Consider the following 88815-nt stretch of genomic DNA (forward strand, 5'->3'; position numbering starts at 1 on the left):
TTGCCAAGCAGGGAGGATGGTTTACGAGGATTTGTTACGTTTGTGCTATCCAGTGGAGATCCCGGTGAATTAGTTCCGCCAAGTAGCTGTGCAACCGTGAGCAGCGCAGCCTTAAGAATTGAGGTTCTTAATGTTGACTGTGGGCAGCTTCTTTGGGACGGGAAGTAACAATCCCATATATAGTATTATTTTTGTGTTTTGTCAGAAAGGCTTGGGCAATAAATTGTCTTTGTATTAGCGTCTCTCCAAACTGACCCAAGGCCTTATGCGTACTTTACTTTCTAACCCCGGCACTGAAAAGTGACCGGGGTTCTTGTTTTACCAGCCCAAAGAGTTTGCGCCTTATCCTTGTCAGGCGCTGCCGCAGGTGCTGGCGCAGGCTGAAAGAGCAAGGAAAGCCTTCCGTAAGAAAAGGCTCCAAAGGGCGAAAAAATCCTACCTTAGCCAGCAAAACACTCCCGCTGATGGCTATGCGTACCCTCTTACTCTGCTCCCTTATTCTTCTGCTTTGCACCTGCGACCGCGCCACCTCTGAATCGGACCCGGAAGCTGAAAAAACTGCTGCTATGGAAGCTCCTTCTACGCCCGCTCCCGAATACGCCATGGTTATCCACGGCGGTGCCGGTACCATCCTGCCCGAAAACATGACGCCCGAGCGGGCCGCTGGCATCAAAGCAGCCATGAACGCCGCCCTTGATGCCGGAGAGGCCGTCCTCAAAGCCGGCGGCTCCGCCGCCGATGCCGTCGAGAAAACGATCTGGGTAATGGAAGACAGCCCCCACTTCAACGCCGGTAAGGGAGCCGTTTTTACCAACGCCGGCATCAACGAAATGGACGCCAGCTTCATGACGGGCCACGACCAAAACGCTGGCGCCATCGGCGGCGTCACCAACCTCAAGCACCCCATCAGCGGTGCCCGGGCCGTGCTGGAAAAGTCCGAACACGTCCTGCTATCCGGTAAAGGTGCCGAAGAATTCTCCATCCTGCAGGGACTGGAAACCGTCGACCCCAAGTACTTCTGGACCGAACACCGCTGGGCCGCCCTGCAGCGCGCCCTCGAAGGCGAAAAGGTAGAACAGGAAAAAATTGAAGGCAATCGTATCATCGAGGAAATTGACCGGAAGTACGGAACCGTCGGTTGCGTCGCCCTGGATAAATCCGGTAACCTCGCCGCCGGCACCTCCACCGGAGGCATGACCAACAAACGCTACAATCGCCTCGGAGACAGCCCCCTGATCGGCGCCGGCACCTACGCCGACAACGCCACCTGCGGCGTTAGCTGTACGGGATGGGGAGAGTTCTTCATCCGCTATGCTGTAGCCTACGATGTACACGCCCGTATGGCCTACGGAAACGCCTCCGTACAGGATGCTGCCGATGCCGTCATCAACAAAACCCTCGTAGAAAAAGGAGGCACTGGCGGCCTCATTGCCCTTGATGCAAAAGGCAACGTCGCCATGCCCTTCAATACGCCCGGTATGTACAGAGCTTACCTGAAGGCAGGGGGCGAACGGGAGATTTTCTTTTACAAAGAATAGTTTGTACCGCCGACTTTAGTCGGCGGAAAGCATCGACTAAAGTCGACGCTACAGCCCGAATTCCGCCCTCTTCTTCTTCGTCAACGACTTAATGATCAGGTCATAGCTGTGGTCAATGAGTTCTTTAATGAAGTCATCGCTGAGGTCTCCGTCTTCGATGTAGACCGTGTTCCAATGCTTTTTATTCATGTGCCAGCCGGGCTTCACCTCTTCGTGCTGCTCCCGTAGCTGAATGGCGTATTCGGGGTCGCATTTAAGGTTGACGCGCAGGTCTTCCTCATCGAGCCCCGTTACTGCAAACATTTTGCCCGCTGCTTTAAAGACCAGCGTGTCCGGACCAAAAGGAAGCCCTTCAGTGGTGGCCGCTTTAGACAGGCAGTAATCGCGGAGTTGTTCGAGATGCATGGTTGGTTCTTTGGTCTGTTAGTCTTTTGGACTACCGCTATTAGTAGGGTAGTTTTCAAATGTAGCAATTTACAGGAAACTCTTCCGTGGCGCAGCGGGCCCTGTGGAGCCTCCAAAATACGGCAATCTTCAGCGTCCACCTCCTCCTTCTGCGTGAGACCCTCCCTCGCTGCGCAGCAGGCCCTCTTTCCCCCTCTGCCTCTCTGCGTCCCTCTGCGTGAGATCCTCCCTGTCGCAAAGCGACCCTGTACCGCCTCCAAAATACAGCAGCCCCAAAAGACCAAAGAACCAAAAGACCAAACCTAGCCCTCCAACCTCCGCTGCAACTCTTCCAGGTCCACTCCCTTCGTCTCCGGCATCAGGAAATGAACGAAGAGTAACTGAAGCACCATACAGGCGGCAAATAGCGCGAAGATGGGCCCTTCGCCAAAGGTCGAGGCCAGTACCGGGAAGTTCCCCCCGATGATGGCGGCAAATACCCAGTGCGTAGCGGAGCCGAGCGACGCGCCCAGTCCCCGTACCTCATTACCGAATATCTCACTAAGGAAAACCCAGATCACGGCTCCCTGCCCAATGGCGTGGCTGCCAATGAAGACAAATAGCCAGACGGGCACAATGGCTCCACTGAGATTACCGGAGAAGAAGGCCCAGCTCACAGCTCCCAGTGAAATGATGTACCCAAAGGAACCGATGTACATCAGGTTACGCCGGCCGGCCCGGTCAATGAGGAACATCCCCAGCATGGTGAAGACGACATTGACGACACCGATGCCCACCGAAGACAGCAGCGAACTGCTGCGTTCCAGCCCCGCAGCTTCAAAAATGTCCGGCGCGTAATAGATGACAGCGTTAATGCCAGAAATCTGGTTGAAGAGCGCAAACAGAAAAGCGTAGAAGATCGGCTTGCGATATTTTTTGGTAAAAAAGGAGCTCAGGGCGACGGTTTCTTTCGTCGTGTTACTGGCTTCAATTGCGGCCATTTCCGACTCCGCTGTACCCGGGTCAATGATCCGGAGCACCTCCATCGCCTCTTCCTTTTCGCCAGCTTTAGTGATGAGCCAGCGCGGACTGCGCGGCACCCGAAAGAGCATCACCAGAAAGAGTAGGGCGGGCATAATTTCAATTCCCAGCATGAGGCGCCAATTATCCCCAAAACCCGCTGCGTCAACGGCATAGTTAGAGAAGTAAGCCACCAGAATACCAACGACCAGATTAAACTGAAAGGCCGCTACTAACTGCCCCCGGTACTTCGCCGGGGCGATTTCGGTTATGTACAAAGGCGCAACTACAGAGCTGGCGCCCACCCCTAATCCACCGATGAAGCGGGCAATGCTCAGCATCACTACGTCAGTAGCCAGGGCGGAGCCAATGGCGGAAACAAGGAACAATAGGCCAATACCGATCAGACTGGCCTTTCGTCCGAACTTATCCGCAGGGATGCCCCCGAAAATAGCCCCGATAACCGTTCCGTACAGAGCCGCTGCTACCATCTGACCAATGGCTACATCTCCTAATGCCCATTCAGCCTTAATGATGCCATTTACACCGCTGATGACAGCAGTATCGAAGCCAAACAGGAAACCTCCCAGCGCGACGGTAATCGACCAGGTCCAGACTTTTGCACTATTCATCAGACAGGGGAGTTCTCAATGCTATTATTCATCAGGCTGGGGCGGTAGAGCACCGTGCCTACGTAAAGGATGATGTTAAGGACTACGCCGACAATTGGTAATTCGCCCTCATGCAACCAGCTGAAGGCAATGATGCCGCCGATGTAACTGGCCGCCAGAATGATGCCCAGCAAGCGCCGCTTAGGGATCGTGATCAGCGCGGCAATGATGAATTCGATGACCGCCAAAATGTAGGGCGCCATGTCGTTACCAAAGCCTTTGGCTGCTTCTTCAGCGCCAACAATTTTAAGGACGCCCGTGATGGCCATAGCCACACCGATTAGAGAAATCATCCCTAATCCAATTTTTTCTTGTTTCATGATCGAATCTTTAGAGGGCTCAATCTATCCATTAATTAATGGGCGACCAAAAAAGTACAGGTTTTACAGCACTATGGCTACTCCACTTTATTCCCTCCCAGCAAATATCCCATAGCCGAAGGCGAATAGAGGGCGATGCCAACATAGAGTAGCGTATTTAGTACCAGCCCTGGAATGGGAACGCCACCCATCGTGAGCCACTCCGTCGCAATTACCCCGCCCAGATAACTGGCGCAGAGGAAAAATCCCAACTGCCGGGTGGTGGGTAGAAACATTGCCAATACGCAAGCCCATTCAATCAGTCCGACCCAAAGCGTGTTGGCGCCCAGCGCATTCACCATCATTTCTGCTCCGAATACTTTTGCGGTGCCACTGGCTAGTAGGGCCAGGCCCGCGAGACCCCAAAGGGCCAGTCCAATCTTTTCTCTGCTCATCATGAATGTGTTTTGTTTCCCTAAAATAAGCTTTAATGTAGGTACATTTAAGTCGTACGAGTATCTTTTCGGCATGAAATACTCCATCCAGCTTTTTCTTTTATTCTTGCTGCCCTTTATCCTGCCGGCGCAATCTTCCATTACCTACCTCCACTGCGGTCGTATTCTCGACGGGGTGGGAGGGGAGTTAACCGAGCAAACTATCGTGGTGGAAGATGGAAAAATCAGTCGTATTGAGGCAGGTTATGTGGGCGCTGCCGCAGGTGCAAAGGTGGTTGATTTAAAGCAGAGCACCGTCATGCCCGGTTTTATTGATCTGCACGTACACGTAGAGTCTGAGTTAAACCCCCGGGCCTACATTGAACGCTTCACCAAGAACCCCGCCGACGTCGCCCTCCGGGCCACGACCTACATGCGTAAGACCATCGCTGCTGGCTTCACCACCGTGCGTGACCTTGGGGGCAGCGGGGTAAATATCTCCTTGCGGGATGCCATTAACGAAGGCTATATCATCGGCCCCCGCATCTTTACGGCGGAGAAAGCCATTGCAACCACCGGCGGCCACGCCGACCCCTCCAATGGCCGCAACGAAGAACTGGCTTTTGATGCCGGGCCGGAGGCCGGCGTTGTTAATTCCGCCGACGAAGCCTGGAAGGCGGTCCGGACCCGCTATAAAAACGGAGCAGACTGCATCAAAATCACTGCCACCGGAGGGGTGCTCTCCGTTGCCAAAGACGGTCAGGGCGCTCAGTTCCGCAACGAGGAGCTGGAAGCTATTGTCACCGCGGCCAAAGAATACGGCATGCACACCGCCGCCCACGCCCACGGTGTTGGTGGAATGCAACGTGCCATCAAAGCTGGCATCACCACCATTGAGCACGGGACGCTGATGGACGATGAAACCGCTGACCTCATGATCGAATACGGGACTTACCTCGTGCCCACGCTCAGTGCCGGCTCCTACGTCGCCGAGAAAGCCAAAACCCCCGGCTTCTTTCCGGCCATCATCGTTCCCAAAGCCATCGAGATTGGCTCGCAGCAAAAAGAAATATTCACCCGAAACTACGCCCGCGGCGTGAAAATCGCTTTCGGCACCGACTCCGGAGTGAGCCCCCACGGAGACAATGCCAAGGAGTTTGGCTACCTCGTGGAATGTGGGGTTAAGCCCATGGACGCCATTATATCCGCCACGTCTACGGCCGCCATGATCCTGGGGCAAAAAGAAACGCTTGGGCAAATCAAACCCGGCTTTACCGCTGATATTGTGGCCGTGTTGGGTAATCCATTAGAGGATATTCATCTACTGGAAAAGGTGGATTTTGTGATGAAGGACGGGCGGAGAGTGAAGTGAGCCGATCAATGCAAAGTGTGCGGCCAACAACTTTTACGTACGATTGTCTCTGTCTTTGCATTCGTGTAGTAAGAACACAGAATAAATAATGCTGTATTTTGTGGTCGCAGGTGGATTGTCCTCCTCCGGATTTTAAGTATCGATCATGCAAAATTTACTTCGTTCTTGTTTTACTCTTCTTTTCTTTTTTACGCTTGCTGTTTCCTTTGCACAGATCAACGTTCGGCCGAGCGGAAGCAGTGGCAGCGGTTATCCGGCAATACTTGCCGCCGGGCTTGATTATGAGGACCCCGACTGTGTTCATACCACCTTCGGGCCACACATTACTCAACATTTTGATGAGTTGCTGCAGCGGAACGTTTTCCGTTTTCACAGCCACATTGAGGAAGATAACGATCGTTGCCGGGTCTTTGACCGCGTTCGTATGGAGATCAAAGGTGGGCCTAACACCAACCCGGAGGCCCAGCACCTGATCAATACCAGCTCCTGGTATCGCTGGAAGTTTAAGCTACCCGCTGACTTTGTGGGCACCTCTTCCTTTTGTCACATCTTTCAGAATAAACTCGTTGGCGGAGAGGATGCGGGTTTACCCATTCTGACCCTGACGGCCAGGGCTTCTGTCTTGCAGTTTAGTCACAGAGGCGGAGAAACGGGCACGGACCTCGGCGTGCTGACTCAGGCAGACCTTGACCTTTTCCGTGGCCGCTGGGTGGAAGTTTACCTTAGACAATTACACGCCGAAGCCGGAGAAGTAGAACTGAATATCCGCGACCTCAGCACCGGAGAGACCATTCTGGCCTACGAGAATAACAATATCGACCTCTGGCGAACGGGCGGCCAATACGACCGGCCGAAGTGGGGGATTTACCGCAGTAAGTCAGCGGTGCTGAAGGATGAAACGGCTGACTTTGCCGACTTCTGTATCTCCGAAAGCAGCGCCGCTCTTTGCCCGCCGGAGCCTACTCTAATTGCGGATACCGAAGCACCGACGAGCCCGCAGAATCTGGTCGCCAGTGAGGTGATGATCGCCTCACTGAACCTTAGTTGGGACGCAGCAACGGATAACATCGGAGTGGATGCTTACCGCCTCTTTCAGGACGGGACGGAAGTCTGGTCCGGGCAGGCAACATCAACCACGGTTAGTGGGCTTAGGGGCTCAACGACCTACGACTTTTCCGTCCGGGCAATTGACCCCTCAGGTAATGTTTCCGGCTTTAGCGATACGCTGTCCGTTACCACTACCGATTCAACGGCTCTGCCCGGGCTGCCCGGCAGTCCTTTTCCCGGAGATGGCGCCACGAATCAGAACACAGAAGCTACGCTCCGATGGAGTGGCGGCGATAATACGGTAAGCTATAACGTCTATTTTGGTACGGAGACGGACCCGCCGCTGGTCCGCAATCAAAGCGGAACGTCTTACGTGCCGGATTTAGCGGAATCGACCACTTATTACTGGCGCATCGGGGGAGTGAATGATTACGGAGAGACACTAAGCCCGCTGTGGACTTTCACTACGGGAACGGGTAACACGGATGCTCCCTGGTATCTCTTCCGGGGCAACGCCCGGCCGGAAGAGGAAGGCGACCTATGGGAACTTAATAATGCCCCCGATGCCCCCATCGTTGACGCTACGTCCACAGATCCGGCAGCGGCGGAAAACTCCTTCTATTCCTTCCATGATGCCAGCGGAGACAATTTCCGCTGGCGCTACCGCTATACGGAAAGCGATACTTCCATTACGGTAGTTGCCCGCTTTAAGGCCATCTCTCCGGAGGTCGACGGGATTAGCTTTTTTGAAATCCGGGGCTTCGGCTGGCGGGAGAAAGTCCGCATTAATCAGTCCTCCGTCAGACTGGAAAGATCGGTGTCGTCGGCCGAACGAGCATTGCCCTTTGACCTGAGTGAAGACTTTCATGTTATCAGAATTACGATGTCAGGACCAAACGTAACGGTCTATCTCGATGAAGACCCAGAGCCTTTTTTAATGGGCATTAGTGCGGAAGAAAACACCAGCGAATTTTTTGAATGGGGCAAATCTTCCGGACAGGAATATGGGGCTACCATTGACTGGATTGCCGTAACGGTTAACGGAGAGTATGCTCCGGGCGAAGGGGCGGAGCTGCCAGAGGACCTTGTGTTGAGCCGGGATGCAGCCCTGTCAGAAATCACTATTGACGAGGTGCCGATCGATACTTTTGCCCCGGATGTTACGACTTACTACTACGATTTCTCCTCCGGGGAATTACCGCTTATCGATTTTCAAACACGGTCCGCTTTGGCGAGCACTGAAGTGATGATGGAAGAAGGAACAAGCTCCATCATTCATACGATAAGTGTTACGGCCGAGGACGGTATTACTAAGCGGGATTACGTGGTCGTCGTGATCTTCCCGCTCTCTTCCGAAGACCCTGCCTTCGCCACCGTTCAACTCTTCCCTAACCCGGTAGAGAGCTTCCTGCAAGTGGATATGGGAGATCTGTCATTGGTTGGCGGAGAGATATTGCTCTACGAAAGTTCGGGGCGCTTTCTTCGGTCGTACCAACTTAATGGGGAGCCACGACTCGATCTTAGCGGCGTGAAACCCGGCCTTCACACTCTGCTCTTTCAACTGGCCGACGGCCGGAGTTTTGCCCGCCGGGTAACCATTCGCTGACGGTAACCAACGACCCTTTGACGGCGTTCCGCTTTGCACCTGCGGCCGCGCCTGTCCCTGTACTAGCGGATGGTATCCCGGAGAATCAGGCGGCCTTCAGTATCACTAATGTAGCTGTAGGTTATAGCAACGCTGCCATCTGTAAGCTTTTTTCTCTCGACATTCTCCAGCTTCAGCTTAAAGGGCATCTTCGCCCGGACGACGGAGTCTACGTATGTTGGTGTCCTTAATTCAAGGGGAATCTGTCGGAGTTGCACCGTCCTGGCAATGATGCTTTCGCGGCCGGCAATCCACCGATCATTACTGGAGGCGGTTGAAGTCGCGACTGTCTGATTATTATCTTTCATCGCCTGCCGGTCAGCATTTTCCCTGACGGGGCGGGTAGTCTTTACCTCTGGCGACGTAAGGTCATTTTCCCGGGCATCCTCCGTTGGTTGCGTGCTGGTCGTCCTCTTCGGCTCTTGTGGGGCATCCTCCTTTGCTTCATCGAGGGCTAATTGGTCCTCCTTGACGGGGGGCGCGACGACGGGCTCCTCAATGGCAACGGTCGTAGTAGTGTCTGTTCCTTCAGAAGGCAGGAACAGAAAGGTAGCGACTACGAGCACCAGGGCAAGTACGGCCGCACTCATCCAGCCGCCATACTGTTTTCGACCAGACTCTCTTTTGGGCGCTGGGGCAGGAGGTGGAGCATGGTCAACCCTACTCCCTCCATCGTTCGCCAGTATTATCTCAGGCGCAGGTAAGGGGCTGGCCGATGGGGCAGGAGCGACAATCGGTGGTGGTGGCGCAGAATAGGAAGATTCGACCGACGGCTCAAGCACCATCATTTCCTCTGCCACAATCTGTGGAGCGTCCATCACACGAATTAAAGGGGGCTCTACTTCTTCCGCCAGCTCTGCCGCAACCGTAATCGGGCGGCTGAGGACAATATTCTTCGTCCGTTCCTTTTCCCCGACCGTAATTAAAACCGATATCTTAAGTATCAGGTCGTGCTGTCCTTCCCGCAGCGGACGGACGTTGAAAACCCATTCGGTAGCCATAAATTCATCAACGACTTGCTCCCCGTCGGAAAGCAGCAGGATGTCAAAGGCCCGATTACCAGACGGGCAGGGGTCAAGAATTTCTACTTCCATCACCTCCGATACGGGGATTTCCTCCAGGGAGATACTATCGTCAAAGGGCAGGCCTTCCAGCACCTGGTTGAGCAGGTGTGCAATCCGGACCAGACATTTGTGCGTTTCCCGGACGGCCATCTTTGGGGGCACCTGATAGAGCAGGTGGCCTGGTTTTAACTCAGGGCGGCTCGTGCTGGCTTCCGTTGAAAAATCGTGAAGGGTGAGATGGTCAACGAAGGTGAGCAGGTCCAGCCGCAACTCGTTCCGCAAAATGGCCAGCTGATCCGTCGAGAGGGTGTTATTGATGTCGAAGTCAATAATATCATTGGCCCGTCCATTGAGAAGGGTGACCTGGTTGGCCTTGGGCCGGCCTGCCGGTAAGGCACCTTCCAGCAGGTGAAAGGCTGTTTCCAGGTCGGCGTCAGCTACCGCAAGGCGAATCTGGTCCTGTAGCTCACTTAACTGTTCGGGGGTGATAATGGGCATGAATCTCTTTATGGGTGAAGGCAAGATACGGTAATTGTGGCAGGGCTCCACGACGAAGGCGGATTAACCACAGAGGTACAAAGAGGTCGCCACAGAGGTACACAGAGTGATCATAACGTGGTACTATTCACTCATTCCTTCATTCTCTCCTTCTCTCATTCCTTCATTCACTCATTCACTCATTCACTCCTTTCCCTCACTCCGTCTTCAACCCAAAGGTCCGTTGCTCCAGAATTATCCGGCCACTGATCTCAATGCCGGCGGAGGAGAGCGTATCGGTCATCGGCCAGCTGGTCAGGTAAAGGTCTGCTTTAGCGGAATCCTGGACAAGGGGAATACCCGCCTTACGGAAATAGGGCAGGGCCGGGGAATAGTCTTTATGGTCAGGGATGTAAGTAGGGAGCTTCAGCTCAACCTGCTGGCTGAGGCGGTCGGGCCAGTTACGGCCCGTTTCAAAATAAGGATATACCTGTACCCAAAAGAACAGCACGCCGAGCATGCCCGACAGAATACTTCCGCCCAGGGAGAAATCCCGCTTGTCTCCGTAGAGGCCGATGACGCCCAGGAGCGAGAATATCCAGTAGGCAGCAGCCATACCCAGCGCGGCGCGGAAGCCCGCGCCCGCAAAGGTCAGCCCCGCACCGGAGAGCGCGAAAAAGGCCGCCAGGAAGGCCAGTACGAGGTGCAACACCGCTCCGCCGCGAACCCAGTCTTTCCAGGGGTAGTTGTTTTCCCGGAAGTAGAGCTGCATCTGCTTGCCGGCGACGACCGCCAGTAGAAGCGGTAAAACGAGCGACTGCGTCAGCAGCCCAATGCCCATCCCGCTCAGCAGCAGCTTGCTGCTTTGTTCGCCGCGCCGGACCTTGTAGACCACGTCCCGCAAACCAGCCATAAGCCAACCCATCAGCGGTAACATCCCCAGCAGACTATAGCCGATGAACTTGCCGTAGGCCAGTGGCTGCCCGCCCCAGAACCAGTAAGCGCGAATACCTTGATTGCCCTGTAGTAGCAGGATGACCAGTGGGATGGCGAGGAGGAAAAGCAGGTTCATCCATTGCTTACCGCCACCCATCAGGAGTCGGCCGGCCAGTATGGTGCCCAGGCCGAAGACGAGGGTCGAGAGTGGGGCGGCGATGCCACCCAGCAGCAGAAAGATGCCCGCTGGCAGCAGGTAGTTTTTCTCCCGGTCTGCTCCCGCCAGCAGAATCAACCAGAAGAAACCGGCCTGACCGAGCAGGGCCAGCGCGTCTGGCGTGGCCACTTTGCCGAAGAACGGCAGGTACAGGGACGCACCAGCACAGAGCAGGCTCATGCCGATGGCTTCCTTACCAAAGAGTTTACCCGCCCAACGAAAGGTGAATACGGCCGTGGCAATCAACGCGATGACAGAAATCAGGCGGGGGAATAACCAGATGGCCTGTGATTGGCTGTCGATGTTTTCTCCCAGCGGAAAGAGCAGCCCGTAGAGAAAAGAGAGCATGGAGTCGCCCCTTGCATTACTCAGCGCATGATCCAGAGAGTAGCTTTCAGCACCGGGCCAGGCGGTAATCACATCAAGACGCATCAAGAGAGCGGCGAAGAAAAAGAACGCACAGATCCACAGGAAAAACTGGAAACGGGAGGAGCGGGCCTGCGGCTCAGGCTGCTCGATGAAAGTCTTTTTTTTGCGGCTTTTTTTGGGCATGCTTCGGTAGTCTTGTAGTAGAGTAGTCTTGTAGGCGGTCGTTGGAAGCGGGATAGTGAATTTCTTATCCAGCGAACGTATTTCTTGCTTACCAGTCTACAAGACCACCACGGCGCAATCAGTTTTCGTTTTTCTTCAAAAACTCTTCCGCCAGGTTAAGAAAGTTCGTTGCTCCACGGCTGCCGGCGTTGATCATCACCACGGGCATGTGCATATTCGGGGCTTCGCTGATGCGGGCGTTGCGGTGGATGATGGTGTCAAAGACCTGATCGCCAAAGATGTCGCGGACTTTCTCTACCACCATATTGGCCAGGCGGAGGCGGCGGTCATACATGCTGAGCAGGATGCCCTCAATTTTCAGGGAGGGGTTGAGTTGCTGCTGCACCAGGGAGATGGTGTTTTGCAGTTTGGTCAGTCCTTCAAGGGCAAAATACTCACACTGAACGGGCACCAGCACGGTATCGGCTGCCGTCAGCGCATTGATCGTAATGAGGCCAAGGCTGGGCAGGCAATCGATGATGATGTAGTCGTACTTGTCGCGTAATTTTTCCGTGATGTTGTTTTTCATCACGTCTTCGCGGCGGAAACGATTGATGAGCTCCACCTCAGCACCCACCAACTGAATGCCTGCAGGAATGAGGTGCAGGTTGGGCGTTTCTGTTTCGTAGATGACTTCGTCAACGTCGAGATCATTGACCAGTACTTCGTAGATGGTGGCCTCCAGCTCGTCCGATGGGATGCCAACGCCGGTGCTGGCGTTGCCCTGAGGGTCAGCATCTACGAGCAGCACCTTACGCTCCAGAATAGCGAGGCTTGCGGCAAGATTGATGGCGGTAGTGGTTTTTCCCACGCCCCCCTTCTGATTGGCAATTGCGATGACTTTTCCCATGGGCTTGTTTCAGGCGGCGAAGTTAGGGAATTAGTCGAGGAGTCAAGGAGTCAGGGAGTCAGAAAGTCAAATAGTCAGTTGGCCTACCACTCGTATTCGTGCGTGTCGAAGGTTTGATTAGTAGACGAATAAGGGCGCGGACGCAGGTGCAGGGGAAGTTGGAGAGGCAGAGAGACTGCTGCTCAATGACCTTTAGTAACGGTTTTCCTTGCTTTCAGGCTTTCTTTGCACCTGCGTTAGCGCCACTTGCTAAGCTTATCGAAGTGTCTGGGTTCTATCCACCAAAATAACAATATCTTTGCGCCTTTAAGACAACCACTGGTCAACCAGTATGTTAACAGCGGTAAGAAAGCAAATAGAATGGGTCGGAAGGATCGTAAGATGATATTTAAAACACCGGAGGAGATTGAACGCAGCCGCGTTGCCTGTCTCCTGGTGACAAAGACTTTAACGGAAGTTGGTAAGATGCTCCGCCCGGGACTTACGGGCAAAGAAATCGACACTTTCGCCGAGGAGTTTATCCGGGACCACGGCGCCGTCCCCGGTTTCAAGGGGCTCTATGGTTGTCCTTCCACCTTGCTGGTGAGTCGCAACGAAGAAGTGGTACATGGCCTGCCGGACGAAAACCAGGTCTTCAAAGACGGTGATATTTTAAGTATCGACTGTGGAACGATCGTCAATGAATTCTACGGAGACGCCGCCTATACTTTCTGTGTGGGCGACGTTGCTGAAGACGTAATGGAACTCTGCCGCCACACCAAGCATTCGCTTTATCTTGGTATCGATGCTGCCCGTGAAGGGAAAAGGGTAGGGGACATCAGCTTTGCTATTCAGCAGTATACGGAAAAAGTAGGCGGTTACGGTGTAGTGCGGGAGTTGGTGGGCCATGGCCTGGGGCGCAGTCTGCATGAAGCCCCCGACGTGCCGAACTTTGGCAAACGCGGGCGTGGGCCCGTCCTGAAGTCTGGTCTCATCATCGCCATTGAGCCGATGACCACGCAGGGCCGTAAAGACGTTCACAGCCGCTCCGATGGTTGGACGATCGTTACCCGTGACGGTAAGCCCGCTGCTCACTACGAACATTCCATCGCCATCACAAAAGGAGGTGGCCCCGCTGACCTGATGAGTGACCACCGGCCCATCGAGGAGGCCATCCGGAACAATCCCAACCTGAAGGAGGTAGACAATCTGGACGAAGAGCTCGTGGAGCGTTACCAGCCAATGGCAATGATGGGAGAGTAGTACTTCTTCGCGATCTGATTATGGTTTTCTGAAAATTTTGTTTGGGTGGAACGACTTGTCCCTCAGGCAAAATTTTTGTAGGTCAGGCTGCCCCCCGGCAAAATATATTGTATACAACAATGCGATAGAGGGCTGCTTTCGTTTTTGAACGCTGGCAGGAAGGAGCCGTGGAAGTAACTGCAAGTCAACCACTTCGGACTTTTAGGCCTTTACTTAGTGAAAACTATTCTATAAACATTTGGGCAGGTAAAATGAAAAGACTACCTTTGCCCTCCGAAATTTAAAACATGTCCAAGAAAAACCTGATTAAGCAGGATGGCGTGATCGAAGAAGCCTTGTCTAACGCAATGTTCCGCGTAAGGCTTGAAAACGACCACGAAATCAAGGCCACAATCTCCGGAAAGATGCGGATGCACTACATCAAAATCCTTCCGGGTGATAAGGTAGCAGTGGAGATGAGCCCCTACGATCTCAGCCGCGGGCGAATCACTTACCGTTACAAATAAGTGACTTGCAGCGCCTGCGATTAAACCGGTTAGAATAAACTAATTTATTATGAAAGTAAGACCATCCGTCAAGAAGCGTTCGGTCGATTGCAAAATCGTCCGTCGTAAAGGCAAAGTCTACGTCATTAACAAGAAGAACCCTAAGTTCAAGCAACGTCAGGGATAAGCCTTAAGCGACAATTACTATGGCACGAATAGCAGGTGTTGACCTCCCGCGTAACAAACGCGGTATTATTAGTCTGACTTACGTTTTTGGCGTAGGTTCTACCCTTGCCGGAGAGATTCTGGACAAGGCCGGTGTAGATCATAACACCAAAGTGGTAGACTGGACTGACGAGAATATCCGTACGATCTCTAACCTCATTACCAACGATTATAAGGTAGAGGGTGATCTGAGAACGGAAATTCAAACTAATATTAAGCGTCTTATGGACATTGGCTGCTTCCGCGGCCTTCGTCACCGTAAAGGCCTGCCTCTGCGCGGACAGCGTACGCAGACGAACGCCCGTACACGTAAGGGTAAGCGTAAGACAGTAGCGAACAAGAAAAAAGTTACTAAGTAATGGCTAAGAGAACAGTAGCTGGCCGCGGCAATAAGCGTAAGGTCAAAGTAGAGAATGAAGGACTGGCTTATATCCAGGCTTCTTTCAACAACATTATCATCACCATTACTAACAAGCAGGGTGACGTGATCAGTTGGGGTACCGCCGGTAAGGAAAAGTTCCGCGGTTCCAAGAAGAGCACGCCCTACGCTGCTCAGGTAGCTTCCGGTAACGCAGCCCGTACGGCTTACGAACTGGGACTCCGCGTAGTTGAGGTATACGTTAAAGGCCCTGGCAGTGGTCGTGAAGCCGCTATTCGCGCGCTTGATGGTGCTGGTATCCGCGTCTCTAAGATCAAAGACGTTACGCCAATGCCTCACAACGGCTGTCGCCCTCCTAAGCGTCGTCGCGTCTAATCCTAATCTAAAATCACTTCCCCGCTCACCTTATTGGTAGATGGGAATAAAGACCCCAGGTCACTATGGCTAGATATACTGGTCCTAAGGCTAAAAAAGCCCGCGCTCTTGGCGAACCGATTTTCGGTTACAGCCGCGCCTTCGAAAAGAAGAAATACAAGCCCGGTCAACACGGTAACACCCGTGGCAAGCGTCGTCAGCCCTCTGACTACAAGCTTCAGCTCACGCAGAAGCAGATTGCCAAGTTCACTTACGGTGTACTCGAGCGGCAGTTCCGCAACTTGTTCGAAAAAGCTCAAGCCAGTCGTGGTATTACCGGTGAGGTACTGCTGCAGCTGCTCGAAGCCCGCCTGGACAACGTGGTATTCCGCCTCGGCCTCGCGCCAACGCGCCGTGCTGCCCGTCAGTTGGTTTCTCACCGTCACATTATGGTGAATGGTCGTTTGAACAACGTTCCTTCTACTCAGCTTCGCCCGGGAGATGTCGTCTCTGTTCGTGGCAAGTCTCAGGGAATGGACGTTATTCGTGATACCGTCAACGGTAAGAGCGAAGTTCGTAACTTCGGTTGGTTGTCTTTCCAGCAGGATAAGATGGAAGGTACCTTCCTGGCTTACCCTGAGCGCGACAACATTCCGGAGAAAATCAACGCTCAGCTGATCGTTGAACTTTACTCTAAGTAAAACGTACTCTTCTTTCGCCCGCTACTTATAACGGTGAGCGAAAGAGCCCCCCTCGGGTGGCATTATGGTCCATCCCGCCCCGGACCGCCATCCAGTCCCCAGCCAGGCCTTCGGCCCGCTGGGGACAAATTAATTTAGCGTCCCAGGTGTTTACCGGCTCCTTTTAGCCGGTGTAACCTCACTCAAAGATCAAATTGACATATGAGCAGTATTCTGAACTTCCAGAAGCCGGACAAAATCACGATGCAAAAAGCGGATGATTTTCAAGGCACTTTTGAATTCAAGCCCCTGGAACCCGGTTTCGGCCAAACCATCGGTAATTCCCTTCGTCGTGTGCTTCTGAGCAGCCTGGAAGGTTTTGCTGTTTCTGCTATCCGTATTGCCGGTGTAGACCATGAGTTCTCTACCATCAGAGGGGTGACCGAAGATGTAGTGGAAATCATTCTTAACCTCAAGCAGGTGCGCCTCAAGCAGGTTATCCAAAGCGAGGAGAGCGAAGCAGAAGAAAAGATCTATCTGACCATCAGCGGCAAAGAGCAGTTTACGGCTCAGGACATTGATGACCACACCAACGTGTTCAAGGTGATGAACCCTGAACTGTTGATCTGTACGATGGAGTCTTTCGTCAACCTGGAAGTTGAGCTTACGGTCACGAAGGGTCACGGTTACGTTCCAGCGGATGACAGCCTGTCGAAGAATGCACCCATCGGTGTTATTCCGGTTGACGCCATCTACACGCCCATCAAGAACGTAGCTTACCGCGTGGAAAGCACTCGTGTTGGTCAGCGGACGGACTACGAAAACCTGATCCTCGACGTTAAGACTGACGGTACCATCCACCCGGAGGATGCCGTACGGGAAGCTGCTAACATCGTTATCCAGCACCTCGTATTGATTACCAACGAAGAGATTGTATTCGAAAAAGGTGGAACCCGCGAGGAGACCATCGTTGACGAGCACATCCTGCACATGCGCAAGTTGCTCAAGACGAGCCTGGAAGATCTCGATCTTTCCGTTCGCGCTTACAACTGTCTTAAGGCAGCCAAAATTAACAGCCTCGGCGAACTCGTTCGCTACGACACGCACGAACTGCTCAAGTTCCGCAACTTCGGTAAGAAGTCGCTCGTAGAAATCGAAGAACTGCTGGTAGAAAAAGGTTTGACCTTCGGGATGGACCTTAGCAAGTACAAGCTGGACGAAGAGTAAGGTAGTCCGGTAGTGCTTGTAGTCTGGTAGGCTGACGCACGTTGGAGGTGTTACTCAATGAAACACATTGCCGCCTATAAAATGCGGCAGCCTACAAGACTACCAAACTACAAGGCTAAAACAGGGCCGTTCGTAACCCGAACGCTATTATAAACAACAACGGTAATAACCCACGCGGGGAACAGGTGCCCGACCTGTGCTGAACCGCAAGCAAGTGTTGCCGGCAAAACCACTGAGACATGCGTCACGGTAAGAAATTCAACCACTTGGGTCGCAAGAGCGCCCACCGCAAAGCTACGCTTCGCAACATGGTCATCGCCCTCATCACGCACAAGCGGATCAACACCACCCTGGCTAAGGCCAAGGCGCTGCGGACCTTCGCTGAGCCCCTGATCACGAAGGGAAAGACGAATGACATGCACAACCGCCGTACCGTATTCAGCTACCTGCAAAATAAGGAAGCGGTTACGGAACTGTTCACTGAAATTGGCCCCAAAGTGGCTAACCGCCCCGGTGGTTACCTGCGGGTGATCAAGACTGGCTTCCGGATGGGAGACGGTGCTGAGACAGCCATGATCGAATTCGTTGACTACAACGATGTATACACCAAGGGTGACAAGAAGAAAGGTGGTAAGACCCGCCGTAGCCGCCGTGGTGGTGGAGGTGCTAAGAAAGCTGCTGCCGCAGCGGCACCAGCTGCTGCTGAAGAAGAGTAGTCTTCTTTCAACAATGATTAAGGGAAAACCCGGAAGTGCTGTATGGCGCTTTCGGGTTTTTTCGTTTGGGGAGACCCTGCTTGCATGGTAGCTTTCCTTGCACCTGCGGTGAGCGCCCTGTGCGTAAAACTTCCTCCCCAAACCAAAAGCCGGCTCCCTCCCGAAGGAGAGAGCCGGCGCTACATTAATAGGGAAACGTTCATGGGATTAAAATCTGTCACGGCAGGAAAGGCCCGCCGGCAGTGGATTGAAAATTTGTTGTAGGGTTCCGGGTGTAAGTGGTCAAACAAAAGCAATACACAGGAAGAGATCGCAAGCAGGGCTAATGTCTTACCTTCGGGCAGGATTTTTTATCAACTATTTTTTCACCGTCCACCCATACGTATGCAAGAGCATCCGGATTCTCGTTTTCTGGTAGCGTTGCGGGAGAATGATTCTGCCACATTAGAGGAGTTGTACCAGACGTGCAGCCCGGGGATCACCCAGTGGGTCTTGAACAATAATGGAACCGTTGCTGATGCCAGCGACTTATTTCAGGAGGCGCTCATTAGCTTGCACCGAAGCGCGCATAAAGCTGATTTCCGGCTGACCTGCCCGATCAATGCACTAGTCTTTACAATTTGCCGAAACCAGTGGATCAGTCAGTTGCGTGGAAAAAAGAAGGAAGCGGAGGTAAGAAAAGCGGAAGCGGAACGATATCTACCTGAACCCGCGACGGTTTCGGCCTATGAGCGGTGGGAAAACGATGAACTGGAAAAGCAGCGCCTGGATAAGGCTTTGAGTCAGCTTTCCGAAACCTGTCAGAAGTTACTTCGCCTGTTAGGGCGGGGTATTTCTTCCAGCGAGGCCGCAGAACGGCTGGGAATGCCGAATGCCAACACCGTCTACCGCCGTAAAAATGCCTGCCTGACCCGCTGGCGGGAATTGTTTGACAGCCAAAGGTGAAAAGATGAAAGAAGAAGACTACCTGGAAATCGAGGCTTACCTGCAGGGGGAACTCTCAGCGGAGCGAAAAGCTGCAGTAGAAGAGCGGGTAACATCCGATCCTGCTTTTGCCACGGCACTCGCTGAGCGAAGACAGCTACACGAGCATCTCAAAGCGGAGGCCGGAGAAGCCTCCCTGCGGGCTACCCTGAATCCAATGGGCGCAAAGTATTTCCCTGAACGGGAAGAAGAGCCAGCCGTTGTTCGACAGCTTCGCCCGGCAGCGGGCCGTAGCCGGCGTTGGTGGATAGGTATTGCGGCGGCTGCCGCCATCGCACTGGCGGTTATTGCCGGAGGGCAGTTTATGGGAGAGGCTGATCATTATGAGCAGTTTGCTCAGCACGAGCCACTTTCCCTGACTGAACGGGGAGACTCTGGCAACCTGGCCACCCAGGCCGAAACGGCTTACAATAGCGGAGAGTATACCGACGCCATCAGCTTGTTGCGGGAATACCTGGTCGTGCAATCGGATGATGAGCGCGCACGCCTGGCCCTGGGAGTTTCCTTATTGGAAGAAGACCGGGACGAAGAGGCCATCAGTCTCTTCAAAGAGATTGTCGATACGAACTCCACACTGGCTCCCTACGGAAATTGGTATTTGGCACTGGCTGCGGTAAAACGGGGAGAAACGGCTAAGGCCAAGGACTTTTTGGATCTCATCCCCGCTTCCGACCCTTATCTTACGGAGCGAGCTGACCGATTACGGGCTGCTCTATAAGCTGGCTGTGTGCATCTGTAAGCCTTACTGCCCAATTGGGTAAGTATCTTTTTGTTAGTTTTCACTACGCTTTTATTGACCTGGCAGGCATGTGTTTTGCCCTTGTTTTATGTTTTTGCTGCCTGGCTGATTTATCATCCCAAGACTCAATTGTACAAACATGCGAAGAATAATAACAAAGCAACTGTTGTTCCTTTTTCTGCTATCAGTTTCCACGCTGAGCGGGCAATTTTTACAGGAACCTTTCAATGCAGGCTTAAACAACTGGACGCCCAACGGCTCCTGGGGCTGGAACGCCAACGGTGCAGCAGATACGGTGTTTACGGCTGATTGGCGTGGCAGAACGGCCATACGATCCTTCTCAGAAGGTGGAGCAGCCCTTTTTGCCAACCCGGAGCAGGACGCACAATTGCTCTCCCCAACGGTTGATATTCCGGGAGGAACAAGTGGTCTGTTCCTGAGCTTCTATCAGTACATCAGGAGTAATGGCGGACAGGGAAGAGTGATCATCCGTGACGGAGGAGGAATTGTTTTACGGGAAATTGAGCTACTGCCGGAGTTGACACCGGGAGAAGAAACCTCATCCGGAGATTACCGCATTATTGACTTAACGGACTTACTGCCCGGACTTAACCGGGTGCAAGTGGAGTTTGATGTGGAAGGAGGCCTGTTTTTCTGGCTGTTGGATGATGTCCGTTTGTCAGAGACCCGGCCACCCCGGCCTACTTTCCCCCGCTCAGTCGGGCAGTCGCTGGAAGATTATGGCATCCCCTTTGTCGTAGACTCTGCTGGTGGCGCAGCGGTGCCGTATCAGCTCGTACTTGATTTTATGCCGTCGATTTCCCAGGCGGAAAGGGACAACATCCGGATGCAACTCGGAGCTGTTCGGGTGCAATCCTGCGTCTGCGACCGGCTGGAACTGTGGGAGTTGCCGGGAGGGAACTTCTTTGACCCCGTTTCCGGGGAGGTGCTCGGAGACCCGGGTGATATTCTGGAACGTGTACTCGGCGGAGGCTCCTCCGGAACCATCGATGAAGTGGAACTCAATTATTACAACTTCAACGAACTACAGAACCAGCCACCGGCTCCGGCCATGCCACTAACGGCGGCAGATATTTCTTCCTTCAGTCCGGCTCCGGCTGGTGCAATCAACATTGCCATTCTGGATACTGGCCTCGACTATGACCATCCTGACCTGGCCGGCTATGTCTTTAGAAGCGATGATGGCATCGGCGACGGCGGAGATCAGGACGGTAACTGCAACGTGGATGACCCGATGGGCTGGAACTACGTGGACGATAACAACAACCCGCAGGATGACCATAGCCATGGTACTCACATCGCTGGTGTCATTGCGGAAACGCTGGCGGATTGTGATAACTGTGATTTCCGAATTATTCCCTACAAAACCCATAATAGCTATGGAGTAGGAACACTCTTCGCGGCTTCTTGCGGCGTCCTGCAGGCCGCCGTGCAAGACAATGCAGCGGTGATCAATGCCAGCTGGGGCTTCTATGGTGGTGGTGGAACGATTTTGCGCAATGCCATCGATACGGCAGGAAGTTACGGAGCGCTCGTTTTGGCGGCCGTAGGCAATGACTCACTGAATTTGATTGCGGATCAGCAGAACCCCGCAACTACTTCCCTGAACAATGTGGTGGGCGTAGGAGCTTACTTCCTCAACGGATCTGCCGAAGCGGAAATAGCTCCCTTCTCCAATTTCAATGCCTCCTTCGTTGATCTGCTGGCTCAAGGTGTTGAGATCGAGAGTAGTGTGCCCGGTGGCGGACGAGGCCTTAAGAGCGGGACATCCATGGCCACGCCGGCCGTTACGGCCGTGGCGGCACTGTACACCTGCGAGAATGGCAAAAACACCGTAGCTACTAAAAATTACTTGCTCTCCTCGGCTACTAAGGAGCCCGGTAGCCTCGGGCTTTTTGTCCTGGATGGTAACCTGTTAAAACCCGCAGCCCCCTGCGACGAAGAACCTGAAATCAGCCGCCCTTCCACCAATACCGGCTTTGGCGTAAGCTTTGACGGCACCACGGGAAATGCCGTGCTGACGGCTTTCTCAGATCTTCAGGCGGGGGAAGTAAGTTTGCTCGGTAAGGCCGGAAATCTTATTGCTAAAGAGACGGATGTGTTCCTGACCAAAGGGAGTAAACTGAGCTTTTCGCTGGATGGTCAGCCGGATGGTGGATACCTCATGGTGGTCCGGCAGGGAGACCGGGTGAGAGTGGAGAGTTTGGTAAAGCGGTGATGAAAAGGCATTTTTGTGGGAGTTAATAACGCTATGTATAGTTGTCGCCTGCCGTTTTTACTCCTCTTACTCTGCGCTTTTAGCGGAGCGAAGGCGCAGTGCCCTACGGTGGAAGACTTGCGGGAGAGACTCTTTGCGGGTGGTGACCACCATCCTGGTGTAGCGGATTCCGTGCGGATTGTTTGCCCTACTTCTGCGGATTCTTTGGCTTCCGTTTATTACAGCCGGAGCGCTTATTTCTTCGGTAAAGAAAATCTGGAAGACGCCATCGGGATGGGGGAGTTGGCCCTGGTGGAATTCCGGAAAGCCCAACCGCCGGGCGAAGAGAAATTGATGCTGGGCCGGATCAACTATAATCTGGGTTTGTTTCATTCCCGGCGGGCAGAATATCAACGGGCCCGGGCGTACTATCAGGAAGCCAGCCGGGTGTTTTCATTGGTAGAGCATAAGGAGAAGAATAAGCGCTGGCTGCGCAGCTTGCTCGACCTGGGCTACATGAATAATTTACTGGGCAATTTTGAAGAGGGCGCGCGTCATTTGGAAATCGTAAAAGAGCGTGGGGCAGCGGAGGGTTTCCCCTTTTTTACGGCGGAGGCTAATCGCCTCTTGGGGGAGCAATTACTGGAGCGTGGGGAGCTGGGCGCGGCCGCAGGTGCAACGGAAGTTGCGCTGGCGCAGCTCGAAGCCCTCGGCGTAGAACGCTGGGTGTATGCTACGGGGATCAACCTGGCCAATATCCGCTACAAGCAAGGGCAATACGCCGCCGCCCGCCGGGCCCTCGGCCCGGCCCGGAAGGTGCAGGATTACCTGCCGCTTACGGACCTGAGCCGAATGCAAAGCCTGCTCGCCCTGCTGGCACTTAAAACAAATGCTCCGGAGGAAGCTGAGCGCTGGTACGACGAAAACCGGAGCATTGCGCTGGAAGAAGAAGACCCTCTGTTCATCGCTCAGGCCTATGACAATGGTGCAGAAGTGGCCTTGCAACGAAAAGACTATGATGAGGCGATTAACCGGGTAGGGGAGGCCATTGCTCAACTGGCACCCGGTTTTCGGATGACGGGCGAGCGGCTCGCCCCCACCACCGAACAGCTGCGGGCCAGCCCCTACAAAATAGATCTACTTGTCTATCTCCGAGACTTGTCCCGCATGCTGGAGTCCGCTGGCCGCCCGGCGGATGCCCTTGAAGTACTCTACGCTGCGGACGGACTGACCGACGAAATCCGCGCCGGTCTGGCTGGTGAGGTGGGCCAGCTCTTCTGGCGTAAGCGGGCGATGCCCATCTACGAACGAGCCATCCGGCTGTCACAACAGATGGAGGAGCCGGAACAAGCCCTTCACTTTTTCGAGAAAAGCCGGGCGGTGTTGCTGCTGCAGTCGCTGGCGGAGGCGGATGCCCTGCAGCAATTGCCGGAAGGGGATGCCTCCCGTTTGTCCCGGCTAACGAACCTGCTGCTGGAGCAGCAGCGAGAGCAGTTTGACCTTATGCCGGAGGGGCGGGAAGCTGGCCAGGCCGCCCTGTTGGCGGCTCGCGATAGCCTTGCGTCCCTGCGGAGGGAACTGGCCGTTCGCTATCCGGGCATCATGGGGGCCAGTGTGGAGACAGATGTCCTCGGGGAGGAAGCGGCCCGGGCCCAGCTTTCGGCACTGGGCTATGATCGGCAGCTGGCTTACTTTCTCGGCGAGCAGGAAGCTTTCCTGCTGGTTCTGACCCCTACGGATAGCGAAGTCATTTCTCTGGGGGCAACGGATAGCTTGGAAGCTGCCGTAGGGGAAATGCTCGAATTTTTCACCTCCGCCGGAAAGATCGACGGCGGAGCCGGAGACTATCTGCGGGCCGCGCACACTGCCTATGAACTTCTCCTGGCACCTGCGGGGAGCGCCCCCAATGAGCGCTTACTCATTGTGCCTGATGGCCTGCTCGCTTACCTGCCATTCGCTGCCCTGATCACGGAAGCGGGGGCTTCTGATGTCGCCACGGCCCCCTATTTGTTACGCCGGAACCTGCTGAGTTACGCGCAGTCAGCTACCGTGCTTGCCCGGCAGAACAAAGCCGACCGCCGGGTCAATACGAGCGCCTACTGCTTCGCTCCTTTCACCGAAACCACGGCCAATGAAACTGCTCCAACCCTGGCTTTCAGCCAAGTGGAAGCGGATGCGCTTAGTCCTTACACAAGCGTGGAACGTACTGCCGGCTCCGCTACCCGATCCGCTTTTCTGAAGGAAGCCAGTTCGCACAGCCTCCTGCACCTGTCCACCCATGCCTACGCTAACCGCAGCGGCGAAGAGCCTGCCCGCATCCTGACGGCCGATGCGCCGCTCTACCTGCCCGATGTCTACGCCCTGCGCCTGCCCGCAGCGCTCGTTACCCTCAGCGCCTGCCAAAGTAACATCGGGCCGCTGGCCCGGGGCGAGGGCGTGCTGGGCCTGGGGCGGGCCTTCACGGCTGCCGGTGCTCGTGGTGTTGTGGCCAGTCTTTGGTCGCTCAACGACCGGGCTACCGCCGGAGTTGTCACTACTTTCTACGAAGAACTCGCCGGCGGAGCACCAAAACCCGATGCGCTGCATCGGGCCCAGCTTGCTTACCTCGATCGAACAGATATCCCCGCCTACCTCAAATCTCCCTACTACTGGGCCGGACTTACCTATTACGGAGATGCCGGCACGCTGCCTGCGGGCAATTTTCCCTGGTGGATGGCGGGGGTTGGTGTTCTGTTGCTGGGATTGGGTATTTGGTGGTGGCGGAGGTGAATCTGAATTTGAGATATTGGACCTTCCGGTGCTGGCTTCGCCGCTTTTGCGTGCCCTGGTTAGATCTTGCCCTTTCCTTTGCGAGGCACTCCATCGCTGGCTTCGCCGCTCTTACGTACCTCGCTAAAAGTTTAGATCCGTCCCTATCGGGACTACGGGTTGTTTTGAGGCGTTAAATCTATCGTTATGTTTGGGGTTTGATGGGAAGCGTTCGATTTTATCGCATATCGCATATCGCATATCGCATATCGCATATCGCATATCGCATATCGCATATCGCATATCGCTCGCGGCCGCGAAATCAAGGATCGAGTCTCCAAAATCGAGAATCGAGAATCCTCTACCTGTCAACAAGGGGTTAAAGTCGGGTAAGGATTGGGTTAAAATAGAAGTGGAAAAGACGAAAAGAAGGGGATGAAGCATTTGGGATACGTAACTATCTGAAGTTGTAAAAAAGGTTGCCCATGTTAATCTCCTTTCATTCAGGCCGTACGTACATTTTGACATTGATGATATTCTTTGGGGTTTTCTCCATTGCATCTGCCCAACATATTCATACCTGTACGGTAATTCCTTCTTCCCCAAAAGCTTCTGTCGGGGTACCGGCTAATATACCCGATGGAGCGCAAAAAGCGGTCAGTTATAAGCCCGGTGGAACGTTTAATAGTCAGTGGTCCGTAGGAAGTACGCTAACGGTTAAATTCTTTGGCGGGAGTAGCTATCTGCAAGATCAGGTAATGCGATATGCCAGGGAATGGACCCAATATGCCAACGTTAATTTTCGCGTGCTTTCTTCGGGGACTGCCGATATCCGGGTTTCCTTTACCCAGAACGGGGCTTCCTGGTCGATGGTCGGCACGAGCTCTGCGCATACTGACCAGAACCGGCCCAGTATGAATTTCGGTTGGTTGAATGATCGTACCTCTGACTACGAAATCAAAAGAACCGTACTACACGAATTTGGTCATGCTTTGGGCTTATTACACGAACACCAGAACCCCGCAGGAGGGATTCCCTGGGACGAAGCCGCCGTATACGACCACTACTGGCGTACGCAAGGCTGGGATCGCCAAATGACTTACAACAACGTGATGGCCACTGCTGAGCGAGATGCAACTCAGTATTCTGCCTACGATCGCGCCTCCATCATGCATTATCCCGTCGCTGCTCAACTCACCGGCGGACGCTATGAGGTGGGCATGAACTCAGAACTATCGGAAACGGATAAAATGTACATCGCCCGAATGTATCCCGGCCGCTACACTTCTTCGGGGCGGCCTACGGGTATACCCGTTAGTAATCCGCCTGTTTCTACTCCTCCCGTTTCCGCTCCTCCAACCCGCGTAACGAATTACCGCGTTCAGATTAATAATGCTTTGGGGAAGCAGCAAAAATCGGAGACGGTACAACTCTTCATCGCCGATAAACGATACACGATTCGTCTGGCCAAGGATGCCCGCCAACGGCAGCAACTCAATTTGGATTTACCGAAAGGTAAATACCCTTATCGGGTGGTGGTTTCTTCCACCTACTTCGGGTACCGGAAAGTGAGGGTTAATGGTGTTGTGCGAAGGGAATACGCGGAAATTGAAATCCCCGGCGATGGCCGTGGTATCCTGACGGTAGACGGCAGCGAATCGCTAACCCTGTTTGGTAGCTACGATGAGGCAAGCCAACGGCTTAAGGTTTATCTGGGGGAGAGTCGTTGATGCGCGTGCGAAATCCAAAATCGGGAGCACGAAGTACTACGTAGTAAATCTCTCCTTCCTACGCGAGGTACTCCATCGCTGGCTGCGCGGCTTTTACGTACCTCGCTAAAAGTTTAGATCCGTCCCTACCGGGACTACGGACTGTCCGAGGGTGCTAAATATATCTTTCTGTTTGGGGTTTTACGGGAGGTGTTCGATTTTTATCGCATATCGCATATCGCAGCAAATCAGGAACCCCGAAGGGCTGCGCAGCAAATCGAGAATCTTACCTTTGCGGGATGCAACTCCCCCAACGTTCCGTTCAGCCGCTGTGGCTGCTTGCCCTTTGGCTGGTGATCAACCTGCTGCAGGCGGCGTTTTCCCCGCTTGACGCGGATGAGACCTACTACTGGATGTACGCCAGTCAGCTGGATTGGGGCTATTTTGATCATCCGCCCGCCGTGGCGGTGTTGATTAGTATGGGGAAAGACTGGTTGCCCGGAGCCTTTGGTCTGCGGCTGGGGCACGTGCTGGCCTCTACGCTTACCATTGCCGGCTTGTGGTATCTGCTGGAGAAACCCCGTGGCCCGTTACTTTGGTTGGCTGCCGGACTAATCTTCGCCCAGCCCATGCTGCACGTCTATGGCTTTATTGCTACGCCAGACGGGCCATTGCTACTCTTTACGGTCTTGTACTTATTAGCCTATCGCCGTTTCCTGGATGCCCCAACCTTGGCCAACGGGGCACTGTGGGGGCTAACGATGGCAGGTCTGCTCTATAGTAAATACCACGGCGTGATGCTGATTTTCTTCAGTGTGTTGCCGCATCTGTTCTGGCTGCTGCGTAAGCCCGGCGCATGGGTGGCAGCACTGGGGGGAGCAGCGCTCTTTATGCCGCATCTGTACTGGCAATACGCCAATGATTTCCCCTCCTTTCGCTATCACCTCAGCGGACGGGATGATGCTTACGAGTTCAAATTCACGCTGGAGTATCTGGCCAATCAGTTGGTAATCTTTAGCCCCTTGCTGGTCTGGCACTACGTGCAGACCTTCCGGAAAGACAGCGGGCACGATCGCTTCGGGATAGCGAACCGCTGGCTCGTTATTGGCTTTCTGCTCTTCTTTCTCTATACCACCACCAAGGGCGGCACGGAGGCCCAGTGGACGGCCCTGTTGAGTATGCCGCTGGTCTACCTCACCTTCCGGGCAGCGCGGGATCGCTTCCCTGAATGGCAAGGACAACTGTGGCGTCTCTGCCTCATCGGCGGCGGCATATTGCTGTTGGTGCGCATCTTGCTGGTGGCCCCAAGAGAATGGTTGCCCTTTGACAAGCCCTTCGACCATCAACCCTGGGTCGAACGGCTGGCCGAGGAGGCCGGCGATCTGCCCGTGATGGTGCAGAACAGCTACCGGCTGGCTTCCCTCTATGAGTTCTATTCCGGTAAACCCGCCTGGACTTTCACCGACGTGCAGTACCGCCTCAACCAGTATGACCTGTGGACGGATGACTCGGTGTACAACGAAAAACCCGTCTTGCTACTCGGGCAAAAGACCTGGAATAACGAAGCTGCCACACCTTTCCGGACGCACACACGCGATATGCGCTGGCAACGGATCGAACGATTTCCGGTGGCGAAGGGCTTACGGTTAACCGCTGCGGAGCCACTGCCGGATACGCTGCAACGAGGTAAGCCCGTAGCCTTTAAGCTGCTGGCGGAGGTGCCCCGGGACTTGAGCCTGAACGGAGACTTCTCCCTGTTTCCATTCATTATTTTTCATTTCCCTGACGGGACGATGAGTTTTTACAAGCTGGGGGGAAAGGCTACGAACCAATTGACCGCTGATCAAACAGCAGCCGTCTTCACCGGCGATCTGCGCATCATGAACAACCTGCCGCCGGGTCCGGCCGTAGTAGAGTTCGGGATGGGCTATCCGGGGATGCCGCCACTGCGGGGACAGAGTGAGCTGGTGGAAGTGGTGATTGAATAGACGGTAGACGGTAGAACGGTAGTCGGTAGACGGTAGAACGGTAGACGGTAGAACGGTAGACGGTAGAACGGTGGACGGTAGAACGGTAATTTTGTAGGCGGTAGAACCGTAGACGGTAGTGCAGTAGATACTATCGTAGTTCGAGCAGTTTTTTGACGGGCCAGCTCATCATGATGGCCTCAACTTTGTTGCCGGCCAAGACGAGTTGTTGGGTGCGGCCGCGGCGGCCGCCGTGGCGTTCGTAGAAGCGGATGGCGCCCTCGTTATCCGTCAGTACCCAGAGGAAAATGGTGCCGTCAGGGTCGTGCTGACTAACGCGTTCGGCGGCGTCCCGCATCAGCTTCGGGCCGATGCCGTGGCCCTGCAGGCCGGGGCGAACGTGAAGGTTGTCAAGCATATGTCCGTCTTCGCTGTAGTGCAGAAAAGTGCAATAAAAGCCCACGATTGAGCCCTCTTTTTCGGCGACGGTGACGAGCATTTCAGGATTGGGAGTAGCGAAACGTTCGGTCCAGGTGGCGAGGCGTTCAGCGGGAGCTTCATGATCGAGGTAATCATCGCTAAAAGTTCCGCGATAGGTGAGCTGCCAGCTTTGAGCGTGCAGGTTAGCGATGCCGGCTACGTCGGCCGGATTAGCGTGGCGGAGGGAGAGTTGATCAGGCATGAGATACGTTTTGGGGCGCGGACGCAGGTGCAAAGTAAGTTGAAAAAGCGGGTTGCCGGGTGCCGGGTGCGGGTTGCCGGGGGGCAGGTACCGGGGGAGAGTTTTTTAGGCCCGGGAGCGTTGGATTTTCAGTATACAATCTCCCTCTCAATAATCCTACCACGAGGCAGCCACGCAGTGAATTTCCCTTGTACTGCCCGCTACGGGCTTTACCACTCCCTCAATCAAAACTACCATTTTCTCAAAAAATTAACACAAAATGTTTTTATTTTGATAGTCACCACTCGTTCTTTGCCACAGAAAGTTTACTCACTCCGCAAAGACACGACATGTTTCAAAAAGCCATTCTTCACCTGGATATGGATGCCTTCTTCGCCTCGGTGGAGATCATGAAGAACAGTAAGCTTGTCGGTTTACCCGTCATTGTGGGCGGAACTGGTGGCAGGGGAGTAGTGACCTCCTGCAGTTACGAAGCCCGCCATTTCGGCATTCACGCCGGGATGCCCATGGCCATCGCGCTGCGCCGCTGCCCGGCAGCGCGGGTCGTGAAGGGCGACTTTGAAGACTACGAAAAGCACTCCCGCATCATCACGGAGATCATTGCCGAAGAGGGCCCTGTGTTCGAGAAAGCCTCCATCGATGAGTTTTATGTGGATATTTCGGGGATGGACAAATATTTCGGCTGTGTACAGTGGAGTAAGGAGCTACGGCAGCGAATCGGTCGGGAGACGGGCTTGCCGCTCTCGGCCGGCTTATCCATTAATAAGCTCGTCTCCAAAGTGCGGGCGGGGGAAGCGAAGCCCAATGGCTCAGGCTGGGTAGCCGAAGGAGCCGAGCGGGCGTTTTTGGCGCCGCTGCCGGTGCGGAAAATCCCGTCAGTGGGCCGGGCAACGGCCCGGAAGCTGAGCCTGCTTGGTATTCGTAAGACCGGTACTCTTAGCCAGGTCCCCATTGACCTGCTGGAGCGGGAGTTTGGCAAGCCCGGCCGTGAGCTCCACCGCCGCGCCAACGGTATTGATCATCGGCCCGTTGTGCCGTACACCGATAAGAAGTCGCTCTCCAGCGAGCATACCTTCCAGACGGACACGCTGGACATCGGGGCCCTGCGCCGTTGCCTCCGCGATCAGACGATGAAACTGGCCTACGAGCTCCGGCAGTCGGGCAAGCTTACCGCTGGGGTGGCGGTCAAAATCCGCTACACCGACTTCAACACTTACACCCGCCAGCGGCGGGTGAAATACACGGCCCACGACCAGCAGCTACTCCCCGTCGTTGATCAGCTCTTTACCGAGCTCTTCACCCGCCGGCAGTGCATCCGCCTCGTCGGCGTCCGCTTTGATCGCCTCGTACCTGGCCACACCCAACTCGACCTCTTCACCGATACCCAACAAGACAGCTCGCTGCTGCGGGCGATGGATAAAATCCGGACAAGGTTTGGGCGGGGGAGTTTGGGGAAGGGGTAGCCACGGCTTCAGCCGTTAGCTGGCAAGCGGAGCGCAAAAGCTGTTATGCTTCAAATGATTTTCAGGGCGTTATCTTAAGAATCCTATTTCAATCTTAATCTCTCAGTTATGATTGAAGCAGCCAGTTTTACTCCTGTGATTTTTTTAGTGCTAATCTTAATGGCAAATTAGGTTTGTCTCGAAACTGAATGTTTTAGGTGACTAGTTAGTATATAATATAAGTAATACTTCTTTATTGGGTTATGCTTTTCTTTAGAGAGGTCTCATTTTTTTGAATAAATAGCCAGAAAAGTGTTTTGTTTTGGAGAGTTAGTTTTTTGAGACTATATTTGATGTGTACTAAAGACAATACCATTGAAGAACTCTACACTACTCTCACTATTTTTCTTAATTCCATTTTACTTAACCGGACAGACCTCTGGTGTTGAGGAATGCGAATTTGAACTGTCACCACTTGAAGCTCAAATAGAGGATGCCGATTTTGACTTATTCCATAGTGAGAAACCACTTTTTTCGAAGTTGAATGAGATGGACACGCTTTTTCTTCCGATTCGGTTTACCGTTTTTAGAGAAGATGATGGTTCAATGCCACTGGATAGGTCTGGAATACCTAGAAGTATGGTTGTCCAAGCAGACGCTGATATCGCTATATCTAATTTGAATGAAGTGTATGATTCCATTAAGATACAATTCGTTCAGGATGGGCCAATCAACTACATTGATGACGGAAGAGGTTTAGATGGAGTTGTTCCTATAAGTATTTTTTCATTTACATCATCCAATGCAAACTTTTTCATCTTTCCATTATCTAGTGGCGCAGCCGGTCGGTTTAATTTTCTATCTTTTTCTTTTTCCCCTGATAACCCTTACGGTCCCCGTGGAAACGGAACAGTGTATATTAGCAATACTGGGGCTTTTGTAGGTAAAACGTTAATTCATGAAATGGGGCATGTCTTAGGTTTAAGGCATATTTTTGAAGGAGCTTTTTTGTACGATAACCCTGCTGACCCAATTGAGAATAGCCCTATGATTTTTGCCGACAGAGATTGGAGAGAACTGGTTATTCGAGAGAATCAGCCAATTGGCTCAGTGCCCTTTGATCGACATAATCATGAAACGGCAGGCGATAGAATATCAGATACTCCTGCCTGGGGATTGCTGAGCTCAAATTTTCCTAATCCAGATGATCCAGACTGTTTTGTATATGTTGATTCAATCAGGGGAGTTGAAAATTGTTCTGTGGGATTTACTACTCAAGATAACTCCTACACGGGAAATTATGTGGATTATAATGGACATGAAATAGCTGGTGTTGAAGTAGGTCTTAGTAATCTCATGTCTTATAATGGGAGTTATAGGAATAACTTTACAGAAGAGCAGTATATATTCCAGAGTGTCAAAGCTAGACGAGATGCTGCAAAATTATGGGATATTTCAAAGGGAACTCAGTTTGTAGATACAGTACAGTTTTGGAATACATCAGTTCCAATAAGAAGTGCGAATATAAGATTGAGCCATGATGATAGTAGCATGGTAGAAGGAAGGTACTCCCATGTCACAACCCCTCTAGATGGAAGTTTTAGCGCAAAATTATTTGATAGTTCAGTCAGCGCAAAGTCAACTCTGTTTGGGAGCGGAGTCAGAAATAGAGAATATGTACAAGATTCAGATACATCTTATGCCATATACAACTATACAAAAGACGACTGGTTGGATGATGTAACAACCAATGATATAATCTTACTTACAAGGTATATTTTGGGGAGAGAAAGTCTAAATTCTTTTCAAAAATTGGCTGCTGATGTCAGTAGAGATGGTCATTTATCCATATTTGACATTGTAGCTATTCGGCGTGTTATCCTAGGGTTCGATGATGAATTTAAGGATTATCCTTCCGGTCCTTGGCAATTTGTACCAGAGGTCGTGTCGCAAAGTTCAGGTTTTTCAGTTGATCCGTTCAAAATGACGATTAATGGGAACACTTACTATAATGAAGCGCCTTACATCCGATCTGACTTCTTTTTCAGTCCTGTACTTGAAGGTAAGGCTGGGTTCGATGCCTACAAGCTAGGAGATGTAAATGGAAGTAGCGTTGAAAGATTGACGGGGGGTAATATTTCTTTTGAGGATTGCTCAGAAAAAGAGACAGGAGAAGTAGTGAGCGTTTATGCGAGTACTTTTTTTGGTAAAAACGAATCTTTGAAATACCAAATTCATCCAACGGTGGCGAAAAATATTGCTGGTTTTCAGATGGAAATTGAATTTGATAATACTAAGTTGGAACTGATGAACAGGCAGGTTACTGCAGGAACTGATCTTGTTGAAAGAGCAGCAATAGAAACAGGAGTGATGACTTCTGGCACTAATCAACAGGTAATGCGTTGGAGTAATAAAATTGAGAAAGGATTGAGAACACAGGTGAGATTATCTTATGTTTTTGACGGAAGTAATGCGAATTCTAGTCAGAAAATCGAACCAGGCGAAGACATGGTTGAACTCGTGTTTAAAACTAAGGAAGCCGGTGTCGACTTTTCTACAGCTATAACTATGGGAACGAATATACCATTCGAAGTTTACGAAGCTAGTGGTTGCGTGGTCCGTGAAGATTTTGTGTCGGGAGTTATTCAGGCCGTAGAAGGGAAAAGCTCTTCAGGCTCAAAGGTATTATCTGCCTATGATAAGTTTAATGTGAGCGTCTCTCCGAATCCAGTTTCCGATAGGGCTACACTTATTATAAAGTCACTCGTTGATGAAAAATATGAGGTCACTTTCTATTCGATGACAACAGGTGAAAAAATTCGCTCTTTCACAGTGGCTACCTCCGGAGGTTATTTTTATAAAAATATAAATACAGGAGACCTCCCCAAAGATGTTTTCGTAGTAAAAATAAAAGGATCTCAAACTAACTTTTCCACGAAATTGGTAAAGCTATAACTGATAAAACCGATGCTTGTTAGAATAGCTAGTTTACTTTGTTTTTTATTCGTCTGTCAACTTTTTCTGCCCGCTCAAGAATGCCTTGAGCAAAGGGTTGAAGTAGAAGATGACAAAGTTAATAATCTATCTACTACTCGTTTTTTTCAATCTACGAATAGTGGTAGTGTTCTCATTTCAACCAATGCATTTAATTTGTCTGAATCTAGGCTTATTCATTGGTTTGATAAGGATTTAAATGTTTTAGCTAGTCGACGTTATTTTGTTGGTGAGGACGGCGAAATTGCTGATATTCAGGCACGCGCTTCTGGTGGTTATCTAGGGGTAATTAATACGCCTTCGTTCCAGAATCGTTTTAGTTTTTACCGCGTTTTTTTGGCTAAAGATGCCTCTTCGCCAGATGATAATATCGTTTACACCAGTGATTCTTCGGACGCCCCGATGGCGGTGAAGAATATCTTATCTGTACAAGATTCTATCTTGTTTTTGTCTGGCATTAAATATGGAGAATTTGGGGTGGCGGTTGATTCAACTTTCGTCGAGAAAAGAATCAATAATCAAATGATTTGGCGACATGTTAACCGGGGCGGCGTTTTATTGGGCCTAGATGGTGATGGAGATCAATTTAATCTACTGGTGGCTCGGGATAACGATATTGAAGTGGTGACGATGTCTGGTGAAACGGGTTGGGTGGAAAATTCTTACTCTATTAGTTTGACGGGATATCGTTTTGCACCTTCGATCTTTCGAGACGTTGAACAAAATTCTACTTACTTAGCACGTTTTGCAGACCCTTATGAACTATCGAAGTACAATTCAACAGGTTTAGAGTGGACCTACAAGAAGACGCAAACGTTAACGTCTGATTGGATTGATAGAATAACGGATGTAGACTTTGATGAAGAAGGCTTCATTTATGTGAACGGCATATTTTATAATGAAGAGAATAGTTCGGGAGTATTACTAACAAAGTTATCTCCTGAAGGAGAGTTGATTTGGGAAAAGCGCTATGATAATGAAGGAGAGCTTTGGGCTGCTTCTCGTTATTCGATGATAAACGAAGGCATAATTTATCTGACGGGCGAAAAAAGTAATCAAGCGGGGGCTTGGAATCAATTTGTTGCAGCATTTTCTCTTCAAGATGGTCAGTTGCTTAAGGAGTGTTCAGAAAATGAAATTAGCGATCAAAGATTTACGTCAGCAGGGATAAAGTTCCATGAAGGAAATATCTATACGTTCGGCGATTTCAATGACCGGGTTGAGCCCGTCCTATCCCTCCGGTCCTTCGATTTTTCGGATTTGACCTCATCGAATGAAGAAGCCTCACCTTTAGTGGGAATGAACATCAAGGTATATCCCAATCCTGCGGATCACCGGGGACAATTATTGGTAGAGATACCGCTGCCGCATCAGTTGTCGCATATCCATATAGCGAGTGTAAATGGGAAAGAAGTGGCGGCTTTTACGCTTTCTGCGAATCAGTCGATACTGCAGATTAATGATTTGCTGATGGGGACGTACGTCGTGTATGCGCGCGATCAGGCGGGGGCGGTGGTGATGGAGCGGCGGGTGGTGGTGCGGTGAGGATATAGAATATGTGGTTGGGAATATTTGACGATTTACTTCGGACTGCCTGATTAATGTCAATACCTTATTCCTCCACTAATCCCTAGTGCCGATAGGCACGGGGTCAAACGCTTAGCGAGGGACATAGGAGCGGCGAAGCCAGCGATGGCGTCCCTCGCGTGCTAAAAGGATAGACGATTTGGCTCCTCCGGCGTCGAAAGCAGAAGCCGGGAGAGTTGGATTTGTAGGATTGAAAAGAAGATTCTTAGGATAACATTCTACCATTCTCTCATTCTATAATTCTAATCTCTGGTGTGTTGTTTACGAGGCTTCGGTAGCAGTATTCTTAGGATCACATCCTAAAAATCCTATCAAAATCCTTTTAATCCTACTCTCCCGGTTGTAATGGAAAGAACGGCCTATTATCGATACCCAAACATCAAGTCAAGGGACTACATCGCCCGCTACGCGGCGATTCCGTCCCTCGCTAAAAGTTTTGACCCGTCCTTAGCAGGACTAGAGACTGTACGAGAAAGCATCGTTTCGCTCAATTACGAGTGACTTGGCGTATTCGGCCAAATCAAGAATCGAGAATCCAAAATCAAGAATCAAGAATTCCTTACCCCCCAAAACCCCCGCACCGCATCCGTAATGTATTGCAGCGTGCCCTCATCGAATTCGGAGTGCATGGGCAGAGAGATAACTTCTTTGGTGAGCAGATCGGTATTCGGCAGAAAGTCGATGTTGTTGGCGGCGGTGCCGCGGAAGGCTTCCTGATCGTAGAGGGCGACGGGGTAGTAGATCATGGTGGGGATGCCGGCGGCTTTGAGGTGTTCTTGCAGGGCATCGCGGCGGCCACCGTCGATACGGAGGGTGTACTGGTGGAAGACGTGGGTGCTGTTGGGCAGGCGGGCGGGCGTGAGCAGTCCGGTGAGCCCCTGAAGGTTAGCGTCGTACCAGTCAGCGGCGGCGTTGCGCCGCGCGGAGTAACCGTCCAGGCGGGGAAGCTTGCAGTTGAGCACGGCGGCCTGGATGGAGTCGAGGCGGCTGTTACAGCCGACGATGTCGTGGTAGTAGCGGCGGCTCTGCCCGTGGTTCGCCGCTTTACGAAGTTCTACGGAGAGCTTTTCGGAGTTGGTGTTCATCGCGCCGCCGTCACCGTAGGCGCCGAGGTTCTTGCTGGGGTAGAAGCTGGTGGTGCCGATGTCGCCGATGGTGCCGGTCCGGGCCTGGCGGCCGTCGGAGAAAGTGTAGGTGGCACCGATGGCCTGGGCGTTGTCTTCCACGACGTGGATGCCGTGTTTTTTGGCGAGGGTCATGATGGGCTCCATGTCGCAGCTCTGCCCGTAGAGGTGGACGGGGATGATGGCCTTGGTGCGCTCCGTGATGGCGGGCTCTATGTCTTCCGCACGCACGTTGAAAGTGCGGGGGTCTACATCTACCATTACCGGTGTGAGGCGGAGCAGGGCGATGACCTCAGCCGAAGCGACGTAGGTGAAGGCGGGGACGATGACCTCGTCACCGGGCTCCAGGCCGAGGGCCATGAGCGCGATCTGTAAAGCGTCGGTGCCGTTGGCGCAGGGGATGACGTAGTCAGCCCCGAGGTATTCTTCCAGTCCGGCCTGGAAGGCCTTGACCGCCGGTCCGTTGATGAAGGCGCCGCTACGGACGACATCGATGATGGCAGCGTCCACTTCCTCCTGCATGGCCCGGTACTGGGCTTTGAGGTCAACCATTTGAATATTGGTGGGCGTGGGGAGCTGAGCGCGACCGTCAGGAGCAGTGGGGGTAGCCATGGGCGGGAGGTTTTTATTTGTTCCGCAAAGGTAGGATGTGGCGGGGGATGAAAACACTGCTGTTTGTCAAACTTAGCTGGCATCCTGCGTCTGCGCCCGAAAAATCGCGATGGGCTCGCTCAACGACTTCGTCGTTTTGGTCGGCCATCGCTACGGTAGGCGTCCCTCCGGTACTAACCCGTCCGTCGACCGTCCGCAGCCCTTCGTAGAATGAACTTTCTCCCTACCTTGTAACTGTTGTTATTTGTAATCATCAAATTTATTTACCCATGCCTCGTACTAAACTTACCGGATTCAGTCGCTTGCTTATTTTCCTGATCATCTTCGTTCCCATCGCTTACGTCGGCGCCAGCTATTTTAATGGTGAGGACCCGATTGAGAATATCAAAGGGTATTTAGGGATGGAGGAAACGGCGTCACCAGCTCCCGTTGATAATTACCAACCGACGCAGGATAATTCCGGCAATAAACCGGCTACGTTTGAAAACGTGCAGGACCTGCGTAGTGAGATCGTTCGCTTGAAGCGCGACCTCGCCATCTCACAGGAACAATTGGCTCGCTGTAAAACGGAAGGGGTGGAGTAAATAGTCAAGCAGTCAGATAGTCAGGGAGTCAAGCAGTACTCCGCACTATCTGACTGTTTGACTCCTTGACTATCTGACTCTCTGACTCCCTGACTACTATGGATCGTCTTCGACAAGGAATTCACGAATTTTTCTACACCCTGCTGGCTTTCCCGCGGGCCTGGCGCTTTATGGTCAATCACCGGCTATGGGAAGGTTTACGACAATATGGTTGGGTGGCCCGTGGGTTGGTAGTGATTGGGGTTTTGCTGGGCATCCAAATGATTTCAGAGATCGGAGATTGGTTTAGCCGCCACCAGAATGACTCACTCTCTGCGATGGTAATCGGGGGAGACAGTTTACTCGTTAACTGGTTTACGGATCTGTACGAGTCCATGTCTGACGGAATGCTTAACTGGGTTATTCTGGTTTTACTGGAAGTCGTGATCTACCACTTTATGCGGCGGACCTTGCAGATCATCCTGCGAAAGAATGTGGAGAACGCGCATAAGTTTAAGCCTTTTCTAGACGCTCAGGTTCGGATGATTTTTGTCTCCATGGGCGCGGTTATTTTTGAAGGAATTATCCTCAACGTAGGGGAAACCATCCACGATGGCTGGTTTTTCTGGCCGTTCTCCCTGCTCATCCGTTCCATTTTTCTGGGCTACGTCATTGCGGATAACTACAACGAACAATTCGGCCTCACCATTGAGCAGAGCTGGCGAAACCTGTATAGGGACTACATCGGTATCTGCTGCGGATTGGGGCTGCCAATGCTGATCATGATGCAGGTACCTCTCATCGGTTCGGTGCTGGGGCCTCTGGTTACTTCCGTTACGGCGGCCATCGTACTGCGGGAAAAAAGCGATCTCCACATCATCGGTTACCAGATGAGCGAGAAAGAACGGGAGAAGGCGGAAAAGAAGGCGGCGAGGGAAGCCAGGAAAATGGCGAGAAAGGCGGCGCGCACGCAGGTGCCGTGAAGGGGGGGGAGAAGCAATGAGCAAAGGTCCCACCACTCGCTTTATCCCTCCTTACTTAGACTATAGCGATAGCCTACTCCCAAAAGGAAACCTGTTTGACTTTCCCAGCGTAAGTCAGCGATGAAGGCTTTGATGTCCCCTCCTATCCCCAGCCCAAAGGAAGTATTTGTCCGGGAGTTATTTGCGCCATTCCGGAAACTGGCGTTGAGTATGCCCAATGTGCCATAAAGAACAGCTCTGGGCTTAACGAGGCCCTGACGGGTGAAGTAAAATTCACCGGAGATAGGAAGTCGGTAGATTTTCACCGCTTCGTAAATGCTCTGGTTGGGCTGGCTGTCATCGTATTTCATGGTGAGAAATTCGAAGCCGATTTCAACCGAAAAGGCATTGGCGCTAACAAAGTTGTCATTTTGCCAGTATATACCTGCACCACCTCCAAGCTGAGTATTCTCGCTATCCAGAAATCTACTGAAATCAGAACCCAATAGCCGGACACCAAGCTTCGCGCGGTCAGTCGCTACGCTCTGGTTTTTTGTGATCGGTTCTAATACATCTCCTTTAAACAGGAAATACTCCCGGAACAGCCTTTTCATATCCGCATCTGTATACCGAACCTTCGCGATCTTCTGTGCGGCTTCCGGCCAGTCTTTGAAGAAGTATTTCAGCCCCCCGCGAAAGCTTTCTACCAAATTGAATTCAGTACCACTCACGGCTCGCTCTTCCACCAAAAGCGGATGAAAGGCGTTCCCGTCGCTGAGGTAATAGGTTTTGTCTGTTATCTTGGATTTGTTCTTATAATACTCATCAGGAAACCGATCCAGCACATACAATACGTAAGATCCCTCAATGAGAACTTCCGCTATTCGTTGAGTCTGACGCTTCTCTTTTGTTTCAATGGAAGAAATGGTATGGGTGATCGGCCGGAAAAGCCTGCCAGATTCCAGGAAGTGAGCCTCCTTAATCTGGCGTGGTGTAAGCGTCTTTTCCTCCGTACTATTAGGACTTGAACGGAAACGAATTCGTTTGGAATTCGTCTGTCGCCCGTCAAGGTTAAGGTAGCCCGTTAGTTCACTGCCGTCCTGCAAAACAACCGTCCCTTTCCTGAAATCGTTGACCTGGCTAAATAGCGAATAAGAGAACAGAAGGAGAAACATGAAAAAGGGAATCCGCATAATCAATAGGAGTTGTTAGGTGTGAAAAAGTGTAGGCCTGTTGTGAAAAGCGCGGCTGACTGGGTTCAATAATCGCGTACGTTTTTTTATCGCTCCAAATATAGAAGAAAAAGGTGAGCACAGGGCCTCCCGAACAAGAAGCACCGCAGAACGGACTTTGAGCTAGCTACGATAGCCTGACAGACGGGCTGTTCACCCAATTAAAACATGAGTCATCCCTAATTTTCGGATTAGATGACGGTGTTTTCTGGCAAAAAATAGGATTTTTAGCGATCAGCGGACAGCATTCAGGCAAAACGGCTCTGAATGCTGTCCGCTGATCGCTTTTTTATACCGACCGAACCAGGTTCCATCCGAGAAAACACAGAAAAGGCTGCCCAAACTCCGGGATGAGCCATGTTAAGGGTGGAGAATACCAGAGTCGAACTGGTGACCTTCCCGCCGTGGCGGGACGCTCTAAGTCGCGCTATTGAGAGGGCAGGGGAAATGGATTAGCATGATAGCTGTCGACCAGTGCCTGGACGTATTTTCTCGATTTCTGCTTTTTGATGTAGCTTTCTCTACGATAGGCACCGGTGGGGTCATCAAACCTTTCGAGATAAGCGATGAGCCACGGTCTACCGGCTTTAGTACTTTTAGATCGTCCTTGTTGGTGCCGCTGGAATCGGTCAGTGAGTTGTCCGGTGTAGCCGATGTAGTATTTGTCTTTGGTAGGGGAGTATAGAATGTAGACGTAGTACATTTGATTGCATTAAAAAAGCCGCTTTCCCGAAGGGAAGCGGCTTTAGTGTGGAGAATACCGGAGTCGAACTGGTGACCTTCCCGCCGCGGCGGGACGCTCTAAGTCGCGCTATTGAGCTGGCAGGGGAGTAGTAGAATGTAGACGTAGTACATTTGATTGCATTAAAAAAGCCGCTTTCCCGAAGGAAAGCGGCTTAAGGGTGGAGAATACCAGAGTCGAACTGGTGACCTCTTGCATGCCATGCAAGCGCTCTAGCCAACTGAGCTAATCCCCCTGCTAGAACTGCTTAGTTACCTAAGCGGACGCAAATATAGATGGCAAGAGGTAAATGAACAAGCACGGGCGAAAAGTTTCGCTAAAATAAATTTTGCAAAGAATTAACGATTAGGAAGTGGCCCTGACCAATCTTTTGCGTCCTAATTGACGTTATCAGGATATGACGCAAACGTCATTCCCATCCATTAACAGCTCGTTAACCGGGGAAGCCCGGTGACTAGTCTTATATTTGCTGACAGAAAAATATCCACATGAAACGTTTCTTCCTTCTCCTCCTACTGGCCTGCACGGTAACCATCAGTGTTCAGGCGCAAACAGCTCCGGCTGCCGCTATTGCAATCGTTGAAGAGGCTGCTGAGCCCGTTCAAGGTCCCGAAATGAGCTTCGAAGCCCTTGAAATCGACTACGGTACCATCGCGCAGGATTCTGATCCTTACCGCATCTTTAAGTTCAAGAACACCGGTACTGAGGCCCTCCTGATCACGAACGCCCGTGGCTCTTGTGGCTGTACCGTTCCCAGCTACAGCAAAGCACCCGTTCCTGCCGGCGAGACCAGCGAGATCAAGGTTCGCTACGACACGCACCGTCTCGGTCAGTTCCGTAAGCGCGTAACGCTGACGACGAACGCCGGCGAAGAGCCCATCATTCTGACGATCAAAGGCCTGGTAGAAGCTAAGCCAGCTGAGCCGGAAGCCGTACCTGCCGGTGAGCAAGGTATGTTCAACAACGGCGGTGGCAAGTAAGCCACTTTCGTTACAACGCTTAATTGCAAGCCCCCTTCTACTGTTGGTAGGAGGGGGCTTGTTGTTTTAAGGGGGACTTGGCCAGGAATAAGACCGGGATCTGTAATCGTCCGGTGTTGTGTCCTAAACCTCACGAGCTATACGGGGCAATTGTAAGCTCGGAGAGAGCGGACGCTCGAAGGTCCTTCCAGGACGCTTCGAGGACCGCTTAGCCTTGCTCAAGGAACCTCGCCGGTCCCGCAGTATTGCGGGACCGGCGAGCGTCCCGGCGTGGAGTTTGCGATTGCCCTCACAAGCTTCACCTGAGCGGCCGGTTTTGCATAAATTACCGTTACATTTACACTACCGACTACCGCACTACCGTCTACCAAACTACCGCACTACCGACTACCACACTACCGTCTACCAAACTACCGTCTACCCAATGGTCCACCCCTACCGCCAGCGAAATATGGCCGCACTTGCGCAGAAGCTTGACTTCACCTTTCATGAAGAAGATGATTTTGGCCTGTTGAACCAGCTACAAGACTTTAAGCTGTTCAACGAGGGGCGTGGGAAAACGATCGAGCGCATCATGCGCCGTCAGGACGGCTTGATGGAATTTGATATTTACATCTTCGATTACAGCTTCCGCCGCTGGGGCGGATCGTCCTCGCAGAATATGGAGTATCAGACCGTTTTTTTCCTGCAAAGCGCAAAGCTCGGCCTGCCGGAGCTTTGGATGCAGCCAGAGACTATTGCCCATAAACTGGGTGAGTTGCTGGGCTTCGGAGACATTGACTTCGTCCGCTTCCCGAAGTTTTCGGGGCAGTATCGCCTCACGGGCGGAGATGAAGAGTACATCCGGCATCACTTTACCGATGAAGTGCTCAATTACTTTACGGTTAATAAAGGCTGGACGGTGGAAGGCCTTGGCTTCTACCTGCTCTTTTATCGGAAGGGAACCCTGATCCCCAGCGCTCAAATTGAAGAGTTTTATAAGCGAGGGCAAGAAATTTATGGCCTCATGACCGACAAAGACGCCCAAAACCGCATCTTCGGTCAGTGAAGCTGCTAGACAATAATCCTTTAAAGCGACCTTTTCCTGATCGGGATTTCGACCGCTCCAGTATTCTGGGGATGTTTTGGGTCGGGCTTTTCGTATTCGCTGTATTGTTTTTTCTGCAGCCCTATGGCATGCATGCAGAGGGGAATTTCTTCCTGACCTGCCTGGGATATGGTCTGGTGACCTTTCTGGTTGGCTCTGCCTACTTATTCGTAACCTCAGAAGTGCTGGGCTGGAAAAAATTTGGTGATGGCTGGACGTTGGGGAAGTGGGTGTTGGACTGCGGCTTACTCCTGGCTTTCATCTCCGTCGGAAACTTCATTTTTTACAACTTTACCGTTAACTGGACGGCTTTCGACCCCTTGATCCTGGCCACCATCACGGTGCCAACGGTCATCATCGGCTTGTTCCCCATTGCCTTCAGCGGCATGGCGATTCAACTGCGGGCGGAGCGGGAGAACCAGCGGGTAGCGGGAGAGGTGCAGTTGGCCAGGTTGGAAGGAGGGAAAACGTTCGTTCCTTCCAGGCTCGTCTCTTTGGCGGAGGGAGGGGTAATGATTGATCCGGCCAACCTGCTGTTCTGTGAGTCCCGCCAAAACTACGTTCGCTGCGTGTTCCTTAAAGAGGGAGTGGTAGCGGAGGAAACCATTCTGGGAACCCTCTCCGGACTGGAAGAAAAAATTGGAGAGCCGCTGTCGCGCTGCCATCGGTCTTACCTGGTCAATCTCCTGCACGTGCGTCAGGCACGAGGGAATGCCCAGGGGCTGAAACTGGAGTTGGTGGGCACGACGGAGGAAGTGCCGGTGTCGCGGGCTTATGTAGGTGTAATTCGGGAGCGGGTAATGGGGTGAATACATGGCTTGTTTAACACTCCTTTGCACCCGCGGAAGCGCCCCTATTGTGTACTCAAGGCGCACCAATGGTCCCTATTCCTTTGCTAATGATCCCCGCCGCCTTGTCATCCGGCCTATTCCTTGTGAGCGCCGCGTAAAACCTGCTATATTGGTGAAAATGATAACTAATGGATATCTTGATTAAAGCCCTGTTGATTACTCACGTAAGCGCTGGATTCACCAGCCTGGGGCTCTTTTTCATTCCTATGTTTGCCCGTAAGGGGAGCAAGCTACACAATACCGTTGGCCGCTGGTATACTTATGGTATGTGGGGGGTTGTCATCACGGCAGTACTGTTATGTGTTCTCCGGTTTGCGCAGGGAGAACAAGTAGTGGCACTCTTTCTGGGCTTTCTGGCCTTGCTGACTAGCCGACCACTGTATTTCGGAATAGCGATACTGAAGAATAAAGAGGAAATGTCTGACCGTATGTTACGCATCGACATCCTGCTATGCGGAGCTTTGACCGTTTTTTCGCCGGTATTATTGGTTTTCGGCTTCGGGTTGTTCGGGTTGGAAGGGCACCCGCTATTGATTGTTTTTGGGGCTTTGGGAATGGTGATTACCCTTCCGGACTTAAGGAATCGACTGCGGGGCCCGAGGCCGAAAGATTATAACTGGTTAGGAGACCACCTCAGCGCTATGCTTACTACAGCCATTGCTGCTTTTACGGCTTTCTTCGCTTTTGGCGGGCGAAAAATATTCGGAGATATTTCGGGGAACCTGGAAGTAGCGATCTGGATTGCCCCCACACTGATCGGTGTAGCAGCCATTCGATTTTATAAGCGGCGGATAAGGTCAGGGCACAAGGTGACTTAGCGGGCGACGGAGCGCAGGTGCAGGGTGATGGTACAGGGCAAACGCATCAAATCTAAAACTGTAATCTAATAGTTGATTTTTGTTTCGATCGAACGCAGTGAGCTGTCACTTGCGGTAGCAAATCAAGAATCAAATATCGAGAATCGCCAATCGCCAATCAAAAACGTAGCAAACGAAGTTTGATGCGTTTGCCCTGGGTGATGGTAGGAAAAGCAATGGCGGGCAAACCATAAGCCCTACATTCGTGTTCGCCAAAGCACAACCATAACCACAACCAAATATGTCTAACGCCATCCACCACATTGCCGTTCCTGCCAACGAGCCCGTTATGAGCTATGCCCCGGGAAGCCCGGAACGCAAAGCTTTGAAAGAAGCGCTGCACGAAGCTAAATCAAAAGAAATTGAATTACCTGCCTTCATCAACGGTAAGCGGATACTGGAAGGCGAAAAGGTAAGCGCTCACCCGCCACATGAGCATAAGCACACCCTGGGGCATTTCTACCGGGGTACGAAAGAGCACGTCCACCAGGCCATCGACGCTGCCCTTGGCGCTAAAGAAAGCTGGGCCGCTACGCCCTGGCACGAACGCGCCGCCGTTTTCCTGCGGGCGGCTGACCTGCTGGCCGGCCCCTTCCGCGCCAAAATGAATGCTGCCACTATGCTGGCCCAAAGCAAGAATGCGTTTCAGGCAGAGATTGACGCCGTGGCTGAGCTCTGTGATTTCTTCCGCTTCAATGCTTACTTCCTGCAGGAGATCTACCGGGAGCAACCCCTGCACAGCCCCCGTGGCATATGGAACAAACTGGAGTATCGTCCGCTGGAAGGATTCGTATTGGCCATCACCCCTTTCAACTTTACCAGCATTGCGGCTAACCTGCCCGCCGCGCCAGCTCTTTGTGGCAATACCGTTGTCTGGAAGCCGGCCGAGACCCAGATCTATTCCGCCGTCGTCATCATGGAGCTCTTTGAAGCAGCAGGCCTCCCGCCCGGTGTTATCAACCTGATCTATACCGACGGGCCGGTAGTGGGAGACATCGTCTTTAAGCACCGCGATTTTGCCGGCCTGCATTTTACCGGTAGCACGGGCGTGTTCCAGCAGCTCTGGAAAGAGATCGGTAACAATATTACTACCTACCGCAGCTACCCCCGCGTAGTGGGGGAGACGGGTGGCAAAGACTTCATCGTTGCCTACAAAGACGCTGACCCGGTACAGGTCGCCGTGGCCTGCTTGCGGGGCGCTTTCGAATTCCAGGGGCAGAAGTGTTCGGCGGCGAGTCGGGCTTACATCTCGGCCAGTATCTGGCCGGCCGTTAAGGAACGGCTCCTGGCTGATATGAAAACCCTCAAGATGGGATCGGTAGAAGACTTCGGTAACTTCATCAACGCTGTCATCGATGAGCGCTCTTTCGATAAGATCGCCAAGTACATCGACGGAGAAAAAGCCAATCCTAAGGCGGAGATCATTGCCGGTGGCGGCTACGATAAGTCCGAAGGCTACTTCATCGAGCCTACGGTTATCGTGAGCACCGACCCCAAGTCGACGACTATGTGCGAAGAAATCTTCGGCCCCGTACTGACCCTCTACGTATACGACGACGCTGACTGGGAAAAGACGCTCGAGCTGGTGGACAATACCTCGCCCTACGCCCTGACCGGTGCTGTATTCGCAACGGACCGCAACGTCATTGACCAGGCCACGAAGGCGCTGGCGAATGCCGCCGGAAACTTCTACGTCAACGATAAACCCACCGGCGCAGTCGTAGGGCAGCAGCCCTTCGGCGGAGCCCGGGGCTCCGGTACTAACGATAAGGCAGGCTCAGCCCTCAACCTCACCCGCTGGATCTCCCCCCGACTGATCAAGGAGAACTTCAACCCGCCGGTGGATTATCGCTACCCGTTTTTAGGCTAATGGCGTAAGCTGCTTCCAGCAGCGGCCGGCCGAAGCGGCTTCCAGCCGCGCTATAGTTTGTTTTGTATCGCGTGCAGAGCACGCTTTAGCCGGTCGCCCGCGGAGCGTTGCGTACGCCGGGTGTGGCGTAAGCTGCTTCCAGCAGCGGCCGGCCGAAGCGGCTTCCAGCCGCGCTATGGCTTGTTTTGTATCGCGTGCGGAGCACGCTTTGGCCGGCCGCCCGCGGAGCGTTGCGTACGCCGGGGTGTGGCGTAAGCTGCTTCCAGCAGCGACCGGCCGAAGCGGCTTCCAGCCGCGCTATAGTTTGTTTTATATCGGGTGCGGAGCACGCTTTGGCCGGCCGCACGCGGAGCGTTGCGTACGCCGGAGGGGGGTAATGTACTCCTGCTCCAGCCGAGGATCCCACCAGGTGCCCGAAAAATTAAGGATGTCATCCGTAATACCGGCTTTTTTCGGGTTGTTGAGGATGTAGTTGAGCACAAGGCCAAACTTGCCATGGCGAACATCCTTATCAAATGGGTCTTCCGCCCAGACTCTACGGCCTTTAGCATCGTGGAGTTCATTGATTTTCCGGCCGGTAAAACGCTTGTGTCTCTCCATCAGCATCTCAAGGTCGATACAGGCGTTTACATCATTCGCTCTGAGCAAGACATGTACGTGGTTTGACATGACGCAAATGGCATAGATGCTAAGATCGTACTGCCGGCCAATATGTAGCCAGGAGTCAATAACAATTTTCTTAGCGCGGGGATCGGCCAAAAAAAATGGCCCGTCGGTCATGCCATCGAGCAAACGCTCATAACTTAAGTAGTAGGCCATGTTTACTTGTCTCATTTCAGCCCGATAGGCCTGATGTCGTAGGGAGGTCGGCTGTCGGTCGCGCTGGTGGTAACGAGCCTTTACTTCGTTGCTGGCGTGTTCAAATTGCTCCCCTAACTCTGCGAGTGCGAGAGAGTTGATGCTGTCGAAAAGGCGGTAGGTTATGTGAACAAGTTGGTGAGTAATGGGACGTGTGTTCATGTTTGTGTGTTAATGAGGGGAATGTTGATGCAATAAAGTTAATTTACTTTTAATTAAAAAAAACAAATTGTTTTTTATTGTGCTGTAGCTTTTTTGTATCGCGTGCGGAGCACGCTTTGGCCGGTCGCCCGCGGAGCGTTGCGTACGCCGGGGGTGGCGTAAGCTGCTTCCAGCAGCGACCGGCCGAAGCGGCTTCCAGCCGCGCTATGGCTTGTTTTGTATCGCGTGCGGAGCACGCTTTGGCCGGTCGCCCGCGGAGCGTTGCGTACGCCGGGGGGATTCGCGGATTATTTCCGATCTTACCGGAAATGGCAGGGTATGGAAAATCGCTTTGAAGAGAAAACTAAAGCGGACATTTAGCCTTGTTTTTTACCCTCCACTGCATCCTGCGGCCGCGCCCTTCTTAAGAATTATGACATGAGAATTTTACTTTGGCTATTCCTTTGTGCCATTAGCCTGCTGGATTTGATGGGCCAGGCCAGCGTGGTGCAGGTCTTGGAAAACGAAGAGGGTAGCCAACTTATCGTCGATGGAAAGCCCTTCATGATTAATGGTATGAACTGGGATTACTTCCCCAGAGGCACCAACTATGAGTACATCATCTGGCAACAACCAGAGGAGCTCATCCGTGCAGCATTGGATAGAGAAATGCGTCTGTTGAAAAAGATGAAGGTCAATGTTGTCCGTCAATACACCGGTGTGCCGGCTAAGTGGATTAGCTACATTTATGAAAAGCACGGCATTTTTACGATGCTGAATCATCCCTTTGGGCGCTATGGTTTGTCACTTGATGGAGAGTGGGTGGCTAACACCGAATACGCTGACCCCCGGGTCCACAAAGTCCTGTTGGCGGAAGTTGAACAATTGGCCCGGGATTATGGGGATACGCCCGGTTTACTGATGTATCTGTTGGGCAATGAAAACAATTATGGTCTTTCCTGGGAAGGTGCGGAAACGGAGGCGATTCCGGTGGGGGATGAGCTACCCGCCGTTCGTGCCCGGGCAATGTATAAGCTTTTCAACGAGGCAGCTGCAGCGATGAAGGCGTTGGACACCTCCCATCCCATTGCCATTTGTAACGGGGATTTGCTTTATCTCGACATGATTGCGGAAGAATGCCCGGCCTTTGATATTTACGGTACGAATATGTACCGGGGGAAATCTTTCGGCGACGCTTTTGAGCGGGTAAAGAAAGAATACGGTAAGCCCATTCTGTTTACCGAATTTGGTGCTGACGCTTACAATGCTAAGAGTCAGGCGGAAGACCAGGAACCTCAGGCTTTTTACATGGTGGAGAACTGGAAAGAGATCTACGCCAACGCCGCCGGCCTGGGGCTGGCAGAAAATGCTTTGGGTGGCTTCACCTTTCAGTTCAGTGACGGCTGGTGGAAATTCGGGCAGACCTATAACCTTGATGTACACGATAACAATGCCTCCTGGCCCAACGGAGGTTACGAGCACGATTTCATTAAAGGCCGCAATAATATGAATGAAGAGTGGTTCGGGATTACCGCCAAGGGCTACACAAATAGTAAGGGATTGTATAAACTTTATCCCCGGGCAGCTTATTACGCTTTGAAGAAAGTGCATCGCTTTGAGCCGTTCGCCTCCGGGGCTACGCCAGCTGCCGTAGGGGCTCACTTTGCCAGCATTCAGCTGGGGAAGGCTGCGGCTAAGGGACGAAAATCGGCTAGAAAGTATCACCGGGCCGAGAAGAAACTACACTAACCAGCGCTCAGGCAGTGGTTAGACTTTCCAGTTTTAGCATAAATTGATCGGGCAAGAAGGAGCAGTCCGCACACTGACGGGCTACATTCGCCGATCGCACGTATTAATAACCTTTTGGGCATAAGCACTTTTATGAAAGATTTAGAGCAGGTAACCCTTCATGGGGAGCAGTATTACAAAATCAAGGACAGTGATTCGATGCGTCCTTTCTTCATGAGTATCGTTAGCGATGCTAACCACTGGATGTTCATCTCCAGTAACGGTGGGCTGACGGCCGGGCGTAAGAACTCTGAGTTTGCCCTTTTCCCCTATTACACGGATGATAAGATCACTGAATCCGTCGAGACAACGGGGAGCAAGTCCATCTTCCGGCTCGAAAAAGAAGGGAAGACAGTGGTTTGGGAACCTTTCTCCGTCCGGAATGAGGGCCGCTTTACCGTTAGCCGAAACCTCTACAAAAGCATTTACGGCAATCAGGTCGTTTTTGAAGAGACGAATGAGGATCTGGGCCTGAGCTTCCGCTATCGCTGGAGTTCCAGCGCAGCTTATGGCTTTGTGAGGACGTCAACGCTGACGAACAACAGCGAGGAAGCCATCACCGTTGCACTGGTTGATGGCCTGCAGAATATTCTTCCCTACGGCGTGGGCAGTGACCTGCAACGACAATCCAGTAATCTGGCAGACGCCTATAAGCGCAGCGAGCTGCATGCCGCCAGCGGGCTTGGCATCTTCGCCCTGAGTGCCATCATCGTAGATAAAGCCGAACCCAGTGAAGCGCTGAAGGCGAATACGGTTTGGTCAGTGGGCTTAGACGGGCCGACGCATTTACTTTCCGCGCTGCAGCTGGAGTCTTTCCGTCAGGGAGATGCGCTACGGCAGGAAACGGATGTGAAGGGAGAAAAGGGAGCTTACTTGCTGAATAAGGAAGTTACCCTTGGCCCGAAAGCGGCCCAAAGCTGGATCATCGTTGCGGACGTAAACCAGAGCCGCGTTGCGGTTGAGAAACGAATTCAGGAGTTGGGGGCCGCTGAAGAGCTGGCGGCAAGAGTAGCGCAGGATATTGCTCAGGGAACGGAGGAGCTCATCGCGCTCACCGCTGCATCAGACGGACTTCAACTTACGGCGGATGAGCGGGGAGATACCCGCCACTTCTCCAACGTGATGTTCAACATCATGCGGGGAGGCATTTTCGATAACAACTATCAAATAGAAAAGTGGGATTTCGAAAAGTACCTGTCGAAAGGTAATAAAGCGGTCAGCCAACAGCAGCAGGCCTTCATTGCTGCCTTGCCGGAGGTTTTCTCGCTGCTGGAGCTACGGTCACGGCTAAAGGAGGTGGATGACCCGGCCCTGCAAAGACTGGCGATCGAATACCTTCCGCTCAAGTTCAGTCGCCGGCATGGCGACCCCAGCCGCCCGTGGAATAAGTTCTCCATCAACACCCACAACGAAGAAGACGGCTCTAAAATCCTGGATTACCAGGGGAACTGGCGCGACATCTTCCAGAACTGGGAAGCGCTCGCTCATAGCTACCCGGAGTTTATGGAGGGGATGATCTTCAAGTTCCTGAACGCAAGTACCTTCGATGGATACAACCCCTACCGGGTCGTGAAAGATGGCTTTGACTGGGAAACCATCGAGAAGGATGATCCTTGGTCTTACATCGGCTATTGGGGCGATCATCAGATCATCTACCTGCTCAAGTTTCTGGAGTTCACCGAAAAGCACCAACCCGGTGCACTGGCAAGCTACTTTGCCAAGGACCTCTTTGTCTACGCTAACGTGCCTTACCGGATCAAGTCTTACCAGGACATTCTGAAGAACCCGAAAGATACCGTTGACTTTGACCACAAACTGGATACCGCCATTCGCGAAAGCCGTAAGGAAATGGGCACGGATGGTGCCTTGCTGACTGATCAGTCCGGAGAAATTTACCGGGTGAACTTCATCGAAAAAATCCTCGCTACGCTGCTGGCGAAGACCTCCAACTTCATCCCAGAAGGCGGTATCTGGATGAACACCCAGCGCCCGGAATGGAACGATGCAAACAACGCCCTGGTGGGCAACGGCGTGTCTATGGTGACCCTTTACTATATGCGCCGGTTCCTGACCTTCTTTGACGGTATACTGTCCGGACGGTCAGAAGACAGCTTTGAATTATCCATTGAAGTAACAGACTTCTACGAGCAAACGCTTGGGGTACTGGAGAAATTCGCGCCGCTGCTGAAGCAAGCAATCAACGACCAGGATCGTAAAGCGGTGCTGGACGGACTTGGAGAAGCGGCTTCCCACTTCCGCAACACGATCTACGGCAAAGCCTTCAGCGGTGCGAAGCGCAGCGTTGGAGCGGAGAGCCTGCAGCAATTTATCCGGCTAAGCCTGTCCTTCTTTGATCATACCATTGAGGCCAATCACCGTACGGATGATCTCTACCACGCCTACAACCTGATGACGGTGAAAGGAGGTGGCGTGTCCATATCCTACCTGGATGAGATGCTGGAAGGGCAGGTTGCAGTACTTAGCTCTGGCTATCTGAATGCTGCACAGTCACTGGCGGTGCTGGACGGCATGAAGGGAAGTGCTCTTTTCCGGCCCGATCAGTACAGCTACCTGCTCTACCCGGCCAAGGAGCTTCCGGGCTTCCTGCAAAAGAACAACGTACCGGCGGCGGCGGTGAAGCAATCGGCCTTACTGTCAGCCATGGTGGCTGACGGAGACGGTGGAATCATCCAGCAGGACGTCAACGGCGGGTATCATTTCAACGGTAATTTTAAGAACGCCGGCGATCTGGCCAATGCTCTTTCTGCGCTGGCGGGGACGAAGTACGCCGATCAGGCGGCTGCCGAACAAGAACAGCTGGCGGCGGTATTCGAGGAAGTCTTTAACCATAAGGCCTTTACCGGCCGTTCGGGTACTTTCTTTGGCTACGAAGGGCTGGGGTCGATCTACTGGCACATGGTTTCCAAACTCCGCTACGCCGTGGTAGAGTGTTGCCGCAAGGCCGTGCGGGAAGCGGAAAGTGCGGAGACCATTGGTCGCTTGCTGGAGCATTACTACGAGATTGCGGCGGGTATTGGCGTGCATAAGTCGCCGGAGTTGTACGGCGCTTTCCCGACGGATCCCTATTCCCACACGCCGGGCGGTAAGGGAGCTCAACAGCCGGGCATGACCGGGCAGGTGAAAGAAGACCTGCTGAGTCGCTTTGGCGAGTTGGGGGTAACGATAAAAGAGGGGCAACTCTCTTTTATGCCCACTTTACTACGCAAAGAAGAGTTCCTTACCCGGGCGGAAACTTTCCGGTACATCGACCTTGCGGGGGAAAAGCGGGAGATCGCCCTTCCGGCTGGCTCGTTGGCCTTTACCTGGTGCCAGATTCCGGTAATTTATGCCATCGGAGATGCCCCGACCCTCCGGCTACAGCTGGCTGATGGCCGGGAGCAGGAACAGCAGGGGGTAAAGCTGACGACAGCCCTGAGTGAGGAGGTCTTTGGACGAAGTGGGAAAATCACAAGTATATTCGTGACGCAGCCAGCCGGGGTACTCCGGTAAAACTCGTCGAAACCATGCTTTCTTTACCTAAACTTTGCACCTGCGTCCTCGCCCTGATTTTTCTGTTCTCCTGTACCTCCGGAGAACAGAATGAAATGGTGGTGAAGGATCTTGTTGCCGCCGAAATTCTGGGGAAGCCCGACTACCTGGCCATCTCCTATGGTGGCTACCGGGCGCGCTCCCGGGATGAGCAGCCGACCATGACTCAGTTGCAGGAGGATATGCTGATTTTGTCAGCGATGAATATTCGCATCCTTCGTACCTACAACGTTGGGCTGCCGCAGGCCGCCAATATTCTGGCGGCGATCCGGGCGCTGAAGGAAGCCGATCCTGCCTTCGAGATGTACGTGATGCTGGGGGCCTGGATCGACTGTAAGAATGCCTGGACGGATAGCGAACCGGACCACGATACGGAGAGTGAAAAGAACGCTGCGGAGATTGAGCGGGCGGTAGCACTGGCCCAAAAATATCCGGACATCGTGAAGGTTATCGCCGTTGGCAACGAGGCGATGGTGAAGTGGGCGGCCAGTTATTATGTCCAACCGGGCATTATCCTGAAATGGGTCAATCACCTGCAGGGCCTTAAAGCGGCCGGCGAATTACCCGAAGATCTCTGGATTACCAGCTCGGACAATTTTGCCTCCTGGGGAGGCGGGGGAGAGGAATATCATGTGGAAGACCTGAATAAACTCATCCGGGCGGTCGATTTCATTTCGCTGCATACCTATCCGATGCACGACACGCACTACAACCCGGAGTTCTGGGGCGCGCGCGCCAGTGCTGCGGGGCAGGAACAGGACAAAGAAGCGTTGGTGGAAGCCGCCATGCTCCGCGCCAAAGCCTACGCTATCAGTCAGTATGACTCCGTTGCTTCCTACGTGAAAACACTGGGTGTTGATAAACCTCTCCACATCGGTGAAACGGGCTGGGCCACCAGCTCCAACGGCTTTTACGGCGAAGGGGGTTCGCGGGCCACCGACGAGTACAAGATGGGGCTTTACTACCAGCATATGCGGGATTGGACGGGCGAGGCCAAAATGGCCTGCTTTTACTTCGAGGCTTTTGACGAGCCCTGGAAGGACGGGGCCAACCCCGGTGGTTCCGAAAACCACTTCGGTCTCTTCACCGTGAAGGGCGAAGCGAAGTATCCCCTCTGGCCGCTCGTTGATGCGGGGGTCTTTGACGGGCTTACCCGCGACGGTCACCCAATTACGAAGACTTTTGACGGAGATAAGGCCGCATTAATGGAGACCGTTCTCCCTCCGCCCCTTACTGTGGTGGAAGAACAGTAACTTACCGGACGAAGTAAACCAAGCGAATTCAATAATCACCTTCCGCATACCCTGTATTCGATCATCAAGCGCACATTAAAGAGAACTGTCATGTCGGAAGTTGATAATATAAAAAAAGGTAAAGTCCCTTTCGGACAAAAAGTAGCCTTTGGTCTGGGCATGCTGGCTAACCAGATGTTTCCGGCAGCTTTAGGAATTTTTATGGTCGTGCTCGTCCAGGATCTTGGTTTTCCCGGATGGATGTGGGGCATCATCTTCTTCCTTCCCCGGGTGTTTGATTCCATTACGGATCCGATCATGGGCTTCATCTCCGACAACACCCGCTCAAAATGGGGGCGCCGGCGGCAGTATGTCTTCGCCGGCGGTTTGATTATGGGGGTAGCCTACGTCATTATGTGGCAGCTTTACCGGGACAGTGGGCTCGACTATAATTTCACCTACTTCCTGCTGTGGTCGTTCGTCTTTTATCTGGGGCTGACGATTTTTAGCGTTCCCTACGTTGCGATGGGCTACGAGATGAGCGACGACTTCCATGAGCGCACAAGCATCATGGCTACGGCCCAATGGATCGGGCAGTGGGCCTGGGTAATTGCCCCCTGGTTTTGGGTGGTTATGTATGATACGGCCTGGTTTCCAGATGCGGATACGGCCGTCAGAACCCTGGCCATTTGGGTGGCGATTCCCTGTGCTATACTGGCGATTATCCCGGCCATTTTTATCAGGAGTGAATCAACCCTTGATGACGATAGCCTCACTCCTCTGAACCTGAAAAACATCGGTGGAAGCCTTGCGGAAATTTGGGACGGTTTTAAGGAGGCTTTTAAAATTGAGCCCTTCCGGAGAATGTGCATCTCCACTTTCTTTATTTTCAACTCATTCAATACAGTAGCTTCCTTTTCGTTCTTCATCATCGTCTACTACCTCTTCAACGGAGATGCGGGCGCAGCCTGGTTGTGGCCAACTTTGTTTGGTAGCGTCGGGGCGCTGATTACCACCTTCGCGGTTATCCCGACGGTGGCATGGATGTCGAAAAAAATGGGCAAGAAGAATGCTTTTATGCTTTCGCAGTCTATCTCTGTCGTGGGCTACATCATGCTGTGGTTCCTCTTCATTCCCGGCAAGCCATATATGTTCCTGTTTGCCCTGCCTTTTTTCTCCTTTGGAATTGGTAGCCTGTTCACGATCATGATGTCAATGACGGCTGACATTTGCGACCTCGATGAACTCAACTCCGGCAAGCGGCGGGAAGGCATTTTTGGCGCTATCTACTGGTGGATGGTGAAGCTGGGTTTTGCCTTTGCGGGTGGACTGACCGGTGCAATCCTGAGCTTCGTTGGCTTTGACCCCGAGGCTTATAATCCTGAATCTATGACGGGGCTTCGCCTGTTCTTTTCCGGAGTGCCCATATTTGGAACGATGGTAGCGCTGTTCATTATGCGGAACTATGACCTGACGGAAGAGCGGGCCAACGAAATACGAGTGGCCATTAATTCGAAGAAGGAATAGGCAGGGGCGCAGCCGCAGGTGCAATGGAAAGCTTATGGGAGCAATGCGTTGACCAGCGATGCCTCAAACAGAAATCCAGAAGACATTTTTAGTTTATCTTGGTCTTAAATCCACTAAGAGGAGTATGAGATCCCTGATGATTTTACTGTTTGTAATCCCCGGTATAACCTTGTTCGCCCAAAACGCAGAAAAACTTTGGGCCGGGACCACTACCGTGTCCATTGCTGATTCGCCGGAAGAAGGGCATGGCGTCCAGCGTGTTTTCTATCAATCTCCCTCAACCGAACAGGGAGCACTAAGGGGCATCACCGATGGCAGTATCGGCCAGCTAATGTTTCGGGCTTTCAGAGACGGTCGCCTGGCGGGTTACGCTGACGAGCAGCTGCGGCAGAAAGTAACCAAACAGGACTTTGAAAAAACATTCATTCGAAAAGATACCGTTCAGGTAATTGACCCGGAGACTTACGAATCAAGAATTACCGTGATCAGCCGGGCGCCGGATCCGGCGGATTACCAGTCCATTGAGCTGCACTTACAACTTACTTATCACTCCAACGGACGTCTGCAGCAGAATCCGCAATGGGTTTCTCTGAGCACGGATGCCGGAAGCCCTAAGGTGTATTTTTCGGTGGAGCCATCTTCTAAAGCCATCGACTTCGATAAGGATAGCTGGAATGCTGTGGATCGTATGACGTTCTCCGTTAGCCTGGATGCGCTGGAAACGGAAAGGGGAAGCCAGCTGTACAAGGATAAAATCTTTAATCATCTTTTTGATCAATTGAATAACAAGCCTGCCGGTGGTTTCCGGAATGCTGATGATTGGGGAATTTTGTCTGCGGCCCAATTCGACGGGCTGTTGCACCCTAAGGATACCGTTACGGTCATTGATCCTAATACTTATGAATCGATGGATAAAGTAGTCGATGGTATTCCCTTCTATGAAGGAATAGCTAAGATCAGACTGCTGCAGTTCTGGGCCTGGGATGACGCTGCAGCCCGCTTTGTCTTTAGCCCGGTCGCCTATGCGCCATTGGAAGAATTTCTGGATCGCAAAGGAGGTAGTGTTGCTCGCCCGCCCTTTTATTGGGTGGAGAAAAGTTACCGTAAGCGTTGATCAATTGATATTCCAGCGAGCCTGGAGAAAGGCTTAGAACGTGTCCGAATCTAACACTTCGGGCTGCCTGCGCCGAATTTAGACACGCTCTTAACGCAAACTTCAGACAGAATTAAAGGCCCGTTTTGTTTCCTTGCGTTGAGATGTTGGCTATCTTGCTGTCATTGCACACTATTAGCGCCGGTAGTATGCCGGTGTGTACTCTTAAACCAACATCCATGCATTTTAGATTTTTCCTGATAGCAGGCCTTATGGCTCTGTGTACTACACTCTTTGCCCAAAGCATTCCTTCCTATTACGATGATGTTAATCTGAATCTGACGGGACAGAGCCTACAAACGGAACTCTCGGACAAGGTAACCACCAGCCAGTTCTCTACCCCTAGCTACACCCCCGGCGTTTGGGATGCTCTGAAGCAAACTGACCTCGACCCCAACAACAGTTCTCGCGTCATTCTCATTTATGGCTACAGTGACACTGATGGGGTAAGCAATACCGATCGCACCCGCAGTAAAGACAGCAACGGCGGCGGAACGACAGACTGGAACCGCGAGCATACTTACCCTAAATCACTGGGCAATCCTAACCTGGGGACTTCCGGCCCTGGTGCTGACGTTCACCACCTCCGGCCTTCGGACGTTAGCCGGAACTCCAGCCGGGGTAGCCGCAAATTTGCTGACGGGACGGGTAACTCAGGCATTACGAGCCAGGGGCACTGGTACCCTGGTGATGAATTCAAAGGCGATGTGGCCCGCATGATGATGTATATGTATCTCCGGTACGGAAACCGCTGTCTGCCAAGTAACGTTGGCATCGGGACAACCAATTCCTCCGATGCCAACATGCTCAACCTGTTCCTGGAGTGGAACGCGGAAGACCCCGTTTCCGCGCTGGAGTTGCAACGTAACCCCATCGTGGAAACCATTCAGGGTAACCGGAACCCGTTCATTGATAATCCGGCTTTCGCTACGTCAATCTGGGGCGGCCCCCAGGCTGAAGACCGCTTTGGCTCTGGCGGCGGTGGTGGCGGCGGTGGTAACACCAACCCTTTCTGCAACAGCAGTAACACCATTACTTCGTTCCCTTACGCTGAGAGCTTCGAGAGCGATTTCGGCAACTGGGTTCAGGCTTCTGCCGGCGATGATTTTAACTGGGTGCGCCGCAGCGGTAGCACACCTTCTTCCGGCACGGGACCTTCTTCCGCTTCGGCGGGCAGCAGCTATGCTTACATGGAGTCATCTACACCAAACTACTCAACGAAACGGGCCATTATGTACGGCCCTTGTTTTGACCTGAGTGGTAAGAATACGGCTGACTTTAGCTTTAAATACCATATGTACGGGGCCTCTAATATGGGCTCGCTGGCGTTGGAAGCAAGTACGGATGGCAGCAGCTGGACCTCCGTCTGGAGCCGCTCCGGTAACCAGGGTAATAGCTGGCAATCCGCTTCCGTTGATCTGGATACTTACCTCGGTGGTACGGTACAACTCCGTTTCAACGGTGTTACGGGAACTACCTGGAAGGGCGATATGGCTATCGATGAGCTTGGCTTCAGTACGTCTGCCAGCGGCGGCGGTGGCGGCGGCGGTAACGTTGCCGGGAGCCTGAGCATCACCCTGGACAATTACCCCGAAGAAACCAGCTGGGTAATCCGTAATAGTAGTAACGTTACGGTGTTTAGCGGTGGGACCTATGGCAACCGGGCGGATGGGTCAACCTTTACGGTACCCGTTTCATTGGCTCCGGGCTGCTACACCCTGGTGTTCAGCGACACTTATGGCGACGGTATGTGTTGTTCCTACGGTAACGGCTCCTATACCCTGACGAATCAGGATAACGGCAGCACCCTGGCCAGTGGAGGTTCCTTCGGTAGCAGTGAAACCAGCTCATTCTGCGTGGGTAGCAGCCTGCAATCTGCCCCCGAGGCAACGGATACCGCCTTCCGGACTTCGGGTACTGGTGAGGCGCAGGCTTTTTCCTTATTCCCGAATCCGGTAGGTAATCAACTCTCCCTGCGCAACTTCCCCGAAGAAGCGGAGTACAGAATCCTCAACGCCAGCGGTCAGCTGGTGCAGCAGGGTAGAGCTACGGCCATGGTCGACGTTTCCAACCTTCCATCCGGCACTTACCAGTTCATGGCTGTTGCCGGAGACTGGCGCGTGGTGAAGCGGGTGGTAAAGCAGTAGTGCCTGCACTACTGGAAACAGATGTCCATTATGGTTCTCAACGGAGATGATCAGGGGGTATCCCGTTTCTAAGTCTGGCTGGCGATCAGCGAATGGTATTCAGACGAAAGGGCCTGAATAGCATTCGCTGATCGCTTTTTGCGTTTAATCTCTAACCTGTACGCGTACGTTATCCACGAAAAGGTCTACTTCCAGATCTCTGGGGTTGGCCGTAACGCCAATTTGAAGGCGTTCGTAGAAGACGGGCTCGGGAAGTGTAAAACTTATCCCTTCTGCTGCAGCTGCGTTAGCCAGAATGGTCGCATCAGGCATATTCATACCCGTTTCCGTAATGACTTCCTGTCCGTTGATAATTAAGCGATTATGACCGGTGGCTTCATCGGGGGAGAGTGTCATTTCCCAGACGACATGTACCCACTCCCGACGTGGGAAGGGGAGGCTGGTCTGTAGCAATGTCTCGCCGCCAATTTTTCCGCGCTCTATGGAGAGGAAATCATTGCCGCCGCTCATCAGGAGTCGTACACCGGGGCATTTGTTGTCCGGAACCGTGGGGTCCCAGCAAGAACAGCATTCCAGATCGAGCAGCAGAAGATCACGCAGGTTGGCATCTGAATCTATGTAGAAGTCGGCTTCGATGGTGATGGTCTGGCCAGCGACGGCGGCGAAGCCGCCGCGCTCAATGCCTGTCTTAGAGAGCGGGTTGTTGCCTCCGAAGGAAGAAATGCTTAAGGATTGATTTCCCAGGGAGACCCGTTCAGCCGTGAGTGCTAATTGGTTGTTTCCTCCTGCAGTGTTGATCAGTTGTAGGGTCGTCCAACGGGAACCATCAGGCGGAAAAAGCAGGCTGAGATCGTTAGACTCCGTCTCAAAATCATCTACGAATTCGGTAATTCCTTCCGGGACTATTACCTGATCGGGAGTATCCACCGTTTTTTCGCAACTGCTGATGAGAAATATGCCTGCCGTTAAGCAAACAAATAGAACTTGTAAGGTGACTTTCATGCTTCTGAGACCGAGACTACGGGGGAGATGTGATGGAGAGGGCTGAATTTAACTTTTATGGAGTAGTTCTATCTTAGGTACATTGAGCTATATATGTCTGTTTGTAGATTACAGCTCGTACCTTTTAATGCCAAAGATCATGTCCGTTTCAGCTCCCCCACGTCTTCCAGAAAAGAGCTTCCCCTTATTTCCGTGGCTATTGGGGGGCGTTTTACTCGAAGTCCTCATTTTGGGCTATTCCTATATGTCGTTTGACGAGCCGGGGGAAGTCTTCCGCCACGCCGCCCGCTATTCCGGGCGCTTGTCATTATTTGTCTACCTGTTCGTCTTTTCCTACTTCGCACTTACGTACCACAATACTTCTTCCAGGGTAATGGAGAACGTGCGCAGGCTGGTTAGCATCTTCTGCGTGATGCATTTTATTCACTTTGGCTTCCTGGCCATGAATGTATATCTCAATGAAATCCCGCTCGTACCCTATAAACTGGCCGGAGGTGCGCTTGGCTATCTGATGATCCTGCTTTACCCGTTTTTCCTGACGAGTATTAAGCGCAAGGCCTGGCATAATATCTATTTCTATTATCTCGGCATTGTCATGATCCTCACCTATCTGGCCCGGATTAAAGGAGAGTTTGTGGGCGTAACGGCCGGCCCGATTCATTATTTCGGCATGGGATCGGTGCTGCTGGCTTTTGTGGTGTACGCGTATTTGATGCTTGGGTGGAAGAAAAAGGGGGAAGCGGATGTCTGAAGCTCCTTTCCAAAACAGATCGTGACTGCTGATTGAATCGGTGGCTACTTTTAAAACCAAAACCGGTCAGTACCCAAAAAGGTACTGACCGGATATAAAAGACACTATGAACAACACAAATCGTATCTGATTCCTAAAATTTCATGCCAACAGGATGGACGAAAGCGGGCTTTTCCCGTTGGTGCAGAGATACTATTCAGCGTATTTTTCTTGTGGACAGAATGTTTAGCAAACCTTTTTTAGAGGTAAGAGTTTTTTTAGAAAGACAAAAGGAAAGACAAAATTAGAAGCCCGTTTCAGTGAGTGCTAGTACGATTCTACCTATCAATGACACAATTCTATAATTTCGATATGTATGTAACTCAGGAGCCGTTTTTAGACGAGCTCAGGTAGGTGTTAAATAGCTTTATGATGTTTAAAATGTATGGTGCTCCCCGAAGCAGTTAGGCCGCCATTTTGCTTTAAGATCAATCAACATCACTTTAAATTTCACCCCATATCTTGATGGGGTGGGTAAGGTCGGCTTCTTACTTTTGTACAGAGGCTTTCCTTTACTTTTTGAATTGCATCAGTATGCCAGGTTTCAACGTTACCCATCTTCGGACACGTCCATTGGAAGCAATGGTTGAAAACCGGACGACCTTCACCATGAAGTCTTTGGCTATTAGCCTCTTCGAAACCCACGAAGAGGCCAAAGCAGTCAATCTCCACTGTGATACTCCGGTTCTGGCCAGTATGGTTCAGGGAAGGAAGGTGATGAGTCTTGGGGGAGAACCCGGCTTCAATTTTCTGCCCGGTGAGTCAATTATGATGCCTCCCGAAGAGTTAATGACCATCGACTTTCCTGACGCCGACCAGAAAGAACCCACTAAATGCCTGGCTCTGGAAATTGATCCCGACGAAATCCAGAAGGTTTCAGACCTGTTGAACGAGCACCAAGTCCGGACGGGTGGCCGCCAGTGGGTAAGGGGAAACAAGAGTTTCTACTTCAGGAATGATGCTGGCCTGACACAATTGATACAGCGTTTGGTCTTTCTGTGTGGAGAAGACCACCCCTCAAAGGATAAGTTTGTTGATTTGTCGTTGCGTGAACTGTTGCTACGCCTCCTCGAATCAGAAACCCGCTATCAGGAGTTACTGGATTCTCAACGAAGGGCCAGCAGCGAACCCATTTCGAAGTCGGTTATGTACATTCTTAATAACCTGGATAAGCGGTTGACCGTCGATCAACTAAGTCGGCTGGCGCATATGAGCTCGTCGGGCTTTCACCGTGTTTTTAAGGGTGAAATGGGAGTTTCGCCAGTAGAGTTTATTAACGAAGAAAGGGTTAAACTTGGAGCCAGTCTGTTGCGGCAGGGAGATTACTCCATTCAGGAAATAGCACTGCGGTGTGGATTTAACAGTGGCAGCTACTTCACGCGGATATTCAGGCGGTACTATGGTGTGAAGCCAACGGAGTTTATAGGAGGGGAGTCCATTATCTCCAAAGTCTAAGGTCAGCCGGCAATGGCAGGGCTAACGCATACTCGAAGCCGGACCCTCACCGCGAAGCAGCCCCGAAGGGAAAGGAACATTTTATCCTTCGCTCCGCTACGGAAAATGCACACTTCGAGGTCCTAAATTGGCAGTCTAGGACCTCGAAGTGTGCTCAGCCATGGAGCGGGAGGCGAAATTGCTGAGTTCCTTTGAGCGTCCGGTGAGTATGCGTTAGCCCTGGCCGGCAATGGAGCGGCTCCGGCTGGAAATCACCCTGCTTTAAAAGAACCTTCTTTGCACCTGCGGCCCCCCGCCAAACCACTCCGGCTTAGGTCTGTTTGTCCGCCTCCGTCAATAAGCGAGACTCAATCACGAACCGTAAACCTAACGGAATCTCGGCCGAAAAACTGGAGCCCCGCCCTTCCGTTACGTCGAGGGTAAGGTGGGTATGCTTCCAGTATTCGTATTGAAACCTGGACATATAATACGGGCAACCGTGAATTTCACCGAGTAGCTCATCGTTATCGTCAATGTAAAACTCTCCTTCCGGAAAACACATGGGAGAGGAACCATCACAACAGCCGCCGCTCTGATGGAAAATAAGGCTGCCGTGTTCAGCGCGGAGCCGGTCGATAACTTCGCGGGCAGCGGGAGTTATGTCTACTTTGGGCATGATCTGTTGGTTTGTTTTTTGTGAAAAAAAAACGCCAGCCGGGGGCTTCCCCCGGACTGGCGTTGTTGGCAGGGTACAGCATACTGGCTGCAAGTGCAGGTTGGTCTCTCTCTACTGTTACAAGGTGCACCTGCAACCTGCAACTTGCAACCTGCAACCTGCAACCTGCAACCTGCAACCTGCAACTTACAACCTGCACCCTGCCCCCTGCAACTCGCCCCCTGCCCCTCTAAAAGAAGCCCAGCTTGTCCTTACTGTAGCTAATCAGCATGTTCTTTGTCTGGCGATAGTGGTCGAGCATCATTTTATGATTCTCCCGGCCGATGCCTGATTTTTTGTAGCCACCGAAGGGAGCGTGAGCAGGGTAGTCATGGTAGCAGTTAACCCACACGCGGCCGGCCTGCACCTTACGGGCAATGCCGTAAGCCTCGTGCATGTCGCGGGTCCAGAGGCCGGCACCAAGTCCGTAAAGGGTATCGTTGGCGATCTCGATGGCTTCCGCTTCGTCTTTGAAAGTGGTGATGCAAACGACGGGGCCGAAGATCTCCTCCTGGAAAACCCGCATCTTGTTGTTGCCCTTCAGTACGGTTGGCTTGATGTAGTAGCCGCCGGAAAGCTCATCCACGTAGGCGGCTTCGCCGCCGGTGAGTACTTCACAACCTTCTTCTTTGCCGATCTTGATGTACTTCAGGATCTTCTCATACTGATCATTACTGGCCTGAGCCCCCATCATGGTGGAAGGGTCGAGCGGGTGGCCCATCTTGATGGCTTCAACGCGTTCAATGAAACGCTTAACGAAGTCATCGTAGATGGATTCATCGACGAGAATACGGCTCGGGCAGGTGCAGACTTCCCCCTGGTTGAGGGCGAACATCGCGGCACCTTCCAGGCACTTATCGAAGAAGGCATCGTCAGCATCCATGACACTCTTCATGAAAATATTGGGGCTCTTGCCGCCAAGCTCCAGCGTAACCGGGATAATGTTTTTACTGGCGTATTGCATGATCAGCTGCCCCGTTGTCGTCTCTCCGGTGAAAGCGACCTTGCAGATGTCTGGGTGGCTGGCCAGTGGCTTGCCGGCTTCGACGCCGAAGCCATTAACAATGTTAAGCACACCAGCGGGAAGAATGTCCTCAATCATCTCCATCAGGATGAGGATGCCAACGGGCGTTTGCTCGGCCGGCTTAAGCACGATACAATTGCCCGCTGCCAGCGCCGGAGCAATCTTCCAGGCAGCCATCAGGATAGGGAAATTCCAGGGGATGATCTGGCCCACTACGCCGAGTGGCTCCCAGACATTCATGGAAACAGTATTACTGTTCAGCTCGGAGACACCGCCTTCCTCTCCGCGGATGACGCCGGCGAAATAGCGGAAGTGATCTACGGCCAGGGGCATGTCTGCTGCACGGGTTTCACGAATGGATTTACCATTGTCCCAGGTTTCCGCGCGGGCAAGTACTTCGAGGTTGTCTTCCATCACCTGAGCGATCTTTAGCAGCAGGTTGCTGCGCTCGGTGGCGGAGGTGTTGTTCCAGTGGTCGGCTGCCTTCCAGGCAGCGGCAACGGCCTTGTCAATGTCCTCTTTCGTGGACCGGGGAATGCGGGTGAAGGAGTTACCATCCACCGGAGAGACATTGTCAAAATACTCTCCCCTGGTGGGCGCTACCCATTCCCCTCCAATGTAGTTTTCGTATTGATCTTTGAACCGTGGTGGAGCCAGGGTTGGCGAGACGGTTGTTGCAGTTGTACTCATGATCGAAATTAGTTTGGGTTGAATGATGAGCAGAAATTTTTCCTTAATTTCAGCTTGTGAACCAAAGATATTTCCCCCTGGTGTTGAACACTTGTACTATTCCGTCATTCGGTTGAACGATCGGCTCAATCGGTTGAAAAGTAAGTGGTATTCAAAATATTATATGGCTGAAGTCATTATTATTATGACAACCTTTTGAGAACTTAAAGTGATATGCTGCAACTTGTTTCAGAAAACTTACGTACCCGGAACCTGCACACGCTGGTAGAGAACCGTACAACCTTTACGCTCGATTCTGCCGCTCTCAACCTGTTTGAAACGCACCAGCAGGCAGAGGCCGTCCATCTTCGTTTTGATGCTCCTGTACTGGCCAGTATGATCAAAGGCCGGAAGGTGATGCACCTGCGTCAGCGGCCCGGCTTCAATTTTTTGCCGGGAGAATCGATCATGCTACCTAAGAACGAGCTGATGGTGATCGACTTCCCCGACGCGCAGGAAGGCCGCCCGACGAAATGTTTTGCGCTGGAGATTGACCCTCACCTCATCAGCAAGGTGATCGAAGGGATGAATGAACGCCGCCCGCGTTCGGACGGCTTCAACTGGGGGCAGGCAGACCAAAACCTTCACTTCACCAATGACCCCGGGATTACCCAGCTTATACAGCGGATGGTCTATCTCTGCGCTGAAGATCACCCTGCTAAGGACATATTTTTTGATATGTCGTTGAAGGAACTCCTTATCCGACTGTTGGAAATAGAGTCTCGCCAAAACCACTTGCTGGACCCTCAGGGCCTGGCCACAAGTCAACCCATTACGGCTGCTGTGAGCTACATTCTTGGCCATCTCGATGAGCGCCTGACCATCGGGAGCCTGAGTAAAATGGTCTACATGAGTAAGTCCAGTTTCTTCCGGGCTTTCCGCAATGAGATGGGCATTTCCCCGGTGGACTTTATCAACAGCGAACGGATTAAAATGGCTGTCTCCCTGCTGAAACGAAGTGAACTCAGTATCCGGCAGGTGGCCATGCGTTGCGGTTTCAACAGTGCCAGTTACTTTACCCGGATGTTCAAAAAGCACTATGGTGTCAGTCCGGCGGGCTTTCAGGAGAAGGCTTCCTAGTGCTTTGTCAAGCTTAGATTTTCGGGCAGTCTGGCGGCATTTTTTGCAACGAAGTACGGTCGCAAAACCTACCAGTATTCTACCCGGAAATTAAACATTGCAAAGCACAGGTTCCCGGGAGATATCAGCGGGGCGCGGCCGCAGGTGCAGAGGAATGCTTGAAAAGCAGAGATCGTCAGCCTCGTCTCTCTGAGATGATCGACGACACAAGGGTGCCTTCGGGAGTGTTGCCAAATCCGGAGTCGGAGGAACGTTTTACGGCAGCTCAGGTATGAGGGAGTGCTTAGGTTTTAAAAAACCTGCTTATACAATAAAGGCGAAAGAACTCTATCTTACTTTAGATTGCCCTGACTTAGCACCTCGATTGTACTTTTGGTTGTCTACACCATTGATATCTTCGACCCAAGACTCTCGCTTGTCCAGTATTTTAGCAAAACAACCCGTCAGCTATGCCCAACTCCAACTCCCCAAAAATCCCCCAGGCCGCTCTCGATCTCTACGATCGTTACGCCCACAACCAGATTGATCGTCGGAAATTCGTCTCCCAGCTATCTGCTTATGCAGTAGGCGGGCTAACCGTTGCCGGCCTGATGGAACGGTTGATGCCAGACTACACGAATAAAATACAGGTTGCCGCTGATGACCCCCGCCTGGACGCAGACACGGTGGAGTATACTTCCCCGACAACGGGCATTACCATTCGGGGCCTGCTGGCTCGGCCCGTAGAAGCAAAGGAGAAGCTTCCGGGTATCATCGTTGTACACGAAAACCGGGGGCTGAACCCACACATTGAAGACGTAACCCGTCGGGCCGGTCTGGCAAATTTCATCGCCCTGGGCCCCGATGCGCTTACGCCGCTGGGCGGCTACCCGGGCAACGATGACGACGGACGGGCCCTGCAGCGGGAGCGCGACCGGGACGAGATGCTGGAGGACTTCATCGCCGCCTACCAGTTCCTTCGCCATCATCCGGAATGTACCGGCCAGGTAGGCGTGGTGGGCTTTTGCTTCGGAGGGTCCATTTCTAATAAAATGGCCGTTCGTCTGCCCGATCTGGGAGCTGCCGTTCCTTTCTACGGCGGGCAGCCTGACACGAAGGATGTACCCGCCATCCAGGCACCCTTGTTGCTGCAATACGCAGAGCTGGATAAGCGCGTTAACGCCGGCTGGCCCGAATACGAAGCGGCTCTAAAGGCAAACAACAAAAAGTATACTGCCCATATCTACCCCGGCGTTAACCACGGCTTCCACAACGATACCACTTCCCGCTACGACGAGGCAGCGGCTAAGTTGGCCTGGGAACGGACGATTGCTTTTTTTGAGGAGCATTTGCGGTAGGCTTACTGTCCGTTTATCCGCTCAACCCATTCTTTCACGACCCCTTCCAGCCCCCGCATCGTAATCGCCCCATTTGCCAGCACCAGATCGTGAAAGGCAGCAATGTCAAAACGGTCGCCGAGCTCGGCTTCGGCATATTTACGTAGTTCCCGGATTTTGAGTTCCCCCATTTTGTAGGACACGGCCTGCCCGGGCCAGCCGATGTAGCGATCGATTTCGGTATTGACTTCGTGGAGGGAGAGGGCAGTGTTGGAGGCCATAAAGTCGACGGCCTGCTGGCGCGTCCAACCCATGTAGTGCATGCCGGGGTCAACGACGAGGCGGCAGGCGCGCCACATTTCGTAGACGAGGCGGCCGAATTCCTCATAGTCTGTCTGGTAGATGCCGGCTTCTTTGCCGAGGTATTCGCAGTAGAGGGCCCAGCCTTCGCCGAAGGCGGAGAGGTAAAGGTTGTTGCGGAAGGCGGGGAGGCCTTCCATCTCGGCGGCGAGCATCATCTGGGTATGGTGGCCGGGCACGCCCTCGTGGAGGGCGAGGGCGGGCAGGACGTAGAAGGGGCGGCTGGGCAGATCGTAGGTGTTGACCCAGAAAGCGCCGGCTTTGCGGCGCTTGTAGGAGCCGGGCGAGTAGCGCCCGCCGGTGTAGTTAGGCGCCAGAGCATCCGGTACGGGGGAGACGGTGAGCGGCATCCGGGGAAGTTGGTTGAAATACTGGGGGAGCTTGCCTTCCATACGCTTGGTGATCCAGGCGGCGCGACTGAGAAGTTCCTCCGGGGTCTTGGCGTAGAACTGCTCGTCGGTGCGGAGGAAGTCAAGAAAGTCAGCAAAGCTGCCGCTGAAGCCGGTACGTTTCACGATGGCCTCCATTTCGGCACGGATGCGGGCGACTTCGCGCTGGCCGGTGGCGAAGACTTCTTCGGGGCTGATGTCGTCAGTAGTAAAGTACTTTACCCGCTGGCGGTAGTAGGCTTTGCCGTCGGTAATCCCGCTAATGCCAATTCCTTTGCGCAGACCAGGGAGATACTCGTTTGTAAGGAAGTCACGGAGCGATTGATAAGCGGGGTAAACACTTTGCTTTACAACTTCCTCCAGCACCTGCGTCCGCGCCCTCTGCTGAGTTGGTTGAAGCGCCGCATCATTATTTACGGGTTGCAGGAAGAAGCTCTCCGCTACCGGCGTTGCCAGGAGTCGGTTGATCTGATCCAGACAGTTTTTTACCACCAGGGCCGGATCGGTCTTGCCTTCTTTCAACCCTCGCCGCAGGTGGGTGATGTGCTGCTCAAAGTAAGCCGGTAAGTCTTGCAACCGCTTTCGGTAAACGCTAAAGCTGCCTTCATCCGTAACCCTTTGCCCGAGAATTGTGTACACCACGCCCGCCAGAAAACCACCTTCGGAATCGAGGGGGAAACGATGACTGCCGAATGTCCGCTGATAGATGGCATCGTCGAGCACGTGAACCAAAAGATCGCGGTTGATACGCTGTGCTGCGGATAATTTTTCCTCCTCCGGAACCCGCTGCCGAAGGGTTTTAAGTTCCGTTGCTTCCCACTGAATATTGGCCTCTGATCGGGTACCCCAGCTATCGCCCTGGCTGGCGCCTCGCCATTCTCCGAATTCCTGCATGACGGCTTCCAGCCGACTCGAATCGGACTGCGCTAACAAGAGAGAGAAGGGGAGGAGCGCGAGGGCAAAAAGAAACGGACGAATCATGGGATTAAGGTAAGTTAAATTGAAAGGGTGACCAAAGCTGTTTCGCAAACTCAGCCCCGGAGGGGGCGCCTCTCGTAGCGATGGGCAACCGAGTCGGCAAAACCGACGAGGGAACCATCGTTTTCGTTACACAGGACCCATTATCACTATTTTTGTACCATGAGTAAACAACCTGAACTACCCGAACAAACCATTAAACCCAAGCCCACCCGTGGCGCCTCCTTTTACATGGCCTTACTGGCCATCGTCATTTCCTTAGTCGGAACCTGTGTCTCCATATTTGAAGCCCGGATTTTGCGGGAGCAACAGACGATCATGTCGGACGAAAAGGAGGCAACGGTATGGCCTTACGTGAGCGCCGGAGCAAACATTTCCCAGGAAGGGAAAAGCACCACGGTTACCATGAGCCTCAAAAACGAAGGGGTCGGTCCGGCATTGATCGGAGATCTGCACCATGTTGTAGAGGGACAGACGGGGACTCTGACTGAGGTGCTGCCGATGCTTAGGAAACAGTTCCCGGCGTTTAAAATCATTCCGCTGTTAATTTCCAATACCGGAAAGAAGGTGCTTGGGGCCGGAGAATCCGTCACCGCTTATCGCTTGCTGATCAGCGGACAGACAGATCAGGTACTGGACCACATCGAGGTGACAGGAGCGATCGAAACCGAATTTTGCTATTGTTCTATCTACGGAGACTGCTGGTCGTCTGATGGTGAACGCCTGGCCGAAACTCAGCCTTGTGGCGGCCGAGATTACCTCCGGTGAGCCTTCACCGTAGCCACGGCCTCCACCGCTACGGCGGAGAGGATTAATGCGCCGCCGAGAACCGCTGAAAAATCAGGATATTCCTTGAAAAAAAGCATTCCCAGCAGAATGCCGTAGACGGGCTGAACGCAGGTGAGCAGACTGACGGTACTTACCGAAAAATACCGGAAACAGGCTAGCAGTAAGGTGTGCCCGATGGCAGTAGTGAGCAGGCCCAACCCAAGGATGTAGGGGATCGCTTCCGCCGTCGGCGCGGCCTCAAAGAAGAAGAGCGCTGGTAGCAGGCAGATGACCGTGACGGCCGTCTGATAAGTCATCATCACCGAACCCTGAATGCTGTCTACCTGGGTTTTCATCAGGATGTTGCGCAGGGAATAGACGAAGGCCGAGCAGAGACCGGCAACAAGGCCGAGGGTAGCACCATCTTCAAGGCTGAAGCTTGGTGCGAGGAAGTAGATCCCTACGATGACAAGTCCGGCCAGGAACAGGTGGCGGACTTGAAAGCGTTGCTTCAGCAAAAGCGGTTCCAGCAGCGTCGTCATGGCCGGATAGGTAAAAATGGAGAGCATCCCGATGGCGACACTGGACAGCTTGAGGGAGTAGAAATAGAGCACCCAGTGTAACATCATTAACAGGCCGGAGAGAATCACCAACCAGCGGCGTTTGGGATCTTTGATCCGAAAGCTGAAACCTTTCCAGTAGCAAAACACCGCCAGGAAAATCATGGCAATCGCGGATCGCCACCAGACGGCCGGTATGGCGTCTAAGGGAACAAAACGGCCGAGCATACCGGAGGTGCCAATGAAGATCATCGCCAGGTTGATCTCCAGAAACTGGCGGGAAGTGGAAGGAGTACTGATGGGAGGGGAATTAAATTGGGCGCCGGAGCGCGGGTGCAAAGAACGGGCCTTCAAGAGCAGGGAGGTCGGGCGCTTCACGACTTTAGGTTAACCACAAATTCTCACTGAGGTTGGCGGAGGGAAAGACAGAATTTAGCCGCTTTGCGAAGAGGGGGGGGGGACGTAAAAGCTTCGAGCGTTTTTTCAAAGCACTAACAGCTTAGCTATCAGCAGCAGCCCAATACCGATGGGGATGATGTACTTGTAGGCAATCGTCAGGCGGCTGCGCCACGCAGCCGATACGGTATGCCCGCCGATTTCGAGTTCGGCGAAGAAGCCGTCCAGCGTCCAGCGGCGCAACAGGTAAATACAGAGCAGTAGTGTACCGACCAGCAGTAAGATGCTGCCAAACCATTCCAGCAGGAAGTTGAAGTAACCCATGCCGGGGTCACCCATGCCGGCGAAGTTGGTCAGCCACGCCGGGCCGTCGCTGGCACAGGAAATAACGACGGGAACGGCGAGCAGAAAAACCAGCCCGCCCAGGGCAAAGCCCGTTACCCGCCGAGACCAGCCCCGCTGCGTCGTCAGAGCCCGCAGCGCGGGCTCAAAGAGGGATACCGCTGAGGTGAGGATAGCTACCCCGAGCAGAATGAAGAAGGTAAGCCCTACCCACTGACCCGCAGCGCCGTATGTCTTGAATATCTCCACCAGATTAATGAACACCAGCGGCGGGCCACCGTAAATGTCCCCCTCGATATTACCGAGCAGTGGCACGACGAGCAGTGCCCCCAGGATGGCCACTACCGTGTCCAGATGAACGATGGTTGGCGCATGATCGAGCACATTCGCCTGGCGGTCCAGGTGTGCCGCGAAGGTGAGCATGGAGGCCGCCCCCAGCCCGAGGCTGAAGAAGGCCTGCCCCAGGGCATGCAATATACCCAGCTCTCCGCTTTCGGTGGGGAGGAAGAGGGCTTCCCAGTCGAAGCGCAGCAGATTCCAGTAGTCTACCGCTTCCGGGCGGAGCAAAGGCAGGGAGATGATCAGAAAGAGTACCAGCAGCACCAGCATCGGCATGGCGAATTTGCTCAATCGCTCGATACCCCGCCGGAGCTCGCTGGAAGAAATGACGGCCACGATGGCCGTGAACAAGCCCGTAAACAACAGGGCCCGGTTCATTGTCCCGATCGCCGCGCCGAAGGCGGGGCCTGCGGGCGTAGAAGAAAGCGTCGCGTAGTCCGTCAGGTACTGCCAGACATAATCCAGCGTCCAGCCGGCCAGCACCAGGTAAAAGCTGGCGACCATGATGGCCGTTATGATTCCCAGTCTGCCGATCCAGGCCCAGCCCGGCCCATCGTCTTCTCCGCGGAAAGCATCTATGGCGTCCGTTCCACTACGCTTGCCCAGGGCGTTTTCCAGAATCATCAGCGGTATGCCCATCAGCAGGGTAAAGCCCACGAATGCCAGCACGTAGGCACTGCCGCCAAAGAAGTGAACCCGGTAGGGGAAGATGACCAGGTTAGCGACGCCGATGGCGGCGCCGGCGGAGGCTAGAATGTGACCGGAGCGGGAGAAGGACATGAGTGAATGGGGGAATGAAAGGAATGAGTGAATGGGGGAATGAAAGGAATGAGTGAATGAAAAGGATGAGTGAATGGGGGAATGAAAAGAATGAGTGAATGAAAAGAATGAGTGAATGGGGTGGTGAAACCTAATGGTCTTTCAGCAGGTCGATGATGGCTTCTCCGGTTTTCAATAATTGCTGTTTCAGCGTATCCACTTTTGCGGAGTCCAGATCCGTAAATATAGGTTGCTGACGCAGCATACTTTTGTGCAAGGTATCTCCATTTTGTAAAGGGGAGCCTTCCTGAGAGTTATTAATGACAATTGTTTTAGCGCCTGAAAAGCTAAGGGTACTGGCGATGAAGTCGGCCTCGTCGCCAATGGGGAATTCCGGGTCAATGGCCAGGCCCAGCCATACGGTTCTGTTCTCCAGCTCGATGGTACTCACCGTGCCGATGGGCAGGCCACTTATCACAACGGGAGTGCCGGTTTTAATACCGGAGGCGTTCTGCGTGGAGACGTAAATCAGATCTTGTGATTGACAGGAGTAGAGACAGACTGTTATGAGTAAGCCAATACCTCTCAAAAGGGTACTCTTTAAATAATTAGCCATTTGTACTAGCTTGTTGTAAACACCTAAAGGGATTAGGATGATAGAATCGGGCCAGGACCTTGTAGCGTCCCGAAGGGACCTGCGAGCGTCCTTACGGGGTATATACCCGCCCAGCGGTTGGCTTACCTCCCCTCATACTCTCTGATCCACCGCAACGCCAATATTGCCGCCGGCCCCACCATACTTCCGTGATCAAATCCGCCGAGTTCATGTAGTTCGGCGTGCTGGTGGCCACTTAGCTTGAGCATTCGCCAGAAGTAGGCGTTTTCCTCGTAGCGGCCGAAGAGTTCGAGCTCGCGGTCGCCGGTGATGAGGACGATGGGCAGGTCGCTGATGCGCAGGTGAGCGATGGGGGCGAAGCGGTCCACAACGACGTCGTTCCAGGCCAGACCGCGCGCTTTGCGCGGGGTGAAGTGAGTGATGGTGTGTCCGGAAAAAGGAATCAACCCGGCGAGACTGTCGGGGTGCTCGCCGAATTCGGCGAGGTAGGTGGTGTCCAGCCCGATCATACTCGTCAGATAACCACCGGCGCTGTGGCCGCTGACGTAGATGCGGCTCGGGTCACCACCCCAGCGTTCGATGTTTTGCATCGTCCAGGCGACAGCAGCGGCGGCGTCCTGGGTGTAGACCGGGTTTTGCACCTTCGGGTGCAGGCGATAGTTAGCGGTTACCACGGCGATACCCTGGTTCTTCCAGGCGTTGAGGAAGTGCTTTTGGCCAAACTCCAACCCGCCGCCGTGGAAATAGACGATGGTGGCGAAGCCAGTCGTGTCTTCTGGAATGTCAATGTCGAGTTTACAGCGTTCCATGGCGTAGGCGTCCGTAGCGTCCGGCCGGTAGGAAATGCCGTGATAAATGCCGGAGAGGTCTTCCTGCTGGGCGCTGACGCAGGTGCAGAAGAGAGCTAAAGTGTAGAGTAGGAAACCGTGGATTTTCATGGTGGTAAGATAGAACGCAGGACTGGAATGTTAGCCCACCCAGCTCCTCCAACCCCCTCTGCATCCTGCGGCTGCGCCCATATATTCGCCGCCCGGTAGTATTTTGTGTAGCCACCAATTCTAATACTCCTTGCGCCTCTCCCGTATCACCCTCTATCCTTCCCCCATAGCGCTCACCGAGCCATTTGTTATTTCCCTCGGGCCACTGACGCACGCCAACAATGTGCTGGTGAAAATCGAGAGCGATACCGGATTGGTGGGCTGGGGCGAAGCCAGCCCTTTCCCGACGATCCACGGAGAAACGATGGCGGGCTGTATGGCCGTGGGGGCTTTCTTGGCCCGGCAGCTATTGGGCGTCGATCCTCGCGATCCGGAAACGTTTACGGACCGGATGGACTGCGCCATTACGGGCAATGCCTGCATCAAAAGCGCCTTCGATATGGCTTGCTACGACCTGGCCGCACAGGATGCAGGACAACCGCTGTATACTTACTTGGGCGGCAAAAACGATAAAGCGCTGCATACGGATTATACCGTCAGCCTCGGTCCCATTGATAAAATGGTGGATAAAGCCAGGTGGATCAAAGCCCGGGGCTTTCCGGTAGTGAAGCTGAAGCTGGGCGAGGGACCGCAGGATGCAGAGCGGGTTCGTATGATCAGCAAGGAAGTGGGCCCCGATTTTCCCCTTCGCCTCGATGCGAACCAGGGGTGGACCACCGGTCTGGCCATCGAATTACTGCAGGGAATGGCCGGCTACAACATCCAGCACTGCGAAGCCCCCATCCCGCGCCGGGATTTTCTCGACCTGCCGCGCATCCGCGCCGCCAGCCCGATTCCCATCATGGCCGACGAAGCCTGCTGGGATCATCTCGATGCCCAACGGCTGATCAACCTGAAGGCGATTGATCGCATCAACATCAAAATCTCCAAGTCCGGAGGGCTATTCAAAGCCCTGAAGATTCTCCAAATGGCGGAGGCCAACGATATGCCCGTTCAAATTGGTGGTTTTCTGGAAAGCAGACTGGGCTTTTCGGCCGCTGCTCACCTCGCACTGTGTAGTAATCAGGCGGTGTTCTATGACTTCGATACGCCGCTGATGCAAAGCCAGGATCCGATCAAAGGCGGTATCGTTTATGGGGCCGGAGGCCGGGTAACCCTGCCGGAGGGGCATGGCCTGGGGGCGATGCCGGAGGCTGATTACCTGCGAAATCTGGAAGAGAGTGGCTCTACGGTCTGCGTGCAATAAACTATTGGTCGCACGCGGAGCGTGCAACGACCCTACCGTACCCGTAGTTTCTTAGTTGTAATCGTCCGCCCGGATTCATTCCTCAGCGTGTAGAGATAAATGCCGGAAGGGAGGTCAGTGACGTCCATATTGATCCGGGTCTGGTCTCCGAGGGGAGAGAATGAGCGGGTGGCAATTTGCTTGCCGAGCAGATTGACGAGGGTCAGCTCGTAGTTGCCCCGCTGGAGACCTTCCATCTCGAAGGTTGCCAGGTTGATGGCTGGATTAGGGAAAACCCTGATCGTTGCCTGAGCGATACCGGGCCCATTGGTAGAGGTAGCGGTTTCTGCCCGCTTGTATTCCATTCGCTCCACGATGTTGGTCTCGGGGTCTACCTCGAAGGAACCGATGGGCTCCTTGCTGTCGTTGTTCCAGAAAATGTAGGTTACCGTAGGGGCTTGCTGGCCGAGAAACTCACTGAATTCAGGGTTCTCGATGGCCAGTGCCGCAGTAACGTTCACCCAGATAGGAATGCCGGGCGCTTTAGCTTCCAGGTCAATGAAGATACTTTCTCTGCGCTTTTCGCGCAATACGTCATAGTAGTTGTCTCCCAGGCGTACGGTTCCCCAGGCATCGACTTCGTCGTTGCGAGTGGACGTGGTGGTGATGCGGAGAGAGTCTACGGCATCGAAAGCGTCGCCGAGGAGATCCAGGGCTTCGGCGGGTAAGCTGTCGGGCGAAATAGTGGTTTGGTTCTGGGTAACGGTAGCAAACTCATCTTCGAAGTTCAGCGGGGCGCGGCGTACAGCGCGGCCCGGGTTGACGGGGGCGGTTAACTCGAAGTCGGGAAAAAGATCCAGGCGGCTGCGCACGCCCACGAGCAACATAGCATCTGCGGTGACCCGGTAGTAGTTGGTATTGAATACATTGGTGCGTAAAACGAACTCTGCGTCCGGGAAGAGTGGGTCTGTGTTAGCATCCACGGCTTCTGAAAAGTTGATGGTCGCCGTCGGTGTGCCGAAAGACCAGAAGAGGTCAGCTCCGCCTTCCAGTTGCAGGTCCAGGCTATTGGCATAGACACTATCAGCGATTGACGTCCGGAGGGTATCCCCGATGGCGGGGAAATAGCTGTCAGACAGGGTAACCTGTGCGGAGAGCAGGGCGACGGCAAACACCAGCAGAAGGGTAGGTAAAAATCTATGCATACCAATAAGACTTAAAAAATTCAGAGCCTGCGCAAGGTACGGGGAATTGTGGGAGGGGAGCGCTGATTAAGGGTTAATTAACGTCGGCTGGCGGTTATTGGTCGGGGAAGGGGAGTGGGCTTCGGGTATAACTGTAGATGTACCGGGTTCATTTTCGGGTACATCTACAGTTATACCCGAAAATGGCCCATTATCCCCTAATCTGCCATAATCGAAGCTAACCATTTTTCCGCCGTCTCCGCATCCCAGCCCTTGCGGGCGGCGTAATCCGCCGCCTGGTCTTCGCGGATACCGCGAACGGTGAAGTACTTCGCGTCCGGGTGGCTCAGGTACCAGCCACTGACACTGCTGGCGGGGTACATGGCCATGCTGTCCGTGAGTTGAATGCCCGTGGTGGCCTCTACGTCAAGTAGCTGCCAGAGGGTCTCTTTTTCGGTATGCTCGGGGCAGGCAGGGTAGCCGGGGGCCGGGCGAATACCCCGGTATTGCTCGGCGATGAGTTGCTCGTTAGTCACGGCTTCATCCGGGGCATAGCCCCAGAATTCCATCCGGACCCTCTGGTGCATCCGTTCAGCAAAAGCCTCGGCCAGCCGGTCAGCCAGGGCTTTGAGCATGATGGCGCTGTAGTCGTCTCCGGCCTCTTCGAAACGCTTAATGTGCGGCTCAATACCGATGCCGGCCGTGACGGCAAAGCCACCGAGGTAATCCGATTTTGCCGCAGACGCAGGTGCAATGAAATCCGTAAGGGCAAGGTTGGGTCGACCCTTCGCCTTCTTACTTTGTTGCCGCAGGTGGTAGAGCTCCACGGACCTCGAAGCGTCCTGGAAAGACCTTCGAGCGTCCACTCCCTCCTCTTGCTCTTTAACCTCCCCTTGCACCTGCGGCTGCGCCCCATTGTACACTTTAACGGTATCGGTCTCTGTATCCGCGCTCGCCGGCCAGAAGCCAATGACACCTTTCGCCTGCAGCCATTTTTCCTGTACGATTTTGTCCAGCATCTCCCGGGCTTCATTGTAGAGGGTGGTGGCTTCTTCGCCCACCACACTGTCCGTCAGAATAGCCGGAAACTTGCCCGCCAGGGCCCAGCTGCTGAAGAAGGGCGTCCAGTCAATGTAGTCTACCAACTCGGCCAGATCGTAATCTTCGAAAACCTTTGCGCCCGTGAAAGTAGGTACGGGAGGCGTGTAGTTATCCCAGTCTAATTGTAGCGCATTAGCCCGGGCCGCTGCGATGGAGAGCGCCTTTTTACCCGATTGCTGCTTGGCCCGGTGTACCCGCACCCGTTCGTATTCTTCCGTAATACTCTGGCGGTAGGCCTCTCGGTCGGCGGCTTCGCCGTCCAGCAAACTACCCGCTACGGTTACCGCTCGGCTGGCGTCGAGGACGTGGACCGTTGCCCCTTTGGTGTAGGCCGGCTCCACCTTCAGCGCCGTATGCGTTTTGCTGGTCGTGGCACCACCAATCAGCAGTGGTGTCGTCATGCCGCGTCGTTCCATTTCAGCGGCAACGTTGACCATCTCATCCAGTGAAGGGGTGATGAGACCGCTCAGACCGATGATGTCCACCTGGTGCTTCTGTGCCTCGTCCAGAATCTTATTCGCCGGCACCATTACCCCAAGGTCGATGATTTCGTAGTTGTTACAGGCCAGCACGACGCCGACGATGTTCTTACCAATATCGTGTACGTCGCCCTTTACAGTGGCCAGGAGAATGGTGCCTTTGTATTGACGGCTGCCTTCGTTTTCCTTTTGGGCTTCTCTCTCTTCCAGCGCTTCGCCAGCGGCGGTTCGGCGGGCATCTTCCTCGGCCTGCCGGGCCATTATTTCTTCTTTTTCGGCTTCAATAAACGGATTTAAATAAGCCACTGCCGCTTTCATCACCCGGGCAGACTTTACTACCTGCGGCAGGAACATCTTACCGGATCCGAAGAGATCGCCGACTACGTTCATGCCGTCCATCAAAGGACCTTCGATGACGTGCAGCGGGCGCGGATATTTCAACCGGGCCTCTTCGGTGTCTTCGGTGATGAACTCGGTGATGCCGCGGACGAGGCTGTGCTGCAGCCGTTCTTCCACCGTGGATTCCCGCCAGGCGAGGTCTTTGACGACCGAGCGGCCGCCCACGTTCTTGAGTCCCTCCGCCAAATCGGTCAGCCGTTCGGTGGCGTCGGGGCGCCGGTTCAGAATGACGTCTTCGACGTGAACGAGGAGGTCCTCCGGAATATCCTGGTAAACCTCGATCATACCGGCATTAACGATGCCCATGTCCATCCCCGCTTCAATAGCATGGTAGAGGAAGGCAGAGTGCATCGCTTCGCGAACAACGTTGTTGCCCCGGAAACTGAAACTAACGTTGGACACCCCTCCGCTGATCTTTGCGCCAGGGCAAAGCTCCTTAATCCGTCGAGTTGCCTCGATGAAGTCAACGCCGTAGTTATTGTGTTCTTCGATGCCCGTCGCGACGGCAAAAATATTGGGGTCGAAGATGATGTCTTGCGGCGCGAACTTAGCTTCTTCCACGAGCAGCTTATAGGCACGGGCGCAGATTTCTACTTTTCGGTCTTCGGTATCCGCCTGCCCGGTTTCATCAAAGGCCATCACGATGGCGGCAGCGCCGTAGGCTTTGACCAGTTTTGCCTGGCGGAGAAATTCTTCTTCGCCCTCTTTCATGGAGATTGAGTTAACGATGCACTTCCCCTGCACACATTGCAGGCCGGCCTCGATCACGTCCCACTTCGAAGAGTCGATCATGATGGGGAGTTTGGCAATGTCGGGCTCGGCCATCACGAGGTTCAGAAAAGTGACCATGGCCTCTTTGCTGTCCAGTAGCCCCTCGTCCATATTTACGTCGATCACCTGTGCGCCGCCTTCCACCTGGTGGAGAGCAACGGCAAGGGCTTCGTCGTATTTCCCGTTCATAATCAGGCGGCTGAATTTGCGGGAGCCGGTAACGTTGGTGCGTTCCCCGACGTTGATGAAATTCGTCTCCGGGCGAACAACCAGTGGCTCCAGGCCTGAGTAAGTGGAATATCCCGGCAGGGTAGGGATCTCGCGGGGTTTGAGCCCATCCACAGCCCGCGCCATTTGGCGAATGTGCTCCGGAGTGGTGCCGCAGCAACCACCGATGAGGTTGACGAGACCGCTGGAGGCGAAGTCGCGGATGTAATCTTTCATCTCATCCGCATCCTGATCGTATTCTCCCATTTCATTGGGCAGGCCGGCGTTGGGGTAGGCATGGACGTTGCACTCCGCCACCTTGCTCAGGGCCGCCAGGTGGGTGCGCATTTCCTGTGCGCCGAGCGCACAGTTGAGGCCCACACAGAGCGGGTTGGCGTGAGCAACGGAGATGTAGAAGGCCTCGACCGTCTGCCCGCTCAGGGTCCGGCCACTGGCGTCGGTGATGGTGCCGGAGATCATAACGGGTAACTCCCGGTCAATTTCATTGCGTACCCGCTCCAGGGCAAAAAGGGCGGCTTTAGCGTTGAGCGTATCGAAGATGGTCTCGATCAGGATGAGGTCGGAACCGCCGTCAGCGAGTCCTTTGATCTGGGTATAGTAAGCGTCGGCCAGCTCCGTGAAGGTGATTGCCCGGTAGCCGGGGTCGTTTACGTCCGGACTGATACTCAGGGTCCGGTTCGTTGGCCCGACGGCGCCCGCTACAAAGCGGGGTTTGGCCGGGTTTTTGGCGGTGTACTCATCCGCTGCCTGGCGGGCTACTTTTGCGGCCGCTACGTTCATTTCGTAGACGATGTGTTCGGTGCCGTAGTCTTCCTGCGCAATGGTGGTGCCGCTGAAGGTGTTGGTCTCAATCACATCCGCTCCGGCTTCAAGGTACTGCTCATGGATTTCGCGAATCACGTCGGGACGGGTCAAAACCAATAGATCATGGTTTCCTTTCAGGTCACTCTCATGCTCTTCGAAATAGCCTTTGCGATAGTCTTCTTCTGTGAGTCCATAACCCTGAATGAGGGAGCCCATGGCTCCATCAAGGACAAGGATGCGTTGCTCGAAAATATCACGTAGACTGGTCGTTGACATAAAGTGTCTTTTAGTACCGCCAAAGATACTGATCAAGACAGGAATTAGTGGACCGACTGCGACAGTTGATATTGTTATTTTCTACGGCCTGTGAACACTATTCCAATGCGGCACGCCGCCGCAGTGCTTCTACATAATAGTAATCCGCATAAATGATTGGTACATCGATCTCAAAGCCATTTGGAAACCCTCCTGTACTGTGTTGGAGAAAAAAGGGCGCTACGTCACTCTTATATTCTTCTTTTGTTAGCGAGGTGAGAATTCTGTCGGCATGCTGAAGGTAGAAGTCTTTTCGTTCGGGGTCCAGTTTGACAAGGTCCAGCAAACCAGATGCAGTAATCGCTGCTGCTGATACATCACGAGGCGCTTCAGGGCTTTTCGGGGCATTGTAATCCCAGTAAGGGATTTCATCTTCAGGTAAATTAGGGTGGTTGAAAATGAAATTGGCGATTTCCCGAGCCCGATCCAGGAACGCAGGATTTCCCGTCTCCCTATAGCATGTAGCGAAACCATGCAGGCCCCAAGCCTGACCGCGTGACCAGGCGGAGTCGTCTGAGAAGCCTTGGTGGGTATTTCGTTTACGAACTTCTCCGGTGATCGGGTTATAATCAATGACGTGGTAGGAGCTGTAATCCGCCCGGAAGTGGTTCTTCATAGTCGTCAGTGCGTGCCGGTTGGCTACCTTATAAAAGGTAACGTTATCCGTAAATCTGGTAGCGGCAAAGAGCATCTCCAGGTTCATCATGTTGTCAATGATGACGGGGAAATCCCAATTTTCGGCATTGAAATCCCAGGAACGGATACAGCCCACGGTATCGTTGTATCGCTGGATCAGGGTCTCAGAAGCCGTAACAATGATGTCTTTGTAGCGCTCGTCTTTCGTGATTTTATAGCCTTCTCCAAAGCTGCAGTAGAGTTTGAAGCCCAGATCGTGTGTATGATCATCGTACTTCTCTTTTTCGATGAAGGCAGTCCACGCACGAGCGGCTCTTTCCAGTTCCGGATCTTGATTGACGGCATAGAGTTGCCAGAGCATGCCGGGATAAAAACCACTCGTCCAGTCACGGGATTTAACGGTGTGTAACGTACCGTCTTCGTTAAGCGCTCGCGGGATGGCCATGGAGTCAAGGGGTACCTTGTCCAGGTCTGCAATGGCGCGGGCGGCGAGCTGCTGAAGGCGCTCTTTGGCAGTGGGAACAGTACTGTCAGTTGTCGTTTGCGGTGCATCACTACAGGTGAAAAGCAAAAAAAATAGCAAGGTGGAGATGAACGGTTTCATAGCTGGATTTTCTTCAGACTGGCTGGAGGCTTCTAGAGAAGATATGTAAGATAAGTCTCTTCTTTATTCTATTTCAGCACGAAATGATCCTATTGGCCATAAAGTCAAAGAACGTTCAGGTGTAAAGGGGCAATCTCTTGCCGATAGCACGAAGTATTTCGTAGCAAATCAAATGCCCCTATCGCAAACCCTTTCCTTCTACCAGGACCAGCGCCCGCTCCAGCTGTTCATCCCGTCCTTCGCGGAGTGCGTCTTCGGTGATGGGGACGATGATGTCCGGCGTAACGTTTCCCTCAATGGCGTAGGGGAGTTGCAGGGCGATGTTATTGACCTTCAGCTCGAACTCTTCATTGGGGCCGATGAATAATCTTTTCTTCCGGTTGCTCCCACCGAAGGTTGTTCCCGCTGAAGCTCCGGCGGTGACCCCCAGCAGTTTTCCCCGACCCGAACCCTGCACGAAGCGGGCGAACATGCCGCTGGCGGAGAAGGTCATCTCGTTAATAAGAACGACTACCTCACCATCAAAACGCAAGTTGGCTTTACGAGGCTTCATGGCTTTGCTCAGTACGCGCTGGACCTTGCGGCCGTGCTTGCTTACCGCCCCGCTCCGCCGCCGCTTAAGGTCTTTGGCGGATTCACCGGGCAGGGCTTTGGCCGGGCCGGTGAGGATGATGCGGTCGGCGAAGCGAAACTTACCTTCGGAGAGGAAAGAATACAGGTAGTTGATCCGGCCGCTGGAGCCACCGGTGTTGTCGCGCAAGTCAATGATGAGCTGGCGGGTGCCGCTCTGCTTCAGGGTGTCAAACACCTGCTTGACGAATTTGTAGTAGTTGCCATCCCGGAATTTGCGGTCGGCAAAACTGTTGATGTCAAGGATGCCCGTTTGGCCGTCTTCGGCATAGCGGAAGGTGATGGTTTCTGCGATGGGCGTCACTTTCTTTTTGGGGTCAACCCAGGGGCGGTGAGTGGGGAGAATTTCCCGCCTTGAGCCATCGGTAAGGGTAAGGGTGAGGCTGGCCTGCAGGCCATAATGCCGTTGATACTGTAGGCCCATACCTCGGGCAATAGCGGCTTGGGTAGCGGATACATTGCCCACGTCATTAAGGCCGGCAAAGTAAGCCATGTTGTCGATCATGGGCCCCAACTCTTCGCCATTGATGGCAGCGATGGCGGTAGTGGGCAAGAGCGAATCCGTTGTTGTTCGCAGGCCTTTGAGAAGAATGAAACGCCCGTCATCCGTTCGCATCAGGGAGAGCGGAAAAACGTTCTCCCTTACCCTTACGTTCATCAGCGAGTCAAAGTGAGGTTCCAGGATAAGGTGGCCGCAATCGGTTACCTCCTGCAAGGGGGAGACCAATCGGGTAAAATCCCAGAGCGCAATGGAGTCCGCAAACCTTGCGCTCGACATAAAACCCTGCACCTGCGTCCGCGCCGCCAATAACCGTTCCCTCCCTGCTGATTCATAGCCGATCGGGTGATGATCACGAATGGTCTCATATACCTCGTCCACCATGTCGGGCACCGCGCTGAAGGGTAGCATACGTTGGGCGCAGACGCTGGTGCAAAGGATGGTTAAAATGAGCAGGGAGAGGCCATGTCTGTTCATGGGGCGGGGATGGATAATTACTGCCTAAAGATGCCTTAATTCTTATTTGTCATTTCCTAAGACAGGCTTAATTTTAATTTTGGTAACGTTTTGGCAGTTATCCGGCTGAAGCCGGGGCTGTGTTACGAAGCTCTCCGAGCTGGCTTACAGCTTAGCCCGATCAATACGAACATGAGTGCGGAGATTTGTATTTTACACCCTACCAGATAACCCAATTAATCATCCCCCATGTCCGATGAAGAAATGAACGAGCTCAACCGTCAGCTCCGCGCATTGACCGAGCAGCAGAACAACGCACCCAAAGCGGAATTTGCGGGCCTGAGCTCGGAGCAGGTGTTCTGGCTCAACCACCACCCGCTGGAGGAGGGTTGTGTAGTACGCTGGCGGGAAGACATTTCGGATGAGGTGCTGGCTCAAGTGCCGCTGCTGACTTTTGCCGTCGACCTGCTGAGCCGCCTGCGCGAAAAGGAAGTGAAGCTCACCGCCAAGGGAAATTTACCCGCCCGGATGGTGAAGGAATGGTACGCCACGGGGCTGATCGCGCAGTATGACCTGGATAAAGGCATCACCAAACTCAGCTCGGAAGACGACTGTTACTTCGCCACCACCCTGAAATATGTCCTCGGAGGCTTGCGGTGGACCAAAAAACGCCACGGCAAACTAAGCCTCACCGCAAGGGGCAAAAAGGTACTCGCCGGCCCCCGGCAGGCGATGCTGGAACAACTTTTCCTTCAGCATTTTACCAACTTCAACCTCGGCTATTTCGATGGGTATGACGATGACGGCGGGCTGCAGCACCTTTTCGGTTTTTTCCTGGTTCTTTTGCTGAAAAAAGGGAAGGATTGGCAAAAGAACACTGCCTACGTTGAGGCCATGCTGGAGGCGTTTCCGATGCTGGTGGACAGCTTTCCATCAGACAGATACGTTACGCAGGGAAAAGCGGCGCGAAATGCCATCGAGGTTCGTTTTCTGGATCGTTCTCTCAGTTTCTATGGCCTGCTAAGGTTTCGGGGCGGGCACCGCATACTGGAGAACAATCGGGAAGTCATGGCCACCGATCTCTTCCGCAGCCTCTTCCGTTTTGAGCCCGACGCCCGGCGCCCGGAGCGGGAAGAAGACGTCGATGCTCAGATCCGCTCTGCGCTCTTTGACGCGGAGATGGGCGGCGTTTCCTGGTCTTCCGGCGATCTGCCAGCGGAGCTGCAAAAGCAGTTTCACGACCAGATCCGTGCCTTCCACGCCGGGGACGGGGCGGGCCGGGTCACCATCGGTAGCCTCCTGTCTGGCCTGGAGTTGCCTGCCCCGGACAGTCTCGATAGCGAAGAAGCCGCCGTCGGTGAAATCGAAAAATTGCTGCTCGCGCTACAGGAAAAGCACGTTTTCTTCGAGCCTCCACACCACCTGCCACCCTCCCGCCTCTACCGCTTCCTGACGACGGATTTCCTGGCCCACGAAATACCGACGCCCAACCCGATGATGCCCGCTTTCGTTCCGCTGGAATCCATCGACCCGGAGCTGGCCCAACCGCCAGCCACCGTGCTGGCCGCCGAAGACTTTATGGTCATGCTCTTCACCCTCGATGAGCCGCTGCCCGAAGACCGCTTCCACCACGTCATGCGGCTACACGGTGAGGTAGCGCCCCGCGAAGCCGCTCTGGCCCACGCGAATGCCTGGCGCGCGCAGTGGTCCGCCATCACCCCCCTGAGTTTCGCCCCCGGCCCCATCCAGGAAGCAGACGGTTTTATTACCTACCCCTTCGTGCAGGTCCGCTTCGAGACCACCGACCACGCCGGTAACACCCAGGAAAGAGAGTGGGTGGGCGTCGTTCAACTCATCCCCGTGGACGATGACTGGCTGGTTTATGGGGGGAGTTTTCAGGAAGAAGGGGGGCTGGGGTTTGGGTTTTGAGGAGGTCCAGAGCCCCCGGCCCAATACTAAAATCAATCCACCCATTAGTAAATTAGCCCTGCAAAACTTGCCAGATCCCGTTTTTTTTTAGCTATGTGCTGTACTAATAGTAAATCAACACAGACCCTTATAACAACACATGGGAAAATTCCCGTTCTATTCCCAAATGGATAGCATGGACTGTGGTCCGGCTTGCCTTCAGATGATTCTGAAGCATCACGGTCGTTATTATCCGCTACCGTGGCTACGTTCCATTTCCTACCTCAGTCGCGAAGGCGTAAGTCTCAAGGGCATCAGCAAAGCCGCCGAAAAGGTAGGCCTGCGCAGCATGGCCGTGAAAATTCCCTTCGCCGGGAAGTCGGATACGCCCTGCTTGCTCAACGCCCCATTCCCCTTGGTGGTGCACTGGAACCAGAACCACTTCATCGTCGTCCACAAAGCCAATAAAAAGTACGTATGGATTGCCGACCCCGCCGCTGGCAAACACAAACTACCCAAAGCTGATTTTCTACGCGGCTGGCAAAGCGACGGCGACCGGGGTATTGCTTTATTGTTGGAGCCTACGCCCTCCTTCTACGAAAATGAAGCACCACCATCCGATAAACTCAGCTTCCGCTTCGCCCTCAATTACCTCCGCCCTTATAAGAAATTGTGCTGGCAGTTGGGTATTGGCCTGGGCCTGAGTTCTCTGATTTCGCTGCTGTTCCCCTTCCTCACCCAATCCATCGTTGATACGGGAATTGTCAATCAGGACATCGGCTTCATCTACCTCATCCTAATCGGACAGTTGGTGTTGTTCGCCACCCAGACCGCCGTCCGCTTCATCCAGAGCTGGATATTGCTCCACGTGGGCACCCGCCTCAACGTTTCCCTGATCAGCGACTTCCTGGTGAAGCTGATGAAGCTCCCCCTCGGCTATTTCGACACCAAAATGACGGGTGATCTACTACAACGCATCGGCGATCACCGCCGCATCGAAGCCTTCTTAACGCAGTCTACCCTCGGGGTTATCCTATCGACCTTCAACCTCATCGCCTTCAGTGTCGTACTGCTCTACTATTCGACCACCATCTTCTTGATTTTCCTGGTGGCGGCCATCGCTTACTTCGCCTGGATCGCCTTCTTTCTCAAACGCCGCAAAGAGATCGACTACCGGGCCTTCCAGCAGCACAGCCGCACGCAGGATTCGCTCATCGAGATCATCCAGGGAATGCCCGAAATCAAACTTCAGGGCAGCCAGTTGAAACGCCGCTGGCGCTGGGCGGAGATTCAGGCCAAACTTTTTCGGGTACAAATGAGCTCGCTGCGACTCGGACAGTGGCAGGAAGCCGGAGGCTCGTTCATCAACCAATCTAAAGACATCCTCATCACGGTCATCGCCGCCACCGGCGTCATCAAAGGTGAATTGACGCTCGGAATGATGCTGGCCATCCAGTACATCATTGGGCAACTTAACGGTCCGTTGGCCCAGATGATCAACTTCATCCGCTCCGGACAGGACGCAAAGATCAGCCTGGAACGTTTGGGCGAAATACACGCCCAGGCGGAAGAAGACAATCAGGAAATAGGGGTGAGCAAGGTCCAGCCCCGTGTCGGAGACATCGTGCTGGATAACGTCAGCTTCCGCTACAACGCCATCGAAGACGATGTGCTGAAAAACGTCAACCTGACGATTCGGAAGGGGAAAGTCACCGCCATTGTCGGCACCAGCGGCAGCGGAAAAACGACCCTGCTAAAATTATTACTAGGCTTCTATCCCGTAACGGAAGGAACCGTTCAGGTGTCCGGCGCAGACCTGCAACAACTCGACCAGGGCGCCTGGCGGGAGCACTGCGGCGTAGTGATGCAAGACGGCTTCATCTTCTCCGATACCATCGCCAACAACATCAGCGAAAGCAGCGATTGGCCGGACGCGGAGCGGCTGGACCACGCCCTCAACGTCGCCAATATCGAAGGCTACGTTCGCGCCCTTCCCCTCGGCGTCAACACCATGATCGGTGCGCGGGGCAACGGTACCTCCCAGGGCCAGAAGCAACGCCTGCTCATCGCCCGGGCCGTCTATAAAAACCCGGATTACCTCTTCCTCGACGAAGCGACCAACTCCCTGGACGCCAACAACGAACGCGAGATCATCAATAAACTGGACGAGTTCTACACCGGCAAAACCGTCGTGGTCGTAGCTCATCGCCTCTCTACGGTTTCCCACGCCGATCAGATCGTCGTCCTCGAAAAAGGTGAACTCATTGAAATCGGTACCCATAAAGAACTGGTTGCTCGGAAGGGCGCTTACTATACCCTGGTAAAGAATCAGTTGGAGTTGGGTAGTTAGAAAATCCCCCCCGGCCCCCCGAAGGGGGGAGTACCCGCCAAATCTTATGAGGCGTTTACTCCCCCCTTCGGGGGGCCGGGGGGGACTAACACAAACTTGATAAAATTCACATATGCCCAACAATCCTTCCCCATCCACCCTCTACCGCGACGCCGCCATCCAGGACATGATGGGCAGCCCTCCCGGTTGGCTGCTGCACTCCGGGCTCACGGCCATCGCCGTGGTGTTCATCGTGGCGCTGGGGCTCGCCGCCCTCATCCGCTACCCGGAAAAGGTTGAAGCGCCTTTCCTGTTGCAAACCGAGAAGATTCCTTTGGCGCTACACGCAGGTGCAATGAATGTCATCGATACCGTCTTCGCCACAAGCGGAGCCCCGGTGACTCCCGGCGATACCCTGCTCGTATTTCAAAGTGAAGCAGACTGGCGCCCCGTCCGAGACCTCGATCGGTGGCTTACTACAGTGGAGCAAGATCTATCACCGGAGCTATTTCAAGAAACCCCTTCCCAACCGAGCGCTTCGCGGCTGCCTACGGCGGTCCCACGGGGGAGGGCTATTGAAAACTTTGGACGTTTTAACGAAAAACGATTGATGTCAGTTGATCCTACGACTGGTCTCCAGTCACACCTCCAACGTCTGCCACGTCTCCCCTCTCCTTCGGAGAGGGGCCGGGGGAGAGGTCTTGGAAGCCGGAGCTGCGGTTTCCCCTCCACCATCCAAACTCCCCTCACCACGCTAAATACCCTCCTCAACGCCCATCAAACCTACCTCCAAACCAACGGCCTCACCGCCGAAATCACCGCCTACGAACGTGAAATCGCCGACGCCCAGCGCCTCAGCCAATCCCTTAACCGCCAGGTGGACCTCTACGAACAAGAACTCGACTATCAGCAACGGCAAACTGACCGGATGCAGGGACTGGAACAGGAAGGCATCGTCAGCACCCAGGACGCCGAGCAAGTAGCTGCCCAGACCATTGCCGCCCGCCGGCAGCGGGAGGTCCTGGTAAGCAGCGACATCCAGAACCAGCTACGCGTCCAGCAGCTTCGCCAGCAAATTCTCCAACGGAAGCTCGCTCATCGCGAGCAACTGGCCGATTTCGATCGCCAACTACGCACCCAGTTAAAACTGCTGCGCACGGCACTGACTGAGTACCGAGACCGTTATTTTCTCATCGCCCGCGAAGCCGGAACCCTCACTTGGCAACCTACCGTCCGGGAGCAGGCTACGGTGAGCCCCTCCGAACCACTCGGTTTCCTACGGGGAGATGACGGCGACGCCAAAACGATGGTGGCCCGCCTGCAACTCCCGTCCCTCGGTCAGGGAAAAATCGAGCTTGGCGACCGCGTCATCCTCGACTTCGCCGCCTACCCCTCCCGCGAATACGGTCAGGTGGAAGGCTCCCTGCGTACCCTCGACCCCATCGCTCTGCCCGACCAGCAGGGCAACTACCTTCGGCTGGCCACCGTCGCCCTGCCCGATACCCTGGTCACCTCTTACGGCAAAACACTGCCCTTTCAATATAACCTGGCGGGCACCGCCCGCATCATCACCGCTGACCGCAGCCTGCTGGCGCGGTTGTTTGATCAATTCCTGAACCTTACTAAAAACACTTAATTATGGCTTTTATTGACACATTCTACCAACTCGAACGCCTCGCTTACCTCATCCAGCGCAAAGCCACTGGCTCCCCCACTGAACTGGCTGCGAAGCTGGAGGTTTCTCCTCGTACGGTGCACAACCTCTTAGAGCAGTTGCGAAACTGGGGTGCGGAGATCGCTTATTGCCGGGAGCGGTGTAGTTATTACTATGTACAGCCGATTAATCTTTGTTTTTCGGTGATTCAGCCAGCTGAAGATGCGCGGAAAATTACGGGAGGGCGTAAGAATATTTCAAGTTTTTTGCTGGATGCAGAATTTTTGCGGTGGGGAGGTGCTTCTTTGTATTGTTGATCGAGGTGATCGACGGCCGGGGTATGCTGAAAACCGGGATTAAACAGAGTAGGCAACGACTAAATCGTGTTATCATGAAAATGACAAGTACTTTCGAGCAGTTTGTAACTGCCAAAATTAATAATGACGTTTTATCCAAGATTTCTGGCGGTATCTCTCAGGAGGATTTTGACGCTGTTATGGCGCACCTATTTGTAAATAATCGTGCTCAGTACGAAATTGTAAAGCAGATGGCTCAAGATGGTATGATAAATATTGAGTAAGTTCCCAAAAAACATAGTTGACATTACCTTTCTTACTTCTGCAGTTTAATCGCTAAGTAAATGTCTTGGGTTTTGGAAATATGTTTTAAATTAAGGCTCAGGCAGATGAGGGTCGGTGAAAATTTAGATCTTGTCAGCCTGGGCCATGTTTTTATATTTGTGGTACTTTGTACTGAATTTTTCATTTAGAGCATGTCTAAAAATTTGAGTCTCGGTTTCTACTGATCGACGAAAGAACCATCTGAATATTGGCCGCTAGAATGAATCCTGCCGAATTTTC

General features: G+C 53.3%; 69 protein-coding genes and 1 tRNA gene (1 of these 70 only partly in view). 45 read left to right on the forward strand and 25 right to left on the reverse strand.

What is annotated here, in order from left to right; genetic code table 11:
* A protein-coding gene (locus BM123_RS09850) for an SdrD B-like domain-containing protein (protein WP_175489318.1) crosses the window boundary here: on the forward strand, positions 1-168 show its final stretch. 7491 nt of this gene lie to the left of the window's left edge; only the last 168 of its 7659 coding nucleotides appear in the window; its start codon lies off the left edge, out of view; the stop codon is at positions 166-168.
* A 302-nt stretch (positions 169-470) separates the two neighbouring features.
* Positions 471-1538 carry an isoaspartyl peptidase/L-asparaginase family protein gene (locus BM123_RS09855; protein WP_090167953.1) on the forward strand — a complete coding sequence of 356 codons (1068 nt, stop codon included), beginning with the start codon at positions 471-473 and terminating at the stop codon, positions 1536-1538.
* Between the two features lie 48 nt (positions 1539-1586).
* Here BM123_RS09855 and BM123_RS09860 read toward each other — a convergent pair whose 3' ends face one another.
* From BM123_RS09860 to BM123_RS09875, 4 genes are all read right to left on the reverse strand, one after another.
* A complete protein-coding gene (locus BM123_RS09860) occupies positions 1587-1943 on the reverse strand; it encodes an MmcQ/YjbR family DNA-binding protein (RefSeq protein ID WP_090167809.1) in 357 nt (118 codons plus the stop codon).
* 302 nt (positions 1944-2245) lie between these two features.
* On the reverse strand, positions 2246-3574 hold the full coding sequence (locus tag BM123_RS09865) for a sugar porter family MFS transporter (protein WP_090167811.1): 1329 nt from the start codon (positions 3572-3574) through the stop codon (positions 2246-2248).
* On the reverse strand, positions 3574-3933 hold the full coding sequence (locus tag BM123_RS09870) for a hypothetical protein (protein WP_090167812.1): 360 nt from the start codon (positions 3931-3933) through the stop codon (positions 3574-3576). Before BM123_RS09870 ends, BM123_RS09865 begins: the two co-directional genes overlap by 1 nt.
* A 77-nt stretch (positions 3934-4010) precedes the next feature.
* Positions 4011-4370 carry a hypothetical protein gene (locus BM123_RS09875; protein WP_139211830.1) on the reverse strand — a complete coding sequence of 120 codons (360 nt, stop codon included), beginning with the start codon at positions 4368-4370 and terminating at the stop codon, positions 4011-4013.
* Positions 4371-4440: 70 nt separating this feature from the next.
* Here BM123_RS09875 and BM123_RS09880 point away from each other — a divergent pair, with 70 nt between their 5' ends.
* Both BM123_RS09880 and BM123_RS09885 read left to right on the forward strand, forming a co-directional pair.
* Positions 4441-5718, forward strand: a complete 1278-nt coding sequence (locus BM123_RS09880) for a metal-dependent hydrolase family protein (protein WP_090167817.1) — start codon at positions 4441-4443, stop codon at positions 5716-5718.
* A gap of 145 nt (positions 5719-5863) precedes the next feature.
* Positions 5864-8371: a fibronectin type III domain-containing protein gene (locus tag BM123_RS09885; RefSeq protein ID WP_090167819.1), complete on the forward strand. Its 2508-nt coding sequence runs from the start codon at positions 5864-5866 to the stop codon at positions 8369-8371.
* A 62-nt stretch (positions 8372-8433) separates the two neighbouring features.
* Here BM123_RS09885 and BM123_RS09890 read toward each other — a convergent pair whose 3' ends face one another.
* From BM123_RS09890 to BM123_RS09900, 3 genes are all read right to left on the reverse strand, one after another.
* Entirely contained in the window at positions 8434-9972 is a 1539-nt protein-coding gene (locus BM123_RS09890) for a hypothetical protein (RefSeq protein WP_090167821.1), read from the reverse strand.
* Positions 9973-10168: 196 nt separating this feature from the next.
* Entirely contained in the window at positions 10169-11656 is a 1488-nt protein-coding gene (locus BM123_RS09895; RefSeq protein WP_090167823.1) for an ArnT family glycosyltransferase, read from the reverse strand.
* Between the two features lie 118 nt (positions 11657-11774).
* Positions 11775-12545, reverse strand: coding sequence for a ParA family protein (locus BM123_RS09900; RefSeq protein ID WP_090167825.1), 771 nt, complete (start codon positions 12543-12545; stop codon positions 11775-11777).
* A gap of 360 nt (positions 12546-12905) precedes the next feature.
* On the opposite strand from BM123_RS09900, the gene map reads away from it, so the two are divergent.
* The 14 genes from map to BM123_RS09975 all read left to right on the forward strand — a co-directional run bounded on the left by map (position 12906) and on the right by BM123_RS09975 (position 28239).
* Positions 12906-13787, forward strand: a complete 882-nt coding sequence (gene map, locus BM123_RS09905; protein ID WP_175489319.1) for a type I methionyl aminopeptidase — start codon at positions 12906-12908, stop codon at positions 13785-13787.
* Between the two features lie 287 nt (positions 13788-14074).
* Positions 14075-14293 (forward strand): translation initiation factor IF-1, encoded by a 219-nt coding sequence (infA, locus tag BM123_RS09910; protein WP_020569089.1) that lies wholly within the window; start codon positions 14075-14077, stop codon positions 14291-14293.
* Positions 14294-14342: 49 nt separating this feature from the next.
* Positions 14343-14459, forward strand: a complete 117-nt coding sequence (rpmJ, locus tag BM123_RS09915) for a 50S ribosomal protein L36 (protein WP_071596776.1) — start codon at positions 14343-14345, stop codon at positions 14457-14459.
* A 19-nt stretch (positions 14460-14478) separates the two neighbouring features.
* Positions 14479-14856 carry a 30S ribosomal protein S13 gene (gene rpsM, locus BM123_RS09920; protein ID WP_090167827.1) on the forward strand — a complete coding sequence of 126 codons (378 nt, stop codon included), beginning with the start codon at positions 14479-14481 and terminating at the stop codon, positions 14854-14856.
* Positions 14856-15251 carry a 30S ribosomal protein S11 gene (rpsK, locus tag BM123_RS09925; RefSeq protein ID WP_090167829.1) on the forward strand — a complete coding sequence of 132 codons (396 nt, stop codon included), beginning with the start codon at positions 14856-14858 and terminating at the stop codon, positions 15249-15251. The genes rpsM and rpsK overlap by 1 nt, the downstream gene beginning before the upstream one ends.
* A gap of 65 nt (positions 15252-15316) precedes the next feature.
* Positions 15317-15931: a 30S ribosomal protein S4 gene (gene rpsD / locus BM123_RS09930; RefSeq protein ID WP_090167830.1), complete on the forward strand. Its 615-nt coding sequence runs from the start codon at positions 15317-15319 to the stop codon at positions 15929-15931.
* A gap of 201 nt (positions 15932-16132) precedes the next feature.
* Complete coding sequence (locus tag BM123_RS09935; protein WP_090167832.1) at positions 16133-17137, forward strand: DNA-directed RNA polymerase subunit alpha; 1005 nt, start codon at positions 16133-16135, stop codon at positions 17135-17137.
* A 239-nt stretch (positions 17138-17376) separates the two neighbouring features.
* The gene (gene rplQ / locus BM123_RS09940; RefSeq protein WP_090167834.1) at positions 17377-17853 is read left to right on the forward strand and encodes a 50S ribosomal protein L17; all 477 of its coding nucleotides are present in this window, start codon (positions 17377-17379) and stop codon (positions 17851-17853) included.
* A gap of 384 nt (positions 17854-18237) precedes the next feature.
* Entirely contained in the window at positions 18238-18798 is a 561-nt protein-coding gene (locus BM123_RS09950) for an RNA polymerase sigma factor (RefSeq protein ID WP_090167838.1), read from the forward strand.
* A 4-nt stretch (positions 18799-18802) separates the two neighbouring features.
* Entirely contained in the window at positions 18803-19555 is a 753-nt protein-coding gene (locus BM123_RS09955; RefSeq protein ID WP_090167840.1) for an anti-sigma factor, read from the forward strand.
* 160 nt (positions 19556-19715) lie between these two features.
* On the forward strand, positions 19716-21815 hold the full coding sequence (locus tag BM123_RS09960; RefSeq protein WP_090167843.1) for a S8 family serine peptidase: 2100 nt from the start codon (positions 19716-19718) through the stop codon (positions 21813-21815).
* A gap of 15 nt (positions 21816-21830) precedes the next feature.
* Positions 21831-24563 (forward strand): CHAT domain-containing protein, encoded by a 2733-nt coding sequence (locus BM123_RS09965; RefSeq protein WP_139211831.1) that lies wholly within the window; start codon positions 21831-21833, stop codon positions 24561-24563.
* A 509-nt stretch (positions 24564-25072) separates the two neighbouring features.
* A complete protein-coding gene (locus BM123_RS09970; protein WP_245748497.1) occupies positions 25073-26272 on the forward strand; it encodes a M12 family metallopeptidase in 1200 nt (399 codons plus the stop codon).
* Positions 26273-26550: 278 nt separating this feature from the next.
* A complete protein-coding gene (locus tag BM123_RS09975; RefSeq protein ID WP_090167847.1) occupies positions 26551-28239 on the forward strand; it encodes an ArnT family glycosyltransferase in 1689 nt (562 codons plus the stop codon).
* Positions 28240-28369: 130 nt separating this feature from the next.
* On the opposite strand, the gene BM123_RS09980 is transcribed toward BM123_RS09975, so the two are convergent.
* The gene (locus BM123_RS09980; RefSeq protein WP_090167849.1) at positions 28370-28900 is read right to left on the reverse strand and encodes a GNAT family N-acetyltransferase; all 531 of its coding nucleotides are present in this window, start codon (positions 28898-28900) and stop codon (positions 28370-28372) included.
* A gap of 329 nt (positions 28901-29229) precedes the next feature.
* On the opposite strand from BM123_RS09980, the gene dinB reads away from it, so the two are divergent.
* The 3 genes from dinB to BM123_RS09995 all read left to right on the forward strand — a co-directional run bounded on the left by dinB (position 29230) and on the right by BM123_RS09995 (position 34881).
* A complete protein-coding gene (gene dinB / locus BM123_RS09985; RefSeq protein ID WP_090167851.1) occupies positions 29230-30363 on the forward strand; it encodes a DNA polymerase IV in 1134 nt (377 codons plus the stop codon).
* Positions 30364-30717: 354 nt separating this feature from the next.
* Positions 30718-33297, forward strand: a complete 2580-nt coding sequence (locus tag BM123_RS09990) for a hypothetical protein (protein ID WP_090167853.1) — start codon at positions 30718-30720, stop codon at positions 33295-33297.
* 12 nt (positions 33298-33309) lie between these two features.
* Positions 33310-34881, forward strand: coding sequence for a T9SS type A sorting domain-containing protein (locus tag BM123_RS09995; protein WP_090167855.1), 1572 nt, complete (start codon positions 33310-33312; stop codon positions 34879-34881).
* A 590-nt stretch (positions 34882-35471) separates the two neighbouring features.
* Here the strand turns inward: BM123_RS09995 and BM123_RS10000 are convergent.
* Positions 35472-36659 (reverse strand): DegT/DnrJ/EryC1/StrS family aminotransferase, encoded by a 1188-nt coding sequence (locus BM123_RS10000; RefSeq protein WP_090167856.1) that lies wholly within the window; start codon positions 36657-36659, stop codon positions 35472-35474.
* Positions 36660-36928: 269 nt separating this feature from the next.
* On the opposite strand from BM123_RS10000, the gene BM123_RS10005 reads away from it, so the two are divergent.
* Complete coding sequence (locus tag BM123_RS10005; RefSeq protein ID WP_090167858.1) at positions 36929-37243, forward strand: hypothetical protein; 315 nt, start codon at positions 36929-36931, stop codon at positions 37241-37243.
* A 98-nt stretch (positions 37244-37341) separates the two neighbouring features.
* A complete protein-coding gene (locus tag BM123_RS10010; RefSeq protein WP_090167861.1) occupies positions 37342-38205 on the forward strand; it encodes a hypothetical protein in 864 nt (287 codons plus the stop codon).
* A 41-nt stretch (positions 38206-38246) separates the two neighbouring features.
* Here BM123_RS10010 and BM123_RS10015 read toward each other — a convergent pair whose 3' ends face one another.
* From BM123_RS10015 to BM123_RS10025, 3 genes are all read right to left on the reverse strand, one after another.
* The gene (locus tag BM123_RS10015; RefSeq protein ID WP_139211832.1) at positions 38247-39359 is read right to left on the reverse strand and encodes an outer membrane protein; all 1113 of its coding nucleotides are present in this window, start codon (positions 39357-39359) and stop codon (positions 38247-38249) included.
* Between the two features lie 484 nt (positions 39360-39843).
* Positions 39844-40119 carry a GIY-YIG nuclease family protein gene (locus tag BM123_RS10020; protein ID WP_090167864.1) on the reverse strand — a complete coding sequence of 92 codons (276 nt, stop codon included), beginning with the start codon at positions 40117-40119 and terminating at the stop codon, positions 39844-39846.
* A gap of 200 nt (positions 40120-40319) precedes the next feature.
* Positions 40320-40393: transfer RNA gene (locus tag BM123_RS10025), tRNA-Ala, on the reverse strand.
* Between the two features lie 253 nt (positions 40394-40646).
* Between BM123_RS10025 and BM123_RS10030 the strand changes: the two genes are divergently transcribed.
* From BM123_RS10030 to pruA, 5 genes are all read left to right on the forward strand, one after another.
* Positions 40647-41138 carry a DUF1573 domain-containing protein gene (locus BM123_RS10030; protein WP_090167865.1) on the forward strand — a complete coding sequence of 164 codons (492 nt, stop codon included), beginning with the start codon at positions 40647-40649 and terminating at the stop codon, positions 41136-41138.
* A gap of 424 nt (positions 41139-41562) precedes the next feature.
* Complete coding sequence (locus BM123_RS10035; RefSeq protein ID WP_090167866.1) at positions 41563-42186, forward strand: hypothetical protein; 624 nt, start codon at positions 41563-41565, stop codon at positions 42184-42186.
* Positions 42183-43034, forward strand: coding sequence for a LytTR family DNA-binding domain-containing protein (locus BM123_RS10040; protein WP_090167869.1), 852 nt, complete (start codon positions 42183-42185; stop codon positions 43032-43034). Before BM123_RS10035 ends, BM123_RS10040 begins: the two co-directional genes overlap by 4 nt.
* A gap of 170 nt (positions 43035-43204) precedes the next feature.
* On the forward strand, positions 43205-43894 hold the full coding sequence (locus tag BM123_RS10045) for a hypothetical protein (protein WP_090167872.1): 690 nt from the start codon (positions 43205-43207) through the stop codon (positions 43892-43894).
* Positions 43895-44174: 280 nt separating this feature from the next.
* Positions 44175-45803, forward strand: a complete 1629-nt coding sequence (pruA, locus tag BM123_RS10050; RefSeq protein ID WP_090167875.1) for an L-glutamate gamma-semialdehyde dehydrogenase — start codon at positions 44175-44177, stop codon at positions 45801-45803.
* Positions 45804-46112: 309 nt separating this feature from the next.
* On the opposite strand, the gene BM123_RS10055 is transcribed toward pruA, so the two are convergent.
* The gene (locus BM123_RS10055; RefSeq protein WP_090167877.1) at positions 46113-46823 is read right to left on the reverse strand and encodes a transposase; all 711 of its coding nucleotides are present in this window, start codon (positions 46821-46823) and stop codon (positions 46113-46115) included.
* A 417-nt stretch (positions 46824-47240) separates the two neighbouring features.
* Between BM123_RS10055 and BM123_RS10060 the strand changes: the two genes are divergently transcribed.
* From BM123_RS10060 to BM123_RS10085, 6 genes are all read left to right on the forward strand, one after another.
* Positions 47241-48551, forward strand: coding sequence for a glycoside hydrolase family 2 TIM barrel-domain containing protein (locus tag BM123_RS10060; protein WP_139211833.1), 1311 nt, complete (start codon positions 47241-47243; stop codon positions 48549-48551).
* A 132-nt stretch (positions 48552-48683) separates the two neighbouring features.
* On the forward strand, positions 48684-52100 hold the full coding sequence (locus BM123_RS10065) for a hypothetical protein (protein WP_090167879.1): 3417 nt from the start codon (positions 48684-48686) through the stop codon (positions 52098-52100).
* Between the two features lie 14 nt (positions 52101-52114).
* Positions 52115-53392 carry a glycoside hydrolase family 17 protein gene (locus tag BM123_RS10070; RefSeq protein WP_090167881.1) on the forward strand — a complete coding sequence of 426 codons (1278 nt, stop codon included), beginning with the start codon at positions 52115-52117 and terminating at the stop codon, positions 53390-53392.
* Positions 53393-53482: 90 nt separating this feature from the next.
* On the forward strand, positions 53483-54898 hold the full coding sequence (locus BM123_RS10075; protein ID WP_090167883.1) for an MFS transporter: 1416 nt from the start codon (positions 53483-53485) through the stop codon (positions 54896-54898).
* 124 nt (positions 54899-55022) lie between these two features.
* Positions 55023-56012 carry a hypothetical protein gene (locus BM123_RS10080; protein ID WP_139211834.1) on the forward strand — a complete coding sequence of 330 codons (990 nt, stop codon included), beginning with the start codon at positions 55023-55025 and terminating at the stop codon, positions 56010-56012.
* A 218-nt stretch (positions 56013-56230) separates the two neighbouring features.
* A complete protein-coding gene (locus tag BM123_RS10085) occupies positions 56231-58198 on the forward strand; it encodes an endonuclease (RefSeq protein WP_090167886.1) in 1968 nt (655 codons plus the stop codon).
* Positions 58199-58342: 144 nt separating this feature from the next.
* On the opposite strand, the gene BM123_RS10090 is transcribed toward BM123_RS10085, so the two are convergent.
* A complete protein-coding gene (locus BM123_RS10090; RefSeq protein WP_090167888.1) occupies positions 58343-59200 on the reverse strand; it encodes a hypothetical protein in 858 nt (285 codons plus the stop codon).
* Between the two features lie 139 nt (positions 59201-59339).
* Between BM123_RS10090 and BM123_RS10095 the strand changes: the two genes are divergently transcribed.
* Entirely contained in the window at positions 59340-59951 is a 612-nt protein-coding gene (locus tag BM123_RS10095) for a hypothetical protein (RefSeq protein ID WP_139211835.1), read from the forward strand.
* Positions 59952-60524: 573 nt separating this feature from the next.
* Positions 60525-61445 (forward strand): AraC family transcriptional regulator, encoded by a 921-nt coding sequence (locus BM123_RS10100; RefSeq protein WP_175489321.1) that lies wholly within the window; start codon positions 60525-60527, stop codon positions 61443-61445.
* Positions 61446-61755: 310 nt separating this feature from the next.
* On the opposite strand, the gene BM123_RS10105 is transcribed toward BM123_RS10100, so the two are convergent.
* Positions 61756-62100 carry a DUF779 domain-containing protein gene (locus BM123_RS10105; RefSeq protein WP_090167895.1) on the reverse strand — a complete coding sequence of 115 codons (345 nt, stop codon included), beginning with the start codon at positions 62098-62100 and terminating at the stop codon, positions 61756-61758.
* 229 nt (positions 62101-62329) lie between these two features.
* Positions 62330-63853 carry an aldehyde dehydrogenase family protein gene (locus BM123_RS10115; RefSeq protein WP_090167897.1) on the reverse strand — a complete coding sequence of 508 codons (1524 nt, stop codon included), beginning with the start codon at positions 63851-63853 and terminating at the stop codon, positions 62330-62332.
* A 213-nt stretch (positions 63854-64066) separates the two neighbouring features.
* Between BM123_RS10115 and BM123_RS10120 the strand changes: the two genes are divergently transcribed.
* Positions 64067-64972 carry an AraC family transcriptional regulator gene (locus BM123_RS10120; RefSeq protein WP_090167899.1) on the forward strand — a complete coding sequence of 302 codons (906 nt, stop codon included), beginning with the start codon at positions 64067-64069 and terminating at the stop codon, positions 64970-64972.
* Between the two features lie 449 nt (positions 64973-65421).
* On the forward strand, positions 65422-66309 hold the full coding sequence (locus tag BM123_RS10125) for a dienelactone hydrolase family protein (RefSeq protein WP_090167901.1): 888 nt from the start codon (positions 65422-65424) through the stop codon (positions 66307-66309).
* Positions 66310-66311: 2 nt separating this feature from the next.
* On the opposite strand, the gene BM123_RS10130 is transcribed toward BM123_RS10125, so the two are convergent.
* The gene (locus tag BM123_RS10130; protein ID WP_090167903.1) at positions 66312-68018 is read right to left on the reverse strand and encodes a DUF885 domain-containing protein; all 1707 of its coding nucleotides are present in this window, start codon (positions 68016-68018) and stop codon (positions 66312-66314) included.
* A gap of 159 nt (positions 68019-68177) precedes the next feature.
* Between BM123_RS10130 and BM123_RS10135 the strand changes: the two genes are divergently transcribed.
* The gene (locus BM123_RS10135) at positions 68178-68783 is read left to right on the forward strand and encodes a hypothetical protein (RefSeq protein WP_090167904.1); all 606 of its coding nucleotides are present in this window, start codon (positions 68178-68180) and stop codon (positions 68781-68783) included.
* On the opposite strand, the gene BM123_RS10140 is transcribed toward BM123_RS10135, so the two are convergent.
* The 4 genes from BM123_RS10140 to BM123_RS10155 form a co-directional block, all read right to left on the reverse strand.
* A complete protein-coding gene (locus tag BM123_RS10140; protein ID WP_245748496.1) occupies positions 68771-69721 on the reverse strand; it encodes a DMT family transporter in 951 nt (316 codons plus the stop codon). The genes BM123_RS10135 and BM123_RS10140 overlap by 13 nt on opposite strands.
* A gap of 105 nt (positions 69722-69826) precedes the next feature.
* On the reverse strand, positions 69827-71200 hold the full coding sequence (locus BM123_RS10145) for a sodium-dependent transporter (protein WP_090167906.1): 1374 nt from the start codon (positions 71198-71200) through the stop codon (positions 69827-69829).
* Between the two features lie 130 nt (positions 71201-71330).
* Positions 71331-71795, reverse strand: coding sequence for an MlaD family protein (locus BM123_RS10150; RefSeq protein ID WP_090167908.1), 465 nt, complete (start codon positions 71793-71795; stop codon positions 71331-71333).
* A gap of 122 nt (positions 71796-71917) precedes the next feature.
* On the reverse strand, positions 71918-72733 hold the full coding sequence (locus tag BM123_RS10155) for an alpha/beta hydrolase (protein WP_090167910.1): 816 nt from the start codon (positions 72731-72733) through the stop codon (positions 71918-71920).
* A gap of 130 nt (positions 72734-72863) precedes the next feature.
* Between BM123_RS10155 and BM123_RS10160 the strand changes: the two genes are divergently transcribed.
* On the forward strand, positions 72864-73979 hold the full coding sequence (locus BM123_RS10160) for a mandelate racemase/muconate lactonizing enzyme family protein (RefSeq protein ID WP_090167912.1): 1116 nt from the start codon (positions 72864-72866) through the stop codon (positions 73977-73979).
* Positions 73980-74011: 32 nt separating this feature from the next.
* Here the strand turns inward: BM123_RS10160 and BM123_RS10165 are convergent, their stop codons facing one another.
* The 4 genes from BM123_RS10165 to BM123_RS10180 form a co-directional block, all read right to left on the reverse strand.
* Positions 74012-75163 carry a T9SS type A sorting domain-containing protein gene (locus tag BM123_RS10165; RefSeq protein WP_090167914.1) on the reverse strand — a complete coding sequence of 384 codons (1152 nt, stop codon included), beginning with the start codon at positions 75161-75163 and terminating at the stop codon, positions 74012-74014.
* A 197-nt stretch (positions 75164-75360) separates the two neighbouring features.
* Complete coding sequence (gene metH / locus BM123_RS10170) at positions 75361-79200, reverse strand: methionine synthase (protein ID WP_090167916.1); 3840 nt, start codon at positions 79198-79200, stop codon at positions 75361-75363.
* Positions 79201-79297: 97 nt separating this feature from the next.
* Positions 79298-80479 carry a glycoside hydrolase family 88 protein gene (locus tag BM123_RS10175; protein ID WP_090167918.1) on the reverse strand — a complete coding sequence of 394 codons (1182 nt, stop codon included), beginning with the start codon at positions 80477-80479 and terminating at the stop codon, positions 79298-79300.
* 178 nt (positions 80480-80657) lie between these two features.
* The gene (locus BM123_RS10180) at positions 80658-82085 is read right to left on the reverse strand and encodes a S41 family peptidase (protein WP_090167919.1); all 1428 of its coding nucleotides are present in this window, start codon (positions 82083-82085) and stop codon (positions 80658-80660) included.
* Between the two features lie 228 nt (positions 82086-82313).
* Between BM123_RS10180 and BM123_RS10185 the strand changes: the two genes are divergently transcribed.
* From BM123_RS10185 to BM123_RS10205, 5 genes are all read left to right on the forward strand, one after another.
* Positions 82314-83993, forward strand: a complete 1680-nt coding sequence (locus BM123_RS10185) for a hypothetical protein (RefSeq protein WP_090167921.1) — start codon at positions 82314-82316, stop codon at positions 83991-83993.
* Between the two features lie 139 nt (positions 83994-84132).
* A complete protein-coding gene (locus BM123_RS10190; RefSeq protein WP_090167925.1) occupies positions 84133-86322 on the forward strand; it encodes a peptidase domain-containing ABC transporter in 2190 nt (729 codons plus the stop codon).
* Between the two features lie 112 nt (positions 86323-86434).
* Positions 86435-87937, forward strand: a complete 1503-nt coding sequence (locus BM123_RS10195; protein ID WP_090167948.1) for an HlyD family secretion protein — start codon at positions 86435-86437, stop codon at positions 87935-87937.
* A gap of 2 nt (positions 87938-87939) precedes the next feature.
* Positions 87940-88272, forward strand: coding sequence for an HTH domain-containing protein (locus BM123_RS10200; protein WP_090167950.1), 333 nt, complete (start codon positions 87940-87942; stop codon positions 88270-88272).
* 74 nt (positions 88273-88346) lie between these two features.
* On the forward strand, positions 88347-88535 hold the full coding sequence (locus BM123_RS10205) for a hypothetical protein (protein WP_139211836.1): 189 nt from the start codon (positions 88347-88349) through the stop codon (positions 88533-88535).
* Positions 88536-88815: the final 280 nt, after the last annotated feature.

Origin of the sequence: Neolewinella agarilytica, assembly GCF_900110645.1 — a bacterium.
Classification (GTDB): domain Bacteria; phylum Bacteroidota; class Bacteroidia; order Chitinophagales; family Saprospiraceae; genus Neolewinella; species Neolewinella agarilytica.

What these genes read in the sequence shown, in the direction of transcription:
- BM123_RS10125 (WP_090167901.1), top strand. Translation starts at nt 65,422, where the DNA reads ATGCCCAACTCCAACTCCCCAAAAATCCCCCAGGCCGCTCTCGATCTC.
- BM123_RS10120 (WP_090167899.1), top strand. Translation starts at nt 64,067, where the DNA reads ATGCTGCAACTTGTTTCAGAAAACTTACGTACCCGGAACCTGCACACG.
- BM123_RS09865 (WP_090167811.1), bottom strand. Translation starts at nt 3,574, where the DNA reads ATGAATAGTGCAAAAGTCTGGACCTGGTCGATTACCGTCGCGCTGGGA.
- map (WP_175489319.1), top strand. Translation starts at nt 12,906, where the DNA reads ATGGGTCGGAAGGATCGTAAGATGATATTTAAAACACCGGAGGAGATT.
- BM123_RS10030 (WP_090167865.1), top strand. Translation starts at nt 40,647, where the DNA reads ATGAAACGTTTCTTCCTTCTCCTCCTACTGGCCTGCACGGTAACCATC.
- BM123_RS10075 (WP_090167883.1), top strand. Translation starts at nt 53,483, where the DNA reads ATGTCGGAAGTTGATAATATAAAAAAAGGTAAAGTCCCTTTCGGACAA.
- BM123_RS10165 (WP_090167914.1), bottom strand. Translation starts at nt 75,163, where the DNA reads ATGCATAGATTTTTACCTACCCTTCTGCTGGTGTTTGCCGTCGCCCTG.
- BM123_RS10005 (WP_090167858.1), top strand. Translation starts at nt 36,929, where the DNA reads ATGCCTCGTACTAAACTTACCGGATTCAGTCGCTTGCTTATTTTCCTG.
- BM123_RS09950 (WP_090167838.1), top strand. Translation starts at nt 18,238, where the DNA reads ATGCAAGAGCATCCGGATTCTCGTTTTCTGGTAGCGTTGCGGGAGAAT.
- BM123_RS10085 (WP_090167886.1), top strand. Translation starts at nt 56,231, where the DNA reads ATGCATTTTAGATTTTTCCTGATAGCAGGCCTTATGGCTCTGTGTACT.
- BM123_RS10130 (WP_090167903.1), bottom strand. Translation starts at nt 68,018, where the DNA reads ATGATTCGTCCGTTTCTTTTTGCCCTCGCGCTCCTCCCCTTCTCTCTC.
- BM123_RS09955 (WP_090167840.1), top strand. Translation starts at nt 18,803, where the DNA reads ATGAAAGAAGAAGACTACCTGGAAATCGAGGCTTACCTGCAGGGGGAA.
- BM123_RS09860 (WP_090167809.1), bottom strand. Translation starts at nt 1,943, where the DNA reads ATGCATCTCGAACAACTCCGCGATTACTGCCTGTCTAAAGCGGCCACC.
- BM123_RS09970 (WP_245748497.1), top strand. Translation starts at nt 25,073, where the DNA reads ATGATATTCTTTGGGGTTTTCTCCATTGCATCTGCCCAACATATTCAT.
- BM123_RS10090 (WP_090167888.1), bottom strand. Translation starts at nt 59,200, where the DNA reads ATGAAAGTCACCTTACAAGTTCTATTTGTTTGCTTAACGGCAGGCATA.
- infA (WP_020569089.1), top strand. Translation starts at nt 14,075, where the DNA reads ATGTCCAAGAAAAACCTGATTAAGCAGGATGGCGTGATCGAAGAAGCC.
- BM123_RS09870 (WP_090167812.1), bottom strand. Translation starts at nt 3,933, where the DNA reads ATGAAACAAGAAAAAATTGGATTAGGGATGATTTCTCTAATCGGTGTG.
- BM123_RS10080 (WP_139211834.1), top strand. Translation starts at nt 55,023, where the DNA reads ATGAGATCCCTGATGATTTTACTGTTTGTAATCCCCGGTATAACCTTG.
- BM123_RS10010 (WP_090167861.1), top strand. Translation starts at nt 37,342, where the DNA reads ATGGATCGTCTTCGACAAGGAATTCACGAATTTTTCTACACCCTGCTG.
- BM123_RS10175 (WP_090167918.1), bottom strand. Translation starts at nt 80,479, where the DNA reads ATGAAACCGTTCATCTCCACCTTGCTATTTTTTTTGCTTTTCACCTGT.
- rpsD (WP_090167830.1), top strand. Translation starts at nt 15,317, where the DNA reads ATGGCTAGATATACTGGTCCTAAGGCTAAAAAAGCCCGCGCTCTTGGC.
- BM123_RS10045 (WP_090167872.1), top strand. Translation starts at nt 43,205, where the DNA reads ATGGATATCTTGATTAAAGCCCTGTTGATTACTCACGTAAGCGCTGGA.
- BM123_RS10200 (WP_090167950.1), top strand. Translation starts at nt 87,940, where the DNA reads ATGGCTTTTATTGACACATTCTACCAACTCGAACGCCTCGCTTACCTC.
- dinB (WP_090167851.1), top strand. Translation starts at nt 29,230, where the DNA reads ATGTTTCAAAAAGCCATTCTTCACCTGGATATGGATGCCTTCTTCGCC.
- rplQ (WP_090167834.1), top strand. Translation starts at nt 17,377, where the DNA reads ATGCGTCACGGTAAGAAATTCAACCACTTGGGTCGCAAGAGCGCCCAC.
- BM123_RS10180 (WP_090167919.1), bottom strand. Translation starts at nt 82,085, where the DNA reads ATGAACAGACATGGCCTCTCCCTGCTCATTTTAACCATCCTTTGCACC.
- BM123_RS09900 (WP_090167825.1), bottom strand. Translation starts at nt 12,545, where the DNA reads ATGGGAAAAGTCATCGCAATTGCCAATCAGAAGGGGGGCGTGGGAAAA.
- BM123_RS10135 (WP_090167904.1), top strand. Translation starts at nt 68,178, where the DNA reads ATGAGTAAACAACCTGAACTACCCGAACAAACCATTAAACCCAAGCCC.
- BM123_RS10055 (WP_090167877.1), bottom strand. Translation starts at nt 46,823, where the DNA reads ATGAACACACGTCCCATTACTCACCAACTTGTTCACATAACCTACCGC.
- BM123_RS09975 (WP_090167847.1), top strand. Translation starts at nt 26,551, where the DNA reads ATGCAACTCCCCCAACGTTCCGTTCAGCCGCTGTGGCTGCTTGCCCTT.
- BM123_RS10015 (WP_139211832.1), bottom strand. Translation starts at nt 39,359, where the DNA reads ATGTTTCTCCTTCTGTTCTCTTATTCGCTATTTAGCCAGGTCAACGAT.
- rpmJ (WP_071596776.1), top strand. Translation starts at nt 14,343, where the DNA reads ATGAAAGTAAGACCATCCGTCAAGAAGCGTTCGGTCGATTGCAAAATC.
- rpsK (WP_090167829.1), top strand. Translation starts at nt 14,856, where the DNA reads ATGGCTAAGAGAACAGTAGCTGGCCGCGGCAATAAGCGTAAGGTCAAA.
- BM123_RS10105 (WP_090167895.1), bottom strand. Translation starts at nt 62,100, where the DNA reads ATGCCCAAAGTAGACATAACTCCCGCTGCCCGCGAAGTTATCGACCGG.
- BM123_RS10115 (WP_090167897.1), bottom strand. Translation starts at nt 63,853, where the DNA reads ATGAGTACAACTGCAACAACCGTCTCGCCAACCCTGGCTCCACCACGG.
- BM123_RS09935 (WP_090167832.1), top strand. Translation starts at nt 16,133, where the DNA reads ATGAGCAGTATTCTGAACTTCCAGAAGCCGGACAAAATCACGATGCAA.
- BM123_RS10065 (WP_090167879.1), top strand. Translation starts at nt 48,684, where the DNA reads ATGAAAGATTTAGAGCAGGTAACCCTTCATGGGGAGCAGTATTACAAA.
- BM123_RS10020 (WP_090167864.1), bottom strand. Translation starts at nt 40,119, where the DNA reads ATGTACTACGTCTACATTCTATACTCCCCTACCAAAGACAAATACTAC.
- BM123_RS09995 (WP_090167855.1), top strand. Translation starts at nt 33,310, where the DNA reads ATGCTTGTTAGAATAGCTAGTTTACTTTGTTTTTTATTCGTCTGTCAA.
- BM123_RS09960 (WP_090167843.1), top strand. Translation starts at nt 19,716, where the DNA reads ATGCGAAGAATAATAACAAAGCAACTGTTGTTCCTTTTTCTGCTATCA.
- BM123_RS10155 (WP_090167910.1), bottom strand. Translation starts at nt 72,733, where the DNA reads ATGAAAATCCACGGTTTCCTACTCTACACTTTAGCTCTCTTCTGCACC.
- rpsM (WP_090167827.1), top strand. Translation starts at nt 14,479, where the DNA reads ATGGCACGAATAGCAGGTGTTGACCTCCCGCGTAACAAACGCGGTATT.
- BM123_RS10185 (WP_090167921.1), top strand. Translation starts at nt 82,314, where the DNA reads ATGTCCGATGAAGAAATGAACGAGCTCAACCGTCAGCTCCGCGCATTG.
- BM123_RS09980 (WP_090167849.1), bottom strand. Translation starts at nt 28,900, where the DNA reads ATGCCTGATCAACTCTCCCTCCGCCACGCTAATCCGGCCGACGTAGCC.
- BM123_RS09895 (WP_090167823.1), bottom strand. Translation starts at nt 11,656, where the DNA reads ATGCCCAAAAAAAGCCGCAAAAAAAAGACTTTCATCGAGCAGCCTGAG.
- BM123_RS10000 (WP_090167856.1), bottom strand. Translation starts at nt 36,659, where the DNA reads ATGGCTACCCCCACTGCTCCTGACGGTCGCGCTCAGCTCCCCACGCCC.
- BM123_RS09880 (WP_090167817.1), top strand. Translation starts at nt 4,441, where the DNA reads ATGAAATACTCCATCCAGCTTTTTCTTTTATTCTTGCTGCCCTTTATC.
- BM123_RS09890 (WP_090167821.1), bottom strand. Translation starts at nt 9,972, where the DNA reads ATGCCCATTATCACCCCCGAACAGTTAAGTGAGCTACAGGACCAGATT.
- BM123_RS10060 (WP_139211833.1), top strand. Translation starts at nt 47,241, where the DNA reads ATGAGAATTTTACTTTGGCTATTCCTTTGTGCCATTAGCCTGCTGGAT.
- BM123_RS09885 (WP_090167819.1), top strand. Translation starts at nt 5,864, where the DNA reads ATGCAAAATTTACTTCGTTCTTGTTTTACTCTTCTTTTCTTTTTTACG.
- BM123_RS10150 (WP_090167908.1), bottom strand. Translation starts at nt 71,795, where the DNA reads ATGGCTAATTATTTAAAGAGTACCCTTTTGAGAGGTATTGGCTTACTC.
- metH (WP_090167916.1), bottom strand. Translation starts at nt 79,200, where the DNA reads ATGTCAACGACCAGTCTACGTGATATTTTCGAGCAACGCATCCTTGTC.
- BM123_RS10070 (WP_090167881.1), top strand. Translation starts at nt 52,115, where the DNA reads ATGCTTTCTTTACCTAAACTTTGCACCTGCGTCCTCGCCCTGATTTTT.
- BM123_RS10190 (WP_090167925.1), top strand. Translation starts at nt 84,133, where the DNA reads ATGGGAAAATTCCCGTTCTATTCCCAAATGGATAGCATGGACTGTGGT.
- BM123_RS10035 (WP_090167866.1), top strand. Translation starts at nt 41,563, where the DNA reads ATGGTCCACCCCTACCGCCAGCGAAATATGGCCGCACTTGCGCAGAAG.
- BM123_RS10145 (WP_090167906.1), bottom strand. Translation starts at nt 71,200, where the DNA reads ATGTCCTTCTCCCGCTCCGGTCACATTCTAGCCTCCGCCGGCGCCGCC.
- pruA (WP_090167875.1), top strand. Translation starts at nt 44,175, where the DNA reads ATGTCTAACGCCATCCACCACATTGCCGTTCCTGCCAACGAGCCCGTT.
- BM123_RS09855 (WP_090167953.1), top strand. Translation starts at nt 471, where the DNA reads ATGCGTACCCTCTTACTCTGCTCCCTTATTCTTCTGCTTTGCACCTGC.
- BM123_RS09875 (WP_139211830.1), bottom strand. Translation starts at nt 4,370, where the DNA reads ATGATGAGCAGAGAAAAGATTGGACTGGCCCTTTGGGGTCTCGCGGGC.
- BM123_RS10195 (WP_090167948.1), top strand. Translation starts at nt 86,435, where the DNA reads ATGCCCAACAATCCTTCCCCATCCACCCTCTACCGCGACGCCGCCATC.
- BM123_RS10100 (WP_175489321.1), top strand. Translation starts at nt 60,525, where the DNA reads ATGCCAGGTTTCAACGTTACCCATCTTCGGACACGTCCATTGGAAGCA.
- BM123_RS10095 (WP_139211835.1), top strand. Translation starts at nt 59,340, where the DNA reads ATGTCCGTTTCAGCTCCCCCACGTCTTCCAGAAAAGAGCTTCCCCTTA.
- BM123_RS10205 (WP_139211836.1), top strand. Translation starts at nt 88,347, where the DNA reads ATGAAAATGACAAGTACTTTCGAGCAGTTTGTAACTGCCAAAATTAAT.